General features: G+C 62.6%; 102 protein-coding genes and 2 pseudogenes (2 of these 104 cut by a window edge). 51 read left to right on the forward strand and 53 right to left on the reverse strand.

Annotated elements, in window-relative coordinates:
• The 3 genes from BLO80_RS06055 to BLO80_RS06065 form a co-directional block, all read left to right on the forward strand.
• Positions 1-60: the final stretch of a sigma-70 family RNA polymerase sigma factor gene (locus BLO80_RS06055; RefSeq protein ID WP_092327264.1), read on the forward strand. 462 nt of this gene lie to the left of the window's left edge; only the last 60 of its 522 coding nucleotides appear in the window; its start codon lies off the left edge, out of view; its stop codon occupies positions 58-60.
• On the forward strand, positions 57-1,016 hold the full coding sequence (locus BLO80_RS06060; protein ID WP_092327265.1) for a FecR domain-containing protein: 960 nt from the start codon (positions 57-59) through the stop codon (positions 1,014-1,016). The genes BLO80_RS06055 and BLO80_RS06060 overlap by 4 nt, the downstream gene beginning before the upstream one ends.
• 96 nt (positions 1,017-1,112) lie before the next feature.
• A complete protein-coding gene (locus BLO80_RS06065; RefSeq protein ID WP_092327267.1) occupies positions 1,113-3,590 on the forward strand; it encodes a TonB-dependent siderophore receptor in 2,478 nt (825 codons plus the stop codon).
• Between the two features lie 43 nt (positions 3,591-3,633).
• Here the strand turns inward: BLO80_RS06065 and BLO80_RS06070 are convergent, their stop codons facing one another.
• Positions 3,634-5,256 (reverse strand): MFS transporter, encoded by a 1,623-nt coding sequence (locus BLO80_RS06070; protein WP_092327268.1) that lies wholly within the window; start codon positions 5,254-5,256, stop codon positions 3,634-3,636.
• Positions 5,257-5,463: 207 nt separating this feature from the next.
• A complete protein-coding gene (locus tag BLO80_RS06075) occupies positions 5,464-7,107 on the reverse strand; it encodes a GMC family oxidoreductase (protein ID WP_092327270.1) in 1,644 nt (547 codons plus the stop codon).
• Positions 7,108-7,237: 130 nt separating this feature from the next.
• On the opposite strand from BLO80_RS06075, the gene BLO80_RS06080 reads away from it, so the two are divergent.
• Entirely contained in the window at positions 7,238-8,122 is an 885-nt protein-coding gene (locus BLO80_RS06080) for a LysR family transcriptional regulator (protein WP_092327272.1), read from the forward strand.
• A 7-nt stretch (positions 8,123-8,129) separates the two neighbouring features.
• A pseudogene (locus BLO80_RS28890) lies at positions 8,130-8,258 on the forward strand (D-arabinono-1,4-lactone oxidase); the annotation flags it as partial.
• A gap of 182 nt (positions 8,259-8,440) precedes the next feature.
• On the opposite strand, the gene BLO80_RS06085 reads toward BLO80_RS28890, so the two are convergent.
• Positions 8,441-9,385: a SphA family protein gene (locus tag BLO80_RS06085; protein ID WP_092327273.1), complete on the reverse strand. Its 945-nt coding sequence runs from the start codon at positions 9,383-9,385 to the stop codon at positions 8,441-8,443.
• A 207-nt stretch (positions 9,386-9,592) separates the two neighbouring features.
• Between BLO80_RS06085 and BLO80_RS06090 the strand changes: the two genes are divergently transcribed.
• The 16 genes from BLO80_RS06090 (at position 9,593) to BLO80_RS06165 (ending at position 27,927) form a co-directional block, all read left to right on the forward strand.
• Positions 9,593-10,630, forward strand: a complete 1,038-nt coding sequence (locus BLO80_RS06090) for an AraC family transcriptional regulator (protein WP_092327275.1) — start codon at positions 9,593-9,595, stop codon at positions 10,628-10,630.
• Between the two features lie 94 nt (positions 10,631-10,724).
• The gene (locus BLO80_RS06095; RefSeq protein WP_092327277.1) at positions 10,725-11,696 is read left to right on the forward strand and encodes a Gfo/Idh/MocA family protein; all 972 of its coding nucleotides are present in this window, start codon (positions 10,725-10,727) and stop codon (positions 11,694-11,696) included.
• 95 nt (positions 11,697-11,791) lie between these two features.
• Complete coding sequence (locus BLO80_RS06100) at positions 11,792-12,550, forward strand: GntR family transcriptional regulator (RefSeq protein WP_092327278.1); 759 nt, start codon at positions 11,792-11,794, stop codon at positions 12,548-12,550.
• The gene (locus BLO80_RS06105) at positions 12,543-14,273 is read left to right on the forward strand and encodes a fumarate reductase/succinate dehydrogenase flavoprotein subunit (RefSeq protein WP_092327280.1); all 1,731 of its coding nucleotides are present in this window, start codon (positions 12,543-12,545) and stop codon (positions 14,271-14,273) included. The genes BLO80_RS06100 and BLO80_RS06105 overlap by 8 nt, the downstream gene beginning before the upstream one ends.
• Before the next feature lie 24 nt (positions 14,274-14,297).
• Entirely contained in the window at positions 14,298-14,543 is a 246-nt protein-coding gene (locus tag BLO80_RS06110; protein ID WP_003180418.1) for a 4Fe-4S dicluster domain-containing protein, read from the forward strand.
• 235 nt (positions 14,544-14,778) lie between these two features.
• The gene (locus BLO80_RS06115) at positions 14,779-16,185 is read left to right on the forward strand and encodes an ABC transporter substrate-binding protein (RefSeq protein WP_092327281.1); all 1,407 of its coding nucleotides are present in this window, start codon (positions 14,779-14,781) and stop codon (positions 16,183-16,185) included.
• A gap of 136 nt (positions 16,186-16,321) precedes the next feature.
• Positions 16,322-17,104 (forward strand): ABC transporter permease, encoded by a 783-nt coding sequence (locus BLO80_RS06120; protein WP_072406911.1) that lies wholly within the window; start codon positions 16,322-16,324, stop codon positions 17,102-17,104.
• A complete protein-coding gene (locus tag BLO80_RS06125; RefSeq protein WP_092257195.1) occupies positions 17,104-17,952 on the forward strand; it encodes an ABC transporter ATP-binding protein in 849 nt (282 codons plus the stop codon). The genes BLO80_RS06120 and BLO80_RS06125 overlap by 1 nt, the downstream gene beginning before the upstream one ends.
• Positions 17,949-18,911, forward strand: coding sequence for a HEAT repeat domain-containing protein (locus tag BLO80_RS06130; protein WP_092327283.1), 963 nt, complete (start codon positions 17,949-17,951; stop codon positions 18,909-18,911). Before BLO80_RS06125 ends, BLO80_RS06130 begins: the two co-directional genes overlap by 4 nt.
• On the forward strand, positions 18,908-19,186 hold the full coding sequence (locus BLO80_RS06135; RefSeq protein ID WP_092327284.1) for a DUF971 domain-containing protein: 279 nt from the start codon (positions 18,908-18,910) through the stop codon (positions 19,184-19,186). The genes BLO80_RS06130 and BLO80_RS06135 overlap by 4 nt, the downstream gene beginning before the upstream one ends.
• Before the next feature lie 223 nt (positions 19,187-19,409).
• Entirely contained in the window at positions 19,410-20,027 is a 618-nt protein-coding gene (gene lexA / locus BLO80_RS06140) for a transcriptional repressor LexA (RefSeq protein WP_092327286.1), read from the forward strand.
• Entirely contained in the window at positions 20,027-20,659 is a 633-nt protein-coding gene (imuA, locus tag BLO80_RS06145) for a translesion DNA synthesis-associated protein ImuA (RefSeq protein ID WP_092327287.1), read from the forward strand. Before lexA ends, imuA begins: the two co-directional genes overlap by 1 nt.
• 7 nt (positions 20,660-20,666) lie before the next feature.
• On the forward strand, positions 20,667-22,088 hold the full coding sequence (locus BLO80_RS06150) for a Y-family DNA polymerase (RefSeq protein WP_092327289.1): 1,422 nt from the start codon (positions 20,667-20,669) through the stop codon (positions 22,086-22,088).
• Complete coding sequence (locus BLO80_RS06155) at positions 22,085-25,162, forward strand: error-prone DNA polymerase (protein ID WP_092327290.1); 3,078 nt, start codon at positions 22,085-22,087, stop codon at positions 25,160-25,162. The genes BLO80_RS06150 and BLO80_RS06155 overlap by 4 nt, the downstream gene beginning before the upstream one ends.
• A 275-nt stretch (positions 25,163-25,437) precedes the next feature.
• Complete coding sequence (locus tag BLO80_RS06160; protein ID WP_092327292.1) at positions 25,438-27,549, forward strand: hybrid sensor histidine kinase/response regulator; 2,112 nt, start codon at positions 25,438-25,440, stop codon at positions 27,547-27,549.
• A 96-nt stretch (positions 27,550-27,645) separates the two neighbouring features.
• A complete protein-coding gene (locus BLO80_RS06165) occupies positions 27,646-27,927 on the forward strand; it encodes a hypothetical protein (protein ID WP_256574140.1) in 282 nt (93 codons plus the stop codon).
• Between the two features lie 574 nt (positions 27,928-28,501).
• Here BLO80_RS06165 and BLO80_RS06170 read toward each other — a convergent pair.
• The 3 genes from BLO80_RS06170 to BLO80_RS06175 form a co-directional block, all read right to left on the reverse strand.
• Positions 28,502-29,089 carry a DcrB/PsbP domain-containing protein gene (locus tag BLO80_RS06170; RefSeq protein WP_092327295.1) on the reverse strand — a complete coding sequence of 196 codons (588 nt, stop codon included), beginning with the start codon at positions 29,087-29,089 and terminating at the stop codon, positions 28,502-28,504.
• A 76-nt stretch (positions 29,090-29,165) separates the two neighbouring features.
• The gene (locus BLO80_RS29845) at positions 29,166-29,306 is read right to left on the reverse strand and encodes a hypothetical protein (protein WP_175459458.1); all 141 of its coding nucleotides are present in this window, start codon (positions 29,304-29,306) and stop codon (positions 29,166-29,168) included.
• The gene (locus tag BLO80_RS06175; protein WP_092327296.1) at positions 29,303-30,232 is read right to left on the reverse strand and encodes a LysR family transcriptional regulator; all 930 of its coding nucleotides are present in this window, start codon (positions 30,230-30,232) and stop codon (positions 29,303-29,305) included. The genes BLO80_RS29845 and BLO80_RS06175 overlap by 4 nt, the downstream gene beginning before the upstream one ends.
• A 142-nt stretch (positions 30,233-30,374) precedes the next feature.
• Here BLO80_RS06175 and BLO80_RS06180 point away from each other — a divergent pair, with 142 nt between their 5' ends.
• A complete protein-coding gene (locus BLO80_RS06180) occupies positions 30,375-30,977 on the forward strand; it encodes an NADPH-dependent F420 reductase (RefSeq protein ID WP_092327577.1) in 603 nt (200 codons plus the stop codon).
• Between the two features lie 13 nt (positions 30,978-30,990).
• Here the strand turns inward: BLO80_RS06180 and BLO80_RS06185 are convergent, their stop codons facing one another.
• Positions 30,991-31,923, reverse strand: coding sequence for a LysR family transcriptional regulator (locus BLO80_RS06185; RefSeq protein WP_092327298.1), 933 nt, complete (start codon positions 31,921-31,923; stop codon positions 30,991-30,993).
• A gap of 114 nt (positions 31,924-32,037) precedes the next feature.
• Here BLO80_RS06185 and BLO80_RS06190 point away from each other — a divergent pair, with 114 nt between their 5' ends.
• Together BLO80_RS06190 and BLO80_RS06195 are read left to right on the forward strand one after the other, a co-directional pair.
• Positions 32,038-32,535 (forward strand): DMT family transporter, encoded by a 498-nt coding sequence (locus BLO80_RS06190; RefSeq protein WP_092327299.1) that lies wholly within the window; start codon positions 32,038-32,040, stop codon positions 32,533-32,535.
• Positions 32,536-32,537: 2 nt separating this feature from the next.
• Positions 32,538-32,990: a DMT family transporter gene (locus BLO80_RS06195; protein WP_092327301.1), complete on the forward strand. Its 453-nt coding sequence runs from the start codon at positions 32,538-32,540 to the stop codon at positions 32,988-32,990.
• A 5-nt stretch (positions 32,991-32,995) separates the two neighbouring features.
• Here BLO80_RS06195 and BLO80_RS06200 read toward each other — a convergent pair whose 3' ends face one another.
• The 3 genes from BLO80_RS06200 to BLO80_RS06210 all read right to left on the reverse strand — a co-directional run bounded on the left by BLO80_RS06200 (position 32,996) and on the right by BLO80_RS06210 (position 35,514).
• Positions 32,996-33,280 (reverse strand): hypothetical protein, encoded by a 285-nt coding sequence (locus BLO80_RS06200; protein ID WP_092174971.1) that lies wholly within the window; start codon positions 33,278-33,280, stop codon positions 32,996-32,998.
• Positions 33,281-33,491: 211 nt separating this feature from the next.
• On the reverse strand, positions 33,492-34,517 hold the full coding sequence (locus BLO80_RS06205) for a purine-nucleoside phosphorylase (protein ID WP_092327302.1): 1,026 nt from the start codon (positions 34,515-34,517) through the stop codon (positions 33,492-33,494).
• A 46-nt stretch (positions 34,518-34,563) separates the two neighbouring features.
• Positions 34,564-35,514, reverse strand: a complete 951-nt coding sequence (locus tag BLO80_RS06210; RefSeq protein WP_092327304.1) for a nucleoside-specific channel-forming protein Tsx — start codon at positions 35,512-35,514, stop codon at positions 34,564-34,566.
• A gap of 299 nt (positions 35,515-35,813) precedes the next feature.
• Between BLO80_RS06210 and selD the strand changes: the two genes are divergently transcribed.
• Positions 35,814-36,848: a selenide, water dikinase SelD gene (selD, locus tag BLO80_RS06215; RefSeq protein ID WP_092327305.1), complete on the forward strand. Its 1,035-nt coding sequence runs from the start codon at positions 35,814-35,816 to the stop codon at positions 36,846-36,848.
• Complete coding sequence (gene mnmH, locus BLO80_RS06220) at positions 36,848-37,951, forward strand: tRNA 2-selenouridine(34) synthase MnmH (protein WP_092327307.1); 1,104 nt, start codon at positions 36,848-36,850, stop codon at positions 37,949-37,951. The genes selD and mnmH overlap by 1 nt, the downstream gene beginning before the upstream one ends.
• 98 nt (positions 37,952-38,049) lie before the next feature.
• Here the strand turns inward: mnmH and BLO80_RS06225 are convergent, their stop codons facing one another.
• Positions 38,050-38,724, reverse strand: a complete 675-nt coding sequence (locus tag BLO80_RS06225) for a histidine phosphatase family protein (protein ID WP_092327308.1) — start codon at positions 38,722-38,724, stop codon at positions 38,050-38,052.
• Positions 38,725-39,030: 306 nt separating this feature from the next.
• On the opposite strand from BLO80_RS06225, the gene BLO80_RS06230 reads away from it, so the two are divergent.
• From BLO80_RS06230 to BLO80_RS06245, 4 genes are all read left to right on the forward strand, one after another.
• The gene (locus tag BLO80_RS06230) at positions 39,031-39,729 is read left to right on the forward strand and encodes a glutathione S-transferase family protein (RefSeq protein ID WP_092327310.1); all 699 of its coding nucleotides are present in this window, start codon (positions 39,031-39,033) and stop codon (positions 39,727-39,729) included.
• Entirely contained in the window at positions 39,726-40,583 is an 858-nt protein-coding gene (locus BLO80_RS06235) for a PhzF family phenazine biosynthesis protein (RefSeq protein WP_092327311.1), read from the forward strand. Before BLO80_RS06230 ends, BLO80_RS06235 begins: the two co-directional genes overlap by 4 nt.
• A 116-nt stretch (positions 40,584-40,699) precedes the next feature.
• Positions 40,700-41,674, forward strand: coding sequence for a porphobilinogen synthase (gene hemB / locus BLO80_RS06240; RefSeq protein WP_092327313.1), 975 nt, complete (start codon positions 40,700-40,702; stop codon positions 41,672-41,674).
• A gap of 433 nt (positions 41,675-42,107) precedes the next feature.
• The gene (locus tag BLO80_RS06245; RefSeq protein ID WP_092327316.1) at positions 42,108-43,202 is read left to right on the forward strand and encodes a DUF1615 domain-containing protein; all 1,095 of its coding nucleotides are present in this window, start codon (positions 42,108-42,110) and stop codon (positions 43,200-43,202) included.
• 215 nt (positions 43,203-43,417) lie between these two features.
• On the opposite strand, the gene BLO80_RS06250 is transcribed toward BLO80_RS06245, so the two are convergent.
• Positions 43,418-43,930 (reverse strand): phage infection protein, encoded by a 513-nt coding sequence (locus BLO80_RS06250; RefSeq protein ID WP_092340876.1) that lies wholly within the window; start codon positions 43,928-43,930, stop codon positions 43,418-43,420.
• Between the two features lie 233 nt (positions 43,931-44,163).
• Between BLO80_RS06250 and BLO80_RS06255 the strand changes: the two genes are divergently transcribed.
• Complete coding sequence (locus tag BLO80_RS06255) at positions 44,164-44,793, forward strand: glutathione S-transferase family protein (protein WP_092327318.1); 630 nt, start codon at positions 44,164-44,166, stop codon at positions 44,791-44,793.
• An 81-nt stretch (positions 44,794-44,874) separates the two neighbouring features.
• On the opposite strand, the gene BLO80_RS06260 is transcribed toward BLO80_RS06255, so the two are convergent.
• The 5 genes from BLO80_RS06260 to BLO80_RS06280 form a co-directional block, all read right to left on the reverse strand.
• Positions 44,875-45,411, reverse strand: a complete 537-nt coding sequence (locus tag BLO80_RS06260; RefSeq protein ID WP_092327319.1) for a PqiC family protein — start codon at positions 45,409-45,411, stop codon at positions 44,875-44,877.
• Between the two features lie 17 nt (positions 45,412-45,428).
• Positions 45,429-47,087, reverse strand: a complete 1,659-nt coding sequence (locus tag BLO80_RS06265; protein WP_092327321.1) for a PqiB family protein — start codon at positions 47,085-47,087, stop codon at positions 45,429-45,431.
• On the reverse strand, positions 47,068-47,727 hold the full coding sequence (locus BLO80_RS06270) for a paraquat-inducible protein A (protein WP_092327322.1): 660 nt from the start codon (positions 47,725-47,727) through the stop codon (positions 47,068-47,070). Before BLO80_RS06270 ends, BLO80_RS06265 begins: the two co-directional genes overlap by 20 nt.
• On the reverse strand, positions 47,724-48,320 hold the full coding sequence (locus tag BLO80_RS06275; protein WP_092327324.1) for a paraquat-inducible protein A: 597 nt from the start codon (positions 48,318-48,320) through the stop codon (positions 47,724-47,726). The genes BLO80_RS06270 and BLO80_RS06275 overlap by 4 nt, the downstream gene beginning before the upstream one ends.
• A gap of 69 nt (positions 48,321-48,389) precedes the next feature.
• The gene (locus tag BLO80_RS06280; protein WP_060738251.1) at positions 48,390-48,830 is read right to left on the reverse strand and encodes a CBS domain-containing protein; all 441 of its coding nucleotides are present in this window, start codon (positions 48,828-48,830) and stop codon (positions 48,390-48,392) included.
• Between the two features lie 318 nt (positions 48,831-49,148).
• On the opposite strand from BLO80_RS06280, the gene BLO80_RS06285 reads away from it, so the two are divergent.
• Complete coding sequence (locus BLO80_RS06285) at positions 49,149-51,512, forward strand: DNA polymerase II (protein ID WP_092327326.1); 2,364 nt, start codon at positions 49,149-49,151, stop codon at positions 51,510-51,512.
• Positions 51,513-51,651: 139 nt separating this feature from the next.
• On the opposite strand, the gene BLO80_RS06290 is transcribed toward BLO80_RS06285, so the two are convergent.
• Positions 51,652-52,473: an aldo/keto reductase gene (locus BLO80_RS06290; protein ID WP_092327327.1), complete on the reverse strand. Its 822-nt coding sequence runs from the start codon at positions 52,471-52,473 to the stop codon at positions 51,652-51,654.
• A 230-nt stretch (positions 52,474-52,703) separates the two neighbouring features.
• The gene (locus BLO80_RS06295) at positions 52,704-53,855 is read right to left on the reverse strand and encodes an aldose epimerase family protein (RefSeq protein ID WP_092327329.1); all 1,152 of its coding nucleotides are present in this window, start codon (positions 53,853-53,855) and stop codon (positions 52,704-52,706) included.
• 293 nt (positions 53,856-54,148) lie between these two features.
• On the opposite strand from BLO80_RS06295, the gene BLO80_RS06300 reads away from it, so the two are divergent.
• The 3 genes from BLO80_RS06300 to BLO80_RS06310 all read left to right on the forward strand — a co-directional run bounded on the left by BLO80_RS06300 (position 54,149) and on the right by BLO80_RS06310 (position 56,612).
• Positions 54,149-54,898, forward strand: a complete 750-nt coding sequence (locus tag BLO80_RS06300; RefSeq protein ID WP_092327330.1) for a hypothetical protein — start codon at positions 54,149-54,151, stop codon at positions 54,896-54,898.
• Positions 54,899-55,007: 109 nt separating this feature from the next.
• Positions 55,008-55,793, forward strand: a complete 786-nt coding sequence (locus tag BLO80_RS06305) for a sulfite exporter TauE/SafE family protein (protein WP_092255262.1) — start codon at positions 55,008-55,010, stop codon at positions 55,791-55,793.
• A gap of 270 nt (positions 55,794-56,063) precedes the next feature.
• Entirely contained in the window at positions 56,064-56,612 is a 549-nt protein-coding gene (locus BLO80_RS06310; protein ID WP_092327332.1) for a DUF4174 domain-containing protein, read from the forward strand.
• A gap of 31 nt (positions 56,613-56,643) precedes the next feature.
• Here the strand turns inward: BLO80_RS06310 and ampC are convergent, their stop codons facing one another.
• A complete protein-coding gene (ampC, locus tag BLO80_RS06315; RefSeq protein WP_092327333.1) occupies positions 56,644-57,792 on the reverse strand; it encodes a class C beta-lactamase in 1,149 nt (382 codons plus the stop codon).
• 228 nt (positions 57,793-58,020) lie between these two features.
• Between ampC and BLO80_RS06320 the strand changes: the two genes are divergently transcribed.
• A complete protein-coding gene (locus tag BLO80_RS06320; RefSeq protein WP_092327335.1) occupies positions 58,021-58,899 on the forward strand; it encodes a Dyp-type peroxidase in 879 nt (292 codons plus the stop codon).
• Between the two features lie 78 nt (positions 58,900-58,977).
• Positions 58,978-59,724, forward strand: a complete 747-nt coding sequence (locus BLO80_RS06325) for an SDR family oxidoreductase (RefSeq protein ID WP_092327336.1) — start codon at positions 58,978-58,980, stop codon at positions 59,722-59,724.
• A 145-nt stretch (positions 59,725-59,869) separates the two neighbouring features.
• On the opposite strand, the gene BLO80_RS06330 is transcribed toward BLO80_RS06325, so the two are convergent.
• The 4 genes from BLO80_RS06330 to BLO80_RS06345 form a co-directional block, all read right to left on the reverse strand.
• Positions 59,870-60,286 (reverse strand): hypothetical protein, encoded by a 417-nt coding sequence (locus BLO80_RS06330; RefSeq protein ID WP_092327337.1) that lies wholly within the window; start codon positions 60,284-60,286, stop codon positions 59,870-59,872.
• Positions 60,287-60,398: 112 nt separating this feature from the next.
• Entirely contained in the window at positions 60,399-61,826 is a 1,428-nt protein-coding gene (mapR, locus tag BLO80_RS06335; protein WP_092327339.1) for a GntR family transcriptional regulator MpaR, read from the reverse strand.
• A 102-nt stretch (positions 61,827-61,928) separates the two neighbouring features.
• Positions 61,929-63,341, reverse strand: coding sequence for a cytochrome c oxidase accessory protein CcoG (gene ccoG / locus BLO80_RS06340; RefSeq protein ID WP_092327340.1), 1,413 nt, complete (start codon positions 63,339-63,341; stop codon positions 61,929-61,931).
• Between the two features lie 214 nt (positions 63,342-63,555).
• Positions 63,556-63,792 (reverse strand): DUF3203 family protein, encoded by a 237-nt coding sequence (locus BLO80_RS06345; RefSeq protein ID WP_092327342.1) that lies wholly within the window; start codon positions 63,790-63,792, stop codon positions 63,556-63,558.
• Positions 63,793-63,930: 138 nt separating this feature from the next.
• On the opposite strand from BLO80_RS06345, the gene BLO80_RS06350 reads away from it, so the two are divergent.
• Complete coding sequence (locus BLO80_RS06350; protein WP_092327343.1) at positions 63,931-64,437, forward strand: MgtC/SapB family protein; 507 nt, start codon at positions 63,931-63,933, stop codon at positions 64,435-64,437.
• Positions 64,438-64,586: 149 nt separating this feature from the next.
• On the opposite strand, the gene BLO80_RS29850 is transcribed toward BLO80_RS06350, so the two are convergent.
• A complete protein-coding gene (locus BLO80_RS29850) occupies positions 64,587-64,751 on the reverse strand; it encodes a hypothetical protein (protein ID WP_170847569.1) in 165 nt (54 codons plus the stop codon).
• A 212-nt stretch (positions 64,752-64,963) separates the two neighbouring features.
• On the opposite strand from BLO80_RS29850, the gene BLO80_RS06355 reads away from it, so the two are divergent.
• From BLO80_RS06355 to glgB, 3 genes are all read left to right on the forward strand, one after another.
• Positions 64,964-66,961 (forward strand): alpha-1,4-glucan--maltose-1-phosphate maltosyltransferase, encoded by a 1,998-nt coding sequence (locus tag BLO80_RS06355; protein WP_092327345.1) that lies wholly within the window; start codon positions 64,964-64,966, stop codon positions 66,959-66,961.
• Positions 66,962-67,129: 168 nt separating this feature from the next.
• The gene (treS, locus tag BLO80_RS06360) at positions 67,130-70,474 is read left to right on the forward strand and encodes a maltose alpha-D-glucosyltransferase (protein ID WP_092327346.1); all 3,345 of its coding nucleotides are present in this window, start codon (positions 67,130-67,132) and stop codon (positions 70,472-70,474) included.
• Between the two features lie 11 nt (positions 70,475-70,485).
• Positions 70,486-72,720 carry a 1,4-alpha-glucan branching protein GlgB gene (glgB, locus tag BLO80_RS06365; protein WP_092327348.1) on the forward strand — a complete coding sequence of 745 codons (2,235 nt, stop codon included), beginning with the start codon at positions 70,486-70,488 and terminating at the stop codon, positions 72,718-72,720.
• A 182-nt stretch (positions 72,721-72,902) separates the two neighbouring features.
• On the opposite strand, the gene gudD is transcribed toward glgB, so the two are convergent.
• Both gudD and BLO80_RS06375 read right to left on the reverse strand, forming a co-directional pair.
• On the reverse strand, positions 72,903-74,246 hold the full coding sequence (gene gudD / locus BLO80_RS06370) for a glucarate dehydratase (protein WP_092327350.1): 1,344 nt from the start codon (positions 74,244-74,246) through the stop codon (positions 72,903-72,905).
• A gap of 27 nt (positions 74,247-74,273) precedes the next feature.
• The gene (locus tag BLO80_RS06375; protein WP_092327351.1) at positions 74,274-75,620 is read right to left on the reverse strand and encodes an MFS transporter; all 1,347 of its coding nucleotides are present in this window, start codon (positions 75,618-75,620) and stop codon (positions 74,274-74,276) included.
• On the opposite strand from BLO80_RS06375, the gene BLO80_RS28915 reads away from it, so the two are divergent.
• Positions 75,613-75,822 carry a hypothetical protein gene (locus BLO80_RS28915; RefSeq protein ID WP_139196921.1) on the forward strand — a complete coding sequence of 70 codons (210 nt, stop codon included), beginning with the start codon at positions 75,613-75,615 and terminating at the stop codon, positions 75,820-75,822. The genes BLO80_RS06375 and BLO80_RS28915 overlap by 8 nt on opposite strands.
• 125 nt (positions 75,823-75,947) lie before the next feature.
• Positions 75,948-76,661 (forward strand): FadR/GntR family transcriptional regulator, encoded by a 714-nt coding sequence (locus BLO80_RS06380; RefSeq protein ID WP_060738233.1) that lies wholly within the window; start codon positions 75,948-75,950, stop codon positions 76,659-76,661.
• Positions 76,662-76,831: 170 nt separating this feature from the next.
• On the opposite strand, the gene BLO80_RS06385 is transcribed toward BLO80_RS06380, so the two are convergent.
• The 18 genes from BLO80_RS06385 to BLO80_RS06470 all read right to left on the reverse strand — a co-directional run bounded on the left by BLO80_RS06385 (position 76,832) and on the right by BLO80_RS06470 (position 96,929).
• Positions 76,832-77,770 carry an alpha/beta hydrolase gene (locus BLO80_RS06385; RefSeq protein ID WP_175459460.1) on the reverse strand — a complete coding sequence of 313 codons (939 nt, stop codon included), beginning with the start codon at positions 77,768-77,770 and terminating at the stop codon, positions 76,832-76,834.
• Positions 77,771-77,991: 221 nt separating this feature from the next.
• Positions 77,992-78,783 carry a carbohydrate deacetylase gene (locus BLO80_RS06390; RefSeq protein ID WP_092327353.1) on the reverse strand — a complete coding sequence of 264 codons (792 nt, stop codon included), beginning with the start codon at positions 78,781-78,783 and terminating at the stop codon, positions 77,992-77,994.
• Positions 78,755-79,933 carry a GNAT family N-acetyltransferase gene (locus BLO80_RS06395; RefSeq protein WP_092327354.1) on the reverse strand — a complete coding sequence of 393 codons (1,179 nt, stop codon included), beginning with the start codon at positions 79,931-79,933 and terminating at the stop codon, positions 78,755-78,757. Before BLO80_RS06395 ends, BLO80_RS06390 begins: the two co-directional genes overlap by 29 nt.
• A 5-nt stretch (positions 79,934-79,938) precedes the next feature.
• Positions 79,939-80,628 carry an N-acetyltransferase gene (locus BLO80_RS06400; protein WP_092327356.1) on the reverse strand — a complete coding sequence of 230 codons (690 nt, stop codon included), beginning with the start codon at positions 80,626-80,628 and terminating at the stop codon, positions 79,939-79,941.
• 80 nt (positions 80,629-80,708) lie between these two features.
• Positions 80,709-81,398 carry a GNAT family N-acetyltransferase gene (locus BLO80_RS06405; protein WP_092327358.1) on the reverse strand — a complete coding sequence of 230 codons (690 nt, stop codon included), beginning with the start codon at positions 81,396-81,398 and terminating at the stop codon, positions 80,709-80,711.
• Positions 81,395-83,344 (reverse strand): hypothetical protein, encoded by a 1,950-nt coding sequence (locus BLO80_RS06410; protein WP_092327359.1) that lies wholly within the window; start codon positions 83,342-83,344, stop codon positions 81,395-81,397. The genes BLO80_RS06405 and BLO80_RS06410 overlap by 4 nt, the downstream gene beginning before the upstream one ends.
• A gap of 230 nt (positions 83,345-83,574) precedes the next feature.
• Positions 83,575-84,879 carry a lipopolysaccharide biosynthesis protein gene (locus BLO80_RS06415; RefSeq protein ID WP_092327361.1) on the reverse strand — a complete coding sequence of 435 codons (1,305 nt, stop codon included), beginning with the start codon at positions 84,877-84,879 and terminating at the stop codon, positions 83,575-83,577.
• On the reverse strand, positions 84,876-85,880 hold the full coding sequence (locus BLO80_RS06420; RefSeq protein ID WP_092327362.1) for a polysaccharide deacetylase family protein: 1,005 nt from the start codon (positions 85,878-85,880) through the stop codon (positions 84,876-84,878). Before BLO80_RS06420 ends, BLO80_RS06415 begins: the two co-directional genes overlap by 4 nt.
• Before the next feature lie 12 nt (positions 85,881-85,892).
• Positions 85,893-87,029, reverse strand: a complete 1,137-nt coding sequence (locus BLO80_RS06425) for a glycosyltransferase family 2 protein (RefSeq protein WP_092327364.1) — start codon at positions 87,027-87,029, stop codon at positions 85,893-85,895.
• Entirely contained in the window at positions 87,022-87,987 is a 966-nt protein-coding gene (locus tag BLO80_RS06430) for a glycosyltransferase family 2 protein (protein ID WP_092327366.1), read from the reverse strand. Before BLO80_RS06430 ends, BLO80_RS06425 begins: the two co-directional genes overlap by 8 nt.
• Positions 87,984-89,354 (reverse strand): O-antigen ligase family protein, encoded by a 1,371-nt coding sequence (locus BLO80_RS06435; protein WP_092327367.1) that lies wholly within the window; start codon positions 89,352-89,354, stop codon positions 87,984-87,986. Before BLO80_RS06435 ends, BLO80_RS06430 begins: the two co-directional genes overlap by 4 nt.
• A complete protein-coding gene (locus BLO80_RS06440) occupies positions 89,351-90,454 on the reverse strand; it encodes a glycosyltransferase family 4 protein (RefSeq protein ID WP_092327369.1) in 1,104 nt (367 codons plus the stop codon). The genes BLO80_RS06435 and BLO80_RS06440 overlap by 4 nt, the downstream gene beginning before the upstream one ends.
• On the reverse strand, positions 90,451-92,043 hold the full coding sequence (locus BLO80_RS06445) for a GumC family protein (RefSeq protein WP_092327370.1): 1,593 nt from the start codon (positions 92,041-92,043) through the stop codon (positions 90,451-90,453). Before BLO80_RS06445 ends, BLO80_RS06440 begins: the two co-directional genes overlap by 4 nt.
• Before the next feature lie 2 nt (positions 92,044-92,045).
• Positions 92,046-93,104 (reverse strand): polysaccharide biosynthesis/export family protein, encoded by a 1,059-nt coding sequence (locus BLO80_RS06450; RefSeq protein ID WP_072405257.1) that lies wholly within the window; start codon positions 93,102-93,104, stop codon positions 92,046-92,048.
• Positions 93,105-93,124: 20 nt separating this feature from the next.
• Entirely contained in the window at positions 93,125-93,769 is a 645-nt protein-coding gene (locus tag BLO80_RS06455) for a CpsD/CapB family tyrosine-protein kinase (RefSeq protein WP_092327372.1), read from the reverse strand.
• Entirely contained in the window at positions 93,770-94,516 is a 747-nt protein-coding gene (locus BLO80_RS06460) for a sugar transferase (protein WP_092327373.1), read from the reverse strand. It lies immediately after the preceding gene.
• A complete protein-coding gene (locus tag BLO80_RS06465; RefSeq protein WP_092327375.1) occupies positions 94,513-95,568 on the reverse strand; it encodes an NAD-dependent epimerase in 1,056 nt (351 codons plus the stop codon). Before BLO80_RS06465 ends, BLO80_RS06460 begins: the two co-directional genes overlap by 4 nt.
• Positions 95,565-96,929 carry a UDP-glucose dehydrogenase family protein gene (locus BLO80_RS06470; RefSeq protein WP_092327376.1) on the reverse strand — a complete coding sequence of 455 codons (1,365 nt, stop codon included), beginning with the start codon at positions 96,927-96,929 and terminating at the stop codon, positions 95,565-95,567. The genes BLO80_RS06465 and BLO80_RS06470 overlap by 4 nt, the downstream gene beginning before the upstream one ends.
• Before the next feature lie 376 nt (positions 96,930-97,305).
• Here BLO80_RS06470 and BLO80_RS06475 point away from each other — a divergent pair, with 376 nt between their 5' ends.
• The 6 genes from BLO80_RS06475 (at position 97,306) to BLO80_RS29855 (ending at position 103,996) form a co-directional block, all read left to right on the forward strand.
• Positions 97,306-99,015: a sulfatase-like hydrolase/transferase gene (locus BLO80_RS06475; RefSeq protein WP_092327378.1), complete on the forward strand. Its 1,710-nt coding sequence runs from the start codon at positions 97,306-97,308 to the stop codon at positions 99,013-99,015.
• Positions 99,016-99,292: 277 nt separating this feature from the next.
• Entirely contained in the window at positions 99,293-99,961 is a 669-nt protein-coding gene (locus BLO80_RS06480; RefSeq protein WP_092327379.1) for an ABC transporter ATP-binding protein, read from the forward strand.
• Positions 99,961-102,429, forward strand: coding sequence for an ABC transporter permease (locus BLO80_RS06485; protein ID WP_371914567.1), 2,469 nt, complete (start codon positions 99,961-99,963; stop codon positions 102,427-102,429). Before BLO80_RS06480 ends, BLO80_RS06485 begins: the two co-directional genes overlap by 1 nt.
• The gene (locus BLO80_RS06490; protein WP_092327382.1) at positions 102,419-103,489 is read left to right on the forward strand and encodes a lipocalin-like domain-containing protein; all 1,071 of its coding nucleotides are present in this window, start codon (positions 102,419-102,421) and stop codon (positions 103,487-103,489) included. Before BLO80_RS06485 ends, BLO80_RS06490 begins: the two co-directional genes overlap by 11 nt.
• A gap of 65 nt (positions 103,490-103,554) precedes the next feature.
• Positions 103,555-103,797 carry a hypothetical protein gene (locus BLO80_RS06495; RefSeq protein WP_092327384.1) on the forward strand — a complete coding sequence of 81 codons (243 nt, stop codon included), beginning with the start codon at positions 103,555-103,557 and terminating at the stop codon, positions 103,795-103,797.
• A gap of 25 nt (positions 103,798-103,822) precedes the next feature.
• Entirely contained in the window at positions 103,823-103,996 is a 174-nt protein-coding gene (locus BLO80_RS29855) for a hypothetical protein (RefSeq protein ID WP_175459461.1), read from the forward strand.
• A gap of 371 nt (positions 103,997-104,367) precedes the next feature.
• Here BLO80_RS29855 and BLO80_RS06500 read toward each other — a convergent pair whose 3' ends face one another.
• The 6 genes from BLO80_RS06500 to BLO80_RS06525 all read right to left on the reverse strand — a co-directional run bounded on the left by BLO80_RS06500 (position 104,368) and on the right by BLO80_RS06525 (position 111,664).
• A complete protein-coding gene (locus BLO80_RS06500; protein WP_092327385.1) occupies positions 104,368-104,886 on the reverse strand; it encodes an Hcp family type VI secretion system effector in 519 nt (172 codons plus the stop codon).
• A gap of 299 nt (positions 104,887-105,185) precedes the next feature.
• Positions 105,186-106,562, reverse strand: a complete 1,377-nt coding sequence (locus BLO80_RS06505; protein WP_092327387.1) for a 2-oxoadipate dioxygenase/decarboxylase HglS — start codon at positions 106,560-106,562, stop codon at positions 105,186-105,188.
• Between the two features lie 88 nt (positions 106,563-106,650).
• A complete protein-coding gene (gene glcF / locus BLO80_RS06510; RefSeq protein WP_092327389.1) occupies positions 106,651-107,871 on the reverse strand; it encodes a glycolate oxidase subunit GlcF in 1,221 nt (406 codons plus the stop codon).
• A 162-nt stretch (positions 107,872-108,033) separates the two neighbouring features.
• The gene (gene glcE, locus BLO80_RS06515) at positions 108,034-109,092 is read right to left on the reverse strand and encodes a glycolate oxidase subunit GlcE (protein ID WP_092327390.1); all 1,059 of its coding nucleotides are present in this window, start codon (positions 109,090-109,092) and stop codon (positions 108,034-108,036) included.
• Positions 109,092-110,591, reverse strand: a complete 1,500-nt coding sequence (gene glcD / locus BLO80_RS06520; protein ID WP_092327392.1) for a glycolate oxidase subunit GlcD — start codon at positions 110,589-110,591, stop codon at positions 109,092-109,094. The genes glcE and glcD overlap by 1 nt, the downstream gene beginning before the upstream one ends.
• A 143-nt stretch (positions 110,592-110,734) precedes the next feature.
• Positions 110,735-111,664, reverse strand: coding sequence for an alpha/beta fold hydrolase (locus BLO80_RS06525; RefSeq protein ID WP_092327394.1), 930 nt, complete (start codon positions 111,662-111,664; stop codon positions 110,735-110,737).
• 265 nt (positions 111,665-111,929) lie between these two features.
• Here BLO80_RS06525 and BLO80_RS06530 point away from each other — a divergent pair, with 265 nt between their 5' ends.
• Both BLO80_RS06530 and BLO80_RS06535 read left to right on the forward strand, forming a co-directional pair.
• Positions 111,930-113,015 (forward strand): diguanylate cyclase, encoded by a 1,086-nt coding sequence (locus tag BLO80_RS06530; RefSeq protein WP_092327396.1) that lies wholly within the window; start codon positions 111,930-111,932, stop codon positions 113,013-113,015.
• Between the two features lie 85 nt (positions 113,016-113,100).
• Positions 113,101-114,339: a M20/M25/M40 family metallo-hydrolase gene (locus BLO80_RS06535; RefSeq protein ID WP_092327397.1), complete on the forward strand. Its 1,239-nt coding sequence runs from the start codon at positions 113,101-113,103 to the stop codon at positions 114,337-114,339.
• Positions 114,340-114,473: 134 nt separating this feature from the next.
• On the opposite strand, the pseudogene BLO80_RS30560 reads toward BLO80_RS06535, so the two are convergent.
• Positions 114,474-114,596: pseudogene (locus tag BLO80_RS30560) on the reverse strand (DUF6124 family protein); the annotation flags it as partial.
• Between the two features lie 161 nt (positions 114,597-114,757).
• On the reverse strand, positions 114,758-115,343 hold the final stretch of the coding sequence (locus tag BLO80_RS06540; protein WP_092327399.1) for a substrate-binding domain-containing protein. 749 nt of this gene lie beyond the right edge of the window; the window shows 586 of its 1,335 coding nt (coding positions 750-1,335); its start codon lies off the right edge, out of view; the stop codon is at positions 114,758-114,760.

Here is a 115,343-nt window from a genome sequence, read left to right on the forward strand (position 1 = left end):
CACATGGCCAAGGCCATGGAACATTGCTGCCTGATGCAAATTCAATTGCAGCTTTCATGAACCTGGCCCCCGACGAGTTGCAAGCCATCCGCGTGGCGGCGCGGTGGTACGCCCGGCTGCATTCCGGTATCGCGACCGACGCGGACCGGGCCGATTGGCGCGCCTGGCTGTCCGCCGATCCGTTGCACAGCCAGGCCTGGCAGCGCATGGCGGCGGTGGCCGAGCAGATGGCGAGTGTGCCAGGCGCCCTGGCGGCACCGATCCTGAGCGACACCCACCGGCGATCCCGGCGCCAGGTGTTGCGCAGCGCCTTGCTGCTGACGTCCGCCGGCGGCCTGGGCTGGCTGGGTTGGCGCAGCCAGGCAACCCAGAACCTGTTTTGTGATTACCGCACCGCGGTGGGCGAGCGTCGCGCGTTCCAGCTGGCCGACGGCAGTACGGTCCTGCTCAACACCGACACCTCTATCAATGTTCGTTTCGATGGGCAGCAGCGGCGCCTGGAGCTGTTACGGGGCGAGGTGCTCGTGACGACGGCGGTCGATCCCTTGCGACGTCCGTTCAAGGTGGTCACGGGGCCGGCCGAGGTGCTGGCGTTGGGCACGCGGTTTATCGTCCGTAGCCAGGCGCGGGGCGGCGAAGTGGCGGTGCTTGAGAAAGCGGTCGAAGTGAGCCTGTTGGCTAGTGGATCGAGGATGCGGGTCGAAGCCGGCCAGCGCCTGGATTTCAACGAGCGGTCGTTGGGGGCGCTGCGCGGCAACGATGTGTCGGTCGGTGCCTGGCAGAAGGGAAGCATCATCGCCATTGACCGTCCCCTGGCGGCGCTACTGGATGAACTGTCGCGCTATCGACCCGGTGTGCTGCGTTGGGATCCGGCGATTGGCGACTTGAAGGTTTCCGGTGTGTTTCCTGTCGATAACACCGATCTCGCCCTGGCCGCGCTGGAAAGCGGCTTTTCGTTGCGAGTGACCCGCTACAGCCGATTCTGGGTCCAGGTCTCCGGTGGTGATCGGCGGTAATGCTACGCAATAAAAAAATCAGCCCCTGCACTTTTCGTCCCCACCGTTCGGCTCTTCCTCAGTGAGTTTTTATCGACCGTTTTGGGGAGGGGAAATATGACTTGGGTGAGCGCGCCAGGCCGTCTGGTGTTTGCAGTGAAAATCGGCTTGCTGGCGGTCACGACCGTCAGCGCCACAGTCGTGAATGCCAGCCCGGTTCCAGCGGCTGCGGCGCAGCAGCGCGCGGTGCAAGCCTACGATATCGGCGCCGGTCGCCTGGTGGATGTGCTGACCCGTTTCTCCAGTGCCGCCGGTGTCGCCCTTTCGTTTGATGCCCGGCAACTCGGGGACTTGCAATCGCCCGGCCTGAGGGGGACTTTCGGCGTGGGCGACGGCTTTGCCCGCATTCTTGGCGGTAGTGGCCTACAAGCCGCCCTGCAGGCCAACGGCACCTACGTGCTGCGCCGGGTACCCGCCAGCGGTTCGGCACTGGAACTGGACGCAACCACCATCGAGGCTCAGCGGCTCGGGGCGACCACCGAGCAGAGCAACTCCTACACGACGGGGGCGGTCACGATCGGCAAGGGCGAGCACGCCCTGCGCGAAACACCGCAATCGGTGACGGTCATTACTCGCAAGATGCTCGATGACCAGAACCTCAATACCATCGAACAAGTCATGGAAAAGACCCCGGGCATTACCGTCTACGACTCGACCATGGGCGGCAAGTATTTCTATTCCCGCGGGTTCCGCATGTCTGGCCAATATCAATACGACGGCGTTCCGCTGGACATGGGCAACAGTTATGTCCAGGCCGACAGTTTCAGCAGCGACATGGCCTATTACGACCGTGTCGAAGTGCTGCGCGGCGCCGCCGGGATGATGAAGGGAGCGGGCGGCACGTCCGGCGGCGTCAACTTCGTTCGTAAGCGCGGCCAGGCCACGGCACAGACCGAGCTCAGCCTGTCCGGGGGGACCTGGGACAATTACCGTGGCCAGGTCGATACCGGTGGCCCGTTGAATGACGCCGGCACCGTGCGAGGCAGGGCGGTGATCGCCGAGCAGAGCCGGCACTATTTCTACGATGATGCCCGGCGCAAGGACCAGATCTATTACGGCGCCCTGGACTTCGATCTGTCGCCCGACACGACGCTCGGCCTGGGCGTTGCCTATGAGGACGTCGATGCAAGCCCGTGCTGGGGCGGGCTGCCGCGCTACCGGGACGGCAGCGATCTGAAGCTCAGCCGTTCTACTTGCCTGGACCCCTCATGGAATACCTGGCGCAGCCAGCGGACCACGGTGTTCGGCGACCTCAAGCATCAGCTCAACGATGACTGGGCCGTGAAGGTCGCCAGTGTCTATACGAAAAATACCCAGGACATCAAATACGCGTTTGCATCGGGCTCGGTGGCGCCAGGCACCTCGACCACCAACATGCTGGGCAGCATGTATGACTATGACCAGGTCGATTACGGCCTCGACGCCTACCTGGACGGCAAGTTCGACGCCCTGGGGCAGCAACATGAGTTGATCGTCGGTTTCAACGCCAGTCGTTCGGACAAGGACGACTTCTTCTCCGTCGCGTTGCTGCCACAGAAGCAGAACGTATTCGATCCGGATCGCCATATCCCCGAACCGGACGACAGTTACTTCATCGAAAACTCGACGCGTGGTGGTCCGGTCAAGACCGTTACCGAGCAGCAAGGGATGTATTCGACCCTGCGCCTGAAGCTGGCGGAGCCCTTGACGTTCGTGGTGGGCAGCCGGGTGAGCTGGTACAGCTCCAAGACCGACTCGGTGTTCCTCACCGGCGGCTCGGAACACGCCAAGAGCACGGAGACGGGGCAAGTCACGCCATTTGCCGCCGTGTTGCTGGACCTCAATGAGCACCTGACGGCCTATGCCAGCTATTCGGATATCTTCACGCCCCAGGGCAACTACCGCTCCGAAAGCGGCTCGGCACTCAAGCCCCTGGTAGGTGAAAGCTATGAGCTGGGAATCAAGGGCGAATGGTTCGAGGGGCGCCTGAACAGCGCCTTCAACCTGTTCCGCACGTTACAGAGAGACCAGGCCCAGACCGACTACAACTCCAGTTGTGCGTCCTCGGACGGTTACTGCTATGAGAATGCCGGCAAGGTGCGCGCCCAAGGCTTCGAAGCCGAGATCAGCGGTGAAGTCATCGAGCGCCTGCAACTGCTGGCCGGCTACACCTACACCCAGACCAAGACCCTGGACGACATTGACACCAGCCTCAACGGCGGCTCGTTCAACAGCTACGTGCCGCGCCATGTGCTGCGCCTGTGGGGCGATTATGCCCTCGGCGGGGCGTTGGAACGATTCAGTGTCGGCGCCGGGGTCAATGCCCAAAGCGACAATTTCCGCGTATCGCCGGCGACGGGCGAGAAGATTACCCAGGCCGGTTATGCCGTGTGGAACGGTCGCGTTGGCTACCGCATCGATGACACCTGGACGGTGGCCCTCAATGGCAACAACCTGTTCGACAAGCGCTACTACACCACCATCGGCACCGAGAACTTCGGTAACTATTACGGTGAGCCGCGCAACTTCACCATGACCCTGAAGGGGCGCTTCTGAGCCGGTGGCGAGGGCGCCAATGCCCTCGCCACGGTTTTTGCTCTCAGTTGGTATCCAGGTCCACGTTCCGGGTTTCCCGCAGGCAGATCATGCCCACCACCAGGCTGACCCCGGTGATCACTACCGGGTACCACAGTCCGTAGAAAATATCCCCGGTATAGACCACCAGGGCAAACGACACGGTGGGCAGGAAGCCGCCGAACCAGCCGTTGCCGATGTGGTAGGGCAGGGACATGGAGGTGTAGCGGATCCGGGTCGGGAACAATTCGACCATCAGCGCCGCCAGCGGTCCGTAGCACATCGCCGAGATGATGATCAGCGCGACGATCAAGGCCACGATCATCGGCCGGTTGATCTGCTGGGCATCGGCCTGCTGCGGGTAGCCGGCCAGGGTCACCGCGCCGCGCAGGGCGGCTTCGTCGTAACCTTCGAGTTTCACGTCACCGACGCTGACCTGCACCGCGCTGCCGGCCGGGGCCGCGACGCTGCTGTAGGGCAGGCCCTGCTTGACCAGGAAGGTCTTGACCTTGTCGCACGGGCTGTCGAAACGCGCCTTGCCCACCGGGTCGAACTGGAAGGTACAGGTGGCCGGGTCGGCGACCACGGTGATCGGTGCCTGGCGGCTGGCCAGGTCGATGGCCGGGTTGGCGTAGTGGGCCAGGGTCTTGAAGATCGGAAAGTAGAGGGCAGTCGCCAGCAGCAGGCCGATCATCAGCACCGGTTTTCGCCCGACCTTGTCCGACAGCCAGCCGAAAAAGATGAAGAACGGCGCGCCAATCACCACGCTGACAATCAGCAGGCTGTTGGCCAGGGCCGGGTCCATCTTCAGGAACTGGGTGAGGAAAAACAGCACGTAGAACTGCGCGGCGTAGAAGGTCACCGCTTGGCCGGCATTGATGCTGAACAGGGCGATCAGCACCACCTTCAGGTTTTCCCATTTGCCGAAGGATTCGCGGATCGGCGCCTTGCAGCATTTGCCTTCTTCTTTCATTTTCAGGAAGGCCGGTGACTCGTGCAGGCTCAGGCGAATCCAGGTGGAGATGCCCAGCAGCAGGATCGACAGCAGGAACGGAATGCGCCAGCCCCAGACTTCGAACTGATCGCCAGTGAAGTAGCGGCAGCCCAGCACCACCAGCAGCGAGAGCAACAGCCCCAACGTGGCGGTGGACTGAATCCAACTGGTATGGAAACCGCGCTTGCCCATCGGCGCATGCTCGGCGACGTAGGTGGCGGCGCCGCCGTACTCACCACCCAGGGCCAGGCCCTGGAGCATGCGCAACACCACCAGGATGATCGGCGCGGCGATGCCGATGCTGGCGTAGTTGGGCAGCAGGCCGACGCAGAACGTCGCCAGGCCCATGAGGATGATGGTGGCCAGGAACGTGTACTTGCGCCCGATCATGTCCCCCAATCGACCGAACACCAGTGCCCCGAACGGTCGCACGATGAAACCGGCGGCGAAGGCCATCAGGGCGAAGATGAACGCGGTGGTGTCGTTGACCCCGGCGAAGAACTGCTTGCTGATCACCGCCGCGAGGGCGCCATAGAGGAAAAAGTCGTACCACTCGAACACCGTCCCCAGGGACGAGGCGAAGATGACTTTCTGGGTTTCCTGGCTGGTGCCGGCGTTGCGCGTGGCTTCCAGGGGCTGAACATGCTCGGACATAGCGGTATCCCTCACAGTGATTGTTTTTGTTGTTCCACTGCGACGCCGGGGTGGCGTCTCCTGATTTGATGCGTTCCTTGAGTCGACACACTTTATTTACTGTGGGAGCGGGCTTGCTCGCGAATGCGATCTGACCGTCAACGATTATGGCGACTGACACATCGCATTCGCGAGCAAGCCCGCTCCCACAGGAGACTGAGTTGTTCTTCAGACCGTAGCAGGTGTTTTTTCGATGGTGGTGTTCCTCGTCGCGGGGTTGAGCATCATCTGCGCCGCCTTCTCGGCAATCATCAGCGTCGGCGAGCAGGTGTTGCCCGAGGTGATGCGCGGCATGATCGAGGCATCGGCGATGCGCAGGCCCTTGATGCCGTGGACGCGCAGTTGCGCATCCACCACCGCGTCGCGATCCTGACCCATGCGGCAAGTGCCGACCGGGTGGAAAATCGTCGTGCCGATCCGGGCGGCGGCCTGGTGCAGTTGCTCTTCGGTTTGCAGGCTGGGGCCCGGCAGGTATTCCACCGGTTTGAACGCGCTCAGGGCCGGGGCCGCGACGATGCGGCGGGTCAGGCGGATGGCGTCGGCGGCGACCCGCAAGTCCTCGGAGTGGCTCAGGTAGTTGGGCTGGATCAGCGGCGCTTCGTGCGGGTCGGCCGAACGAATGTCCACCCGGCCACGGCTTTGCGGGCGCAGGTCGCAGACCGACGCGGTGAACGCCGGGAAGCTGTGCAGCGGTTCGCCGAAGCGTTCCAGGGACAGCGGCTGCACGTGGTATTCGAGGTTGGCTGAGGTCTGTTCCGGGCCCGAGCGGGCGAACGCGCCGAGTTGGCTCGGGGCCATGGACAGCGGGCCGCTGCGGTCGTACAGGTAGCGCAGGCCCATGCCCATCTTGCCCCACAGGGTGCCGGCGATCTGGTTCAGGGTGCGGGCGTTTTCCAGCTGGTAGATCAGCCGCAGTTGCAGGTGGTCCTGCAAGTTGCCGCCGACACCGGGCAGCTCATGGGTCACGCCGATGCCCAGGCGTTGCAGCAGGTTGCGCGGGCCGATTCCGGAACGTTGCAGGATCCCCGGCGAACCCACGGCCCCGGCGCACAGGACGATTTCCTTGCGGGCCTTGAAGGTCATGCCTTTGCCTTGCCAGCGGGCGCTGACGGCGTGGGCGCGATCGTCACGCAGCAACACGCGGTCGACCTCGACGTCGGTCAACACCGTGAGGTTGCCGCGCTGGCGAACCGGCTTGAGAAACGCCTTGGCCGCGTTCCAGCGCACCCCGGCTTTCTGGTTGACCTGGAAGTAGCCACAGCCTTCATTGTCGCCGCTGTTGAAATCGTCGACGTTGGGGATGCCGCTCTGTTCGGCGGCACTGCGGAAGGCATCGAGAATCGGCCATGACAGGCGCTGGCGTTCGACCCGCCATTCACCGCCGGCGCCGTGAAATTCGGACGCGCCGGCAAAGTGGTTTTCGCTCTGGCGGAACAGTGGCAACACGTCTTCCCAGGCCCAGCCGGGATTGCCCTCGGCAGCCCAGCCATCGTAGTCCGCCGCCTGGCCGCGCATGTAGATCATGCCGTTGATGGAGGAGCAACCGCCCAGGACCTTGCCGCGCGGGTAGCTCAGGGCCCGCCCTTGCAGGCCCGGTTGTGCTTCGGTCTTGAAGCACCAGTCGGTGCGTGGGTTGCCGATGCAGAACAGGTAGCCGACCGGGATGTGAATCCATGGGTAGTTGTCGCGTCCACCGGCTTCGAGCAGCAGCACCCGGTGTTGCGGGTTGGCCGAAAGCCGATTGGCCAGCAAGCACCCGGCAGGGCCGGCGCCCACGATCACGTAATCGTATTCATCGACGACAGGTTGCATTCGCGACCTCATTCTTGTTGTTGTGGGACCCATCCTAGTTGTTAGTTTTCGTCAAAAGAATGTTAGTTTTTGCGCAGTGGCTGTGCGTTTATAAACAGTCGTGCCTTCAGGCGTGCTCAAGGATCGCTTCATGTTCGACTGGAATGACCTGCGCTATTTCCTGGAACTGCAACGCAGCGGGCGTTTATTGACGGCTGCACGGCGCCTGAACACCACCCACGCCACGGTGGCCCGGCATATCGAGGCCATCGAGAAAAGCCTGGGCACCGCATTGTTCGTCCAGCATGCCCAGGGCTATGAACTGACCCCAGCCGGCGAGACGTTGCTCAAGCACGCCGAAGCCATGGAAAACGTGGCATTGCTGGCTCAGGAGGACATCACCCAGTCCAGTGCCCCCCTGGGCAAGATTCGCCTGGGGGTGACCGAAGGGCTGGGCATCATGTTCCTCGCCAGTCGCATGGACGGGTTGTTCCAGCGCTATCCGGGGCTGGAGGTGGAGCTGGTGGCGGTGCCGCGCTTTGTCAGCATCCTCAACCGTGAGGCGGAAATCAGCATCCACCTCGAACGTCCGGCGGCCGACCTGCTGGTGACCCGCAAACTCACCGACTACAGCCTGGCGCTGTACGCCAGCCAGGCCTACCTGGATCGCTCGCCAGCGTTGCGCAGCCGCGAGGACCTGGCTCGCCACGCCTGGATCGGTTATGTCGATGACCTTTTGTTCAGCCAGGAATTGATGTTCCTCAACAGCTTTTGCCGCAACCCCCGGGTGGTGTTCCACAGCACCAGCGTCATCGCCCAGCAACAGGCCGCGCGCTCGGGCCTGGGGATCGCCGTGTTGCCGTGCTACATGGCCAGCGCTGACCCGACGCTGGTGCCGTTGCTGCCGGACGAAACCATCCGCCGCAGCTATTGGATCAGTACCCGTCGCGAACTGCACAAGTCCGTACGCCTGCGGGTGTTGTGGGATTACGTGGTGCAGTTGTGCGAGCGCGAGCAGGCCCTGCTGCTGCCCTGACCCCAAATCCCTGAACGCCAAGGCCCTTCAGGCGCTGTACCCGCGCTGGACTGAATTCAACCAGGTGCGCCAGGCACTGGACCCTGGCGGCAAGCTCCTCAATGGGCATCTTTCATCGATTCTGGGTTTGAGCTGAAGCAAGCACCTGTGGGAGCGAACTTGCTCGCGATGGCGGTGCATCAGTCGACATTCATGCAACTGATCCATTGCTATCGCGAGCAAGCTCGCTCCCACATTTGTTTTGGGGTGTTCATAAGGATCTGTATTCCCCTGCACATCTTCTGTGGAAGCGAGCCTGCTCGCGAAGCCGAGACTCGGTCAGAACGCAAACGGAATACTGATCTTGGCCCAGAGCATTTCCCCTTCCGGGCGATTCTCCACGTCGAACTCCTTGGCCCAGCGGATCTCGGCGCTGGCGTACTTGAGGAAGGTCAGGTGCAGCGCCGGGCCAATGGCAAAGACCTGGCCGCGTACGCCATCGTCCACGTCTTGCCCGGCGAATTGCACCGTGCGGCCGTACTGTTTGTCGTCAGTGGTCTGCTTGAGGTAGTAGCCGTTGAGCCCCAGCCTCAGGTTGTCGGTCACGCGGTAGCTGACGGAATAATCGAAGTGGAAAATCTGCCCCGAACGGTAGTCGGTGTCCTTGTTCTTGCGGTTGAAGCTGTAGGTGCTTTTCATCGACACCTCGGTGTCTTCCGTGGGCAACCAGGTGAAGGAAAACAACGGCTTGTAGGTGTAGAAATTGTTGCTGGTGTTGGCCAGTCGATCGGTGCTGTATTCGCCGGTCGGTACGGTGATTTCCACCGCCGCGGCCAGGGTCAGGTTTTTGCCCATGTCCCAGAGCACGATGGGCGAAATGGTCGTGTCGCCCATGCCCTCGCGGGTGTCATGCAGGCCGAACACCGAAACTTCCTGCTTGATCCAGGGCTGGGCGATGTAGATCCCCGCGCGCCCACCGGCTACCCGCAACGGGCTCAGGTAATCGATGCGCGGGACCACTGCCGTGGATTCGATTTCGACATCCGGCAGTTCGCCGCCCAAAGAACTGATGTTGAATTTCCGAGCCTTGTAATGGTTGTAGTAGAGGTTGAACGCGACCATGTGGTCCGGAAGGCTGTCGACCTCCAGTGGCAACACAAAAAAACCGTCGGTGCCTGGGCCGATGTTGTCCACCCCCGATTCGGTAGCCAGGGCGGGCAGGGCACCGCCGCAGGCCAGGCCGAGGGACAGTTGCAAGGCGAATGTCGTGCGGATCGGGTTCATGGGAGGGGCTCATTATTATTGTTGGAAACGCACCGGAGGGCCGAGTCATACAAATAAGCCGTTCGCCGCCGACAGGGCAGGGTATTGGCGGCCATACAGGGGACTTGAGCGGCCAGATTTTCAGGCCCCTCTATCCAGTGGCTCATGCTAACTTTATGAAATAACCGGTTACAAAAAACGCCACCTAACGTGCTCCGGAATCCGCCCATGCAGATGAAAGTCATCGACCCCACCTATGAATTGGCACTGGTCTCGCCATTCCTGCTGCAAACCCTGGCCGAGGTGGTGGCGGACAAGGGCTTCGATGCCGCCAGCCTGTGTCGCGGCCTGGGGTTCGACCTCGATGACCTGCAAGATCCGGCCCAGCGCATTTCCTACCGCCAGGCCGTGATCATGATTCAACGTTCGCTCAAGCTGTTGCCCGACCAGGGCCTGGGGTTGTGGGTGGGTGACCGCAACGTGCTTGGCACCCTCGGCCTGCTGGGCCACGTCTTGTCGTTGTGCGAAACCCTGCGCGATGCCTTCGCCCTGGGGATTCGTTACCAGCACACCACCGGCGGCATCGCGGTGACCCGTGTCGAAGAGGCCACCAACCGAATCATGGTCGAGGCCACTTGCCGCCTGCCTTTCGCCGAGATCCAGGTGTTTGCCGTGGAAGAGTTCTTCGCCAGCCTGATGGTCTATGGCCGGGCGCTGGCCAGTCCCGATTTCAAGCCCCTGGCCGTGGAATTCATGCACGCCGCGCCGTCCTATGCCCAGGAGTATCAGCGGATATTGGGGCCGGATGTGCGCTTCGGTTGCCGGCACAATCGCATGTTGATCGATGTGCGCTGGCTGGATATGCGCCTGCCCAATCATCACCCGCTGGCCCTGCGCCAGGCATTGGCCTTGCTGGAGCAGGAGGCCTGCGAGGTCCACCAGAAGATCGACCTGATCCAGACGGTGGAACGGGCCATTGCCCGGGACCTGAGCCGTGGCAGTCACATCGAGAAAATCGCCAGCGATCTCAACATGAGCAGCCGCACCCTGCGTCGGCGCCTGACCGAACACAGCCTGACCTTCGAGACCTTGCTCGAACAAGTGCGCCGCAGCCGCACCCTGAACCTGCTGGCCAACCCCGAATTGTCCATCGAGCGCATCACCGAAGAAGTCGGCTACAGCGATGTGCGCAGTTTCCGCCGGGCGTTCCGGCGCTGGACCGGCATGAGCCCGAGCGCGTTTCGCAACGAGGGGCAAACGTTGTAGCCACGACATTCAGGCCGGGTCTGATTAAACTCCTGCCTTTTTTGAGGGGCTTCATTGCGCAGCCGGGGGAGGCCTTGATTCCATGAGTCAAACGATGAAAACGGTACGCTGGGGCATGATCGGGTGTGGCAGCGTGGCGGAACGCAAGAGTGGGCCGGCTTTCTACAAGGCGCCCGGTTCTGCGCTGGTAGCGGTAATGGGACGACGTTTGGAGGCCGTGTCCGATTATGCTGAACGCCACGGCATCGCCAGGTTCTACACCGACGCGCAGGCACTGATCGATGATCCCGAAGTCGATGCGGTTTACATTGCGACGCCGCCCGACAGTCATTTGAGCTATAGCCTGCTGGTGGCTGCCGCCGGCAAACATTGCTGCGTCGAGAAACCCATGTCCCTCAATGTCGCGCAGAGCCGGGAAATGCAGCGTGTATTCAACACCGCAGGGGTGCAGCTGTTTGTGTCGTACTATCGGCGCTCATTGCCGCGTTTTCGCAAAGTGCGGCAATGGATCGAGCAAGGATGCATCGGTGACATCCGGCATTTGACCTGGACGCTGACCAAGCCCGCGTCATTGGCGGATATCAACGGCGCGACCAACTGGCGTACCGATCCGGCGATTGCAGGCGGAGGTTATTTCACGGACCTGGCCTGCCATGGCCTTGATCTGTTCCAGTTCCTGCTGGGGGACATTGTCGACGTGACAGGGTTCGCCACTCGTCAGAACGGCTTGTATCAGGCAGAAGATGCGGTCGTGGCCAATTGGCGTTTTGCCTGTGGGGCCACAGGCATGGGCTGTTGGAATTTCGTCGCTGACCGACGTGAGGACTGCGTGGAGGTGATTGGCAGCCAGGGGCGGATCAGCTTCTCGGTGTTCGATGAGGCGCCGCTGCAACTGTGCACGGATACCTCCGTCAGCCTCGACATTCCTCATCATCCTGAGCATATCCAGTGGCACCATGTACTCGGCATGAATGCCCATATCCGTGGTGAGTCGAAGCATCCCGCCGTGGCCGAAGAGGCCTTGAAGACCGACTGGGTGATGGACCGCATCCTCCAACGCCGTTGAGGCGGGCATAACCTAATGCTCAAAGAGTATTTCCCAGGCGTCGGACGGTTTCCCTAAGATCACGTCATAACTCGTTATGACAAGTGATAGGGGCCATGGCCGACAACGTTCTTTCCCTCAGCAGCGTACCGCTGCACACGCAACTGCGAGACGTGTTGCGCGCACGCATTCTCGATGGCGAATACCCCCAGGGCGGGCAGATGCCCTCGGAAAGCGAGCTCGGCGCGTTGTTTCGCGTCAGCCGCATCACCGTGCGCCAGGCCTTGGGCGACCTGCAAAAGGAAGGGCTGATTTTCAAGATCCATGGCAAGGGCACGTTCGTCGCCAAGCCCAAGACCTTTCAGAACGTCAGCACTCTCCAAGGCCTGGCCGAGTCCTTGACCGGACGCGGTTTCGAGGTGATCAACCGCTTGCTGAGTTTCAAGTTCATCGCGGCCGACAAACAGGTGGCCGAGCGCCTGAAGTTGACGGAAGGGGACACAGTGGCGCAGATCAAACGGGTGCGCTTGATCAACCGCGAGCCGGTTTCCCTGGAGATCACCTACTTGCCCAAGGCCCTGGGTGAACGCCTGGAAAAGGCCGACCTGGTCACCCGCGATATTTTCCTGATCCTGGAAAACGACTGCGCCTTGACCTTGGGCCATGCCGACCTGGCCATCGATGCGGTGCCGGCCGACAGCGACCTGACCCAGGCGCTGGAGGTCGAACCAGGCTCGCCCATCATGCGCATCGAGCGCCTGACCCATGACGCCAGCGGCCAGCCCCTGGACTTCGAACACCTCTATTACCGCGGCGACGCCTTCCAGTATCGCTTGCGGATCGACCGGCACAAAGGGACGCAGCTCCATGACTAGAAGCACCCTGGAACAGGAATACGACATTGTCGTCATCGGCGGAGGCACCGCCGGGCCCATGGCGGCGATCAAGGCCAAGGAACGCAACCGTGACTTGCGCGTACTGCTGGTGGACAAGGCCAACGTCAAGCGCAGCGGTGCCATCAGCATGGGCATGGACGGCTTGAACAACGCGATCATCCCCGGCCATTCCACGCCCGAGCAGTACACCAAGGAAATCACCATCGCCAACGACGGCATCGTCAACCAGGCGGCGGTGTACGCCTATGCCACCCACAGCTTCGAAACGATCGAGCAACTGGACCGCTGGGGCGTGAAGTTCGAGAAGGATGAAACCGGCGACTACGCGGTGAAAAAAGTCCATCACATGGGCGCTTATGTGCTGCCGATGCCGGAAGGGCACGACATCAAGAAGGTGCTTTATCGCCAACTGAAACGGGCGCGAGTGAGCATCACCAATCGGCTGGTCTGCACCCGGTTGCTGACCGACGAAGCGGGCGCGGTGAACGGTGTGATGGGCTTCGATTGCCGCACCGCCGACTTTCATGTGATCAAGGCCAAGGCCGTGATTCTCTGCTGCGGCGCGGCGGGGCGCCTGGGGTTGCCGGCCTCCGGCTACCTGATGGGCACGTATGAGAACCCGACCAATGCCGGCGACGGCTATGCCATGGCCTACCACGCCGGTGCCGAACTGGCGAACCTGGAATGCTTCCAGATCAACCCGCTGATCAAAGATTACAACGGTCCGGCGTGCGCCTATGTCACTGGCCCCCTGGGCGGTTATACCGCGAACAACAAGGGCGAGCGCTTCATCGAGTGCGACTACTGGAGCGGGCAGATGATGTGGGAGTTCCACCAGGAACTCGAAGGTGGCAATGGCCCGGTGTTCCTCAAGCTCGATCATCTGGCCGAGGAAACCATCCAGAACATCGAAGAGATCCTGCACAGCAACGAACGGCCGAGTCGCGGTCAGTTCCATGCCAACCGCGGCACCGACTACCGCACGCAGATGGTGGAAATGCACATCTCCGAAATCGGTTTTTGCAGCGGCCATTCGGCGTCGGGCGTGTGGGTCAACGAGCGGGCCGAGACCTCGGTCAAGGGCCTGTACTCGGCCGGCGACATGGCGGCAGTGCCGCACAACTACATGCTCGGTGCGTTCACCTATGGCTGGTTTGCCGGCAACAACGCCGCGGATTTCGTGGCCGGGAAGGATTTCTCGGCGCTGGATGCCGGGCAGATCGAACGGGAGAGGGCACGTGTCTACGCGCCGCTGGACCGCGAGCACGGCCTGCCGCCGGCCCAGGTGGAATACAAGCTGCGCCGTTTCGTCAACGATTACCTGCAACCGCCGAAAGTCACCAAGAAAATGCAGATCGGCCTGCAACGCTTCAGCGATATCCAGCGCGACCTGGACCAGCTCAAGGCCCACAACCCTCACGAGCTGATGCGCGCCATGGAAGTCAGCGTGATCCGCGACTGCGCCGAAATGGCCGCCCGTGCCTCGCTGTTTCGCGCCGAAAGCCGTTGGGGCCTGTACCACTATCGGGTCGATCATCCACAACGCAACGACAGCGACTGGTTCTGCCATTGCCATTTGAAGAAGGGCGATGACGGCGCGATGATTTCATTCAAGAAAGCCGTCGAACCCTACGTCATCGCTCTCGATGCCGACGAACTGCAGGCCTACGACCGGCTGCGGGTCGGTGCCGACGCGGCATGAACCGTCCACCCAGAGAGAACGCCCATGGCCTATCAACCCCAGGAAATCTTTTTCCGCTCCAATGCCCCCGTCACCGTGGACGAGGACAAATGCATCGCTCACAAGGGCTGCACGGTTTGCGTCGATGTGTGCCCCATGGACTTGCTGGCGATCAACCCGGCGACCCAGAAGGCCTACATGGCGTTCGACGAATGCTGGTACTGCATGCCCTGTGAAAAGGACTGCCCGACGGGGGCGGTGAAAGTGGAGATTCCGTATCTGTTGCGTTGACCGACAGGACGTCATCGCGAGCAAGCTCGCTCCCACAGTGGGTCGAAGCCAGTCGCAGATCTTATGTACACCGATAAACCTGTGGGAGCGAGCTTGCTCGCGATGAGGCCCACCCAAACACCACAAAAGCCATCCGGCCACCCCCGGACGCACAATTTGGAACACCCCTCGTTTCCCACCGCGCCCTGATCGTGGCGGAGACGACATCCAATAAATGATTCGAGGGGACACACCCATGCTATTGCGCGCAGCACTCGCCGGTCTGGTACTGGCTTCATTGACCTTGCCTGCCCAGGCAGAAACCATCCGTATCGCCATCGGCACCCAGGACACCACCATCAACTGCGCCGCCGGCGGGTTGTTGATCCGGGAGTTGGGCCTGTTGGACAAATACTTGCCCCATGACGGCGCCTACAAGGACGCCCGATACGATATCCAGTGGAAGAACTTCACCAGCGGCGCGCCGCTGACCAACGAGATGGTCGCCGGCAAACTCGACTTCGGTGCCATGGCCGATTTCCCCGGCGCGTTCAACGGCGTGGCGTTCGAAACCGCCGGCAAGCACAGCCTGTTCATCAGCGTGCTGTCGGGCAGCACCCAAGGCAGCGGCAACGGCATCGTGGTGCCCAGTGCGTCGGGCGTGCAGTCCCTGGCCGAGCTCAAGGGCAAGACCATTTCCGTACCGTTCGCGTCCACTGCCCATGGCATGTTGCTGCGTGCTGTCGCCGCCCAGGGCTGGGACCCCCTCAAGGATGTGAACATCATTGCCCAGCCGCCGGAAGTCGCCGGCTCGGCGCTACAAGCCGGCAAGATCGACGCCCACGCCGACTTCGTGCCGTTCGCCGAACTGTTCCCCAGCCGAGGTTTCGCCCGCAAGATCTACGACGGTGCCCAGGCCAACACACCGACGTTCCACGGCGCGCTGGTGGACCAGGCCTATGCCAAGCAATACCCGGAAATCGTCGTCGCCTACCTGCGCGCCACCCTCGAGGCCAATCAACTGCTGGCCGCCGAGCCGGAGAAGTACAGCGAGCTGATCGCCAAGGTCACTGGGGTGGATGCCGAGGTCAATTACCTGTTCCACGGGCCACTGGGTGTGCAGACCCGCGACCTGACCTGGAAACCGGAATACCGCCAGGCCGTCGGCACCGCCATCGACACCCTCAAGCTGCTGAAAAAGGCTGATCGTGGCCTGGACCTCAATACCTTCATCGATGACCAGTACATCCGCGCCGCCTTCAAGGCGTCGAACCTGGACTACAACGCGCAACTGGCTAACTACGCCCAGACCCCGCTGGGCAGCAGCGATGCGTCGACCGGCCAGGCAATAGCCGACGCCCGCCACGTGGCCGAGATCTGGGTACGCGGCGAGCCGAAAGTGCGCCATTACGCCTCGGCCCAATCGGCCTTCGCCGCGCTGGCGAGTCTCAAGCAGGAAGGCAAGGGCATCCGCGCCGTCTATACCCAGGCCAGCGACAGCGGAATCAAGCTGCTGGCCGAACAGGCGTGGTTCGCCAGTGATGCCAAGGGCCAGCTCAGTGCGTTCCTGCTCAAGGGGCAGGCCCAGCAATTTGCTACCGCCCAGGGCGGAAAAGTCTTCGACTTCAGCGAGGCCACCAGCCAGGCCGTTGCCGCCCGCTAACCGTCAAAACAACTCGATGGACTGTGGGAGCGGGCTTGCTCGCGAATGCAGACTGACATTCGACATCGATGTCGACTGAACCATCGCTTTCGCGAGCAAGCCCGCTCCCACAGGAGCTCGACTGAGAGGAAGCATTGTGCCCCGATCATTTTCACGCTGGCTCCTGCGAGCCGCTTCACTGTTGCTCTGCCTGTTGTTCTGGCAACTCGCCGCAACCGGCCACTGGAACCTCGGCCTGGTGACTTTCGCCAACGTCCCGACCCCGCTGGCGGTGATCCAGGCGGCGCTGGGCCTGGGAGAGTCGGGCAATCTCGCCCGGCACCTGGGCAGCAGTCTGGGCCGGGTCTTTGCCGGTTATGGCGCGGCGCTGTTGATCGGCGTGGCGCTGGGCCTGGCCATCGGTCGTTCGAAATGGGCCGAAGACTTGTTGCTGCCGCCCCTGGAAGTGCTGCGGCCGATCCCGGCGGTGGCCTGGATTCCCCTGGCGATCCTGATGTTTCCCTCGTCGGAACTGTCGATGGTGTTCATCACCTTCACCGGCGCGCTGTTCCCGATCCTGCTCAACACCGTACACGGCGTCGAAGGCGTGGACCGGCGTTTGATCGCCTCGGCGAAAAGCCTCGGGGCCGGACGCCGGGCGATCCTGTTGGAGGTGATTCTGCCGGGCGCCGCGCCGAGCATCATCACCGGCCTGGCCATCGGCATGGGCACGTCCTGGTTCTGCCTGGTGACGGCGGAAATGATCGCCGGCCAGTACGGCATCGGCTACTACACCTGGGCTTCCTACACCGTGCAGAACTACGCCGACATCGTCGTCGGCATGTTGCTGATCGGTGTGCTGGGCATGGGCAGCAGCCTGCTGATCAAACGCCTGGGCGGGCTGTTCACGCCTTGGCATCGACCACGAGGAAAAGCCTGATGAGCATGATGCACACACCCGAAGGACGGATCGATATCCGTCAGCTGTCCATTGTCCTTGGCCAGGGAGCCCAGGCCTTCGAAGCGGTCCAGGGGCTCGATTGCCAGATCGAAGCAGGTCAGTTCGTCTGTGTCCTCGGGCCGTCCGGCTGCGGCAAGTCCACCTTGCTCGGGGCCTTGGCCGGGCATCTGCAACCGCGCTCCGGCAGCTTGAATGTCGACGGCTCGAGCGTTTCCGGTCCGTCGCCTCAACGCGGCATGGTGTTTCAGCAGCACACACTGTTTCCCTGGCGCAGCGTGCGCGACAACGTCGCTTTCGGCCTGAAAATGCGCGGCCTGGGCAAGGCCGAACGACACCGGGCCGCCGACGAGATCCTTGCGCTGGTGGGCCTGGAGGGCTTCGCCGGGCATTGGCCGGACCAACTCTCGGGGGGCATGCAGCAACGGGTGGAGATCGCCCGGGTGCTGGTCAACCGCCCACGGCTGCTGCTGATGGACGAACCCTTCGGCGCGCTCGATGCCCTGACCCGGTTGAATATGCAGGAGCTGCTGCTGGACATCTGGACCCGCATTCGCACCACCGTGGTGTTCGTCACTCACGACATCGACGAGGCGCTGTTCCTGGCCGATCGCTTGCTGGTGATGAGCCCGCGTCCGGGGCGGATCATCGAGGACCTGCGCCTGGACTTCCCACGGCCACGCACGACCGAACTGGTCACCCGCCCTGAATTCTCCCGCTTGAAGCGTCACTGCCTCGACCTGCTGCGCCATGAAGACGGCCGACAGTTGCCGCGCCTCAATCCCCTGGGGCTTCCCCCTGAAACCTCCTTGCCGCGATTTGCCCTATGACCTCTCTATTCGAAAACACCGACAACGACGACATCCTCGCCCTGCAACCGCGCTTGACTGACCAGGACCCGGGCGTGCGCCGCATCGCCCTGATCGAACTGGCCGACCTTGAGGAGCCAGAAGGCCTGCTGTGGCTGGTGGACCGTCTGGCTGAAGATCCCAGTGCCGACGTGCGAGCCGAAGCTGCGCGATTGCTTGAAGCCTGGGAGGACGCGCCGGTGGTGGGCGCCTTGTGCGAGGCCCTGACCGATCCATCGCCGAGTGTGCAGGCCGCTGCCGCCCAGAGTCTGAGCCTGCTCAAGAGCGAGGCGGCGGGGAGGGTGATCCTGCCTTGGACGGCACATGCCGAGGCCGGTGTGCGCGTCGCGGCGTTCAGGGCCTTGCGCGAATTACGCCTGCTCGAGGCGGCACCGGCGGCAATCGTTGCCCTGGCTGACGGCGATGCCAGCGTGCGCCGCGAGGCGGTTGGCGTGCTGGGCTGGCTCAAGCACCTCGACGCCTTGCCGGCCCTGGCCCGGTTGGCCAGTGATGATCCGGATACTGAGGTGCGCCGCGCGGCCACCGGTGCCCTTGGCCTGGCTTCGGATGCGCAGGTCTTGCCGGCGCTGCGCCAAGCCCTTCGGGATCCGGCCTGGGCAGTGCGCGAAGAAGCCGCCACCACCTTGGGCAAGGTCGGTCACGCCGATGCCGGTCCGGCCCTGGTCGAGGCCTTGGGCGACGATTATTGGCAAGTGCGCTTGCGGGCCACTCGCAGCCTCGGTCGCTTGCGTTACGCCCCGGCGTTGTCGGCCTTGATCGAAACCCTGGGCCATCGCATCAGCAACTTGCGCAAGGAAGCGGCCCTGGCCTTGGGCGAGTTGAACGAACCAGGTGCAATCCCGGCGTTGCAGGCGGCCCAGGACGATGGTGACCCCGAAGTGCGCAAAGCCGTACGCATTGCCTTGGGTCAACTGCAATGAGCCCGGAGGCGATCGGCAATTCCCAAGGCAAGGGTCAATTGCGCCTGGATTGGCCCGGCGGCCGCGAGCAACGCCTGGACCACGTCACCCTGCGCCGCCACTGCCCGTGCTCGCGGTGCCGGGCGTTGCGCCTGCAAGGGCTGACCGTCCAGGTCGATCCGCGGATCCGGGTGGTGGCAGTCAACCCACAGGGCTACGGGGTGCAATTGGTTTTCAGTGACGGGCATGAGCGAGGGATTTACCCGTGGGCCTACCTGGCGGGGCTTGAGCACTGACACACTTAAGGATAAGTGATGAAACCTGTGGCGAGGGAGCTTGCTCCCGCTGGGCTGCGCAGCAGCCCTAAATCATTCAACACAGTGCATTGTGTAAATAGGAGGTAAGTGTCACGGCTGCTGCGCAGCCGAGCGGGAGCAAGCTCCCTCGCCACACTGACTTGTACAGGCAAGCTGTGAACTGACTGGCGGCGCTTGTCAGAAAAATTCCGAAAGAGTACAAATGTACTCCATGACGACTCTCACCCCCCGCCGCACCGCCATCCTGACCTTCATCCGCGAACGCATCGCCGCTCAGGGTCAGCCCCCCAGCCTCGCTGAAATCAGCGAGGCGTTCGGTTTCGCCTCCCGTAGCGTGGCGCGCAAGCATGTGCTGGCGTTGACCGAGGCCGGTTTCATCGAAGTCAATCCGCACCAGGCCCGGGGCATCCGGCTGTTGAACCAGCCGCCACGGCCTGAACTGCTGGACGTGCCGGTGCTGGGGCGAGTGGCTGCCGGCCTGCCGATTGGCGCCGATGCCGAGGTTCACAGCCGCCTGATGCTGGATCCGGCGATTTTTACCAAGGCGCCGGACTACCTGTTGCGGGTCCAGGGCGATTCGATGATCGAGGACGGCATTCTCGACGGTGACCTGGTGGGCGTGCAGCGCACACCCCAGGCCTCCAACGGCCAGATCGTCGTGGCGCGCCTGGACGGTGAAGTCACCATCAAGCGCTTCGAGCGCATCGGCGAGCGGGTGCGTTTGCTGCCGCGTAACCCGGCCTACCAGCCGATCATCATCGAGGCCGACCAGGACCTGGCGATAGAAGGGGTGTTCTGTGGCTTGGTGAGGCAAGGTTGATGGGCGCTGTCGTTGCGCTGGACACGCTGTTCAACGGCGGCCAGGTCTGGAAGGGCCGGCCTGCGCCGCCGGCCGCCAGTCCGCAGCCCACTGGCCATGCAGCACTGGATGCGGCGTTGCCCAGTGGTGGCTGGCCGGAGGCGGCCTTGACGGAACTGCTCATCGCCGCGCCGGGCGTGGGCGAGTTGCAATTGGTGTGGCCGACCCTGGCGCGGCTGTCGGCAGCGGGGGAGCGGATCGTGCTGGTGGCGCCGCCGTTCGTGCCTTATCCCCAGGCCTGGCAGAACGCCGGGATCGACCTGCGCCAGTTATCGGTGATCCGCGCCGATGAACGCGATGCCCTGTGGGCCACCGAACAATGCCTGCGTTCGGGCAGTTGTGGCGCGGTGCTGTGTTGGCCCCGCCACGCGGACGACCGGGCCTTGCGGCGCTTGCAAGTGGCGGCGGAAACCGGCCAGGCCCTGGCGTTCGCCTGGCGCTCGATCCAGGAAGCCATCAACCCGTCGCCGGCGGCCCTGCGCATTGCCATCGATACCCGGCCTGCGCAGTTGCGCGTGCTCAAGTGCCGGGGCGGGCTGGCCCGTTCGGCGCCGATTGCCTTTGCCACGCTCGCCCCACAAACCGGGCATTGAGGTTGCGATGCGCTGGGTCTGTATTCTCTTCCCGCAATTGGCGCTGGACGCCGCGCTGCGTCAGCGCCCCGATCCCGACCAGCCCCTGGCACTGCTGACCGGCCCGGCCCAGCGTCGGGTGCTGCAAGCGGTGAATGCGCAGGCAAGGGCCCTGGGCTTGCGGCCCGGCCAGACCATGACCGCAGCCCAAGCCTTGAGCAAAGGCTTTGCCACCGCGGAATACGACGCGGCGCAGATCGAACAGTGGCAGCAGTTCCTGGCAGCCTGGGCCTACCGTTTCAGCGCCCAGGTCAGCGTGCATTATCCGCGTACGCTGCTGTTCGAGATCGAGTCGAGCCTGGGCCTGTTCGGGCCCTGGCCGGTGTTCGAGGCGCGCTTGCGAGCCGAGCTGACCGAGCTGGGCTTTCGTCATCGCATCGTCGCCGCCCCGAACCCAGTGGCGGCGCGGGTGTTGGCCAATGCCTATGACGCCCTGGTGGTGCCCGATGCCGAGACCTTGCAACAGTACCTGGGGCACATGCCCGTGGAGCGAATCGGCCTGGAGCCCGACGTCGCCACGGCGCTGTCGCGCATGGGCCTGCGTCGCCTGAGCCAGGTCCAGGCCTTGCCCCGGCAGACCCTGGCGCGGCGCTTCGAGGCCCAGGTGCTCAAGCACCTCGACGCGTTGACGGGCCATCGCACCCTGGCGCTGTCGTTCTACCTGCCACCGGACCGTTTCGATGTGCGCATCGAGCTCAACTATGACGTGCAATCCCATCAGGCGCTGTTATTCCCGTTGCGTCGCCTGACCGGTGACCTGTCGGCCTTCCTCTGCGGACGCGACAGCGGCGTGCAACGCTTCGACTTGCACCTGGAGCACGCCGGGTTGCCGGATACCGTGATCAAGGTCGGCCTGCTCAGCGCCGAACGGGACCCGGCGATGCTCTTCGAACTGGCCCGCGGTCGCTTGGAACAGGTGCAGGTCGAGGCCCCGGTGCGGGGCTTTCGCTTGTGTGCCGAAGACCTGCCGAGTTTCGTGCCCCAGCGCCTGGAACTGTTCGACGAGCGCCCTCAACAATCATTGCCCTGGGAGCAACTGCGCGAACGCTTGCGGGCCCGGCTGGGGGATGACGCCGTGCAGGGCCTGGGGTTTCGCGACGACCATCGGCCTGAGTGCGCCTGGCAGATGACCTCCCAACCCCGATCCCAGGCTTGTCCGGTACGCGACGGCGTGCAGCGTCCCGGCTGGCTGCTGGAGGAGCCCCAGGCATTGGCGCAAGGGCAGGCGCACATCCTCATGGGCCCCGAGCGCATCGAGACCGGTTGGTGGGACGGCGCGGATGTGCGCCGCGACTATTACCTGATCGAAACCCGCAGCGGACAACGTGGCTGGGCCTATCGACCGGTGGGCGAGGGCGGGCCGCTGTGGCTGCAGGGCTGGTTCGCATGAGCGTTGAGTATGCCGAGCTGCATTGCCTGTCGAACTTCAGCTTCCAGCGCGGCGCCTCCAGTGCCCTGGAGTTGTGCCGACGGGCTAAAGAGCAGGGCTATCGGGCCCTGGCGATCACCGACGAATGCACCCTGGCCGGGATCGTCCGGGCCTGGCAGGCGGCCAAGGAACTGGACCTGCCCCTGATCGTCGGCAGCGAAATCCAGGTCGAGAACGGGCCGAAACTGGTGTTGCTGGTGGAAAACCTGGAGGGTTATCAAACCTTGTGCCGGTTGATCACCCGCGCCCGGCGGCGCAGCGAGAAGGGCCGCTACCGCATCGTGCGAGAGGATTTCGACCAACCCTTGCCGGGGTTGCTGGCGTTGTGGATAGCCGATGGCAAAGACGCCGAAGAACATGGGCGTTGGCTCCAGCCGATCTTTGCCGGGCGCCTGTGGCTGACGGTCCAGTTGCATTGCGCACAGGACGACCGCCGCCGGTTGGCAGACTCGTTGGCGCTGGCCGAGCGCATGGCGCTTCCGGCCGTGGCCAGCGGCGATGTACATATGCACGTGCGCGGCCGTCGCGCCTTGCAGGACACCATGACCGCCATCCGTCACCACGTCACGGTGGCCGAGGCCGGCCAGCGCTTGCACCCCAACGGCGAGCGCCACCTGCGCAGCCGCAAGGATCTGGCCGATCTCTACCCGCCGGCCTTGCTCGAGGAAACCCTGAACATCGCCCGCCGCTGCACCTTCGACCTCGGCCAATTGCGCTATCAATACCCCCGCGAGCTGGTGCCCGAGGGGCATGATCCAGCGTCCTGGCTGCGGGAACTGACCGAGCGTGGCATGCGCGAGCGGTGGAAGGACGGCGTGCCAGACAAGGTGCGGGTGCAGATCGACAAGGAACTGAGCCTGATCGCCGAGTTGGGCTACGACAGCTATTTCCTCACCGTGCAGGACATCGTCGGCTTCGCCCGACAGCAGCGCATCCTCTGTCAGGGACGTGGTTCGGCGGCCAATTCGGCGGTGTGTTATGCCCTGGGCATTACCGAAATCGATCCGAGCCAGACCGACCTGCTGTTCGAGCGATTCCTGTCCAAGGAGCGCAACGAGCCACCGGACATCGATGTGGATTTCGAACATGACCGCCGCGAAGAGGTGCTGCAATACGTCTTCCGGCGTTACGGGCGCCATCGCGCGGCGCTGACTGCGGTGGTCAGCAGCTACCACGGTGCAGGGGCGGTGCGGGACGTCGCCAAGGCCCTGGGCCTACCGCCGGACCAGGTCAATGCATTGGCTGACTGCTGTGGGCGCTGGAGCGATGAAGCACCGCCGCTGGACCGTTTGCGTGAAGGTGGCTTCGACCCGGACAGCCCGGTGTTGCGCCGGGTGCTGAGCCTGACCCAGCAATTGATCGGCTTCCCCCGGCATTTGTCCCAGCACCCGGGCGGCTTCGTGATTTCCGAGCAGCCCCTGGACACCTTGGTGCCGGTGGAAAACGCCGCCATGGCCGAGCGCACCATCATCCAGTGGGACAAGGACGACCTGGACGCGGTCGGGCTGCTCAAGGTGGACATCCTGGCCTTGGGCATGCTCAGCGCGATTCGTCGATGCTTCGACCTGATCGAAGACTACCGGGGTCAACCCCATACCCTGGCGTCGTTGCCCAAGGACGATCCGGCGACCTACGAGATGATCAGTCGCGCGGACACCATCGGCGTGTTCCAGATCGAATCACGGGCGCAGATGGCGATGCTGCCCCGGCTCAAGCCCAAGACGTATTACGACCTGGTGATCGAAGTGGCGATCGTGCGACCGGGGCCGATCCAGGGCGGCATGGTGCACCCGTACCTGAAACGGCGAAACGGGGAGGAGGCTGTCACGTACCCCTCGCCAGCGCTGGAGACAGTGCTGGGGCGGACCCTGGGCATTCCGTTGTTCCAGGAGCAGGTCATGCAGATTGCCGTTGTCGCGGCCGACTACACGCCCGGCGAGGCCGACCAGTTGCGTCGCTCCATGGCCGCCTGGAAACGCCATGGCGGGTTGGAGCCCCATCGAGAACGCCTGGCAGCGGGGATGAAGAAAAACGGCTACACCGCTGAGTTCGCCGCGCAAATCTTCGAACAGATCAAAGGCTTCGGCAATTACGGTTTTCCCGAATCCCACGCCGCCAGTTTCGCCTTGCTGACCTACGTCAGCAGTTGGCTCAAATGCCACGAGCCGGCAGCGTTCGCCTGTGCCCTGATAAACAGCTGGCCTATGGGCTTCTACAGCCCGGACCAGATCCTCCAGGATGCCCGCCGACATCAATTGCAGATCCGTCCGGTGGACGTGCGCGCCAGCGATTGGGATTGCAGCCTCGAACCCATGGAAGGCCGGCAACCGGCGATCCGCCTGGGGCTGCGCCTGGTCAAGGGTTTTCGCGAAGAGGATGCCCTGCGTATCGAAGCGGCGCGCCGGCATCGGCCCTTCAGCGATGTGGCCGACCTGGGCGAGCGCGCGCAACTCGATGCCCGGGCCCAGGCGCAACTGGCCGACGCGGGGGCCTTGCAGGGCTTGGCGGGGGATCGCCATCGGGCCCGCTGGGAAGTGGCCGGAGTGCAGAAGCAACTGGGCTTGTTCGCCGGTTTGCCCAGCCAGGAAGAACCGCCCGTGGCGCTGCCCGAACCCACACTGGGGGAAAACCTGTTTGCCGATTACGCCACGCTGGGCACGACACTGGGCCCTCATCCGCTGGCCCTGCTGCGTCCCGAACTGCGCGCTCGGCGCTGTCGCAGCTCACGGGAATTGCAGGACGTGGAGCATGGTCGCAATGTCAGCGTCGCCGGGCTGGTCACCGGTCGCCAACGCCCGGGCACGGCCAGCGGCGTGACCTTCGTCACCCTGGAGGATGAGTTCGGCAACCTCAACGTGGTGGTCTGGCGCGACCTGGCCGAGCGCCAACGCAAGACCCTGGTGGGCTCGCAATTGCTCAGGGTCGACGGCCGCTGGGAAAGCGTCGGCGAGGTCCGCCACTTGATCGCCGGGCGCTTGAGCGACCTGACTGAACTGCTGGCGGGTATCCAAGTGCAGAGCCGCGATTTCCGCTGAGCCCCAGCAACACCGCCGTTTTTGTGGCGAGGGAGCTTGCTCCCGCTGGGCTGCGTAGCAGCCCCCCAAAAAATGGTTTACGCAATCCATCAGGCACACCGCGTCAGCCGGTTTACGACGGCTGCGCCGCCGAGCGGGAGCAAGCTCCCTCGCCACAGGATTGTGCGCAAACCGATCACCATGAAACCAAACGCCAACCCGGCGCTCGAAGCTCTGATCGCAAGGGATTTGTGTCTGTCGATTCCCTGCAGGCATTTTGAGGTTCAGAGTCGACCATGGAGTTTCTATCCCAGAATCACGGCTGCCCTGGGTGGGGCGGTGAGATGGCCGGGCGTATCCGGGCGTTCGATTGGAGCCGAACCGAGTTGGGCGCCATCGAGCACTGGTCCGCCAGCTTGCGTAGCGCTGTCCAATTGTTGCTGGCTTCGCCCCTGCCGATAGTGATGTTGTGGGGCCGCCAGGGCTTCATGATTTACAACGATGCCTATGCCGAGTTCGCCGGCGGCCGCCACCCCTACTTGCTGGGGTGCGCGGTGGAGTTGGGCTGGCCGGAGGTGGCCGAATTCAATCGCCATGTACTGGACGTCTGTCTGGCCGGCGGCACCTTGTCCTACCGCAGCAAAGAGCTGGTCCTGCTGCGCGATGGCAAGCCTGAAGATGTGTGGATGGACCTCTACTACAGCCCGGTGCCCGATGATGACCAGTCCCCGGCGGGCGTGCTGGCGATTGTGGTGGAAACCACAGAGCACGTATTGACCGAGCGCGCCCGGCAAGAGGCCGAACGCAGTTACCGCGCGGTCAATGAACGCATTCAGCTGGCGCTTTCGGCCGGGCCCTTGCTGGGATCGTTCGTCTGGGACATCCAGGCCGACACGCTGTCGGGCGATGAGCGTTTTGCCCGCACCTTCAACTACCCCCCCGATTGTCCGCTGGACGCACTGCCCATCGAGATTGCCCGCCAGGGCATCCACCCGGACGACCTCGAAGAGGTCAACCAGCGGGTCGAACTGACCGTGCGCACAGGCACGCCTTACAGCGCTGAGTATCGGGTCCGCCGCCTGGGCGGTGACTACCGGTGGGTGCTGGCCAGCGGTCGATGCGAGTTCGACAGGACAGGCCGGCCCCTGCGGTTTCCGGGAGTGCTGATTGATATCGACGAACGCAAGACGGCCGAAGCTTCGCTGCTCAAATTCACCCGCGACCTGGAGCAACGTGTCGCCGACGAGGTGCAGGCGCGGTTGGCAGCCGAAGAGCAGTTGCGCCAGTCGCAGAAGCTCGAGGCCATTGGTGGCCTCACCGGTGGCGTGGCCCATGATTTCAACAACTTGCTGCAGGTGATCGCCGGCAATCTGCACTTGCTGGCCCGCCACGAACGGGACAACGCCAATGTGCAACGACGGGTCAGTGCCTCCATCGAAGCCGTGGAGCGGGGGGCCAAGTTGTCCTCGCAGCTGTTGGCTTTCGCCCGGCGCCAGCCATTGTCACCGGCGGTCTATAACCCACGGCGCATCTATGAGGGCATGGGTGAACTGCTGCAGCGGGCCTTGGGCGAAACCATCCTGATTGAAGTGAGCCTGCCCCAGGAACCCTGGCGCATCCATGTCGATCGCAATCAGTTGGAAAATGCCCTGTTGAACCTGGCGATCAATGCGCGTGATGCCATGCGGGGCGAGGGCACTATCCATCTGATCGGCGAGAACATCGTGCTCGATGACGCGTTCTGCGCCGGCAAGGGGATTGCGGCCGGCGACTATGTCCGGCTGTCGGTGATCGATTGCGGCGTCGGCATGCCGCCCGACATCCTGAAGCAGGTGTTCGAACCGTTTTTCACCACCAAGACCGATGGCCAGGGCACCGGGCTTGGATTGAGCATGGTGTTCGGGTTCGTCAAGCAGAGTGGCGGCCATATCGAGATCTCCAGTGACCTGGGCGAAGGCACGCGGGTGCGGATGTATTTCCCTCGAAGTCTTGCGCCCGAAGCCGGGGAAACCGAGCAACATGATGCGCTTCATTCCGGCCGGCAAGAGACGATCCTGGTGGTGGAGGACAACGCCGAGGTGCGCAGCGCGTCGGTGGAACTGCTGGAACAGTCCGGCTACAGGACCCTCACGGCCGCCAACGGCGATGAGGCGATGAAGCTACTGCTGGATGGCACCCCGGTCGACCTGATCTTCACCGACGTGGTCATGCCCGGCCTGATCAAGAGTTCCGACCTGGCCGCCTGGGCCAAGGTGCAGACCCCGCCGGTCCCCGTGCTGTTCACCTCGGGGCACACCCGGGACATCATCTCCCGCAACCATCAATTGAGCCCCGATACCCATTTGTTGAGCAAACCCTACGGTCCGGACGCACTGGCCCGGATGGTGAGGAGCGTGCTGGGCGGTTGATCGCGGCGTCTTAAACAAATGGAACCGAAGCCGTCGCGTCACCTTCGAATGTTCAAGACCGGTCATCCATCCGGCCCTGTCATGAACGAGGTGCCCATGAACGACGATCCCGCAGACACTCAGCAACAAGGCCAGGCGCAGGCGCCATCCCCGCGCAACGATCCGGCCATTGATCCCCAGGGCCCGGGCAGGCCTTCGAGCGCCGAGCCCGTCAGTCCTGCCGGAGCGGACCAGGCTGACAGCGCCGCCACTGAGGTCGATCAGAAGCAGCATCATCAGGACAATGACAACACCTTCAGCCCCGGCTTCAAGCCTGACCCGGACCGGCCGAAATCCGGTGACGACACGGACGCCGATATCGACACCGATGGGGGCTAGACAAGGAAGGATGTACAACACCGCATCATGGTGGTGAATGCAAAGCTTTTGAACACCCACAAACCCTGTGGGAGCGAGCTTGCTCGCGAAAGCGGAGGGTCAGCTTGCATCAATGTTGATTGTGCTGGCGCCATCGCGAGCAAGCTCGCTCCCACAATGGACCTGCGCTGAATGCAAAACTCATAAACATCCACGATTCCTGTGGGAGCGAGCTTGCTCGCGAAAGCGCTGGGTCAGCTTGCATCGATGTTGATTGTGCCGGCGCCATCGCGAGCAAGCTCGGCTCCCACAATGGACCTGCGCTGAATGCAAAACTCATGAACATCCACGATTCCTGTGGGAGCGAGCTTTGCTCGCGAAAGCGCTGGGTCAGCTTGCATCGATGTTGATTGTGCCGGCGCCATCGCGAGCAAGCTCGCTCCCACAATGGACCTGCGTTGAATGCAAAACTCATTAACATCCACGATTCCTGTGGGAGCGAGCTTGCTCGCGAAAGCGCTAGGTCAGCTTGCATCGATGTTGATTGTGCCGGCGCCATCGCGAGCAAGCTCGGCTCCCACATGTTCTGAGGGGCTTATTGACCGCTGGCGATCTGTTTCACCAAGGTTTCATGGCCGGTCTTGTCGCTGGCCCGGGAGATGATCTGCACCACCGCCATGCGCGTGCCGGAGGCACCCAGCAAGGTGGTGTCGAGGGTCGGTCCGCCGCCCTGGGTCGCGCGGGTATCGAGCTGGCGCAGGCCCAGGCCGGTGCCTTTTTGCTTCAGGCTTTTTTCGCTGAGGATCTTGGCATCCGGCAGGGACTTGAGGCGCTGGGCGGCGAAGTCGGCCATGGTGGCGTCGAGGAACGCGCCATCGTCATCCTTCACATTCGCACCGTCGATAATGATGTTTTCCGCTGCGATCACCACGGTCTTGCTGGTGGCATTGCTGTACATCGTCCCCGTCGCCCCGGCGGTGCCCTGGGCGGCTTCACCGGAGGGCAATGGCGTCGCCGTAAAACCCTTGGGCAAGGTGAAGGTGAACTTGCCGCCCAGCATCGACACCTTCTGCGCCGGTGCATCACTGGCAGGTTTGGCCGGGGCCGCCTGGGTGGATACCACGACCAGGCTGGCGAAGGCCCCCAGCAACAGGACGGCGGCTTGTTTACTCAGCAATGACATTGAAAATCTCCACAAATGGTCGCGCTTGAAGGCCGATCATCCCATGGGCGTCGTCCCGGACTCCAGCAAGAGACCGTCATTTTGGCGATGCCGTCTGCCCCAGCAGGCGGCGGGTCACCCGCAACATGGCCATCGACACCGCGAAGCCCAAGGCAAAGGCCGGCATGCCCAGCACCGGCAGCCGACGCGCCTTCAATGCCGTGTCGCCGATATTCAACCCGACCCGGCCCTGAAGCGCCGAGCCAACGCCTCGCGCTCGAAATGCTCGGTGATGAAGTCGATAAAGGCCCGGGTCTTGGCCGGCATCAGCGTGCGACTGGGGTAGTAGAGGGAAATCACCCCCAGATCGACGTACCAATCCGGTAACAGCCGCACCAGTTCGCCACGTTCCAGCCAGGGCAGGGCGTCGGGCACTACCAGCAGGGCCACGCCCAGACCCAGCAAGGCGGCCTCTCGCATGGCCACGGGGTCATTGAAAATCATGGACTCGTTCAGTTGCACGGCGCATTCGCACCCGGCAGCGTTGCGCAGCACGGTCTGGCGCACCCGGCCGGTGCGGCTGGCCCGCAACACGATGTTGTCCAGGCCGGCCAGGTCCTCGGGTTGCCGGGGCAGGGGGCGTCCGGCCAGGTAGGCGGGGCTGGCGACGGCAATCAGGTGAGCGGGCGCCAGGGTGCGCGATACCACCCCGGGCGTCAGGGCGAAGCCGCCGCCGATGGCTGCGTCGAAACCTTCGGCGATCAGGTCCACCGGACGGTTTTCGAACTGCCAGTCCGGACGGATCAGCGGATACCGAGCCAGCCATTGCGGCATCAACGGCAGTATCTGGCCGATGCCAAAACTGGGTGAGAGGCTGACGCGCAAGACGCCGGCCGGTTCGCCGCGCTCTGTGGTCACCGCACCAATGGCCGCCTGCAGGGCGTGCAGGTTGCTACCGATGCTGGCCAGGAAATGTTCCCCCGTTTCGGTCAGGGACAACTTGCGGGTCGAGCGCTGGAACAACCGCACCCCCAGGTTGCGCTCCAGCATCGCCACGTTGCGGCTCACGGCCGCGGGCGTCAGGGCGAGTAGTCTCGCGGCCGCCGAGAAACTGCCGGTTTCGGCGCTGCGAACAAAGCATTCGAGGTTGGCGAGGCTTTCCATGGTATGGACCTGATAGTAATACTTGAAAATGATTCGCCATATTACCGACTAATCAGAAGGTAATGGCAAGGGCACCATGCACCTCAACGGCGGACATCACCGCCAGGCTTATCCAACCTTGAGGACACAAAACATGAGCGACATCGACACTATCGGCATCATTGGCGCAGGCGCCATCGGCAGTGCTTTCGCCCGCGCCCTGGCCCGCCAGAACATCAACGTAGTGATTGCCAACAGCCGTGGCCCGCAAAGCCTGACCGAGCTTGTGGCTGACCTCGGTCCAAGCGTGCGCGCCGGCACCGTGGAGGAGGCCGCCGCCCAGCCGATGGTGCTGGTAGCGGTCAACTGGTCGAAGTTGCCCCAGGCGCTGGGCGGTTTGCCGGATTTTGCCGGGCGCATCGTGATCGACGCCAACAACGCGATCGAAGTGCCGGGGTTCAAGGCCGTGGATCTCCAGGGCCGGGCCTCGACCGAGGTGTTCAGCGAGTGGGCGCCGGGCGCACGGGTGGTCAAGGCCTTCAATCATCTGCTGGCGCGCCTGCTGGAGGCAGACCCGACGTCCGAAGGCGGCAAGCGGGTGCTGTTCCTGACCGGTAACGACGCGCAGGCACGGAGTGAAGTCGCGCGGTTGATCGAGCGCCTGGGCTTTTTCGGCGTGGACCTGGGCCCCTTGAGTGTCGGCGCACGTTTGACCCAGTTCCCGGGTGGCCCGCTGCCGGTGCTGAACCTGGTCAAGTTCGATTGAGGCCGCGCCGTGTTCAGCGATCCCAGTAGGGCACTTCGCCAAAACACTCGAGGAAGAAATCGATGACCGTGCGGACCTTCACCGACAGGCGTCGACTGCCCGGCCAGAGGATGGCGATCTGTTGCGGTTCGAGGCTGTTGGACGCTTGGTAATCCTTTAGCACCGGGACCAGCGTGCCGTTACGCACGGCTTCGCCGATCAACCACGACGGGAACATCACCAGCCCCAGGCCTTGTTCGGCGGCCTGGGTCAAGGTGTCGGCGTGGTTGCCGGTGATCGGGCCGCTGACGCTGTAGGGTGTCCAGGCCTGGCCCGGGCGGCGGAAGAACCAGCGCTGCTGTCCGGTCACGCCCTTGTAGGCCAGGCACCGGTGGTGAACCAGGTCCTGGGGCTTGAGTGGTGCGCCGTGGCGGGCCAGGTAGGTAGGGCTGGCGGCGATCTGGAAGCGATGGGGCGCGAGGATGCGCGCCTGCATGCTCGAATCGTGCAGCGGACCGATGCGGAACAGCAGGTCGGCGCCTTCCTGCAGTGGGTCGACGTAGCTATCGGTCTGCTGGATCTCCAGTTGCAGCTTCGGATAACGCTCGCATAGCTGCCCCAACCACGGTGTCAGGTGGCGCTGGCCAAACACCACCGGCGCATTGATCCGCACCAGTCCGGACGGCTCGCTGTGTTGCTCCTGCAGCGCCTGTTCGGCTTCCTCCAGTTGCACCAGCAGCAGCCGTGCATGATGCCCCAGCAGGCGGCCAGCCTCGGTGGGTGAAACGGCGCGGGTGTGGCGATAGAGCAACTGTTGGTTCAGGGCCTGTTCCATCAACTGGATCTGCCGGGAAATCGAGGACGGCGCCAAGCCTTCGCGCCGCGCGACTTCCGAAAAACTGCCGTGATCGAGCACGGCGACGAACAATCGCAATGCCTTGAAGCCCAGTTCATTGAGGCCGTGCATGGTGCGGGCTTTCCTGTGCGTATTACGCAAAAGTGTTGTCGGGATACTCACATTTATTGCACAGCGGCACCAGCCGATAATGCCGGCCCTCTTTCAAGTGAACAGGTGCTGATCATGCAAACATCTTCATTGAGCGAGGCCGTGCCGGTATCGACGCCCGCCAGACCCCAGACATTGTTGCGCTGGCTATTGCTGCCCCTGGTGATCCTGGCCGGCATGGGCTTGTCGGTGGAGGCCGGCCTGCTCGGGCCGCTCGGGGCCCAGGTCGGGCATCTGTGGGCCACGCTGAGCATCTTCGGCGTCGGTTCGGCGATTCTTTTCCTGCTGTTGTTGCTCAGTGGCCGGCAGCGAGGCCCAGCCTTGCATGAGTTGCCACGCTGGCAATTGATCGGCGGTTTCCTCGGTCCGATCTATGTGGTCGTGCTGACACTCGCCACGCCGCACATCGGCATCGCCATGACCATGGTCGCGATTCTCTCCGGCCAGGTGGGTAAAAGTGTCCTGATCGATCATTTCGGCTGGTTCGGCACGGCTCGCAAGCGGGTCAATGGCGAACGCTGGCTGGCGTTGGCCTTGATTGTCGTCGCCCTTGTCCTGATTGCCCGAGGTTGAGCATGAACCTGTTTGTTTTGTTGTTGCTGGTCGTCGCGGCCGGTGCGGTGTTGAGTGTGCAGGCGGCTATCAACGGGCGCCTGGGCCAGACGGTCGGTGTGTTGCGCAGCAGCTTGCTGACGTTCACGGTGGGCACGGTGACCACCGGGCTGCTGATCGTGTTTTTCGAGCCGGCCCACGGCTTGACGCTGTTGGACATGCCGAAATGGCAACTCAGCGGGGCCTTGTTCGGTGTGGTGTACATGATGGTGATGGTGGGCGCGATGCCCAGGGTCGGCACGGCCGTGGCCACCGTGGCGGTGATCGTCGGGCAACTGGGCATGGGCATGCTGATCGACAATTTCGGCTGGCTGGGCAACCCGGCCATCGAATTGTCCGGCAGTCGAGTCCTCGCCATGGCCTGCCTGGCATTGGCACTGGTGTTCATGTATCGCAGCAATGCCCGTCAGGCCTGAACGGTTCAGTCGGGTTCCACGTTGAGTTGCAGACTGCCATCGGCCAGGCGTTCAGTGCTGCGGACGATGCCGCTCAAGCGCCGGCCCTCGGCGCTGAACACCACGATCTCGGCCTTGTCCAGGTCGTCCGGCATCGGCGGTTGAACGTGCAGCGCGAACCACACCGGCTTGTCCTCGTCGAGGCGCTGGACGTTGTATTGGCAGTCGATACTTTTGGTCTGGCGGCCGAACAGGGTGTCGAGACCGTAGTCCAGGTGAGTGCTGTCGGCGGCGGAGGGGGTGAGAGGCATCGGCGGTCTCCTGGGGGCGCGGTTGATGTTCAAATGATCCTGCCCGGGAGGGAAAATTCCATTGGCTGAGCCGTTGGGAACAGCCCTGGGGCTCAGTTCGATAGCCCCGTGGCGAGGGAGCTTGCTCCCGCTCGGGTGCGCAGCAGCCGCAAAGAGCCAGGGGCCGCTGCGCAGCCCAGCGGGAGCAAGCTCCCTCGCCACGGAGGAGAAATCAGTGCCCTGGCACACCGTTCTTCCACGCCGACCAGTTCTTCACAATGTCCTGCACCAGCGGGTTGCCGGTGCGGAACAGGTTTTCCAGCGCCGGGACGAACGCGCCCTGGTCGGCGTACTTGAGCAGGTTATCCACTTCATTGCCACCGGGCTCGGGGCGGTCGAAGTCGGACCCGGCCCGCAGCACTGCCAGCCGGTTGATGTCCACCCGACCTTCTCGGCTGGCCCGTAGCAAGGCCTCGTAAGTCGAGTTGTCTTCCTGTTGGGTCGTGCAGTAGACGCCTTTGTTGTCGGTGAGCAGGCGGGTCCAGACTTCGGCGCGCTCGCTCAGGCGCGTGCCGGAGAACCAGGTGTTGCCGGCCAGGGTGTCGCAGCGGGTCACCACCGGCGGCTGGTTGGCCGGGGCATACGGATACTTCAAGCGCCAGGCCGCCGATTCCTTGCTTTCGGCCAAGGTCACCTGCTGGCTGAGGGCAAAGGCCTTGGCTTGCAGGGCCGGGTTGAGTTCGAAGACTTCTGTCTTGTAGTCCAGCGGCGGCTTTTCGTTCGGCCCCTTGGTGTTGATGCCCAGGTAGCCGGTGGGCCAGTCCTTGGGCACATCCCGCGAATCCAGCTCCCACTGAGTACCGAACTCCACCAGGTAATGGGCCCAGGCGGTTGTGCCAAGTGTGCCGTGGTGCGGGTTGATACCGGCGATCCCGGCCACCAGGAAATAGCTCTTGCGCAGGTCGAAGGTCGGGGAGAGCGCCAGGGCCAGGGTCGAGGCCGCCGCGTTGGTCTGGCCCATGCCGGTGATCAGCAGGCAGACCCGTTCGGCATTGCAGCGGATCGTCGGGTACTCGGCGGACAGCCCCGGTACACGGATTTCATCCTTGAGCTGCAAGCGTTCGATCCAGTTCTGCGCTTCGGGGGCGAACATCGTGATCAGCATCACTTTGGGTTGAAGTGGCGGTGCGGCCCCGGCGCTTGCCGCGAAGAATGCAGTACTTGCCAGGCCGATTGAAGCAAACAGGCGATTGATCATGTGTTCGTGACCTCCATGGATTCGAAAGGGTGCTGCGACGATGTGCTCAGAACTGATAGCCGACCCCGGCGTAATACCCCCACCCATCGGAGCGGGCGCGGAAGTTGCCATCGCCAAAGTTGAGTTCACTGCCATCCTGCCAGTTGCCGCCGTTGTGGAAGTAGCGGCCCACCAGAGTGAAGCGCACGTGGGTGAACGCGTACAGCAAGACATTGGTGGCGACCGTGGCGTTGGCGGTGCGGGCCGGGTTGTCCTTGTGCAGGTCCGAACCGAAGTCGAAGTTGGTGAAGCCAATGTACGTCAGCGAGGCACCATTGCTGAACTGGCTGATCGGCACGATGTACTTGAGTTGAGCGCGGTAGCCGTCCCAGGAATATTCATTGCTGGCGCCATAGTTTTCCCATTGATAACGGCCATAGAGGTTGGCCGACAAGTTGACCCTCGAGTGAGTGTCGATGTCGGTGCCCAGGCCGCTGTACAGGGTGTTCGCGCGATTGGCGCTGTTGCTGCCGTGGTCGTAGATCCAGTCGAACGCCACATACCATTCCTTGAACGGCCCGATGGCCAGGCTGCGGCCGGCCAGGTAGTCGATGGAAATCCGCGGCTCGTGTTCCATGAACACGGGTGAACCGTGGTCCCACACACCTTTGTCGTGACTGTTGCCAATGTTGAAAATCTTCGGAATGTCGACGTAGCCATAGAGTTCGAAGGGGCCCTTGCGTCCGAAGTATTCATATTCCAGATAGATATCGTCGACCGGTTGCGGGCCGAAGCTGATGTCTTTGCTGCCGATGAGCGTCAGGTCCTGGTTGTACCAGTCCGACAGGTAGGCGCCTTTCTTCGACGGGGTGGCTTCTGGACTGAGGGCTTCGCCTTGGGCGGACACCTCGGTGGGTTGGGCGTGGGTCGTGGCGCTGAGTAGTCCGGTAACGGCGGTCAGTAGCAGGGTGGCTGCCCATACGCCGGGCGTGGCGCGACACCGGGAAGTGAAGTGCATGGAAAGTCCTTGTTCGTGGGGGCCAAAGCCCGTGTTCCGTGATTGAAAAAAACCGTCGATCCGCTGAGGGAGGATCGAATGCGCAAACGTTTGCACATCCCATACCAATTTTATGCAGTGGCTTGAAAAGCTTGGGATTGAGGTGATTTTCCTGTCCTTTTGGTCAGGCCTAGTGCGCCGAATGCTTCACGCCCGCCTGAAGCAGCACCAAAGTGTTGCACGGGCGAATGCTCGGCACGGCACTGGGTCGGCGGCGTTGCTGTTAGAATCGATCCACTTGATTGACCGGAGAGATGCCCATGAGCGAGCCTATTCGCCTGACCCAGTACAGCCACGGCGCCGGTTGCGGCTGCAAGATTTCGCCCCAAGTGCTGGAAGTGATCCTGGCCGGCAGTGGTGCGCAGAACCTCGATCCCAAGCTTTGGGTCGGCAATGCTTCTCGCGACGACGCTGCGGTTTATGCCATCGACGAAGAGCGTGGGGTGGTCTCGACCACCGATTTTTTCATGCCGATTGTCGATGATCCCTTCGATTTCGGTCGCATCGCCGCCACCAATGCCATCAGCGACATCTACGCCATGGGCGGTGATCCGCTGATGGCCATCGCGATTCTTGGCTGGCCGGTCAACGTATTGGCCCCGGAAATTGCCCGGGAAGTGATTCGCGGCGGTCGTTCCGTGTGTGACGAGGCCGGTATTCCCCTGGCGGGCGGGCATTCGATCGACGCGCCCGAGCCGATCTTCGGCCTGGCGGTCACGGGCCTGGTGCAAAAGCGCCATATGAAACGCAACGACACGGCCACCGTCGGCTGCCGGCTGTACCTGACCAAGCCCCTGGGCATCGGCATCCTCACCACGGCGGAAAAGAAAGGCAAGCTGCGCGCCGCCGATGTTGGCCTGGCCCGTGACTGGATGTGCACCCTCAATAAACCCGGCAGCCGCTTTGGCAAGCTCGATGGCGTGACGGCGATGACCGACATCACCGGTTTCGGCCTGCTCGGGCACCTGGTGGAAATGGCCGACGGCAGCCAGTTGACCGCGCGCATCCGCTATGACGCAGTGCCGCGTCTGCCGGGCGTCGAATACTACCTCGACCTGGGCTGTGTGCCGGGCGGTACGCTGCGCAACTACGACAGCTACGCCAGCAAGGTCGGTCGGGTCCAGGAGTTGCACAAGCGAGTGCTGTGCGACCCGCAGACCAGCGGCGGCCTGTTGATTGCCGTAACCCCCGAAGGCGAGGACGAGTTTCTGCGGGTGGCCACTGAACTCGGCCTGGCACTGGAGCCCATCGGTGAGTTGGTCGAGCGACAGCGTCATGCGGTCGAGGTGTCTTGATGAGCCATGACATCACCGATTACCGCGACATCTTCCTCCATGACCGACCGATGATGGACACGCGCGCCCCCGTCGAATTCATCAAGGGCGCTTTCCCCGGCGTGGTCAATCTGCCGTTGATGACCGACAACGAACGGCAACGGGTCGGGACCTGCTACAAACAACAGGGGCAACAGGCCGCCATCGTCCTGGGGCACCAACTGGTGTCCGGTGAGACCAAGGCCCAGCGCATCCAGGCTTGGGCGGCGTTCGCCAAGGCCCATCCCGACGGTCTGCTGTATTGCTTTCGCGGCGGCTTGCGTTCGCAGATCGTCCAGCAATGGCTCAAGGACGAAGCGGGCATTGATTACCCTCGGGTCGGCGGTGGCTACAAGGCCATGCGCACGTTCTTGCTGGACACCGTCGAACAGGCGGTCGCCGAGTGCGACCTGGTCCTGCTGGGCGGCATGACCGGTACCGGCAAGACCGAAGTGCTGGGCCAACTGGGCAACAGCCTGGACCTGGAAGGGCATGCCAACCATCGCGGTTCGAGCTTCGGCAAACGCGCCACCGGCCAGCCTTCCAACATCGATTTTGAAAATCGCCTGGCCGTGGATGTGCTGAAAAAACGCGCCGCCGGCATCGAACAGTTTGTGCTGGAGGATGAGAGCCGTGCGGTCGGCAGCTGCGCCTTGCCACTGTCTTTGTACCAGCGCATGCAGCAGGTCCCGATGGTCTGGCTGGAAGACAGCCTGGAGCGTCGGGTCGAACGGATCCTGCAGGATTACGTCATTGACCTGTGTGCGGAATTTGTCGCGGTACATGGCGACGAAGGTTTTTCGCTGTTTTCCGAGCGATTGCTGGCAAGCCTGGACAACATCCACAAACGCCTGGGTGGCGACCGTCACCGGCGCTTGAAGGACATCCTGGAAACAGCCCTGGCCGAGCAGGCCCACAGCGGTGCCGTCGACGTGCATCGCGGTTGGATCGAGGGTTTGCTGCGTGAGTATTACGACCCGATGTACGTGTTCCAGCGGGAAAAGAAGGGCTTGCGGATCGAGTTCTCGGGGGAGCAGGCGGCGGTGCTGGAGTATTTGCGCGAGCGGGCGGCCCGGGGAGGGTGACCTGTGGGAGCGAGCTTGCTCGCGATGGCGGCGACACAGCCACCCTTGATCAAGCTGACCCACCACCATCGCGAGCAAGCCCGCTCCCACACCGATGATCAGGTCGGACAGGCTTCCTGGCCATTGTCCAAGCCTTGCTTGTAGCTCTGGCTGGTGAGGCTGGCCTTGCCGTTGTGCCAGGTCAGGGTCAGCACATACAGCGAATCGAAGTCCCCGGATGCCCAGTCTTCGGTAATGGTCTGATCCTTGCCCACCGCCTCACCGGCGACCTTGTTGATCAGCTCTGGCAGGTAGCCATGGGACCAGGCGGTATAGATGGTGGAGTTGTGGTACTTGTCATGCAGCAACTCGTCAGCCAGGTCGCTGGTGTCGTTGGCTGAAAAATTGATGTTGACCGGCAGCCCGAGCTTGATGGCGCTGGGGCTGATGGTCATCAGCGGGCGAATATAGCTGTAGGAGTTGTCCAGCTCACCCTCTTCGACATTGCGGGTCGGGTTGGCCGCGAACACGTAGTCGGCCTTGCCGAATTTTTCCGGCAGCAGGGTGGCCAGGTCGATGGCGCGGTTGAGGCCCTGGCAGTTGAGCTGGCCCAGGCCACCGGCGGGTTTCTCGGCGTGGCGCAGGAACACCAGGGTCTGTACGCCGTCGGCTGGCTGGGCGCGGCTGACGCTGGATTCCAGCGACAGCACCAGGCCACAGACCACAAGCAGCGTCGGCAGCATCAGCCACGAACGGTGTTTGAAGCGTCTGGCGAAATTCAGTGGGTTCATCATCGAATAATAGTCTTCAGCACGCTTGAGTCAGGCTGACAAACCCCGGTACCGCGAAGCGCTTGGCCTCGGGTGTTTTCCCTGTCGTTACGCCTCGTTGGTTCTTCGCGGGCATTGCTCAGAGTCCCTTCGAGCGCTTTGGTTCGATTCCGGTGCACTGTAGCGATCTCCGTCAGGAGATGGGACGAACGTTAACGACAGGATGTTGCTGAATTAAGAAGGGACGACGTGAATTGTGTGACGGGCAGTGGTGTCGTCCCCAACATCTTGGATTATCCTCGGGGTTTCCTTCATTTCCGAGCCGACCCCATGCCCGACTTGACGCCATACCTCATCACCCAGAAATGGCCTGCCCAATACCCGGAGTGGATCCAGCTCTACTCCCTGCCAACCCCCAACGGCGTGAAGGTTTCGATCATGCTGGAAGAGACCGGCCTGCCGTACGAGCCCCACAAAGTGGACTTCGCCAGCAACGACCAGCTGTCGCCCGAGTTCCTGTCCCTGAACCCCAACAACAAGATCCCGGCGATTCTCGATCCCCATGGGCCGGGGGACCAGCCGTTGGCGTTGTTCGAGTCGGGGGCGATCCTGATTTATCTGGCGGACAAGAGCGGACAGTTGCTGGCCCAGGAGTCGGCGGCGCGCTACGAGACGATCCAATGGCTGATGTTCCAGATGGGTGGGATCGGGCCCATGTTCGGGCAGTTGGGGTTCTTCAACAAGTTCGCCGGCAAGGACTACGAGGACAAGCGGCCACGGGATCGTTACGTCGAGGAAAGCAGGCGCCTGCTCAAGGTGCTCGATGGCCGTCTGCAAGGGCGGGACTGGATCATGGGCGAGCGCTACACCATTGCCGATATCGCCACGTTTCCCTGGGTGCGCAACTTGATCGGTTTTTATGAAGCCGGTGATTTGGTGGGTATCCGCAACTTCCCCAATGTGACGCGGGTATTGGAGCGCTTCCTGGCGCGACCGGCCGTGGCCCGTGGGTTGAAGATTCCGGAATGAGCAAGCCGACGACCCGCCGATTCGATTACAAGCAACTGGATGTGTTCAGCGATGTGCCGCTCAAGGGCAATCCGCTGGCGGTGGTGCTGGGGGCCGATGGGCTCAGTGACTCGCGCATGGCCGCTTTCGCCAACTGGACCAACCTCAGCGAAACCACGTTCCTGCTGGCGCCGCAGCACCCGGAAGCCGATTACCGGGTGCGTATTTTCACCACGTCCACCGAGTTGCCGTTTGCCGGGCATCCGACCCTGGGCAGTTGTCACGCCTGGCTGGAAGCCGGAGGCGTGCCCAAAGGGCAGGAGATCGTGCAGGAGTGCGGCGTCGGCCTGGTCAGGGTGCGCCGCAGCGATCATGGGTTGGCGTTCCTCGCGCCGCCCTTGCTCAAGTCCGGTCCGCTGGAGGCCGAGCTGCTGGAGCGGGTGTGCAAGGGGCTGGGGCTCGCAGCGCAGGCGATTGTCGAGGCGCAATGGGTCGATAACGGTGCCGGCTGGCTGGCGGTGATGCTCAAGGAGCGCCGGCAAGTCCTGACGCTCGAGCCGGATTACCAGCAGTTGCTGGACCTGGCCGTGGGCGTGATCGCACCCTGGGATCGGGCCGTGGATGGCGATGAGGCCCACTTCGAAGTGCGCGGCTTCATCGCCGGTGATGGCATGCCCGAGGATCCGGCCACCGGCAGCCTGAACGCCGGGCTCGCCCAATGGATGCTGGGCAAGGGGCTGGCGCCTGCGTCCTACGTGGTCAGCCAGGGGCTGACGATGGGCCGGGCCGGGCGGATTCATGTCGAGCAGTTGGGGGAAGAGGTCTGGATTGGTGGTGCCGTCGTGACGTGCATCAATGGCTCGTTGACCCTGTGAGGCGATTATTACCCGGCGGGTAACACTCTGTTTTCCAGCTGGCGTTTGTGCCCTGGCTGGCCTGGGCATAAGCTTCGTCCTCTGTGATCAAGCACCATTTTTTGCCCAGGAGTCCCATGTCCAGCCAGTTCCCCGAAGCACGTCCACGCCGCCTGCGTCGCAATGCAAGCCTGCGCAGCCTGTTCCAGGAAACCGAGTTCACCCTGAACGATCTGGTGCTGCCGATTTTCGTCGAAGAAGAAATCGATGATTTTGTACCGATCAAGAGCATGCCCGGCGTGGTGCGCATCCCAGAGTCGAAGCTGGCCGGTGAGATCGAACGCTATGCCCGCGCTGGCATCAAGTCGGTGATGACCTTTGGTGTATCCCATCACCTGGACAACGAGGGCAGCGACACCTGGCGTGAGCGCGGCCTGGTGTCGCGCATGGCCGGGATCTGCAAGGACGCGGTGCCGGAAATGATCGTGATGTCCGACACCTGCTTCTGTGAGTACACCGACCATGGTCACTGCGGCGTGCTCCACGGCGGTGAAGTGGACAACGACCGGACCTTGATCAACCTGGGCAAGCAAGCCGTGGCGGCGGCCCGTGCCGGTGCCGATGTGATCGCGCCCTCGGCGGCCATGGACGGCCAGGTCCAGGCGATTCGCAAGGCTTTGGATGAAGCCGGTTTCAGCCAGACGGCGATCATGGCCTATTCCACCAAATTCGCCTCGGCGCTGTATGGGCCGTTCCGCGAGGCCGGCGGCAGCGCGCTGAAGGGTGACCGCAAGAGCTACCAGATGAACCCGATGAACCGCCGCGAAGCCCTGCGTGAATCCCTGCTCGACGAGCAGGAAGGTGCCGATGCGCTGATGGTCAAGCCGGCCGGTGCCTACCTCGACATCATCCGCGACATTCGCCAGGCTTCGAACCTGCCGCTGTCGGCTTACCAGGTCAGTGGCGAATACGCGATGATCAAGTTCGCCGCCCAGGCCGGCGCCATCGACGAAGCCCGTGTGGTACGCGAGAGCCTTGGCGCAATCAAGCGGGCGGGGGCAGACCTGATCTTCACCTACTTCGCCATGGACCTGGCGCTGAGCGGGATCTGATCCCTGTGGGAGCGAGCTTGCTCGCGATAGCGATGGGTCAGCTTGCATCGAGGGTGCCTGTGCCGCCGTCATCGCGAGCGAGCTCGCTCCCACATGGGTTTTTGGGTTGGACGGAAGATTCGGGTACACCGCCATTCTCCTGTGGGAGCGAGCTTGCTCGCGATAGCGGTGGATCAGCTTGCATCGAGGGTGCCTGTGCCGCCGTCATCGCGAGCGAGCTCGCTCCCACATGGGTTTTTGGGTTGGACGGAAGATTCGGGTACACCGCCATTCTCCTGTGGGAGCGAGCTTGCTCGCGATAGCGGTGGATCAGCTTGCATCGAGGGTGCCTGTGCCGCCGTCATCGCGAGCAAGCTCGCTCCCACATTGGGCATGGCCCGCATCCACTTTTGATCGTATGGTTGCTCCGGAATAACGGACGCGATGGAGCACCATGCAATTCAACCTATTGATGATCAGCCTCGTGGCGTTGCTGGCCCTGGCCGGTTGCGGCAGCCGTCAGTTGCAGGAGCCCGAGCGCCCGCCCGCTGAGGTCAAGAAGCAGATCGTGCAGTTGTTGCCGGCCAAGACGGCGGACCGTGAAGGCTGGGCGACAGACATCCACGTGGCCTTTGCGGCCCAGCAGATTCCGTCCACGGCGCAGAATATCTGCGCGGTCCTGGCGGTGACCGAGCAGGAGTCGACGTTCCAGGCCGACCCGCCGGTGCCGGGGCTGGGCAAGATCGCGCGTCAGGAGATCAACCGCCGTGCGGCGAAGGTGCACATTCCGGAGCTGTTGGTCAGCGGCGCGCTCCAGGTGCGTTCGCCCAATGGCAAAAGCTACAGCGATCGGCTCGACGCGGCCCGTAGCGAGAAAGAGCTGAGCGGGATTTTCGATGATTTCATCGGCATGGTGCCGCTGGGCAAGACGCTGTTCGGCGGTTTCAATCCGGTGCACACGGGTGGGCCGATGCAGGTCAGTATCGCGTTTGCCCAGGCCCATGCGCGGGATTATCCCTACACGGTGGATGGCTCGATTCGTCGCGAAGTGTTCAGTCGCCGTGGCGGGATGTATTTCGGTATCGCGCATTTGCTGGGCTATCCGGTGAACTATACCGAGCCGTTGTATCGTTTCGCCGATTTCAATGCCGGCTGGTACGCCAGTCGCAACGCGGCTTTCCAGCATGCGGTGAGTGTCGCGTCGGGCATTTCCCTGGCGCTGGATGGCGATCTGGTTGCCCATGATTCAATCATGCCGGGCAGCACGGAGCTGGCGGTACGCACGCTGGGCAAGTCGTTGGGAATGCGCAACCCGACCATTCGCGATCAATTGGAGCAGGGCGACAGCCTGGCGTTCGAGGACAGCAAGCTCTACAGGCGTGTGTTCGAACTGGCTGAGCGGGCCGAGGGCAAGCCGTTGCCGCGGGCGGTATTGCCGGGGATCGTGCTCAAGAGCCCGAAAATCACGCGCAAGCTGACCACGGCGTGGTTTGCCAAGCGGGTGGATGAGCGTTATCAGCGCTGCATGGCGCGGGCGGCGGGGCGCTAGCCAGGCGTTGAGGCATGAAAAAGCCCGGCGGATGAGGCCGGGCTTTTATTGTGATGGGCTTGGTTTGGGAGTGTTCGGCAACGGTGTGTCGGGTGAACTGCGCAGTGGCTGCGTGAAGGTTGCGGCCGCTGCGCGCCCGAGCGGGAGCAAGCTCCCTCGCCACGGGGTGTGTTGCACATGACTTGCGATATTTCCAGGCATTGCGGTCAAGCAACTCATGCGCGGTTTTCGATCAGACGATCGGCGCCACCTTCGGCAACGCGGCGTTCCAGCAGGCGATCAGAGCCATCTTCAGCGACGCGGTTCTCGATCAGGCGATCGGAGCCACCTTCGGCGACGCGGCGTTCCAGCAGGCGATCGGCACCGCCTTCAGCGACGCGGTTTTCGATCAGACGATCGGCGCCACCTTCGGCGACGCGGCGTTCCAGCAGACGATCGGCACCGCCTTCAGCGACGCGGTTCTCGATCAGGCGATCGGAGCCACCTTCGGCGACGCGGCGTTCCAGCAGGCGATCGGCACCGCCTTCAGCGACGCGGTTTTCGATCAGACGATCGGAGCCACCTTCGGCGACGCGGCGTTCCAGCAGGCGATCGGCACCGCCTTCAGCGACGCGATTCTCGATCAGGCGATCAGAACCGCCTTCGGCGACGACGGGTTGCGAGGTGGCGGCAAATACGTTGGCGGCCAGTACGGAGAAAGCGAGGCTGAGGATGACTTGGCGTTTCATGATGGTGTGCTCCGGGGGTGCAGTGGTTTGTGTGGGGCCATTGTTGTCCCGGGCGATCATCAAGAGAACTTCATTGGCATGATGGTGAACATTGACGGCAGTGATAGCTCGTCAGTCCCATCGATGTCGGTTGATCCAGCGAAGCTGAGCCACAACGTGCGCGTCGTCCTCCGGGTGGAACACCGCCAGGTTTGTGGGCTCTACCGGGTAACCCACAGGCAGGAGGCAAGGTCATGTATCAGTTATTCGGTCACAGGCAATCCGGCTCCGCGGCGGTGGAGATTGCCCTGGATCTTTGTGATGTGGCGTATCGGCGGGTCGATGCCTATTCGACCCAGGACAGCGATGCCGCAAAAGCGCTCGAGGCACTCAACCCTCAGAAGCAGGTCCCGACCTTGCAGTTGCCGGACGGCTCGGTGCTGACCGAAGCGGCGGCGATCCTGATTCACCTCGGGCTGACCTTTCCGGCCTCGAAGCTGCTCCCTGATGACCCCACCCAGCGTGCGCAAGCCATACGGGGGCTGGTCTATATCGCAGCCAATTGCTACACGCCCATCGGCATCATCGATTTTCCGGAACGCTGGCTGGACGATGCGGATGAAGCGACTCGGCAGCGCTTGGTAGCGGGCACCCAGCAACGGCTGTACCGCAACTGGGCGCTGTTTGCCGATCAGTTTCCGGCCCAACCTTTCCTTGGCGGTGCCGAGCCGGGGGCGATGGATATCCTGGCGGCCGTGATCACGAAGTGGAGAAACACGCGGGAGGCAATGCTCAACGCCCGTCCGGCGTTCTACGGATTGTTGGAGCGCATCGACCACCATCCGCGCGTCGCACCGATACTGTCGTTGCATTGGCCTTCGTAGGCGCTGCCGAGCGAAGCGAGGCTGCGATCTTTCCCTGACCCTTGAATTCTCGAGATCGCCGCCTTCGGCAGCGCCTGCAGGTCAAGGACACGCCTTGCGTACAGCCGCCTGCTCAACCAGGTCGATAAATTGCTGGACGTTCTGCTGATGCGCCGTCACCAATTCGTCGATACTGGCCCCCGCCGGCGTTTGCAGGCTGCTGCGACAGCTGAGGGGGCGGGTATCGCCACCCAGGTTGCGCAGGCGCCATTGCACGTCCATGCGGGCATAGCGGCCGGGGATCGAGTCAAAGCGCTGCACGTCCACCCGCAGCGATGATTTCGGCGCGCCAGGGTTGTTCAGTTGTTCGTCCAAGGTGCTGTGCAGTTCATCTGCCAGGCTGGCGCCCCACCATTCGGTTTCCAGGATCGCCAACCCGCTGTTGCCCTGGCGAATGACCATTTGGGTGCGATCCACCTGGGGTGGGACGCTCACCTGTTCGATCCGGATGTCCACGCCGGCGCGTGACGGGCCTTTCGGCTGAGCCGGGCTCAGGGTGTGGTAATGAATCGGATCGCTGCGACAGGCACCGAGCAGCAGTGCCACGGCGACCAGGGTGAATTTCAGCGTCAGTGGCATGGGACGGGCTCCTGTACTCATTCTTTCACCGGCAATGTGAGGTTCTGTGCCGGTGCGTCTTTGGGACGACCGCGAAGCAGCGACTCGGGATGGCGGTTCAGGTAGTCCGACAGCTCGCGCAGCGAGCGCGACATGCGCCCCAGGTCGTCCAGGGTCTGGGTCAGTTGCTCGCGCTGCGGTGAATCTTCGGCCAGGGTCGAGTTGGCCGATTGCAGGGTCTTGCTGACGTCTTGCAAGGTGTGTTGCACGCCTGGCAGGGTCTTGCTGTTGAACTGGGCCAGGCCTTTGCGCAGCTCCACCAGATTGCCATCCAGGTTGCCGGCGATACTCTCCAGGGGCAGCTTGTTGATTCGCTCGACCATCGTCTGCAGTTGTTCCTGCAATTGCTGGAGGCTGCCCGGGAGGGTCGGGATACGCACGGGGCGGACGCTGGGGTCGAAGGCCACTTTTTCGGCCTTGGGGTAGAAGTCCAGCGAAATGTACAACTGCCCGGTCAGCAGGTTGCCGCTACGGGCCTGGGCACGCAGGCCGCGCTCGACGAAGCTGCCAATCAGACGGGCACCGGCGGCTTCGTCTTCAGGATCGTGGTTGAGCGACTTGAGCAGTTTTTCATGGGCCTTTCCCAGGCGCTGAGGGTAGATCACCACGCCGACGTTGACCGGAAAGCTGCGTTGCTTCTCATCGAAATCGAGGTTGATGGCCACCACCCTGCCGACCTCCACGCCGAGGAACTCTACCGGCGCACCGACGCGCAACCCGCGCAGGGCCTGGTCGAAACGCAAGGCCAGGTATTGGCCCTTGCCATCGGGCGGGGCGAGGGCGCTCTGCTGGTCGGCAAACAGTTCGAAGGTCTTGTCTTCGCTGGCGGCGGTGTCGTTGGGGCTGTACTCCGGTGCCCGGAACGCGATGCCGCCCAGCAGCAGAGCCGAGAGCGATTCGGTCTTGACGGCGAAACCATTGGCGCCGACGTTCACGTCCACGCCGCTGACGTTCCAGAACCGGGTGTTTTCGGTGACATACACATCGTTGGGCGCGTTGATGAACACGTCGATGTTGACGCCTTTGCCGTCGGCGTCCAAGGCGTAGGACACCACCTGGCCCACCGGGATCTTGCGCAGGTACACCGGCGAGCCGATGTCCAGCGAACCGAGGTCCTGGGCGTGCAGGGTGAAGCGCTTGCCCGGTTCGCCATACGTGATCGGCGGCGGGTTCTCCAGCCCTGTGAAGGATTTGGCGCGTACTTTCGACTGGCCGGCGTCGGCACCGATGAAATCACCGGACAGCAGCGTGTCGATCCCCGAGATCCCGCCGGCCCCGATGCGCGGCCGCACGACCCAGAACACCGAATCTTCGTGCGTGAAGGTGTCGGCGGTCTTGGCGAGCTTGACCGTGGCGGTGACGTTCTTCTGGTCCTGGCTCAGTTGCACGTCGGTGACCTGGCCGATGACCACGTTGCGGTATTTCACCTGGGTCTTGTTGGCGGTCAGGCCCTGGCCTGTCTTGAAGGTGATGGTGATGGTCGGGCCTTGCTGCAGCCAGTTGTGGACCACCAGGGAAACACCCACCAGCACCGCGATGATCGGCACGATCCATACCAGCGACACCGTCCAGCGGCGGGTGGTGACGTGGGCCCGGCCGGGGACGGGTTGTTGCCCGTCAGTGGCTTGCGACTTCATCCAGGACCTCCTCGGATGGTTGAGTGTCCCAGATCAGCCGGGGGTCGAAACTCATGGCCGACAGCATGGTGAACAGCACCACGAGGCCGAAGAACAGGATACCCGGTCGTGGCTCGATATCGCTCAGTGCCTGGAACTTGACCAGGGCGGCCACCAGGGCCACCACCAGCACATCGAGCATCGACCAATAGCCGATGACTTCCACCAGCCGGTACAGCTTCGCCCGCTGGACCTGGGCCCAGGTACTGCGTCGTTGTACGGTCACCAGCAGCAGGGTCAGTACCACGAACTTGATGCCGGGTACCGCGATGCTGGCGATGAAGATAATCAGCGCGATGTCCCAGGCGCCGCTTTGCCAGAATTCGATGACACCGCTGATGATGGTGCTGTCGGCGCCTTCGCCGAGCATCTGGGTGTTCATCACCGGCAGCAGGTTGGCCGGGATATAGAACACCAGCGCCGCGAGCATGTAGGCCCAGGTGCGGGTGATGGCGTCGGGTTTGCGGCGGTGCAGGGCGGCGTCGCAACGCGGGCAGGTCTGGGGGCCGTCGGCCATGTCGCAGGCCAGGCCGCAACTGTGGCACAGGCACAGGTCCAGGTCGCGGGCCTCTGGCGGGGTGTCCCGCGGCTGGCCGTTCATGGGTTGTCCCACAGGTCGCGGACATCGCGCCCGGCAATACGGATCATCAGCAGGCTCAAGGCCGCCAGGGCGAACAGGCCGATACCCGGGAGCACATCCAGCAGGCCGGCGAGCTTGATCACCGCCACCAGCGCGCCCAGCAGGCACACCTCCAGCATGCTCCAGGGCCGCAGGGTTTCCAGGCTGCGCATGCACAGGCTGAACCCTGGCGCCCGCCGCTGGAGGTAGGCATGGCCCAGTACCCAGAGCAGCAGCGCCAGTTGGAAGGCCGGTGCAACGATGATCGCCACCGCTGTCACCAGGGCGATGAAGGTGATGGGGCCCTGGCTCAGCGCCACGATGGAGTCCCACAACGTCGCGCTGTTGCTCAGGCCCTGGAGACGGATGCTCATCACCGGGTAGAGGTTGGCGAACGCCCACAGCACCGCGGCCGTCACGCTCAAGGCCAGGCGCTGTTCGACGGTCAGGCCGTTGTAGCGCTGGATCACCGCGTGGCAGCGCACGCACGTGGCCTTTTGATGCGGGGCGAGCACAACCGGCTCGTACACCGCATCGCAATGTTCACAAATGATCAGTCGGTCGGTGGCGGCCATCGGGATGCTCGCAGGAACAACCCCTTCAATATAGAAGTGTGTTGGAAATGAGCAACCCGATGGAAAGGATCATTCGCCGCGAATGTATTGCTCCAGTTGTCGGATCAGGTCGGCCTGTTCGGCGATGGCTTCCTTGACCAGGTCGCCAATGGACAGCAGCCCGACGAGCTTGCCGTCTTCCACCACCGGCAAATGTCGCAAGTGCTTGTCGGTCATGATGCTCAGGCAGGTCTCGACATTCTGGTGCGGGTCGATGGTGATCACGGGGGATACCATGATGTCGCTCACTTTCGTGCCCACGGATGATCGACCGTGCAGGACCATTTTGCGTGCATAGTCGCGTTCGCTGATGATCCCCAGCACTTTTTCGTCCTTCACCACCAGCAAGGCGCCGACGTTCTTCTCGGCCATGCGCATCAGGGCCTGCAATACCATGTCGTCCGGTGAGATGGTGTGCACTTGCTGGTTCTTATCGTCTTTTAGCCGGAGCAACTGCGCGACGGTTTTCATGGGGAAGCCTCGGGTCGGGGGTGTTGTTTTTGCTGGTTGTTAAAGCATCGTAGACCCAACGGCGCAGAGCAAGCGGTAAAGCGGCGGCCAATCGTCAAAAAACGTCATTGCCCGGGAAATTACCACCCATCCCGTGGGCGGGCGCTGTTGTGGCGAGGGGATTTATCCCCGTAGGGCTGCGCAGCAGCCCCAATAAGCTGATGACATCGACCTGACACACCGCGCTGGCAGGTTTTAGGACTGCTTCGCAGCCCAGCGGGGATAAATCCCCTCGCCACAGGTAGAATCGTCGCCTACGTAAAATTCGAGGTTTCAGCGGTGGATTTACAGCAGGGCTTCGTCCTGACCCGGCATTGGCGCGACACCCCGGCCGGCACCGAAGTCGAGCTCTGGCTGGCGACCGATGCCGGTCCCCGGCGCGTGCGCCTGCCGGTGCAGACGTCGGTGGCCTTCGTGCCACAGATCCAGCGCGGCCAGCTCGAAGCCTTGCTGCAAGGGGAGAAGGAGGTAGAGCTACGTCCCCTGGACCTGCTGGATTTCGAGCATCGCCCGGTGCTGGGCCTGTATTGCCAGCAACACGCCCAACTGATGCGCCTGGACGGCACCTTGCGCCGCGCAGGTGTGGAGGTGTTCGAAGCGGACATCCGACCGCCGGAGCGCTACCTGATGGAGCGCTTCATCACCGCCCCGGTGTGGTTCGGCGGTACGCCGGCCGCCGACGGCCTGCTGGTGGATGCCCAGATGAAACCGGCGCCCGACTACCGTCCATCGTTGCGCCTGGTGTCCCTGGACATCGAAACCACCGCCCAGGGCGATTTGTATTCCATTGCCCTGGAAGGCTGCGGCGAGCGCCAGGTCTATATGCTCGGGCCACCTAATGGCGACGATAGCGGCGTGGATTTCCAGCTGGAATACTGCGAATCGCGCACGCTGCTGCTGAAGAAACTCAACGACTGGTTCGCCCGTTTCGACCCCGACGCGATCATTGGCTGGAACCTGGTGCAATTCGACCTGCGGGTGCTGCATGAACATGCCCGGCGGCTGGCGGTGCCGTTGCGCCTGGGGCGCGGTGGCGAAGAAATGCAATGGCGCGAGCACGGCGCGCGCAACAACCACTTTTTCGCCTCGGCGGCCGGTCGGCTGATCATCGACGGGATCGAGTCCCTGCGCTCGGCGACCTGGAGCTTCCCGTCGTTCAGCCTGGAAAACGTCGCCCAGACGCTGCTGGGGGAGGGCAAGTCCATCGACAACCCGTACCAGCGCATGGACGAGATCAATCGCATGTTCGCCGAGGACAAGCCGGCCCTGGCCCGCTACAACCTCAAGGACTGCGAGCTGGTGACGCGGATCTTCGCCAAGACCGAGCTGCTCAAGTTCCTGCTGGAGCGGGCCAGCGTCACCGGCCTGCCAGCGGACCGCAGCGGCGGTTCGGTGGCGGCGTTCACGCACCTGTACATGCCGCTGATGCACCGCCAGGGTTTTGTTGCCCCCAATCTCGGCCAGCGTCCGCCCGAGGCCAGCCCGGGTGGTTTTGTCATGGATTCCCAGCCGGGGCTCTACGAGTCGGTGCTGGTGCTGGACTACAAGAGCCTGTATCCGTCGATCATCCGCACCTTCCTGATCGACCCGGTGGGCTTGATCGAAGGGCTGCGTCACCCGGATGACCGCGAGTCGGTGCCGGGTTTTCGCGGGGCACGCTTCTCCCGTTCTCGACATTGCCTGCCGGCCATCGTCGCGCGGGTCTCCGAAGGCCGGGAAACCGCCAAGCGCGAACACAATGCGCCGCTGTCCCAAGCGTTGAAAATCATCATGAACGCCTTTTATGGCGTGCTCGGCTCCAGTGGTTGTCGCTTCTTCGATCCGCGCCTGGCCTCGTCCATCACCCTGCGCGGCCATCAGATCATGCAGCGTACCCGCCAGTTGATCGAAGCCCAGGGCCATGTGGTGATCTATGGCGATACCGACTCCACGTTCGTCTGGTTGCGTCGTGCCCATGGTCAGGAGGAAGCGGCCAGGATCGGTCGCGAGTTGGTGGCACACGTCAACCAATGGTGGCGCGAGCAGGTGCGTGCCGAGTTCGGGTTGGAGAGCGCGCTGGAGCTGCAGTTCGAAACGCACTTCACGCGCTTTCTGATGCCGACCATCCGGGGGGCCGAGGAGGGCAGCAAGAAACGCTACGCCGGGCTGGTGACCCGCGCCGACGGCAGCGATGAAATCGTCTACAAAGGCCTGGAAACCGTGCGTACCGACTGGTCGCCGCTGGCCCGGCAGTTTCAGCAAGAGTTGTACGGGCGGATCTTCCACCGCCAGCCCTACCAGGAGTATGTGCGCGATTATGTACAGCAAACCCTGGCCGGTGCATTCGACGATCGGCTGGTCTACCGCAAGCGCCTGCGACGGCCGCTGGAAGATTACGAGCGCAACGTCCCACCTCACGTGCGGGCCGCGCGGCTGGCCGATGAGTTCAACCAGCGCCAGGGCCGTCCGCGGCAATACCAGAATGGCGGCTGGATCAGCTACGTCATCACTGTCGCCGGCCCCGAGCCGCTGGAAATTCGCAGTGCGCCAATCGATTACGACCACTACGTGACCAAACAACTGCAGCCGGTGGCGGATGCGATCCTGCCGTTTGTGGATGATGATTTTTCGACGTTGGTGGGGGGGCAGATGGGGTTGTTCTGACGGAGGTCCTGTTATTGGCTGGCTGCCTTTGTGGCGAGGGAGCTTGCTCCCGCTGGGCTGCGCAGTGGCCCCTTTTGCGATCGCTTCGCGATCGAGCGGGAGCGAGCTCCCTCGCCACAACAAGCGTTTTGCGCGAGGATTAAACCATCGCCAACCGCTGCTTGCTCTGGGGCTGGGGAAATATCAGGTCCAGGGCGGCCAGGTCCTGAGGCTCGAGCCTGAGGTTCGCCGCTTCGGCATTCAGGCGCACATGTTCAGGTTTTACAGCCTTGGGGATGGCGATCACATTGTCCTGGCGCAGCAACCAGGCCAGTGCGATCTGCGCGGGTGTTGCCCGATGGCGTTCGGCGATTTTTCCCAGGGTGTGATCCTTGAGCAGGTGCCCGCCCTGGCCGACCGGGCAGTAAACCATGATCGGCATGCGCCGTTGCTGGCACCAGGGCAGCAGGTCGAATTCGATGCCGCGTTCCTGCAGGTTGTACAGCACTTGGTTGGTGGCGCAGGCCGGCGAGGCCAGCTCCTCGAGGTCATCGACGTCAAAGTTCGACACACCCCAATGGCCGATCTTGCCTTCTTCGCGCAGGCGTTCGAACGCTTCGACGGTTTCTGCCAAGGGGTACTGCCCGCGCCAGTGCAACAGATAAAGGTCGATGTAATCGGTGTCGAGCCGGCGCAAACTGCGTTCGCAGGCCAGGGGGATGCCTTTGCGACTGGCGTTGTGAGGATAGACCTTGCTCACCAGGAACACCTGGTCGCGCAGGCCGGTGATCGCTTCGCCAACGACGGTCTCGGCACCGCCTTCGGCATACATCTCGGCCGTGTCGATCAGGGTCATGCCCAGTTCGATCCCCAACCGCAGGGCCGCTACTTCTTTCTTGTGATGGGACGGTTCCTCACCCATGTGCCAAGTGCCTTGGCCGATTACCGGTACGGACACACCCGCCAATTCCAGCGTCCTCATGTCTATCTCCTGTTTTTTGCTTTGACATGTGGCAGCAGGATAGACCAAGTGTTCCCGCATGGATCGTTCCCATGCTCTGCGCGAGCCCGCAGCATCCGAACTCAACACCAACCCGTGGGAGCGAGCTTGCTCGCGAAGGCGTCGGCCCATCCAGCAGCATCACACGCAGACACACCGCTATCGCGAGCAAGCTCGCTCCCACAAGAGCATGGGAACGATTCGGCGGAGAGTTACTTCGCGGAGAATTTCAATACCATGGTCTGGGTGTAGGTCTGGCCCGGATCAAGCCGCGTCGAAGGGAAGTTCGGCTGGTTTGGCGAGTCGGGGTAGTGCTGGGTTTCCAGGGTGAACGCGCCCCAATGCGGATAGACCTTGCCTTGCTTGCCCTTGACGGTGCCATCGAGGAAGTTGCTGGTGTAGAACTGCACGCCAGGCTCGGTGGTGTACAGCTGCAGGCGTCGTCCGGACTCCGTGTCATACACCTCGGCGGCCAGTTTTTTCACATCGCCCTTGGCGTCCAGTGCCCAGTTGAAGTCGAAGCCGCCCTGTTTCGGTTCGGCGAACTTGAGCTGTGGGTGATCAGCCTTGATATGGGTGCCGATGGCGGTGGGTTGGGTGAAATCCATCGGTGTACCGGCCACCGGGGCCAGCTCGCCGGTGGGAATGAGTTTACCGGTGACCGGCGTGTAGTGGGCCGCGTGCAGGGTCGCGACCTGCTCGAGTATGTCGCCGTTACCCGCGCCGGCCAGGTTGAAATAGCTGTGGTTGGTCAGGTTCAGCACCGTGGGCTTGTCGGTGGTGGCCTTGTACTCGATGCGCAACTCGTTCTGTTCGTTGAGGCTGTAGGTGACGTCGGTTTTCAGCGCACCGGGAAAGCCCATCTCGCCATCGGGTGACAGGTAGGTCAGGGTGACGCCCACCGAGTCCTTGGCATTATGGGGTTGGGCCTTCCAGACACGCTTATCGAACCCTTGCGGCCCGCCGTGCAAGGAATTGCCATGGTCGTTCTGCGGCACTTGGTAACGCTTGCCGTCCAGCTCGAAAGCCCCGTCGGCCAGGCGATTGCCGAAACGGCCGATGGTCGCGCCGAAATACACGCTGCCATTCTTCTGGTAACCCTGCACATCGTCGAAACCGAGCACGATATCGGCGACCTTGCCGTTTTTGTCCGGCACGCTCAATGACTGGAGGATGCCGCCATAGGTGATGACCGTGGCTTCCATGCCATGACTGTTGCGCAGTACGAATTTTTCCACCGCCGTGCCGTCGTCGGTCTTGCCGAACGCACCGCGTTCATTGGTCAGGCCGGCAGCCTGGGAAGCCGAGGTGGCGATCATCAGAGACACTCCGAGGGCCGTGAGCAGTTGTTTTGATTCAAACATGGTGACCTTCCTTCCTGTTGTTTTGTTGTTGTTTTAACGCGGGTCGAGTCCGTTACTGGTCGGACAGCGATGAAGGCTTTTGTCTCTAGTAGTCTTTCTATTTGAGGGCTGGAAAGGGATTTATAGCCATAAATGAAGATTTATCAATTAAAAAGTAAGACTAATTAGGCAAAAAAAGGCTTCGCCAAAGGTCGAGGATTTCTCCGGGCACTGCACTTTTGCGATTTTTTCCGCTCTATCCATGGCCTGGAAGCGGCGACCCCCGTCGCTTCCCCTGCCCAGATTGAGACTCGATGGCCGGTGTTTTTTCTTCTGTGACGAGGTTGCGCGGTGCCTGCATGGCAGGGTTGCTCGGTGTGGCGATGCTGTTCAGCGGTGGCTGCAGCCATCAACAGGGGCAGGACATGGTCACCCAGTTCAGCAATGCCAAGCCCCAGGAGTTCTTGCAGACCAGTGTCGACCGCATGGCGACGCTGGCCATGCACGACAACCTGCAAAGCCTCTACCTGCTGATGAGCAAGCTTTACCTGCGCAACCCCGAGGAACTGCGCAAATCCGGCTTTCTTGACGCCCGCACCGCGGAAAAACAGGTGCGCATGGCCATCGAGCAGCAACAACCCTTGCCGACCCTGGGTGGCAAGAAGGACCTGGCCGCCCTGAGCTACGCCATGAGCCCGGAGTTTCTCGGTGATCGGGTCGGGGCGTTCATCTATGCCATCGGCAGCATGCTGGTCACCGCTCATGGCAATCGCCTCGAGTTCTACATGACCGACACCATCGATCCGCGTTTTGTCAGCAATGCGGCGCGCAACATCGAAAAAGCCACCTGGCTGCTTAGCCAGCGACAGAACAAGGACGGCAAGCCGATGCTGTTTTCCAATGAGATTTCGGAGGAGGGCAGCAACCTGAGTTTCGCCGTCGAGTTCGGGAAAATTGTCGCCCGTTTGGATCTGCTGACCCAGATGCTCGACGAGCGCTACCGGCGTATCGGTTTGAATTATGCCCAGAGCCTGCTGTTCCTCAACTTCCTGCCGGTTCAATGATCAGAGGCGAAAAGGGAATAAAGATAGATCATATCGATATAGGGAGTTATAAGAAAAATCGCTATGCTCGCGGCCAGATTTTTCATGCGGTCGTGTTGAGACGGGTTTAATGGATTTCGGTAATGTCGGTTTAGTCGTTGCGGGCCTGGTGGTCGGCTTCATCGTTGGAATGACCGGCGTCGGTGGTGGTTCGCTGATGACCCCGATCCTGTTGTGGTTTGGTATCAACCCGGCGACGGCGGTGGGTACGGACCTGCTGTATGCGGCCATTACCAAGTCTGGCGGCGTGTTGGTCCATGCCAAGAACCGCAACATCGACTGGGCCATCACCGGCTGGTTGACGTTGGGCAGCGTGCCGGCGGTCGGCTTGACCTTGTGGTTCCTCAGCAGCCTGCACAGCTCGCCCGACGCCATGAACGCGGTGATCAAGCAAGCCTTGGGCTTCGTGTTGTTCGCCACCGCCCTGGCAATCCTGTTCAAGAAGCGTCTGCTGCAATTCGCCCACGACCGCGCCGGCGGTCACTACAACCCCTCTGGCACGCGTCTCAATGTGCTGACGGTCATCACCGGTCTCGTGCTGGGGACGATGGTCGCGTTGACGTCCATTGGCGCCGGCGCCCTGGGCACCGTCGCGCTGTTCATCCTCTACCCGTTCCTGGTGACCAAGCGCCTGGTGGGCACCGAGATCGCCCACGCCGTGCCGCTGACCCTGGTCGCTGGCCTGGGCCATGCGAGCATGGGCAACATGGACTGGCACATCCTGGGTTTCCTGCTGGTCGGTTCGTTGCCGGGGATCTACCTGGGCAGTCATTTGTCGGGGCGTATCTCCGACGAGCTGTTGCGTCCCTGCCTGGCGGTGATGCTGGCGATGATCGGGTTCAAGCTGGCGTTCTAGAACGATCACCCCGATTCAATGTGGGAGCGAGCTTGCTCGCGATAGCGATCGAACCGTCGACTTCGGTGTTGACTGTCATGCCGCTATCGCGAGCAAGCTCGCTCCCACAGTGGTCCCCGTTCCAACTCTCGCGCCGAACGCTCCTCACGGTTGCGCAATGATCCCCCTGGCCTAAGCTTCAAGGCAGGCAGGCGCAGTATTGAGCGACTCTCGCGGAACAATCGCCGCCCTGTGCAATCAGTACAGCGTAAATATCAAAAGGAGAGGCGCATGCTCATTCGGTCGTTGACCTTCGCTACCTTGCTGGCCATCGCCGGCCCCCTGTTCGCTGCCGATGGCGACTCACCCTTGGTGGCAGATGCAGGCAGGGCACGTCCCCTGATCGTCATCGCGCCGAGTACGGTCGACCCGGCCTGGGTCAGCCTGAAAAAGGCCTTGGATGAACCGGCGGGCAAGCAGGGGTTTTCCGAGCGCAACATGGTGCTCTACACCGTGCTCAATACCATTGGGCAGCGCGATGGCAAGGACCTGGACCCGCAAAGCACCATGGCGCTGATCCGCTCCCTCAAGCTGGGCGCCGGAGCCCAGACCAAGATCATCCTGGTGGGCAAGGACGGGGAAAAGAAGCTTGAGCATTCCGGGGCGATCGAATTGAAAGACCTCTTCGACACCGTCGATAAACTCCCCGCCGCGGAAAAAGAAGCGACGCCCCCGGCGCCACCTCCCGCTCCGGAGCCCGCACCGGCCAAGGATGCGAAAGGCACCAAGCCTGGCAAGGCAACCAAGCCGGCGGCGGCACCGAAGCAACTGGATGATTGACGCTTCCTAGTCACAGGGGCTCATGGTCCTTCTATTGGCCATCCATCGCCATCAGGATCCGGTGCGCCGCCTTCACCCGTTCCTCGATCGGGTAGTTCCTGTTGGCAAGCATGACGATCCCCATGTCTTTCCCGGGCACGAACGCTGCGTACGCGCCGAAACCGTTGGTGGATCCGGTCTTGTTGATCCAGGCGCCGTCCGGCGCCGGACGGGGCGGGTCGAGAGATTCGGCTTTTTGTGGGGCCAGGGCCATCTGCGGTGTGTTGCCAGCGAGCAGGTCGTCCAAGGTGAACGGGGCGGGGTAGAACTCCCAGCCCAGCCCTTGATTCATCCCGCCCACCTTGTAGAAACCCGTATGCGTCGTAGCGATGGCTTGCTTCAGGTCCGTGTCCAGTTTTTCAGGTCGCAGGTTGGCCTCGACGAAACGAATCAGGTCCGTTGAACTGATCTTGACCCCGTAGGCTTCGGAATCCAATGCGCCGGCGCCGACTCGCACAGGCTTGCCGTCCTTTGCATAGCCTTGGGCGTATCGGCCCATCTGATCCTGCGGCACCCGCACGTAGCTGTGCTTGAGGCCCAACCCTGGCATCAGCGTGCGCTCCATCACCTCGTCAAATGGCTGGCCCAGGCTGCGGGCCGCCAGATAGCCGAACAGGCCGATGCTCGGGTTTGAGTAGAGCCGCTGGGTGCCGGCCGGGTAGAGCGGTTTCCAGCTCTTGTAGTAACTGAACATCCGGTCCGGATGATCCGCCTCGTCGGGAAACTGCAATGGCAGGCCGCCGGCGGTGTAGGTGGCAAGGTCGAGCAGGCGGATGCCCTCCAAGGCGCTTCCGCGCAGCTCCGGCGCAAAGCGACTGGCCGGATCCGTCAGGGACAGTTTGCCCTGGGCCTGGGCATAGGCGCCGAGGGTGGCGGTGAAGGTCTTGCTGACCGAGCCGATTTCGAAAAGGGTCTGGTCGGTGACCGGCTTTTTCGTGTCCTTGGAGGCCACGCCGTAGTTGAAATAATGGCGTTGACCGTTGTAGGTGATCGCCACGGCCATGCCGGCGATGTCCTGTTGTTTCATCAAGGGCTGGATGACGGCATTGACCGTGTCTTCAATGCGTTCCTGGGCAAAGCTTACGGGCGTCCCGCAGACCAGGAAAAAAATCCCGGCGAGTATCGATCTGGCAATTGGCATGGTGCAGCGTTCTCGTTGGCCTTCCTGGAGGGGGCTCAATCTAGGGCGTTTTTGGCGGCCCGGCAATCCGAGGCTATCGGTCCGGAGAGATGTTTCTGAGTCGTCTGACGGGGTCACGGGAACCTTCCCACAAAACGGTCGGGGTGCCCGACGCGACCGGACCTCAAGCCAAACCACACAAAGCGGCAGCCGCCGGGTAAACTCGCGGCTCTTTCTAAAGGAGTTCACATGAGTTACTACCAGCCCGGCATTCTCGCCACCCCTGTTCCGCCTCAGGCCCGTCATTTGTTTTTTGCCCTGGAATCGGTCGAGGCATTGCCGGCTGCGCTAGATAAACTCCTGTTGTTGCTCGATGGCCGGGCCGTGATCGGCTTTGGCGAATCGCTGGTCCAGGCGCTGGGTGCCCAGGTCGTTGGCCTGCGGGCTTTTCCGGCGTTGGCCGGCGTAGGTGTAGACAACCCCTCGACCCAACATGCCCTGTGGTGCTGGCTGCACGGTGAAGACCGCGGCGAGCTGATGCACCGCAGCCGCGCCATCGAAGCGGCATTGGCCCCGGCGCTGCGCCTGGTGCAGATGAACGAAACTTTCCGCCACATGACCGGCCATGACCTGACCGGCTATGAAGACGGCACCGAAAACCCCCACGACGAAGCGGCCATCGCCGCCGCCCTGGCTCAGGGCGCCGACGGGGTGCGCGGTGGCAGTTTCGCCGCGATCCAGCAGTGGCAACACGACCTGGACGGTTTCGCGGCGATGCAGCCCCATGAGCGCGACAACATCATGGGCCGGCGCCTGAGCGACAACGAAGAAATCGACGACGCGCCGGAATCGGCCCACGTCAAGCGCACCGCCCAGGAAAGCTTTGCCCCCGAGGCATTCGTGGTCCGTCGGTCCATGCCCTGGATCGAAGGCGACCGTGCAGGGCTGATGTTCCTGGCGTTCGGTTTCTCCCTCGATGCCTTCGAGGCCCAATTGCGGCGCATGAGTGGCCTGGAAGACGGCATCACCGACGGCCTGTACCGCATGAGCCGACCGATCACCGGCGGCTATTACTGGTGCCCACCGTTGTTGGACGGCCGCCTGGATCTACGCGCCTTGGCCCGGTAGGCGCAGCGGTTTGTGCAAAGCGTAACGTGAACGCTATCCTTGGGCCGGACGTCTATCCGTGGAATGGGAGAAACAAGCGTGGATAAAGTCATCGTCATCACCGGTGGCGGCCGCGGAATCGGGGCGGCCACGGCGCTGTTGGCCGCCGAGTTGGGCTATCGGATCTGCATCAACTACCAGTCCGATGAAAGCGCCGCGCAAGAGGTGCTCGAACAGGTCCGGGCCAAGGGCGCACAGGCGATTGCCGTGCGCGCCGATGTGAGCATCGAGGACGAAGTGATCGCCCTGTTCAACCGGGTGGATGCCGAGCTCGGCCGTGTCACCGCCCTGGTGAACAACGCCGGCACGGTGGCGCAGAAGTCCCGGCTCGATGAAATGTCCGAATTCCGCATCCTCAAGATCCTGAAGACTAACGTGCTGGGCCCGATTCTCTGCGCCAAGCACGCGGTGCTGCGCATGTCGCCCAGGCATGGCGGGCAGGGCGGCAGCATCGTCAACGTCTCGTCGGTGGCCGCGCGCCTGGGGGCACCGGCGGAATATGTCGACTACGCGGCCTCCAAGGGCGCGCTGGATACCTTCACCGTCGGCCTGTCCAAGGAAGTGGCCGGCGAAGGCATTCGCGTCAACGCGGTTCGCCCGGGTTACATCTACACCGACTTCCATGCCCTGAGCGGCGACCCGGATCGGGTCAGCAAGCTGGAGTCAGCAATCCCCATGGCCCGCGGCGGGCGTCCGGATGAAGTCGCCGAGGCGATTATCTGGCTGCTGTCGGATAAGGCTTCCTACGCCACCGGGACATTCGTGGACCTGGGCGGTGGGCGCTGAGCCCCGGGTTGTCTGGTCTGGCCCCATCGCGAGCAAGCTCGCTCCCACAGTAGGCAGCGTTCCAATGTGGGAGCGAGCTTGCTCGCGATGAGGTCCGCATCCGTAAATCATTGGCACGGCTGGACAATCCCTTCACTTCCATCGGTTATTGGCGCTGGATGATTTCAATATCATCGAACCCTAATCCATGTGCAGGATTTTCAGCGTACGTCCATATCCGAATCATAGGAAGTTCTGAGCTTGGGGGAGGGGATAGGACTGCTTCGCACGAATGCCATTGGTCATCGCTCTTCGGAACAGCCAAACTCGTGAGGTTATTCATGAAACCACAGCTTAAGTAATTCAGAGTTACGGTCTTTGGGATTTTGATTTTGAATTTTATCGTGACTGGACTTTTGTCCACGAAGGGCTCATTGAAGATTTTCCGTATGCCGTAATCAGTCACATACTCATTGCCAGTGAGGTAATGATTACCGCCCGCTTCTGTGACGATGCTTCCGGGACTCTGGATAAATCTCCAGCCATCCGGGTCGTTGTTTTCGAAATCGTGAAAATAGTTCATGATCTTCTCCTTAGGATAGATTGTTGCCAACCCGTGGCGCTCATTCGGTTGGCGATCTCTACGCTAAGTCGTTCCCCACAAGCCTGCTACTGTCAGAGCTGACAGGTCGTTCTCAATGGTCTTGCCTGCTTTGGAATGAGCGAATAATCCGCCCCAACGTCTCCATGGCTTTTTCCGAGGACTCGGTCCAGGGGCTGCCGTAATTCAAGCGAATGCAATTCCTGAAACGCCGGGTCGGTGAGAAGATCGGCCCCGGGGCGATGCTGATGCCTTGGGCCAGGGCCATCTGGAACAGTTTCAGCGAATCCATCTGCTCCGGCAGTTCCAGCCACAGGAAGTAACCGCCCGCTGGCTGGCTGACGCGGGTCTGGGCGGGGAAGTAGCGGGCGATGGCGGCGAGCATCGCGCTTTGCTGTTCTTCCAGGGCGTAGCGCAGTTTGCGCAGGTGACGGTCGTAGCCGCCGTGTTGCAGGTAGTCGGCGATGGCGGCCTGGGCCGGCATCGAGGCGCACAGCGAGGTCATGAGTTTGAGCCGTTCGATTTTCTGCGCATAGCGCCCGGCGGCGACCCAGCCGATGCGATAGCCCGGGGCCAGGCTCTTGGCGAACGAACCGCAATGCATCACCAACCCTTCGGTATCGAACGCCTTGGCGGGCTTGGGGGCCTGCTGGCCGTAATAGAGCTCGGCGTACACGTCATCTTCGATCAACGGCACCTGGTGGCGGCGCAACAGTTCCACCAGGCCCTTTTTCCTTGCCTCGGGCATGGTCGCGCCTATGGGGTTCTGAAAACTGGTCATGCACCAGCAGGCCTTGATCGGATGGCGTTCGAGGGTCTGTTCCAACACCTCCAGGTCGATGCCGTCGCGGGGGTGGACGGGAATTTCCACGGCCTTGAGCTTGAGTCGTTCCAGCACTTGCAGGCAGGCGTAGAACGCCGGCGCCTCGATCGCCACCAGGTCGCCCGGTTCGGTCACGGCTTGCAGGCACAGGTTCAAGGCTTCCAGGGCACCATTGGTGACCAGCAGTTCTTCCATGGGCAGCATCAACCCGCCCACCATGTAGCGCAAGGCGATCTGGCGACGCAATTGTGGATTACCTGGCGACATGTCCGTGACCACTACCCGTGGGTCCATGTCCCGTGTGGCGCTGGACAGCGAGCGCGACAAGCGTTGCAACGGAAACAGCAGCGGGCTGGGGAATGCCGAGCCGAACGGTACGGTGGCCGGGTCCTTGATCGAGTCCAGCACCGAAAACACCAGTTCGCTGACGTCCACTTCGGTGGATTCGTGCACCTGGGGGCTGATGGCCGGTTCGGAAAACGGGCTCGGCGCATGGGTGTTGACGAAGTAGCCCGAGCGCGGCCGGGCGCGGATCAGGCCGCGTCGCTCCAGCAGGTAATAGGCCTGGAACACGGTGGACGGGCTGACGCCGTAGGTCTGGCTGGCATAACGCACCGAGGGCACGCGCTGGCCGGGCCCCAGCATGCCGGAGCGGATCAGTTCAGCGATGTCGTCGGCGAATTTTTCATAGCGTTTCATGGCGGGCCCAGTCTTGAGTGACACATGGTTTGCGCTTTTTAAACTGTGGGGAGCCTTGCTCCCACAAGCTCGCCCCCACAGGGCGCCCGGCATCTTAAAGCTTCAACGATTCATCGGCGCGACAAAACGGCTCTTGGCCAGGCTGTAGATGCCGGGTTCATCGCTGTCGGCCACCTTGAAGGTCATTTCCTCAGAGCCGCTGCGAGGCCGCTCGTTGAGCATCGCCACCGACACCGGCACATCGACGATTTCCCCGGGCGCCAGGCTCAGTTGGGTCTTGCCCTGGAGGACGAAGCCCTCGCCATCCACCAGGGACAGGTGATAGTCCTGGCGTTGCTGGGTCTTGTTGATGATTTTCAGGCTGTAGATGTTCTCGATCTGGCCTGCGCTGTTTTCGCGGAACAGGCCACGGTCCTTGCTGACATCCAGCGACACCATGGGCCGTTGCACCAGGGCCAGGGCCAGCGCGCCGATCATCACCAGCAGCACCGCGGTATAGCCGATCAGCCGAGGCCTGAGCAGGTGAGTCTTGCCCCCCTGCAATTGATGCTCCGAGGTGTATTTGATCAGGCCACGGGCGTAGCCCATCTTGTCCATGATCGAGTCGCAGGCGTCGATGCACGCCGCGCAGCCGATGCATTCCATCTGCAAGCCGTCGCGGATGTCGATGCCGGTGGGGCAGACCTGCACGCACATCTGGCAGTCGATGCAGTCGCCCAGGCCAATATTGGCCGGCTTCACCTCGCGTTTGCGCGGGCCACGGATTTCGCCACGGGCCGTGTCGTAGGAAATGGTCAACGTGTCCTTGTCGAACATCACGCTCTGAAAGCGTGCATAGGGGCACATGTGCATGCACACCGCTTCCCGCAGCCAGCCGGCGTTGACGTAGGTGGCAGCGGTGAAAAACAGTACCCAGAACAGGCTGACGCCGCCGATCTGCAGGGTCAGCAGCTCTTCGGCCAAGGGGCGGATCGGGGTGAAGTAGCCCACGAACGTCAGGCCGGTGAACAGGCTGATGGCCAGCCACAAGCTGTGCTTGGCGCTGCGACGCAACAGTTTGTTCAGGCCCCAGGGGGCCGCTTGCAGCTTGATCCGCTGGTTGCGTTCGCCTTCGGTGATCTTCTCGCACCACATGAACAGCCAGGTCCAGGAACTCTGCGGGCAGGTGTAGCCACACCACACGCGACCGGCAAACACGGTAATCGCAAACAGGCCAAAGGCGGCGATGATCAACAAGGCCGACAACAGGATGAAATCCTGGGGCCAGAAGGTCGCGCCAAAAATATGGAATTTGCTTTCGGAAAGGTCCCAGAGCACCGCCTGGCGGCCACCCCAGTTCAACCACACCGTGCCAAAGAACAGCAGGAACAGAACCCCCGCACCGCTGATGCGCAAGGTGCGGAACAAACCGGTGAAGCTACGGGTGTGGATCAGGTTGTCGGTGGTCCTGGCCTTGATCTTCGTCGGCGCAGGTTCGAACGTCTGTATCAACTGGACGGGGATTCTATCGCTCATGGTCGGTCGCTCATCAGCCTCTATCTGGCCGGCGCACTATGACCATGGAACTGTTTGCATAACAGACTCAGGTGTTTCTATAAAAACCGGATCAGATGCCGCGAAGCCCAGGCGCTGCGACACTTTGATGCACCCAGGAAGTGCCGAACATATTACTGTGGCGAGGGGATTTATCCCCTCGCCACAAATGCATCTGGTGCCTGTGGATTGGGGTTCAGATTGCCGAACCGCTGTCGGTGGCCTTCAGGTGCTTGCGCTTATCGACCGCGCCGGCCACGGTCAGGGCATCCACTTCGGCTTCGGTGAGGTAGACCAGGTCGCCATTGACTTCCACCGCTGACATGGCCTTGTCCGGGTCAGTGATGATGACCAACTCGCTGGCGGGGCGCAGCTTGGTTCCGTTGAGGGTTTTGATATGGCAGGTATTGTCTTTGTCGATTTGCTCAAGCATGACGTCGCTCCTTCCTGAATGTCCTGAGTATTAGGTCCCACCCGCTGGCCAGGGTTCGCTGTGGCTGATCAGCGGTCGAGCGCACCTCTGGCTTCGCTTGCGGTCCATCGTCTATCCAATTGAGAAAGAGGACGGTCCATGGAAGCCTGGTGGCATGAAGTCTGGATAACCCTGCAGGCGGAATTCGCCGACATCACCGATGCCCAGCAGATGACCCGGGTCACGGTGCGGCTGGTCATGGCCGCGCTGTTGGGCGGCATCCTGGGCTTCGAGCGCGAACACAAGGGCAAGGCTGCCGGCGTGCGAACCCACATGCTCGTGGCCCTGGGCGCGGCGTTGTTCGTATTGGTGCCACAGATGTCCGGGTCCCAGGCCGACGCCATGAGCCGGGTGATACAAGGGGTGGTCGCCGGCATCGGTTTTCTCGGCGCCGGCACGATCCTGAAAAACAACGATGGCGATGAAAGTCATGTCAAAGGCCTGACCACCGCCGCCGGCCTGTGGATGACTGCAGCCATTGGCGTCGCCGCCGGGCTGGGCCGGGAAGCGACTGCGGTACTCAGTACGGTGTTGGCCCTGGTGATCTTCAGTGTGATGCCGGTCATTGTTCGGGCACTGGAGAAGGGCGACAAGCCATCAGCCTGAACATAAGACCTGTGGGCACACGCTCGCACCGAGCGGCGTTTCGATGATGGCGGGGCATCAGCCAGCCACTATGCTGATTGACACTCCGCTATCGCGAGCAAGCTCGCTCCCACAGGGACTCCCACAGGGATTGGTACCGAGTCGTTGAATCAAACCCGCTCCGGCGGCGCCTCGCTGGGCGGGTCGCCCTTGGGCGGTTGTGGGGTCAGCGGCGGGTCTTTCTCTGGAATCGGTTCCGGATCAGGACCGGGCGGGGGCAAGGTGGGGTCATCGATGTTCGGATCGGGTGTTTCGGCCGGGATGGGAATATTCATCGGGACGGATCTCCGTAACGCACATGGCTTGAGTCGTGCTTATGGTTGTTGACCATCCTGTACCGGGTTTGATCCCGGATACATCGAGGGGCAAATCCCGCTGAACTTTTAGCCGTCGTCCCGGTTCGGAGTTTAAGTGAGTTTTTTTCAGGGACCCATTGGGCCTTTACCGCCACAAGCGCGTCCATGGGGCGTAAAAGGAGCGATGCTCGATGACTGCTGAACACCCGTCTGACCTGGCCTACAACCCGCATTTGCCGTTGTCTCAAGCCTTGTTGTTACCGCGTATCGCGATTGAAAACACCATGCCGGTGATCGACGGCGGGCAATTTGCCGCCAAGGCCGTGGCCGGGCAGGACGTGACGGTGACCAGTAAAGTGTTCGCCGACGGTCACGACAAGCTGGCGGTGCGCATTCGCTGGCGTTCGCTGCAGGATGAGCTGTGGAACAGCGAGGTCATGAGCGACCTGGGCAATAACGGCTGGCGCGGCCAGTTCAACGTGCCGGAGCAAGGTCGCTATGTCTTCTGCATCGAGGCCTGGATCGATCAGTTCGCCAGTTTCCGCTACGAACTGGAGAAAAAATTCGGTGCTGGAGTGCCGATCAGCCTGGAGTTGCAGGAAGGACGCAACCAAGTGCAAATGGCCGTCGAGCGCAGCACAGGGGAACTGAGCGAGCAACTGGCGGCTTTGCACCATGAGCTTTCCGGCCTGTTGCCGACGGAGCAGGTGGCGCTGTTCCTGGCGCCGCGCAGTGCCGACCTGATGTCCCAGGCCGATCATCGACCTTACTTGAGCATCAGCCCCGAATACCCATTGGATGTGGAGCGCAAGCTGTCCGAGTTTGCCAGTTGGTATGAGCTGTTTCCCCGCTCGATCACCGACGATCCCCAGCGCCATGGCACGTTCAATGACGTGCATTCGCGCCTGCCGGTGATCCAGGACATGGGGTTCGACGTGCTGTACTTCCCGCCGATCCACCCCATCGGTCGCAGTTTCCGCAAAGGCCCGAACAATTCCCTCACCGCCGGTCCCGACGACCCGGGCAGCCCCTATGCCATCGGCAGCGAGGAAGGCGGGCACGAGGCCATTCACCCGCAGTTAGGCAGTCGCGAGGACTTCCGGCGCCTGGTGGAGGCCGCCGCGCAGCACGGCCTGGAGATTGCCCTCGACTTTGCGATCCAGTGTTCCCAGGACCACCCTTGGCTCAAGCAGCACCCGGGCTGGTTCAGCTGGCGACCGGATGGCACGATCAAATACGCGGAAAACCCGCCGAAGAAATACCAGGACATCGTCAACGTCGATTTCTACGCGGCCGATGCGATTCCCAGCCTGTGGTTGGAACTGCGGGACATCGTGGTGGGCTGGGTCGAGGAAGGCGTGAAGATATTTCGCGTCGACAATCCTCACACCAAGCCACTGCCGTTCTGGCAATGGCTGATCGCCGACGTCCGGGCCCAATACCCCGAAGTGATGTTCCTGGCGGAAGCCTTCACCACCCCGGCCATGATGGCGCGACTCGGCAAGGTCGGTTATTCCCAGAGCTACACCTATTTCACTTGGCGCAACACCAAGGCCGAGCTGGCGACCTACTTCACCGAGCTCAACGAGTCGCCTTGGCGTGAATGCTACCGGCCGAACTTTTTCGTCAACACGCCAGACATCAACCCGGCCTTTCTTCATGAGTCGGGGCGCCCGGGCTTCTTGATCCGCGCAGCCCTGGCAACCATGGGCTCGGGTCTGTGGGGCATGTATTCGGGCTTCGAGCTGTGCGAGTCGGCCCCGGTACCGGGCAAAGAGGAATACCTCGATTCGGAGAAATACGAGATCCGTCCTCGCGACTTCACCGCGCCGGGCAACATCATTGCCGAGATCGCCCAGCTCAACCGCATCCGCCGACAGAACCCGGCGCTGCATACCCACTTGGGCCTGAAAATCTACAACGCGTGGAACGACAACATTCTCTATTTCGGCAAGCGCACCGCCGACGGCAGCAATTTCATCCTGGTGGCGGTGAGCCTTGATCCGCACAACCCGCAGGAAGCCAGTTTCGAATTGCCGTTGTGGGAAATGGGCCTGCCCGACGACGCCCAGACCCAGGGCGAAGATTTGATGAACGGGCATCGCTGGACCTGGTACGGCAAGTACCAGTTCATGCGTATCGATCCGGCGTACCAGCCGTTCGGGATTTGGCGGATCAGCGTGGCATGACGCTGTGGGAGCGAGGCTTGCCCGCGCTGAAAAGGGCGCGGTCACCCTGAGGGATCGAGGTGCCTGCATCGCGAGCAAGCGTTGCTCCCACAAAGCGCCGGCCTCCCTCCATAAAAAGACCTTTCAAGCCTGTATCCCGCGGCTTTAATGAATTATCAGGAGTTGCAAATGGCGAAGAAACCCCGGTCTGCCACCTTCATCAAGGATCCGCTCTGGTACAAGGACGCGGTGATTTACCAGGTCCACGTTAAATCCTATTTCGACTCCAATAACGATGGGATCGGCGATTTCCCCGGCCTGATCGAGAAACTCGACTACATCGCCGACCTGGGCGTTAACACCATCTGGTTGCTGCCGTTCTATCCTTCCCCCCGGCGCGACGACGGTTATGACATCGCCGAATACCGTGGCGTCAGCCCCGACTACGGCACCATGGCCGATGCGCGGCGGTTCATTGCCGAAGCCCACAAGCGCAACCTGCGGGTGATCACCGAACTGGTCATCAACCACACTTCGGACCAGCACCCCTGGTTCCAGCGCGCGCGCAAGGCCAAGCCGGGTTCGAAGGCACGGGACTTCTATGTCTGGTCCGATGACGACCATAAGTACGACGGCACGCGGATCATCTTCCTCGACACCGAAAAGTCCAACTGGACCTGGGACCCAGTGGCGGGCCAGTACTTCTGGCACCGTTTCTACTCCCACCAGCCCGACCTCAACTTCGACAACCCGCAGGTCATCAAGGCCGTGTTGTCGGTGATGCGCTACTGGCTGGACATGGGCATCGACGGTCTGCGCCTGGATGCCATCCCGTACCTGATCGAGCGCGACGGCACCAACAACGAAAACCTGCCCGAGACCCATGACGTCCTGAAACTGATCCGTGCCGAAATCGACGCCAACTATCCTGACCGCATGCTGCTGGCCGAAGCCAACCAATGGCCGGAAGACACCCAGTTGTACTTCGGTGATGTCGACGCCCAAGGGATGAACGGCGACGAATGCCACATGGCTTTCCACTTCCCGCTGATGCCGCGCATGTACATGGCACTGGCCCAGGAAGACCGTTTCCCGATCACCGACATCCTGCGCCAGACCCCGGAGATTCCCGCCAATTGCCAGTGGGCGATTTTCTTGCGCAACCACGATGAACTGACCCTGGAGATGGTGACCGACAAGGAGCGTGACTACTTGTGGAACTACTACGCGGCCGACCGTCGGGCGCGCATCAACTTGGGGATTCGCCGGCGCCTGGCGCCGCTGGTGGAGCGCGACCGTCGTCGCGTGGAGTTGCTCAACAGCCTGCTGTTGTCGATGCCCGGCACGCCGACGTTGTACTACGGTGATGAAATCGGCATGGGCGACAACATCTACCTGGGCGACCGCGATGGCGTGCGTACGCCGATGCAATGGTCCATCGACCGTAACGGCGGCTTCTCCCGCGCCGACCCGGCCAGCCTGGTACTGCCGCCGATCATGGACCCGCAGTATGGCTACCAGTCGGTCAACGTCGAGACCCAGGCCGGCGACCCGCATTCGTTACTCAACTGGACCCGGCGGATGCTGGCGGTGCGCAAGCAGTCCAAGGCCTTTGGCCGGGGCACGCTGAAAATGCTCTCGCCCAGCAACCGCCGGATCCTGGCCTACACCCGCGAGTACACCGGCCCCGACGGCAAGCACGAAATCATCCTGTGCGTGGCCAACGTGTCCCGCAGCGCCCAGGCCGCCGAGCTGGACCTGTCGGTCTACGCCGGCATGGTTCCGGTGGAGATGCTCGGTGGCAACGCGTTCCCACCCATCGGCCAGTTGAACTTCCTGCTGACCCTGGCGCCGTACGGTTTCTATTGGTTCGTCCTGGCGGCGGAAAACCAGATGCCGAGCTGGCACGTGGAACCGGCCCAGAGCCTGCCGGACTTCACCACCCTGGTGCTGAAAAAACGCCTGGAAGAATTGCTCGAGGCGCCATCGCGCACCACGCTGGAGCAAACCATCCTGCCGAGCTGGTTGCAGAACCGGCGCTGGTTCGCCGGCAAGGACAGTGCGATCGAGAAGGTCGACATTGTCTATGGCGTGCGCTTCGGCGATCCGCAGCGCCCCGTGCTTCTCAGTGAAGTCGATGTCACCAGTGGCGGCCAGACCCTGCGTTACCAGTTGCCGTTCGGCTTGCTCGCCGAAGACCAGGTCGGTGCGGCATTGCCGCAGCAACTGGCCTTGTCGCGGGTACGTCGGGGGCGTCAGGTGGGGTTGATCACCGATGCATTCAGCCTGGAAGGCTTCGTGCGCGCCGTGCTGCACAGCATGCAGACCGCCACGGTGCTGCCGTTCGCCGAAGGTGAGTTGCGCTTCGAACCGACCGAAGGCCTGGCGGCGTTGAACCTGGGAGACGAGCCGGAGGTACGCTACCTGTCCGCTGAACAGTCCAACAGTTCGGTGGTGGTGGGGGGGAGTCTGGTACTCAAGCTGATCCGCAAGGTGGCCTCGGGCGTGCACCCGGAACTGGAGATGAGCGCCTACCTGACCGCCGCGGGTTTCAGCAATATTTCACCGCTGCTGGGTTCGGTGGTTCGCCGCGATGCCGAAGGCGAAGATGCGTTGCTGATGATCGCCCAGGGCTACCTGAGCAATCAGGGCGACGCCTGGGAATGGACCCAGAACAACCTCGAACGCGCCTTGCGCGATGAGTTGGCGGACGCCGTCTCTGAGCAGGAGCAGCATTACAACGCCTTGGGCGAACTGAAGGATTTCGCCGGCATGCTCGGCCAGCGCCTGGGGGAAATGCACCGGGTACTGGCCCAGGCTACCGACGATCCGGACTTCGCGCCGCAGGCCACCAACGCCAAGGAAGCCCAGGCCATCGGCAAGGACGTGGCCGGCCAGGTGGAAAACGCCTTGCGTCTGCTCAAGCAGAACCAGAGCCAATTGAACCCCGCGGACCAGGCCATGGTCGCACGTTTGTTGGAGCACAAGAAAACCGTTCTGGCCCATGTCCAGGCGTTGGCCGGCAAGGCCGTCGGTGGCTTGCGTATCCGCGTCCATGGCGACTTGCATCTGGGCCAAGTGTTGGTAATCAAGGGCGACGCCTACCTGATCGATTTCGAAGGTGAGCCGGCGCGGCCATTGCATGAACGACGGGGCAAGCACAGCCCGTACAAGGACGTCAGCGGCGTGTTGCGTTCCTTCGATTATGCGGCGGCCATGGCGATCCACTTGAATACCGTCGACAGCACGGCCGATGCCGATGCGGCGCGGCAACGGGTCGCCGAGCGTTATTTGAAAGAGGCCCGCCAGGCATTTGTCGAGGCATATCGGCTGGCGGCAGCTAGTCTTGCCCATGAGTGGAAGGATGCTGAAGGCGAAGACGCCGCGCTGGCGTTGTTCGGCCTGGAGAAGGCGGCCTATGAAGTGGCCTATGAAGCCGAGAATCGCCCCGCCTGGCTGCCCGTGCCGTTGCACGGTCTGGTCGGGTTGTTGAGTGGGCTGCAACCCTTTTCCGACTTAGCCGGACCGATTTAGTGGAGAGAATCATGAGTGTCTCGAACAAAGAACCCCAAGGGCAGGCCAAGGAATCCTTGTTGCCGGCCCTCCATGACATCGACGCGCTGGTGCGCGCCGAACATCACGATCCGTTTTCCATCCTGGGGCCCCATGGCGACGGCGCCGGTGGCCAGTTCATCCGCGCCTACCTGCCTGGCGCCCTGAGCGTACAGGTGCTGGCCCGGGAGGGCGGCGAAGAGCTGGGGGAACTGCAACCCACCGAAACCCCGGGATTGTTCGTCGGCCATTTCGATCGCGCCCAAGGGTACTTGCTGCGCACCCGTTGGGCCGGCGGCGAGCAGGTTGCCGAAGACCCGTACAGCTTCGGCCCACTGCTGGGGGAGATGGACCTCTACCTGTTCGCCGAGGGCAATCACCGCGACCTCAGTTCCTGCCTCGGTGCACAGCTGACCACTGTCGACGGTGTCGAGGGCGTGCGCTTCGCCGTGTGGGCTCCGAATGCACGACGCGTCTCGGTGGTGGGGGACTTCAACGTCTGGGACGGGCGCCGGCATCCGATGCGCATTCGTTATCCATCCGGCGTGTGGGAGTTGTTCATCCCGCGGCTGGGGGCGGGGGAGGCCTACAAATATGAAATCCTCGGCGCCCACGGGATCCTGCCCCTCAAGGCCGACCCGGTGGCGCTGGCCACGCAAATGCCGCCGGACACGGCCTCGAAAGTCGCCTCGCCCTTGAAGATCGAGTGGCAGGACGACGAGTGGATGCAGAGTCGTCGCGAACGCCAGCTACCGGGCGCGCCCCTGTCGATCTATGAGTTGCATGCCGGCTCCTGGCAGTGCGAAATCGACGAAGCGGGCGAGGTGGCCCGGCAATACAACTGGCACGAAATGGCCGAGCGGCTGATTCCGTATGTCAGGGATCTGGGCTTCACTCACATCGAGCTGATGCCGATCATGGAACACCCGTTCGGCGGCTCCTGGGGTTATCAGCCGCTGTCGCAATTCGCGCCAACGGCACGCTTCGGATCGCCCGACGATTTCGCCGCGTTCGTCAACGCCTGCCACCAAGCCAATATCGGCGTCATCCTCGACTGGGTGCCGGCGCATTTCCCCACCGATACCCACGGCCTGGCCCAGTTCGATGGCACCGCGCTGTACGAATACGGCAACCCGCTGGAGGGCTTCCACCAGGATTGGGACACGCTGATCTACAACCTGGGCCGCACCGAAGTGCACGGCTTCATGCTGGCTTCGGCGTTGCACTGGCTCAAGCATTTCCACGTCGACGGCCTGCGGGTGGATGCCGTGGCCTCGATGTTGTACCGCGACTATTCGCGCAAGGCCGGCGAGTGGGTGCCCAATCGTCACGGCGGTCGGGAAAACCTCGAAGCCATCGATTTCCTCCGGCACCTCAACGATGTGGTGGCGCTGGAAACTCCTGGTGCGCTGGTTATTGCCGAAGAGTCCACCGCGTGGCCGGGGGTCAGCCAGAGTACCCAGCAGGGCGGCCTGGGTTTTGCCTACAAGTGGAACATGGGCTGGATGCACGATTCGCTGCACTACATCCAGCAAGACCCGGTGTACCGTGCCCATCACCATAACGAACTGAGTTTCGGCCTGGTGTATGCCTGGTCCGAGCGCTTCGTACTGCCGATTTCCCACGACGAAGTGGTCCATGGCAAACGCTCGCTGATCGACAAGATGCCCGGTGACCGCTGGCAGAAATTCGCCAACCTGAGGGCCTACCTCAGCTTCATGTGGGGCCATCCCGGCAAGAAGCTGTTGTTCATGGGGTGCGAGTTCGGCCAATGGCGCGAGTGGAACCACGACCAGCAGTTGGATTGGTACCTGCTGCAATACCCTGAGCACCGGGGTGTGCAGAAGCTGGTGAGCGATCTGAACCGGCTGTACCGCGAAGAACCGGCGTTGCATGACCAGGATGATGCGCCCCAGGGCTTCCAGTGGCTGATTGGCGACGATGCGCTCAACAGCGTCTACGCCTGGCTGCGCTGGAGCAAGGAGGGCAAGCCGGTGCTGGTGGTGGCCAACTTCACCCCGGTGCCGCGCGAGGCCTACCGGGTCGGCGTGCCGTTCGCCGGGCGTTGGGTGGAATTGCTCAACAGCGACGCCGACACCTACGCCGGTTCCAACTACGGCAACGGCGGCGGCGCCTTCACCGAAGAAGTGCCCAGCCATGGCCAGGCCCTGTCGCTGGAACTGAACCTGCCGCCGTTGGCGGTGCTGATCATGCGGCCGGAGGGTTAGGGTTTACATAGAGGACAACAGTGGCGGTCATCGAATCAAAGATCACCACAGTTCCAATGTGGGAGCGGGCTTGCTCGCGAAGAGGGCCTGACAGTCAGCATCGATGTTGACCGTCAGACCGCTTTCGCGAGCAAGCCCGCTCCCACATGGATGTGTTCACCTGAAGGAATTTTGTGATTCCTTCAGCGCACCAGGCACGGCTGCTTGTTGTTGAACGTCCAGCCCGGTATCAGGAACTGCATCGCCACCGCATCGTCCCGCGCCCCCAGGCCCATGCCTTTGTACAGCTCATGGGCCTTGGCCAGTTGGTCGAGGTCCAGCTCGATCCCCAACCCCGGTTTTTTCGGCACCTGTACGCAGCCGCCCTGAATCTGCAAGGGCGCCTTGGTCAGTCGCTGGCCGTCCTGCCAGATCCAATGGGTGTCGATGGCGGTGATGTCGCCCGGTGCCGCGGCGGCCACGTGGGTGAACATTGCCAGGGAAATGTCGAAGTGGTTGTTGGAGTGCGAGCCCCAGGTCAGGCCCCACTCATTGCACATCTGCGCCACCCGCACGGAACCCTGCATGGTCCAGAAGTGCGGGTCTGCCAGGGGAATGTCCACAGACTGCAAGGTGATGGCATGACCCATCTCGCGCCAGTCGGTGGCGATCATGTTGGTCGCAGTCTTGAGGCCCGTGGCGCGGCGGAACTCGGCCATGACCTCGCGCCCCGAATAGCCGTTCTCGGCACCGCAAGGGTCTTCGGCATAGGCCAACACCTTGTGTTGGTCGCGGCACAAACGGATCGCTTCCTTGAGTGACCAGGCGCCGTTCGGGTCCAGGGTGATGCGTGCCTGGGGAAAACGTTCGGCCAATGCCGTGACCGCCTCGATTTCTGCGTCGCCTTGGAGCACGCCGCCCTTGAGCTTGAAGTCCTGGAAGCCATAGCGGGCCTGGGCCGCTTCGGCCAGACGGACCACGGCGTCGGCGTCCAGGGCTTTTTCGTGGCGCACGCGGAACCAGTCGTTGTCGGCGTCCGGTTCGCTGCGATAGGCCAGGTCGGTCTGCTGGCGATCACCGACATAAAACAGATAGCCGAGCATCTTCACTTCGTCGCGCTGCTGGCCTTCGCCGAGCAGGGCGGCGACCGGTACGTCCAGGTGTTGGCCGAGGAGATCCAGCAACGCCGCTTCCAGGCCAGTGACCGCGTGGATGGTGATGCGCAGGTCGAAGGTCTGCAGGCCACGGCCGCCGGCATCGCGGTCGGCGAAGGCCTGACGTACCGTGTTGAGGATCTTCTGGTACGTGCCGATGGGGTTGCCGACTACCAGCGAGCGAGCGTCTTCGAGGGTCTGGCGAATGCGCTCGCCGCCGGGCACTTCGCCCACGCCGGTGTGGCCGGCATTGTCCTTGAGAATCACGATGTTGCGGGTGAAGAACGGACCATGGGCGCCGCTGAGGTTCAGCAGCATGCCGTCATGGCCGGCCACGGGCACGACCTGCATGCTGGTGATGATCGGGGCTTTGCGGGTTTCAGGAATACTCATCTGTACTTATCCTTGGCAATCGAATGATCAGACGTGGCTGGTGGCCGGATCGGACGGCGTCGTCACGGCTTTGGGCTTGGGCGTGTTGCGTGCGGCAAACACGATGATCGCGGCAATGATCGAGGTGGCCGCCAAGCCGTAGAGGCCGCCCTGGATCGAGCCGGTGTGCTCTTCCAGCAGGCCGAACGTGGTCGGGGCGACGAACCCACCGAGGTTGCCCACCGAGTTGATCAGGGCAATCACCCCGGCGGCGATCCGGGCGTCCAGGTAAGCCTGGGGAATCGGCCAGAACAACGACGATGCCGATTTGAAACCCAGGGCCGCGAAGCAGATGGCGACGAAGGCGAAAATCGGTCCGCCGGTGGTGGACATGAACATCCCGGCTGCCGCGATCAACAGGGCTGCGGCGACCCAGGCCTGCTGGAATTTCCACTTGGCCGACAGCGAGGCGAAGGCGTACATGCCGACGATCGACAGCAACCACGGGATCGAATTGAACAGCCCGACCTGAATGTCGCTCAGTTCGCCCATTTTCTTGATGATGCTCGGCAGCCAGAACGTGGCGGCATAGATCGTCAATTGAATGAAGAAGTAGATCAGGCAAAACAGGATGATCTGGCGGTCCTTGAGCAACTGGCCGATGGACAGTTTGATCGGCGAGGCGGCTTCCCGAGCCCGCTGTTCATCGTCGATGGCCTTGACCAGCACATCCTGTTCTTCACGGCTCAGCCATTTGGCGTCATGGGGCTTGGAGTCCAGCCAGAACCAGACGAAGACGCACAGGCCGACGGAAAACATCCCTTCGATGAAGTACATCCACTGCCAGCCGTGCATGCCCAGGCCATTGATTTGCAGCAGCAGCCCCGACAGCGGGCCGGAGATCAGCGACGCAATGGCCGAACCGCTGAGGAAGATGGCGATGGCTTTGCCACGCTCGACGCCGGGCAGCCAGCGGGTGAAATAGTAGATCACCCCAGGGAAGAATCCGGCTTCGGCCACGCCCAGCAAAAAACGCAGGATGTAGAAGTGGGTTTCGTTCTGGATGAAGGCCATGGCCGCCGCCACCAGGCCCCAGGTGAGCATGATGCGGGTCAGCCAGATGCGGGCGCCGATGCGTTGCAGGAGGATATTGGACGGGACTTCGAACAGCGCATAGCCGATGAAGAACAGGCCGGCACCAAAGCCATAGGCCGCGGCACCGATCCCCAGGTCGTGCTCCATGTGGGCACGGACGAAGCCGATGTTCACGCGGTCGATGTAGTTGACGATAAACATGATGACGAACAGCGGCAGGATGTGGCGCTTGACCTTGGCGATGGCCGACAACAGCACCGGATCCGCGCCGGCATTCGCCTTGAGGCTGGATGTGTTCACTGGTTTTTCTCCCACTCGTTATTTTTATGCGGGGCATCGTGCAAGTGCCGATGTTGATAGACATCATACAACTGGATTTTTTTGGATGACAAGCGATTTTTCAGCATCAATGGATTGGGGTAATGGTGTTTTTATGCCGTATTTGTTGAGTTATTCTGATTTTATCCAGCGTCTTTCCGGCTTGCGCGGGACAGTTCTTTGAAGGGGTGATTTTTGCTGGGATGGACTGATTTGGAGTGTTGTCATACAAGTTGGCGGCTTGACGATGAGATTTCCGACGCCCGCTGGTGATACGATCAGTCAGGCTGTTTTCAAGGAACCTCGGCGATGCCGCAAGACACCGACGCGCCCCTGCGCAAGCGTACCCACAACCTGGCCCATGACCTGGTGACGAAGCTGAGCCAGAGCATTTTGCTGGGGCAGTTGAAGCCGGGTGAGAAGCTGCCATCGGAGGGTGCCATCGTGCAGGCCCATGGCGTCAGCCGGACGGTGGTGCGCGAGGCGATTTCCAAGTTGCAGGCTTCGGGGCTGGTAGAGACCCGCCATGGCATCGGCACCTTCGTGCTGGCGCAAACCGGCGAGCCAGGGTTGCGCCTGAATGTCGACACCGCCGCGGGCGTGCGGGCGATCCTGGAACTGCGCCTGGGCCTGGAGACCCAGGCCGTCGCCTTGGCGGCCCAGCGCCGCAGCGAACACCAGTTGCAGCAGATGCGCCAGGCGCTGGATGACTATCAGCGGTTGTCCAACAACAACGACAGCTGTGTCGAAGCCGACCGGCGTTTCCATCTGCTCATCGCCGAAGCCACGGACAACGCCTGTTTTGTCGAAATCATGCAGCACCTGGGCAGTGCGATGATTCCCCGGACCCGTGTGAACGTGGCCGAGCGCGGCCAGGCCGATCTCAGCAAGCTGGCGCAGTTGGCCAACCTTGAGCACGAGGCGATCTTCAACGCGATCAAGCGCCAGGACCCGGACGCCGCCCGCGCCGCCATGTGGCTGCACCTGACCAACAGCCGTGACCGGTTTGGCGCGGGATCCTGACGGTTCATCGTCGCCTGACCCAATGCCATCGCGAGCAAGCTCGCTCCCACAGTTGAGAACACCTCGAAAAAACGGTGGGAGCGAGCCTGCTCGCGATGGCGGCGGCACACCCAACATTTCCATGACTGACCCACCGCTTCCCACAAGAGGGGCGTGGATATTTCCGTGGATCAGCCCGCTTTGGCCGGGCCGGTGGGGGCGTTTCCGGCCATGGGGGCGGGGGCGCTTTTCATCAGGGCATCCAACGCCTGTCGGTAGTTTTTGCCCGCCAGGCTCATGCTGTTGTTATGCGTCGCCCCGGGCACCAGCAGCAGGTGCTTGGGTTCCCGGGCGGCATTGAACAGTTGCTCACTGAAGCGTGGCGGCACGTAGCGGTCGGCGGCGCCATGGACAATCAGCAGCGGCATGTTGATCTCGCCGATCTTGTCGATGGAGTCGAACTTCTGCGACAGCAACCAGCGCACCGGCAGGGATGTATTCGCCATCGAGGTGGCGACATCGCCCAGGGAGGTGAACGTGGATTCGATCACCAGGCCCCGGACCTGGGCTTTGCCACCTTTCGCCGCCTGCTGACCGAGTTGCACAGCGAGATCCACCGCGACGGCGCCGCCCAGGGAATGACCATAGATCAGCCGCAGGCTTGGGTCCGGTTGCAGCGTTTCGAGATGCTCCCAGGCGATGCGCGCATCTTCATAGACACTCGCTTCCGATGGCAGATCGCCCTGGCTTTTGCCAAAGCCCCGGTAGTCGATGGCCAGCACCGAATAGCCCAGCGCCCGCAGTTGCTGGATACGAAACAACTGGCCGGTCAAATTCCAGCGCACACCGTGCAAATACAGGATGGCCGGCGCATTCTTGCGCTCGGCCGGCCACCACCAGCCGTGGATGTTTTCCCCGGCCTTGAAGCTTTTTGGCTTGAGATCGAACTCCTGCACGCCGCTGGGCAGCCCACTGAACCAGCTCGCCGTCCCCGGTTCGATGCGAAAGACCAGTTCCCGCTCCTTATGCTGCAACACGGCACAGCCCACCGGCAGGCCGACCATCAATGCGCCCATGCACAGCCAGGCCAACCAGCGGCGTTTCAGGCCGGAAAGTAAGAGTGAAGACATCGATGCCATTCGCTACTCGAAACCAAAGATGCCTTGTAGCAGATTCTCTGAAAACGGCGCAGGGATTTGCGACTGTCATTCGTCTGAAGCGCACTTTTCGGTGCTGGAAGCCCCCCAGACCTGTGCCTTGCTCCCTATTCCTTTAGGGGAGACGTAGAAGCGCACAGTATTGGCTCTGGGTTAACCGCCGGTTGCCGGGTCGTAACCACGCAGAGAGGTCCTTACGCATCCTCAAGCTGAACCAGCTCGAACGTCCGCTCAGTGGTGCCGTACCCCACCTTGGGCACCCCCGCCAGGCGCTGATGCAGTACCTGGGTCAACGAGCAGCCAGGAGCCAGGTAGGTGTCGCCGAAATCCCCATCCAGCTGCACGGGATGAACAATCACTTCCAGCAAACCATGGTCCGGTGCTGCGGCGTGCTGCAAGTCGGCTGGCGTGCAGACATAGTCGGCCGTCGCGCCGCATAAACGACGCAGGCGGCGGTTGAGTAAGGTCTTGAAGATGCGCTTGGGGACATTCAGGTTTGCTCCGAGGTTGCGCGCCAGGCGAATGGGTACATCTTGCCGCGCAGCGAAGCGCGCCACCAACTCTCCGATGGGCCAGATGTTATGTACGTGTTGATGGGAGTCGAGGTGGCTTGGGCGCAATCCGTGGTCCAGGCAGCGTTGCCATTGCGCCTGTAGTTCGTCCTGTATGGCGGAGCGGTCCTTTGAGCCCAGATGCAGGCAATAGCGTGACAGGCTGAAGGTGAACTGGCCGTCCGCATCGCAAAACGCCGGGCGCGACTGTATGGCCTGGCTCAACGGCTGCCCATGGCTGAGATTGAAATGCAGGCCGATGCGCCCTTTGAGCCGCGGCAGTCGGGCCAATGCACACGCCTGTTCGAAGCCCGGCATATTGGCCATGACGGTGGCGGAACTGATCACCCCTGCTTCGAAGGCTCGAACGATTGTCGCGTTTTCGCTGTAGCACAACCCGAAGTCGTCAGCGTTGATGATCACTTGGCGGGGCATGCGAGGTCTCCTGTTCCTTGGGGATAGAGGGTGAATCTGTTGCCGTGGTTTTTTGGGGAGGGTGTTTGCGAAGCCAGGGTTTAAGACTTTTCCAGAGTCGCAAGGCGAGCCCGAGGATCAGGCCATCGGGTTGCCAGGAATAAAAACTCCAACGCCAGTGCTCCAGTTGTCCGGTCATGCGTTCGTGTAACTGATGGCTGGAGTTCTCCAGGCTGACCCGTGATGCATCGATCCAGCGCCAGTTCTCGTCCAACCCCCAACGAATCCACTCATCGAGCAATACTCGGCCGCTGCCCAGGTCGGCGTGCTGCGGCAGGAACGCCAGGTTGTAGTCATACAATCGGCCCTGGTCCAGCAGGCCGAGGCGATAGCTGATGCATTCACCGTTCAGCTCCAGCATCACCACCCGCACCTGGCCCTGGGCAGCGAGGGCGGTGAAGGCAAGGTTCATCCATTGCCGACGCCTGGGGTCGGCGAAGATGCCGACACCTTCCTCGCCTTTCCAACTGGCGGCCTCGACGTCGGCCAGGGCTCGCAACAGCTGTCCGATGCTGATGGCGTCCGGCGTCACTCGGCGGATTTCGGCACCGCAAGCGGCGATCCGCTTGCGCGCCCGACGCAGCTTGTAGCGTGGATCGCCAGAGACTTCCTGATGATCACTGTCGCTGATCAAGTGCACCGGAACCCGACAACTGAGCCGCCGCTCCCCGGTGGAACTCAGTGCCATCCAGGCGCTAAGGACGCTTTGCTCGCCGACCGGCTCCACCACTTCATTGAGTTGCAACATCGCGTGGGGCACCTGTTGACGGATCTGCATCAGCGCCTGGCCCATGCCTTCGGCGTCCAGGCGCGCCAGCAGGGCGATGCGGTCGGCCAAGGGGTAACCCAAGTGATGCAACACCTGGTACCGCAGTCCGCCGATACGCTCATGTCCCGAAACCAGGGGCAGGCATAGCGACAAGTCCTGGTCCTGCCAGCCCAGTAACACATGCAATTGCTGATCAGGCAACAGGGCAAATTCCGCCGCTTGCAGCCAGCCCAGGGTATTGAACGGGGTTGCGTCGGCCACCTGGGTTCGCAGCTGTTCATAAGCTGATACGGGAAAGTCCTCCGCGCCCAGGGAGCGACACCATTGGAACCGGATTGTCATGGACGTCAGGCCGCCGCTGTGGATGCAACCGGCTTGGCCGGTTTACGAAAAGAGTCCAGGACCGAGCCGGTATAGAACGTGTCACGGAAGAACCGCCAGCGGCCGAACAAGCAATACATATGGGTGATCTGGCCGCGCTCCTGATAGTCCATGCGCAGGTGCAGCTTGACGGCTGGAATGTTGCGCAGCTCGAAGACGTCGACTACTTTGTCGCAACCTTGCTTGGCCATGGCTTTCCACAGATCCAGCTGCATATCCACCGATAACTGGGTCCCCCAGTAAGCGCGGTACAGCTCACCGCCGAACTCGAAGAACTCGCCCGGTTTGACCGGAAACCAGCAGCGAAAGAAATGGCGGTCGAAATAGTCCCGTGTACTGCCCCAGATGAAAGCGACGGTGTCGCCCTTGTCGTCCAGGTACATGAGCCCGGCGTAGCCTTCGGCAGCCAGTTCGCGCATGGTCTCGACACGGTCGCCAAAGTAGGTGGCGAAGGCATCGGCATTGCTGATGGTGATGCGTTCCCGGCGCAACGGCGTATAGGGCCTGAGGTTATTGGGCGGTATCGGGCTGACCAGATCGCGCTCCATCCACACCAGTTGTTCGTGGAAGTACACGTAGTGTCTGCACAGCTGATTTAGAACAGTGCGCAGCCCTTTTTTCCGAATTCGATCACGCAATTTCTGCAGAATGTTCATGGTGCCTCCTGGCGAGGGGCGGGTGGGAAAGACCCCATCGCGAGCTTGCTCGCGATGGGGTGGTTAGAGCGCCATGGACATCAGGCCGGCGCAGTCGATGCAAGCGGTGGCGCCGGTTTACGGAAGGCGTCCAGTACCGAGCCGCGGTAGAAGGTGTCGCGGAAAAACCGCCAGCGACCGAACAGGCGATACACGTGGGTGATCTTTCCGCGTTCCTGGAAGCCCATGCGCAGGTGCATCTTGATCGCCGGGGTGTTTTGCAAATCGCAGACATCGACCATTGTGTCGCAACCTTTGTCCACCATGATTTTCCACATTTGCACCTGCATGTCCGCCGACATACTGGAGCCCCAGTAGGCGCGGATCATCTCGCCACCGAACTGAAAGTACTCACCAGGCTTGATCGGGAAGTTGCAGCGATAGAAATGCCGGTCGAAGTAGTCTCGTGTGCTGGCCCAGGCGAAACCCACGGTGTCGCCCTGAGCGTCCAGGTACATCAAGCCTGTGTAGCCTTCGGCCGCCAGCTCGCGCATGGTTTCGACGCGGTCGCCGAAGTGCCGGGCAAAAGCATCGGCATTGTCGACCGTGATGAACTCCAGGCGCATCGGTGGGTAGGGCTTGAGGTTATGCGGGGGGAGTGGGGTCCGCACATCGTGCTCCAGCCACACCAGTCGGGTGTGGAAAAACACGTAGCGCCTGGACAGCTGTTTGAGGACGGCGCGCAGGCCTTTTTTCTGAATGCCATCACGTAATGCTTGCAGAACGCTCATGGTGCCTCCTGACGGGTGGCGGGGTGGGGGAAAGAGAGGGCGGTCCAGCCCAGGGCGAACACGGTTTCTCCTGGCAGGAGAAAACGGATCTGCCCGGCCTCGCAGTTGAACGGGGCGCTGCGGCTTTGGTTGTCGGGGCCGAAATACACCAGTTCGGCTTTCGCCTGGGGGCAGGGCCCACCGTCCAGGCTGACCTGTTGCGGGCGCGTGCTTTTGTTCACGCCCAGCAGGCTGCGCCTCGCGTCGGTGGCCATGGCCAGCACGTCGACTTCGAAGGCGTCGTTATCCAGGCGTAGCACCTGGCCGAGCCAATGTTGTTGGATGAACTGTTGGGCCAGACCCACCGGCTTGAGTTCGAAGCGCTGGCTGTCCAGCACTCGCACCATGCCTTTGGGGTATTGAGGTTCGTCGGCGAGCATGAACCAGTTGAGCATGTCCAACCAGCCGTCGGCCGAGGCGTTGATGACCACGGACGTCCACCACAGGGCGGCGTAGTGGGTTTCCTGGTCATAAGGGCTCAGGCTCGAGCCGCTGGACATGTTGGTCTGGTCCAGCAGCAAGGCCTTGCGCGGGCGGCCCTGGCTATTCAATCCCACCAGGTGGGCAGCCTGACGAACGCTATGGCGATAGGTCCGCGTTGCCAGCAGGTCGCGGATCATCCATTCGTGCCAGGCTAGGGCGTCGATCTGATCGTCGGATGTCGCCAGCAGACGCCGTGCCCAGTCGATTCCGCGTTTGTCGGTCGCGTTTTCGGCCAGAGGACCGTTGGTGAACCGCGAGCTGGCCGGTATGGCGATGCGCACACCTGCGCCAGCGTTGGCTGGGTCGGCGCGGACCTGGGCAGCCATGCTCTGGAACACCTGCTGGAAACTGGCGAAGTCTGGGTAATTGAGGTTCGGCTCATCGGCGAAACTGAGGTAGTGGATGCCTTTGCCGCCCAAGGCGCGGGTTGCCATGAGCCAAGCTTGCAAACCGTTGTTGCTGACGCGGTCGGCCCGCAGGTCGGCCTTGCGCGCGCTACCGGCCAGCAGGGTGATGTCCCGGGTGATGCCGAAGCGGTCCTGGTACAGGCGCCGAAACTGATTTTCATGGTCCGGCCTGTCTGCGGTGATGTCGACCAGGCTGTAATAGCTGGCGGCCTGGGGCTTGAGGGCTTCGATCACCGGGTAGGCCGATGGCGGGGGCATGACGTAGGGCAGGTAGACCCCCAGCTTCGGGGTTGTCCCCAGGACGTCGTCATAGAGTTTCAGACGCACCTGCCCCGGGTCCTGGCGCAGCGGTTGCAAATGCCCTGGGTCTTGGGCGAACAGGTTCGCCGTGCCATCCAGCCAGAATGCCGCCTTGCCGTTGCCCTGCAATTGCAGGCGCCAGGTTTGCTCGACATTGGCGACGGGCAATGCCACTTGATTGAACTGCCCATAGGCCGGATAGGGCTTGAGGTTCAACTGCACCTGTTTGCCATCGGCGACGCGCCGGGCTTGCAGGCTGCGCACGCCGCCGTGGAACTTGCCCGCCAGCACGGCCTGTTCGCCAGGGGCAACCTTGAAATACAACTCATCGCCGTCGTGGGTTTCGGCATTGAAATGCACCTTGGCCGGGGCGAACAGCGCCCGGGTATGGGCGTCGTGTTCGACGGTGTAGCGGCGGAAACTGTAGCCGGGAATTTCCAGGCGATAGCTGGCGGCCCCCGGCAGCAAAGGCCATTGCTGCTCGCCACGTTCCTGGGCGGCCTTGATCAGGCGTTCACCCACCAGGCGCCCTTGGCCGTTGAGCAGGTACAGGTGTTCTGTGTTGGCGTCGGCCTGCCAGGCGGGTACCCAGCGCACGGTCACGTAATCCGGGCGGTCGGTCTGTAAGTACAGGCTGCCGTCGCGGATGCCGGTCCATTGCATGACCGCGCCATGGGCCAAGCAGGCCAGGCCCCAGAGGCACAGGCCGGCAGCCATTTTCCACCCATGCCGTACTGGCGCCATCGCGAGCAAGCTCGCTCCCACAGTTGATTTGTGGTGGTCGCGGACAGTGTGTTCGGCACCAGGCTTTTGTGGGAACGGGCTTGCTCGTGAAGAGGGCGGCACATTCACCATCACTGCAAGCTGACTCGGCGCTCCCACAAGGACATCACCACCCCCCGTGGGAGCGAGCTTGCTCGCGATGGCGGCTTGGCGGACAGCGATGCTCATGCCGATTTCCCCAGCAGCATCTGGCGCATCGGCAGCAAGTCGCTGGGCAGGATGATCAGTGTCTGCCACAGTGCCACGCCACTAAGGCGGCAGTACATCGCCAGCAGCGCCAGGGTCACGCCCAGGTAGGCGATTGACGACGCGGCGGCGGCGCCGACGATGCCGTAGCGGGGAATCAGGATCAGGTTCAGCGCCAGGTTCAGCAGCGCGCCCACGCCCATCAGCAGCGACACCGTGCCGGGTCGGTCCTTGCCCAGCAGATCCAGGCGCAAGATGCTCGCGTAGCACAGCCCGAACAGCCCTGGCAGCAATGCCAGCAAGGCGGGGTAAGCCGGTTGGTAGGCGACACCGAACAGGGTGACGATCAGCCATTCGCCGATCAGCGCCATGCCCAGGCACGCGCCGAGCATCACCGTGGCGGTCAGGCGCAGGGCCAGGGGGGTCAGGCGCTGCATGTCACTGTCTTGTTGCAGCAGGCGTTTCATCAGTGGCGTGGTGACAGCTTCCGGCACGATCAGCAGCAGTTCGGCGGCGGCGCTGGCCATGGCGTAATGACCCACGGCCGTGCTGCCCAGCAGGGCGCCGATGAACAGGTAGTCCGAGCGCAGTATCACTTGCTGGAACAACAGGTCCGGGTGGCTGCGGGCACCGTAGCGCAGCAGCTCGTTCTGGCCGGCGCGATCCCATTGCAGGGTGATGTCCTGATCCCGGCGCAGCCAGACCCAACCGGCCAGCACCACCAGGCTCAGGCCCGCCAGCCAACTGATCAGCGCCGCTTCCAGGGCCGCATCTTTCCACAGCCAGAACAGCGCCAGGAATAGCAACAGTGGCGCCAGGGATTCCATCAGGCGCAAGGCGTTAAAGGCACCTACACCGCCGGTGGCATTGTGCAGCGTCAGCAGGCCACTCTTGAGTACAGTCAATGGCACCGCCAGCAACAGCAACCAGGCCAGCAATCCCAATTGCGTGGTGATGTCCAGCTCAGCGCCGAACTCGCGCACCAGCGTCACCAACGCCACGGTCAGCAACCCAGCCAACAAGCAACCGAAGACCAGTACCTGGCTGAGTAACAAACCCATCGGACGTCGCTGCGCCGCCTGATAGCCCACGGCGGAATTCAGACCACCACTGGTGGCGGCGCTGATCAGGTCCGGCAGGGTGCTGAGCAAGGCAAACAACCCGCGTTCGCTGGGCCCGAGAATCCGCGCCAGCAGCACATTGCGCAGCAGGCGCAGGCCGATCATTGCCAGGCGGGTTCCCATGCTCAGCAACAGGTGTTTGAGGTAATGACTGCGGCTCATGGGCGCGTCCCTCGGCGAATGCGCCAGGCCAGCAATTCAGGATGTTGGGCATTGCGCTGACTGACGCCGAAGCGTGGCAAGTTCAACGGGTCGCCGTCGGGGCGATACAGCCCGGTCTCGGTGCCCAGGGCGAACGCAAAGCCGTGGGCCGCCACATGCTGGCGTACGCGCTCATCGTTATCCCCGTTGGGGTAGCAATACACCGGCAGCGGTTGAGCGCAGCCGTTTTCCAGGGCGATCCGGCTGCGGGCCAGTTCTTCGTGCAGGCGCTGGTCGTCCAGCCCGGTGAGAATCGCGTGGCTGGCGCCATGGGGGCCGAAGCGGATCAGGCCGGAATCTTCGAGCATGCGCACCTGGGACCAGTCCAGGGCCTGAGGCTGGGAGCCATGCGGGCAGGCGTCGGTGAGTTCGCTCAAGGTATGTGGATCGAGGCTCTTGAGGCTTTGCAGGTAGTGCAGCAACGCCAGGCTGCGACGCTCGTCGTCGATGTCATCGAGCAGCACCGGCAACGGGCGGCCGGCGTGCTGCAAGTGCTCGATCAACGAATGCCGGGCCACCTGGCCATGGCTACCCCAAAGGGTCTCGCCAACGCTTTCCCACCAGAAGTGCTGGCGACTGCCGATGAAATCGGTGGACAGGAAAATGCTCGCCGGCACCTGGTATTGGCGCAACAACGGAAAGGCGTTCATGGCGTTGTCGCGCCAGCCGTCGTCGAAGGTCAGGGCCACCCGCGGGCGGTTCGGGATGCTTTCAGGATCGGCCAGCAACAAGCTCATCAGCGGTACACATTCGAAATGCCGTTGCAGCCAGATCAACAAGTGTTCAAACGCGTCGGGCCCCACGCACAGCTCGTTGCGATGGGGCAATTCGGCGGCGCGGTCGTTGTTCAGTACCCGGTGCAGCATCAGGATCACGCCGGCGCCACGCAGGGGGTGGCGACCCAGGGACGTGTTCAGGTACAGCCAGCCGCCGGTGCGCTTGAAGACTTGTTTGATCGACATCGGCTCTTCTCCTTAGCGATTCTGCTCGGGGTTCCATTGGCTGTAGCGATGACCCCGCAGGAACTGCCAGAGCCCGATACTCATACCTGCCAGTGTCACCAACACGAACGCCGCCAGGCGAAAGGGCCGGGGCAAACGGTGGCCGGCGTCCATCAAGCCGATCAGCGCCATGGTGTAGCCGAGCAACTGCGCCACCAGGCTCAGGCGATAGAACGGATGGTCGTTCCACAGCCAGGCATTGCTCAGCAACAGGGGCAACAGCAACACTGGCGCGAGGCGACGGATCAACTTGTGGCTGATCAGCCCGATGGCATAGAGACCATGACGCAACGGGTTGAGCAGCTCCCGGCGCTGGGCCAGGCTTTGCAACCCGCCAACGGTGACCCGCTGGCGCCGGCGAAACTGTTTATCGGCTTCGTCCACACCCTGGTCGGTCACCCGGGCGCTTGGCACGTAGACGATGGACTTGCCGGCGGCCGGCGCGCAGGTGCTGAGGAAAAAGTCATCGTTGACCTGGGCCGGGATCGGCTGGAACAGCGCCCGACGCAAAGCCAGCAGGGCACCGTCGGCCGAGACCATGCAACCGGTGCGGCTCTCCACCCGCCGCAACCAGCCTTCGTAATGGCGATACAGGCTGTCGCCCAGGCTCAGGCCCTTGCCCGGCACCGGGATTTCCATGTGCCCGGCACAGGCGCCGACTTCCGGATCGCCCAGCGGCGCCAGCAGGTGGCCGAGGGTATCGACGGTCCATTGGTTGTCGGCGTCGGTGAACACCAGGATCTCGCCGCGGCTGTGGGCGACACCGGTGTTGAGGGCGGCGGCCTTGCCCTGGCGTGGCAGGTCGAGCACGGTGATGCGCGGGTCGATCACCCGGCGTGCGCAGGCCACGGTGTCGTCGGTCGAGCCGTCGCTGGCGAGGATGATCTGCAGTGAATGGGCTCGATAGTCCTGGGCCAGCAAGGTCCGCAACTTCGCTTCGATGTGCCGTGCCTCGTTGTGGGCGGCAATGACGATACTCACGTCCATCGGCAACGCCTTGCCGTAGCGTCGCAGTGGAAACAGCGGCGCCAGCAGGCTCAGCATCAAGGGATAACCGAGGTAGGCGTACACCGGCAGCAGCAGGCACGACCAATAAATGAATTCAGCCACGGGCGGGTCTCCTGACGTTCCAATGACAAAGGCTGAGGATGAGCGCGGCGCCGGCCAGGTGCAGGCGCACCCAGTGCAGCCCCCAGAGCTGCAGGGTCAGGCACGGATTACGGTGCCTGTAGCTCTGGCGCAAGCTCAGAACCAGGGCCGGCAACGTGCTGATCAACAGTAGGGCCAGGCCCAGGCGTGCCTGACCCTGGAGCAGGGCGACCAGTGTCAGGACGTCCAGGCCCCAGGCGCCAATCGACAGTGCGGGGAAGCGCAGCAGGCGCAGGCTCGGCCCATGACTGCGCAACAGCTGCCAGTGACTGCCTTGGCGCCACAATTCCTTACTCATCCACTCGCGCCAACTGCCTTCATAGCCCCAGTGCAAGGCCACGCTTTTGTTGACCTGCAACAACTGCGCACCGGCTTGGCGCAAGCGCAGGGAAAAGTCCTTGTCTTCGCCGGTGCGCAGGGTTTCGTCGAAGCCTGAGACCTGATCGAACCAGGCGCGGCGCATCAGCAGCGTGTTGCCGGGTAGCCACTGCACCCGGTGTAAGGGCCGCGGATCGGGGCGCTGGCTGCGGCGCTGCCAGGCTCGTGCGAACCACGGCGCTTGTTCGGGCATGTCCAACTCGAGGGCCAGTACATCGCCCTGATGGCCTTCCATTTCGATCAGCAGCGTGAGCCAGTCGGCCGGCATTTCCATGTCGGCGTCGATGAACGCCAGCCACTCACCACTGGCGACCGCAGCGCCACGGTTGCGCAGGGCACCGATGTGCACGCCAGGCACCAGCAGCACCCGCGCGCCCAGCTCGTTGGCAATGCGCGGGCCGTGGTCGTCGGAGCCGTTGTCCACCACGATCAACTCGCACTCCAACTGCGCCTGGCGGGCTGCTTCCTGGGCCGCCTGGAGGGTGCGGCCGATGTGCCGGGCCTCGTTGTACATCGGAATCACAATACTGACGCCACTCATGGACGAGCCTCCTGTGGCGCGGCCTGTTCGGCGTCGTAGCGCAACACGCTGGTGAGGGCGAGCATGATCCACAGCAACTTGTGGTTCGGCGCACTGAGAAACATCAAGAACAATCCCAGCGACAGGAAACTCATGCCCAGGTGCGTCAGCAGGTCCGCCTGCGCCCAGTCGCGGCGCTGCAGCCAGAGCTTGCGGGCGTGCAGCAGGTTGTACAGGCCAAGGCCAAGCATGCCGACGAACATCAGCCCGCCCGGCACGCCGATTTCGCTGAAGATTTCCAGGTAGGTGTTATGGGCCCTGCGATACAGGTCCCCCAGCTTGCGGTTGGCCGAGAACGCCTTGGCATAGCCGGTGGGGGCGTAGTGCAGGGGAAAGGTTCCGGGCCCTGACCCGAGTATCGGGTTCTCGCGGATCATTTGGCTGCCGACCAGGATGTACGAGGCGCGGCGGCCCAGGGATTCATCCTTGTGGGCATTGACGCCGGCGCTGAGGATGCTCAACGACTGAATGCGCGCCACGTAGCCGGCTGGCATCACCGCGACCGCCAGGGGAATCAACAGTGCCAGCCCAAGCATGGCGAAGCCCAGGTGCCGCGGACGGATGCGCGGCAGCTGCGCACGGTAGTGGTATAAGCCGATCACCAGACTGAGCAACAGCACCACCAGTCCGGAGCGCGACTCGGTCTTGGTCATGCCGCCGAGCAACAGAATGACCCCTCCACCCCAGAACAATCGGTGCAACAGGTTCGGACTGCGCAGTACCAGCCACAACGCCAGCGGTACGGTGAACGCAATCAACAGGGCAAAGACGTTGGGGTCTTCCAGCAGGCCGGAAGCGCGGCCCTGATCCTGATATTGGGCCGAGAACATCGCGAGCACGCACGTGGTGGAGACGCTCACCGTCATCAGGCGGGCGAACAGGTCCAGGTTCAGTTCGCGACCGATCAGCAAGGTGATCACGAAGAGAATTAGCCCCACCGTCAGCTCTCGCAGGTGGGTCAGGGACAGGTCCATGTTTTCCGAGAGCAACAGGCTCAGGCCATACAGCACCATGAAGCCGATCAGAGGCTTCCAGATATTGCTGCGCAAGCGTGTCGCGGGAATCTGGTGCAGGGCCAGTTGCAGCATCAAGATCAGGATCAGCGCCAGGCCAAAGAACTTGCTGCCGGAAAACGCGCTGTCCTTGAACAGGCCTTCGAATGGCACCAGCGCGGCAATGCCCAGCAAACCCCAGCCGGGCTTGCGGTACAGCACGGTGACACCGACCAGGCCGAGCACCGCGCCCGGGGCGAGGAACGGATAAGGGCTGGCCAGCAACGCCAGGCACACCAGGCCCAGCAGGCTGACGATCGAGAGTGGGACAATCATGAGCGAGCCTCCCGTGCCGTGCGGATATAAAGCTGCGACCAGCGTTCGGCCAGCGTGCGCAGGTCGTAGCGATCCTGTTGGGTGCGGCGCGCGTTGTCGGCGAGGATCCGCGCCAGGGGCGGTTCGCTGAACAGCGTTTCGATCTGCGCCGCCAGGTCCGCACTGTCGGCCGGTGCCGCGAGCAGGCCGTTATGGCGGTCCTGCAACACGTCGGGAATGCCGCCGACACCGAACGCCACCACTGGCACGCCGGCCTGCATGGCTTCGAGCAGAATCATCGGCGTGCCTTCGGTGCGCGAGCTGATCACCAGCGCGTCGAGGCGACTCCACCAGGCGTTCATGTCGGTCTGGTAGCCGGGTAATTCGATGCGCGTGGGCAGCCCGGCGTCGGTGATGCGCTTGAGCAGCGCCTGGCGTTCCGGGCCGTCGCCGAGCATCACCGCGTGCAGCGACGAATGCCGCTGGCACAGGGGGATCATGGCGTCCAGGAACAAGTCCGGGCCTTTCTCGCTGCTCAAGCGGCCGACATAGCCGACCCGCCAGTGCTGCTCGTCGTCGCGGTGGGCCAGCGGCGCGGTGACCGCCGGCAGGCCGTTGGGAATCACGTCGAGTTTTTCGGCTTGCACGCTGGCCCGGCGGTGCAGCGTGGCGATGCTTTCGGCCACGCAGACCACTCGCTTGACCGAGGCCGTGCGGCACAGTTGCAGGCTCAGCCAGGTGTAGAAACGCTGCTTGGGGCTGCGCGGCGTGAAGCCATGCTGGGTGATCACCAACGGCAGGCGCAGCAGCGTGGCCGCCGACCAGCCGAACAACAGCCCCTTGAAGTTGTGGGTGTTGATCAGCGGTCGCTCGTCCCGGCGCTGGCGCAGGTGCTGCAACAGCTCGGCCCAACTGGCGCAGTGACGGCAATCGACCCCAGCCTGGCGAAAACGCGTGATCAACGTCGGCGGCGCCGCCAGGAACAGCACCTGATGCTGTCCGGGCGTTGCCAGGCAATGATCGAGCAGCATCCGCTCGGCCCCATAGAAGCCACCGCTGTCGAGCAGATGAATGATCGACAGGGGGCCGCTGTGGCGGGGCGGGTCGAACGGCGCGTTCAATTTCGCACCCAATGGACAAGGCTGGGCAGGCTCCAGTTGCGGTGCGGATTGACCTGCTCGGGGGACTGTTCGTTGATCACCAGCAGCACCGGCACCTCCAATTGGCGGGTGATTTGCGCTGGGTGCTTGAAGCGGTGATCGAAGAACTCACGCACATAGACCAGGGCGATCGCCAGCAGCAGGCCGCTGAACATGCCGAAGACAATGATCAGCATTGGTTTGGGAAAGGCCGCAGCGGTCGGTTCGAACGGCGGGCTCAGGACCCGGGCGTTGGACAGATCGTTGTCCAGCGAGCGCGCGGTGCTGGCTTCGGCGAAGCGCTGGGCGTAGGTGGAGAAGGCCGCGTGCAAGGCGTTGATTTCGGTGTCCATCTGCCGCAGCTTGCTTTGGGTTTCCTGCAACTGATGGATGCGCTCCTTGAAGGCGGCGATGCGTTCGACTTTCTGATTGATCACCGAACTGACCACTGCCAGATCGGTGGTGCGTTCCTGGATCCGGTTGTTGACCACTTTCAGGAACTGCTGGCGCGTGCGGACGATCTGTTCCCGGGCCAGCAGCATCGGTTCGCTGCTGGGCTGGAAGATCGCCAGGTCATTCATGTAGCGGCTGACCTGGCTGGTCAGTTGCTCGCCCAGTTGTTTGATCTCCCGGTCCTCGAAGGCAATGTTGTCCACGGTGGTGGTGAAGGTGAACGGGAAGGTGTAGTCGTTGAACCGAGAGCTGTTCGCCGCCGCCAGACTGGTCTTGAGGTAATCGAGCCAGCGTTGGCTTTGCAGCAGGCGATCCTGATACAGGTTCAGGGCCTGTTCTTCGGTGTTGATGGCGTTCAGGCGGAAGGTGATTTCTTCCTTGGGATCGGACGAACCGATGTTTTCCAACAGCCCCAGCCGGGTGCCTTCCAGGCCGTCGAGGCGGGTCTGGTATTGGGCTTTCTTCTGCTCGTAGAAGGTCTGCGGCAGTTCGATCGATTGCAGGTCCTGGCGGTTGCTGAGGTAGTTCTGCAGCAATTGCGCCACGAACCGGGTGCCCTGGGCCGGGTCACCGAAACTGTAGACGATGGAAATGACGTTGGAGCCGGGCAGGGTCTCGATCTTCAGGTTTTCGATGGCCTCGTCGGTCAGCGTATCGAGCACGGTGTCGCGCACCGGATCGACCTCCAGGCCCAGGCCATCGCGCAACGGATTGATGACGTACTCGCGCAGGGGCTGGGTGATGTACTTCTTGAGCGGCTCGCTCACCCATTTGTTGAGGATGCCCGGGCTTGGGGTGTAGTCACCCTGGTCGCGCAGAGCACTGATGGTCTGCCGGATCAACGCCGGTGAGCGCAGGATATTGCTCTCGGTTTCCATGTCCGCCAGGGACGGCGGGATGAAGGTGGCGTTTTCCTGGTTCAGCGACGTGGTGGCGTCGCCCTGGGAGAGTTTTTTCGACTGGACGATCACCTGGGCGGTGATGTCGAAGCTCTGTTTGAGCATCAACGGCAACACCAGGGCGATCACGGCGAAGATCAGGAAGACGCGCTTCACCCACTGCTTGTTGGCGAAGAAGATCCTGAAGAACTCGTGCAAATAATTTTCCTTGGGATTCATGATCAATTACCTGCTGCAGAAGTGTCGGTACTGGATCTGCTGCTGTTGTCGCCTTTGCTATCGAGGCGGTAGCCCAAGCTGACGCCAACGCCCTGGAACAGCACCACGTCGGCCAGTTGCCGCGCCATTTCACCGGCTTTGGCCAGGCCGGTCTTGGGCACGTACAGCATGTCTTCCGGCTGCAGGTAGGCGATCTGCGAGGCGTCACCGCTCAGGGCTTTTTCCACGTCATAGTGGCGGGCTTCGACCTGGTTGCCGTTGCGGCGCATGATCACCACCGAGTCGAGCCGGGCCTTGACGTTGGTGCCACGGGCCAGGGTCAGGGCCTCGAGGACCGAGATTGGCCGGCGGATCGGGTAGGAACCAGGCTGTGCCACCTCACCGAGGACATAGATCTCGTTGCCGGCGGTGGATTTGAGCAGCACGTCGACGGTCATGCGCCCGGGCAGTTGGGCGTATCGCTCGTTGAGGAACGTTTCCAGCTGTGTGACGGTCATGCCCTGCAGGGGCACGGAGCCGATTTCCGGGAAGCTCGCGTAGCCATCCCGGCCCACAGTGATTTCCCGGCTCATGCCGGTACCCGGGTGGGTCAAGGTGTTCCTGAGGTTCGTCTCGCTGGACAGCGGGCTGGTCACCAGCACCGTCAACTGATTGCGGTTGGGCTGGAACAAACTTTTCTGGTCATAGGCACGCTGGACCGCCAGGCGGGCTTCGTCGGTGGTCAGGCCGGCGACTTTCACCGAGGTGTTGGCCCCCGGCAGTTCGATGCTGCCGTCGGGCATCACCTGTTGTGTGCCGTTGAGCTGGCTGGCGGCGGTGAAGTTCAGCGCCACCTGGTCGCCCGCCTGCACCCGATAGGCCTGGGGCCCGGTGGTGCTGATGTGGAAAATCACGTCCAGCACGTCCTGGGGCCGCAGGGTCTGTTCGACCTTGGGCATGTCGGTGGCCTGGGCATTGGCCGGTGCGGCCGTGAGGATCTGCACCGGCATCGAGCGGGTATCGCTGGTGCTGGAGCAACCGGCAAGCGGCAGCAACAGCAGGACAAGCATTCTGGCGTTCATCTCGTCATCCTTTTGCAGGCTTACAGGTTGTTGTAGAGCCACTTGGGCATGTAGTACTTACGGCGGTTGAACACGCTGCCGACCACTTTAGCGCCCGCTTGGGACAAGCGCTGGCGGGCGGCCTGCGCCACTTCCCAGCGGGTGTCTTCACCGCGCACCACCAGCACCACGCCATCCACCTGGGTGCTGAGCACCAGCGTGTCGCTGACCGAATACACCGCGTCGGCGTCGATCACCACAAAGCGGTACTGCGCCGCCAATTGCCTGAACAGCGGGCGCAGGCGCTCGGGGCTCAAGCGCTCGGCATTGCGGCCCAGGCGACCGTGGGGCAGCACGTCGAAGGGCAGGCTGGACGCCTGCACCACGCAGTCCTGCAACAGGGGCGGGGCGAGGCTGTTGAACAACAGGTCGGTGAAGCCGCGCTCCTTGTGCAACGCCAGTTGCTGGCTGAGGTTGCGCGGTGACTGGCTGGCATCCACCAGCAAGACGCGACCGTTGCTCATCTGCGCCAGCTGAGCGGCCAGTGCCATGGCGCTGGTGCTGGTGCCGGTGCCGGTGTTGGCGGACGTCAAGAGCAGGGTCCGCAGGGATGGGTCGAGCACGGTCGAGGTCAGGTTGGTCTCGCTCGGGCTGGCTATGGTCAGGATATTCGTTGAACCGTCCATTTAACTCGCTCCGTGGCCGCTGAAAACTTTGAAGGGGGTAAGCATCAGGATCTTCAAGTCCAGCCACAGGCTTTGTTCAGCGATATAGCTGAGGTCCAATTCCACGCGCTGGTCGAAGTCGATATTGCTGCGCCCGGAGATCTGCCACAGGCCGGTCATGCCGGGGTAGATGCTCAGGCGCACAAGATGGTTGTCCTTGTAGCGATAGGCGTTGAACGAGGTCGGCCGCGGGCCTACCAGGCGCATGTCGCCGGTCACTACGTTGATCAGGTTCGGCAGTTCGTCGAGGCTGCTGCGACGCAGGAACCGGCCGATGGGCGTGATGCGTGGGTCGTTGTCGATCTTGAAATCGATGGCATCGGCACCGTGTTTGTTGAGGTGGCGCAGCGACTCCTTGAGGGCTTCGGCGTCGGCGACCATGGTGCGGAACTTGTACATGCCGAACACCCGACCGCGATAGCCGGTGCGTTTCTGTATGAACAGCACCGGGCCCGGGCTGGAAAACTTGACCAACAGTGCCAGGCCCAGCAACAGCGGGCAGAACACCACTAGGATCGCCAGTGCGCCGAGGCTGGCCACTACCCGATTGGTGCGCGAGACCGTCCAGGGCCGGCCGCCGTCGCGACCGGTCAACCAACCACGGCCTTGGCGGTGAATGGCCGCGTCCAGGCGCCTGCGGTGCTCGGGATCGACACGTTTATCGCGTCCGGGGGCGTTGGTCGCAATGATTTGCTCATGTCGGGTCATAGACTCCTCCGCTGAGATTGGGCCGCAAGCGGCGCGTGGGCAGGCAGTGGGTAATACTCGAGGAACCACTGGATGAAGCGGCCCAGGCCGTCGTCCAGTTCGATGCCCGGCTTGAAGCCGGTGGCCCGCGCCAGGTCGCTGACGTCGGCGCAGGTGTTGAGCACGTCGCCCGCTTGCAGGGGCAGCAGTTCGACGCGGGCGGTGCGTCCCAGGTGTTTTTCCAGCAGCGCCACATAGGTGCGCAGCGTCACCGGGTGCTGCCCGCCGATGTTGTAGATCCGCCAAGGCGCGCGGCTGGTGGCCGGGCCCGGTTGTTCGTGATCCAGCAAGGGTGTGACCTGGGGCGCATGGTCGATCAGGCGGGCGATGCTTTCGACGATGTCGTCGATGTAGGTGAAATCCCGCTGGTGCTCGCCGTGGTTGAACAGCTGCAGTACACGGTCTTCGGTGATGGCGCGGGCGAACTGGATCGGCGACATGTCCGGCCGGCCCCAAGGGCCGTACACCGTAAAGAAACGCAAGCCGGTGCAGGGAATACCGAACAGGTGGCTGTAGCTGTGGGCCATCAGTTCATTGGATTTTTTGCTGGCCGCATACAGCGACAGCGGATGATCGACGTTGTCCTGCACCGAATAAGGCGTGCGCGGGTTGGCGCCGTATACCGAGCTTGAAGAGGCGTAGATCAGGTGCTTGACCGGATACCGGCGGCAGCTTTCCAGGATGTTCAGGAAGCCGGTGATGTTGCTGTCGACATAGGCCTGTGGGTTTTCCAGGGAGTAGCGCACGCCGGCTTGGGCCGCGAGGTGAATCACCACGTCCGGGCGCCGGGCCTGGAACCATTCGTCGATGGCTGGTGCGTCGGCCAGGTCGAGCCGCGCCAAGGGGAAGGTGCCGACCTGTTCGTTCACCCAGGCCACGCGGTCGTGCTTGAGCTGCGGGTCGTAATAGTCGTTGAAATTGTCCAGCCCGCACACCCGATGGCCGTCGCGCAGCAGCCGCAACGCGACATGGGCGCCGATGAAACCGGCTGCGCCGGTGACCAGGATGTTCACGGCCGTGGCCCGGGTGCCGGGGTGCCGGGCACGGTATGGCGCAGCCCGATACCGCGATACAACAGCCCGGCGGCGGCCAGGTGTTCGGGGTTGTACAGGTTGCGGCCATCGATGATCACCCGGGCGCGCAACTTGCTGGCCAGCAGGTCGAAATCCACCACGCGAAAGTTCTTCCATTCGGTGCAGATCACCAGGGCGTCGGCGTCTTCCAGGGTGTCATCGCGGGTCGCACAGAGGTTCAGGTCCTTGCGATAGCCATAGAGGCGACGGCATTCGGACATGGCTTCCGGGTCATAGGCCTGGACCCGGGCGCCATCGCGCCACAGCGCTTCCATCAGGTAGCGGCTGGGGGCTTCGCGCATGTCATCGGTGTTGGGCTTGAACGCCAGGCCCCAGATGGCAATCGATTTGCCGGCCAGGCCATCCGGGAATTGCTTCGCCAGTTTCTCGAAGAGGATGTGTCGCTGGCTGTCGTTGACGTCGGTGACGCTGCGCAGCAGGCGCAGCGGCATGCCGTTTTGTTCGGCGGTGTGCAGCAGGGCTCGCAGGTCCTTGGGAAAGCACGAGCCGCCGAAACCGCAGCCGGGGTAGATGAAGTGATAACCGATGCGCGGGTCCGAGCCGATGCCCTTGCGCACCGCTTCTATGTCGGCGCCCAGCCGTTCGGTGAGGTTCGCCAATTCGTTCATGAAGCTGATGCGGGTGGCGAGCATGGCATTGGCGGCGTACTTGGTCAGTTCGGCGCTGCGGTTGTCCATGAACATCAGTTTTTCGTGGTTGCGGCAAAAGGGTGCGTAGAGCTCCGTCATCTGGTCGCGGGCCAGCGGGTCGGCGGTGCCGACGATGATCCGGTCCGGCCGCATGCAATCGGCCAGGGCGCTGCCTTCCTTGAGAAATTCGGGGTTGGACACCACGCGCACGTTCAGCTGTTTCAGGCCGCGCCGGGCCAACGCCTGACGGGCACATTCGGCCACCTTGTCGGCGGTACCCACCGGCACCGTGGACTTGATGACCAGGGTGCGGTCGCTGTCCATGAAGTCGGCGATCTGCCGGGTGACGGCCAGCACATGGCTCAGGTCGGCCGAGCCGTCTTCATCGGCGGGGGTGCCGACGGCGATGAAAATCAGCTCGCCGTGATTGACCGCGTCGCTGGCCTGGGAACTGAACGACAAGCGTCCGGCCTTGATGTTGTCTTCGAGCAGATTGGACAACCCCGGCTCGCTGATGGTGGGTACGGCTTGTTGCAGTTGCCGGATCTTGTTCGGGTCGATGTCGATGCACAAAACGCGGTGTCCGACATCGGCCATTGCGGCCGCCTGAATCAACCCGACATACCCCGTACCAAATACGCTCACGTCCATTTTTGGCGCGCCTCGCAGACCGAATGATGTAACTCGGATGAAACTGTTTAGAGGGGTATAGCGCAGCTTCAGAAAAGCGTGTCAGCAAAATGACAGTTGTCAGTGTTGGCAATTCAAGTGAAGTCGGGCCTTTTGATATCAAGTCATTGACTGATCTAGCAAAGTGGCTGTTTTACGGGGTGTGTAGAGCATTTAAGAAAGCGATAAACGGTCGTTATCCATAGATTTTTATATTTTGTTACCTATTTTCGTGTCGTTTTTGGGGTAACTTTTTTTTGACGCATGGTTGAGTGGAGGCATTTCTTGCGCTTTGAAAATCGGCTGCTAACGTGCAGGAACGAAGTGCTTTGGACACCGCGATCCGGTCGAGGAAAACATGGCCCGCTACCTCAAGGAGTTGCTGCTGTTTTTGTACCTGCTCAAGGGGTACGCCTATTACCTCGACCGTCTCGATGCGTTGGGCCTGGGCTTGGCAACCTTGCTGTTCGGCGCCATGTTCGTGCTGTTGGTGATTGCGCTGTGGATGTGCGCCTACATACGCCAGACGATGGTCAGGCATGTGTTTGCCTTGGCGCTGTTTGTTTCAGCGGTTTTTTTCGAGGTGTACACCCAGGTCACGGACAGTTACCTGACCTACAGCCAGTTCGTCTCGCTGGTGTACTCCGGAGGGTTCATCCAGGAAGCGGCCTATCAGTATCGCGAGGTGATCATCAACGCGGTGATCGGCGGCTTGTTGCTGTTGTTCGGCATCGCCCTCAAGCCTCGGCGGGCGCTGCGAGTGCCTGGTTATCTGCCGGTGCTCGCGCCCGTGCTGGGCGTGGTGTTGCTCAGTGGCGTGTTATTCGTGCGGGCGGGCGAGGGCGCGCGCGGCCTGCCGGTGATGTACACGCCGTTGGCCTATTTGAATCTCTTCGCCTACGAGTCCTTGCACAGCACCATCGGCCCCCGGGAACCGGTTACCCTGACGCGGCGATCGTCTTTGATCGAGCAGGACATCGTGCTGATCATCGATGAAAGCATTGGCGGCAATTACCTGGATATCAACACGCCATTTGGCGTGCACAGCGGCCTGAAGACACCGCCCGAGGGCGTGGATATTTTCAATTTCGGCTACGCGGCTTCCATCGCCAATTGCAGCGTCGACACCAATGTCACCTTGCGCTACGGCGGTACTCGCGCCGACTACATGCGCATCAACAGCACCCGGCCGTCGATCTGGCAGTACGCCAAGCAGGCCGGCTTGCGCACCGTCTACATCGATGCCCAGCGCACTGGCGGCAATCTGCAGAACCTGATGACCGACCTGGAAAAACAGGACATCGACGAATTCGTCCAATTCGACCAGACCGGCGTGCGTGACCGCGACATGGCGGCGGCGGCGAAGTTGATCGAACTGTTGGGCGACCACCAGGCCGAACTGGTGGTGATCAACAAGGTGGGGGCGCATTTTCCAGTGCACGACAAATACCCCGACGACTTCATGAACTATCGCCCGGCCTTGCCGCGCGGGCAGTTCCAGGAAGTGGCCGATACCGGCAGGCGCGACGGTTTCAATGGCAAGCAAGATGACTGGCTGCTGTACCGCAACGCCTACCAGAACACCTTGCTGTGGAATGTCGGCGAGTTCTTCAAGCGAGTCTTCCAACAGGCCGATTTGAGCCATGCCGTGTTGATCTACACCTCCGACCACGGCCAGGATCTGCACGAGCGCGGCAATCCCGGGCTTAACACCCACTGCGGCGGCGACCCGGTGGCCGAAGAAGGCTTGGTGCCGTTGGTGGTGATCCAGGGCAGCTCATTGCAGACCCTCGATTGGCGCGACGCCTGGGCTCGGAACAAGGACCGCTCCAGCCACTACAACATCTTCCCGACGCTGTTGCAGTTGATGGGCTACGACCCGGTCGGGGTCGAATCGGCTTATGGAAAATCCCTGAGCCAGCCGACCGATGACGACTTCACCTTCAACTACCGCTTCAACGCGCGGCTGGGGGCGAAACCGGCGTGGAAACATATCGACCTGAACGACATCGTGACACCGCATTCCGGCCAGGTTGAAATGGCGGTGGGCATTGACTCTATACGCTGAGCTCTTTGGGAGTGGGCTTGCTCGTATGAGGCCGGCACATCCAACATCTTCATCGACTATGACGCCGCCTTCGCGAGCAAGCTCGCACACATGGATTTTCGGCGGCCACAAAATGCACATGCGCCGCAGAGCCCTGTGGGAGCTCGCTCGCTCGCGATGAGGCCTGCCCATCCACATCACCGCCAGCTGATATACCGCCTTCGCGAGCTCTCGCCTGGGCCGGCATTGCGGCTAATTCCGCTATCCTGAGCCTCACGTTCATTCAACGAGCTTTTTCATGCTTGAAGTCCGCAATGTCTTTAAAAGCTACCCCACGCCCCAAGGCCCGTTGCCGGTGCTGCAGGGCGTCGACCTGACCCTGATGCCCGGCAGCAGTCTGGCGCTGATGGGGGAGTCCGGCAGTGGCAAGAGCACCTTGCTGCACTTGGTCGCCGGGCTGGACAAGGTGGATCGCGGCAGCATCCGCAGTGGCGAATATCGGCTCGACGGCATGAGCGAAAGCCAGCTGGCGAACTGGCGACGCACGGAAATCGGCCTGGTGTTCCAGCAGTTCAACCTCATCAGCAGCTTGTCGGTGGAAGACAACCTGGCGTTCCAGGCGCGCCTGTGCGGCCGCCATGACGCGGCCTGGCAAGCCCATCTGGTGCAGCGGCTCGGGCTTGCAGCGTTGTTGCGGCGTTACCCTGAACAGCTTTCCGGCGGCCAGCAGCAACGGGTGGCGCTGGGGCGGGCGCTGGCCTCGCGACCGCCCCTGTTGCTGGCCGACGAACCCACCGGCAGCCTCGACGAAGCCACCAGCGACGAAGTGCTGCAACTGTTGCTGGAGCTGCTGGAGGGCAGCCCCACCAGTCTGTTGATGGTGACCCACAGTCCACAGGTGGCGGCGCGCCTGGCCCAACGCGTGGTGTTGCACGGCGGACGGTTGGCGCAGGTGGCGCAGGGGTGATGATTCTTCGCCAGACCCTCAAGGCCCTGCTCAGCCATTGGCGCCAACACCCGGTGCAACTCTTCAGCGTGCTGACCGGCCTCTGGCTCGCCACCAGCCTGCTCACCGGCGTGCAAGCGCTCAACAGTCAGGCCCGGGACAGCTACGCCCGGGCCAGCCAATTGATCGGCGGCCAACCCCAGGCCAGCCTCAATGCCCCCGGTGGCGGCACCTTCCCTCAGCAATGGTTTATCGATTTGCGGCGCCAGGGCTGGCCGGTGTCGCCGGTGTTGCAGGCCCGGGTGCTGCTCAAGGGGCACGAGGATCAGCGCTTGCAACTGATGGGCATCGACCCGGTGTCGCTGCCACCCGGCGCGGCCCTGGCGGGGCAGGCGCGGGACATGAGCGAAGTGGTCGAGTTTTTTACCGACCCCGGTCGCACGTGGGTCGCCCCGCAAACCTTGCAGGCCTTGGGGCTGGGCGAGGGCGACCGGCCTCGTACAGTCGATGGGCAACCGCTGCCGCCGCTGCATGTCCAAGTGGACATGGCGCCGGGCGTGCTGTTGATGGACATCGGTTTTGCCCAAGCAGTACTCGGGTTGCCGGACCAGCTATCGCGGCTGTTGTTGCCCGCCACGTTCAACGCCGCGCTGCCGGAGGCCTTCAGTGATCGGCTGCAATTCAAGCATGCCGATGAAGAAAACAACCTGTCGCGCCTGACCGAAAGTTTTCACCTGAACCTCGACGCCTTGGGGTTTTTATCGTTCGTGGTGGGGTTGTTCATCGTTCACGCCGCCATCGGTCTGGCCCTTGAACAGCGCCGCAGCCTGCTGCGCACCCTGCGGGCCTGTGGCGTCAGTGCGCGGATGCTGGTCACCAGTCTGGCGATTGAGCTGGGCGCGCTGGCCTTGCTGGGCGGGATCGCCGGGGTACTCAGCGGCTACTGGCTGGCGGGCCTGTTGTTGCCCGATGTCGCGGCGAGCCTGCGGGGGTTGTACGGTGCCGAAGTGGCCGGGCATTTGAACCTCAGCCTGGGGTGGTGGCTCAGCGGTGTTGGCTTGAGTCTGCTCGGCGCGCTGCTGGCCGGGGCCGACAGCCTGTTGCGGGCGGCGCGTTTGCCCTTGCTGGCGCTGGCCAATCCTCAGGCCTGGCATCAGGCCCATGGACGCTGGCTGCGACGCCAGGGTTGGGTGGCGACATTGGCGGCGCTGATCGCCGTGTCGGCATTGATCTGGGGGGACAGCCTGGCCAGCGGTTTTGTCTTGATGACCAGCTTGTTGCTGGGGGCGGCGCTGGCCTTGCCGGTGTTGCTCAATCGCGCGCTGAACCTGCTGGTGCGCCGCGGCCGCTCGGTGCTCGGGCAATGGTTTCTCGCCGATTGTCGCCAGCAACTGCCAACGTTGAGTCTGGCGCTGATGGCCTTGTTGTTGGCGCTGGCGGCCAATATCGGTGCCGGCAGCATGACCGCTGGCTTCCGCCAGACCTTCAGCAACTGGCTCGAACAACGGCTGAGCGCCGAGTTGTATATCAACCCGCAAACCCCGGCCCAGGCGGTGGAGTTGCACGCCTGGCTCAAGCAGCAACCGGCGATCACTGCCGTCGTGCCCATCTGGCAGGTATCGATCCCGCTGCAAGGCTGGCCGACGGATATCTACGGCATCATCGATCATCCCCACTATCGCCAGCACTGGCCGCTGTTGGAGTCGGCCAGTGACGAACCTTGGGGGCAGCTCACCCACGCCGACACGCTGATGCTCAGCGAACAGCTGGCCCGGCGCCTCAAGGTGAGGATTGGCGACCCGTTGACCATCCCGACACCCACCGGGCCGTGGACGCCGCGGATCGTCGGGATCTATGCCGACTATGGCAACCCCAAGGGGCATGTGCTGGTCAATGCCGATCATTTGTTGGCGCACTGGCCGAACCTGACGCCGAATCGCTTTAACCTGCGTATCGAGCCGTCCGCGATGGCTTCGATGCTGACGGCGTTGCAGAGCCGGTTCAGCCTGGACGACAGCCGCATCGTCGACCAGGCCCGGCTCAAGGGCTGGTCGACCCAGGTGTTCGAGCGCACCTTCGCCGCCACCGCCGCCCTTAACAGCCTGACCCTGGCGGTGGCGGGGGTGGCGTTGTTCATCAGCCTGCTGACCCAGAGCCAGAGTCGTCTCGGCCAGTTGGCGCCGCTGTGGGCGCTGGGGGTGACGCGTCGGCAACTGATGTTGCTCAACCTCGGCCAGACCTGGTTGTTGGCGCTGCTGACCCTGGTCCTGGCCTTGCCGCTGGGCATTGCCCTGGCCTGGTGCCTGGATGCGGTGATCAATGTGCAAGCCTTCGGCTGGCGCCTGCCGTTGCGGGTGTTCCCGTTGCAATTGGTGCAGTTGCTGGCCCTGGCGATGCTCGCCACGCTCCTGGCATCGGCCTGGCCGCTGTATGCGTTGTACCGCACGCAGCCGGCGGATTTGCTGAGGACCTTTGCCCATGAAGATTAAAGTAGGCGTGTTGCTGCTGGCGTTGCTCAGTGGTTGTGATGACTCAGCGCCGCCACAAAAAGGCTTTGCCGGCCTCGGCGACCAGGCCGTCGCGTTCACGCCTGTCGTGCCTGGGCGGGCGTTCAGTTTTCCGGCCGACCACGGCATTCATGACGGTTTCCGTATCGAGTGGTGGTACGTCACTGCCAACCTCAAGGACGCCCAGGGCCGGGAATTCGGTGTGCAATGGACGCTGTTTCGCAGCGCCTTGGATGCCGCGCCCCAGGCCAGCGGCTGGCGCAACCAGACGATCTGGCTCGGCCATGCGGCGGTCACTTCCGCCACCGTGCACCATGCCGCCGAGCGTTATGCCCGAGGCGGAGTGGGGCAGGCCGGGGTGCAGGCGGTGCCTTTCGATGCCTGGATCGACGACTGGCAATTCACCAGCCAGGCTGCTGTGGCCGAGCCGTTGGCGGACATGCAATTGAAGGCGCACGACCGACGCTTCAGCTATGCGTTGCGCCTGACGTCGAGCCGCCCGTTGGTGCTGCAGGGTGATCAAGGTTTCAGCCAGAAATCCGAACAGGGGCAAGCGTCGTACTACTACAGCCAGCCGTTTTTCCAGGCCAGCGGTGAATTGGAAATCGACGGTCAGCGCTTCACGGTCAGCGGTCCGGCCTGGCTCGACCGCGAATGGAGCAGCCAGCCCCTGACCGCCAACCAGACCGGCTGGGACTGGTTCTCCCTGCACCTGGACAATGGCGAGCACCTGATGCTCTATCGCATGCGCCACAAGGACGGCGCGCCTTACCTCACAGGCACCTGGATCGATGCCCAAGGCCGGGCGCAAACCCTGCATGCCGCAGAGATCAGTCTCGTGCCTCTGGACACCACCCAGGTCGCCGGACGCTCGATGCCGGTACGCTGGGCCATCAAGATCCCCGGCAAACAACTCGACGTGACCCTTCAGGCACTCAATCCCAAGGCCTGGATGGACCTGCGCATTCCCTATTGGGAAGGGCCGGTACGACTCAGTGGTAACCAGGGCGGCACGGGTTACCTAGAAATGACCGGCTACTGAGAATCGCCGGAACTCCCTGCGAACGTCGACCCTCATAACTGATGAATGTCTCGCAGGAGCCCGCCATGAGCGATGACCTCAAACTTCCGTCGCTGGCCGACTGGCAGCAGTTGTTCGACGACAAGGCCTATTGGCAGCAGTCCCCCGATGCCCACTTCACCGAGCTGATGCGGGTGGCCAATGACCTGTTCGGCCGGGGCGCCATCGACCTGGCGCGTTGGCAGGACTTGAAGAACCAGGCCGAGCAACTGCACCAGCGCTCTCCGGATGCCAATGTCGCTGAGGAAGTCGCCGACCCCGATGCCTGAATCCCGATATCCCAAGGAGTTCGCCATGAAGCACAAGTCCGATCGAACCCCGTCCAACCCGGACGCACCCGCATTGCCCGGTGAAGTGGAACGCGATAACGATGCGTTGCGACCCAATGACCCGGCCAAGCGTAAACAGCAACGGGGTGACCCTGAAGCGGGGGACACCGATGCGCAGAAAACCGGGCGGCGTGGCTGAAGTACGTCACGCCGGCTGGTCTTAAAAAGAGTTTTGTAATGCCAATTATTGTTCTGTGCGGATAGCTTTTACATCTGTGCATGTTTTGTATAACTGTTTGTACAGTTATACGTGTAGGAGCTGTCGAGTGCTCAGCGCCTACACAACCGGCATAGTTTCAATAATAAACAATTATTTAAACAGCCTCGCGGACATACTCTGAAAGTTCCATTATTATTGTGCCTGTTCGCCCAGTGTCAGGCTCTTTACCAGTGCATGGATTGCCGAGGCCGTCGCACTGGGCGAACACCGTCCCGAATCAATAACTGTCTATTATTTGAGTGCACATTGACCCACAGCGTTGGCCGATGCGTGAACGGCTGCCTCCGATTTCAACCGGCGGCCGGTGCACGCCAGTCATCGGAACCCGAGGTGCCGCTGACTTCATGGGTCCAGGTGATCTTGCGATACGTGAAGTACACGTCTTCCAGATGGGTGAAGTGGGTGTTCTCCGGATCCTGGCAGTTGGGCATGTAGTCCTTGATATCGACGATGATCGCGTCCTCCAACGTGGTGGTGTAGTAGTGCTCCTGGGTGCCGGCGGCCGAAGTGCGGTACCACTGGATCTTGACTTCGGTCAGGCGTTCGCCGCTCGTCAGGGCAGCCAGCATCAGTGGCGACGCCTTGTCGAATACCTTGGTGATGATCAGGGGTTTGTGTATGCGCTGGCCGGTGGGCTGACCGGACTGAGGATCGCGAGGGATGGTCACCTGATGCTCGAAAGCCTGCACCATGACCTGGTCTTCGTGACCTTCCTGGTAGGTGTTGCCCACTGAGTCGGCGGTAAACGCACCGGCAGTGATCAGACCTTGTTTGGTGCCTGTAACGGACATGTACGCGGGGATAGCCAAGGAATGTTCTCCTTCCTGGATAACGATAGGGCCTGGGACGGAAATCGCCCCGAGGTGGCCTGACGGTTATCAAGTGCTATGCCAGATTCAAAAAAACTATAAATATCAATAAGTTGATTTTAGCTAAGGCGGCTATTCCCTTCAGTTGGGCAACAAAGCGCACAAACGCTTGCCCGATGCATTGCAGATATTAACGGCCCACCCGGACGTCGCTCTACCCGGGCAGAATCACCGAGGAAGGCGCGCCGCGCTGCGCGCCTGTCAGGCAACTTCTTGCCGTTTTATCCTTCGGCCTATTCCTACACGCCCAACGCAGCCCTGCACTCATCGATGGAGCGCTGTTGCGTCTGGGCGTACAGCCCCAGCTCATCGATGGTCGCTCGCCCCAGCGCCGCTTCGAAGGCCTGGCGGTTGGACTGCCCGGCGTAATGGCTCTGGGCGGCATCGCCGAGGTTCGACTGGAAGATGCCGGCGGCGCTGACCGGCAGGAAGTCTTCGTACACCAAAGGCTCGGCGCGCAAGTATTGCTGTTCGAGCAAGTGTTCCAGGGACGCTGCTGGCTCGAGGGTGCCCTTGGCGGCGAGGCCCTTGGGCGTCGGGAAATAACGGAAATACGCCAATGCCTGTTGGCGCAACTCATCGTGGTTGTCCGGGAATGCGACAAAGTGTTCGGCCATCAACGCGTTGTAGCGTTCGGCGTTGGCTTCGTTGGGAAACGCCCCCAGCGCATCGCGTGCGGCGTTCAGCAATTGGTCGTAGAGCGCGCGGCCCTTGGGCGTGAGCGCGGCGCCGCGTTGTTCGATTTCGCCGAAGCGGGCGCTGTGGCTGCCTTGGGCCTGTGGCTGGTCGGTGAAGGCGACGGGTTCGTCGAGTGCCTTGAAACTGGTCTGGCGCAGCAGGATCGGGCATCGGCGACGGGGTGGACCTTCGATCACGGCCTTGGGGGTAATGCCATGCACGGGCATCCGCGCCTGGACGATGTCGATGTCCAGGGTGCGCGGCGTCAGGTGATTGATGTGCGGGCCCTTGAACGCCACCACGTCGGCGATCAGGCGATGCTGGGCGCTCAGTTGCCGGTACTGTTCGGCGGTGACGGTGGCACTGTGGTGCCAGCGGAAGGTTTCCAGGGCCTGCAGGACGAAGTCCTCGGCCTGGGCTTGCGTCAGGCCACCCTGGCGCTCGGCCAGGTCAATGAGCTCCAGGGCGCCGGGGGTGAAGATCTGCCGTTTGGTCAACACCGACTCGGCAAACGCCCGCAGCTCGGTATTCTCGATCAGTTCCAGGCGCAGCAGCGAGGTAAACACTCGGAACGGGCTGACCTGCAACGCGCTCTCATGCACGGCGCGAAACGCTGTGGAATGCACCGGCACCCCGGCCGGCGTGAGGTCGTAGTAGCCCACCGGCTGCATGCCCATGACCGCGAACAGTCGCCCCAGGGTCGCCAGCTCGGCGGCGGTACCGACGCGGATCGCGCCGTGGCGTTCCAGGTCCAGGCGCTCTAGTTCGCCGGTGCTGCGCAGGTGTGCGGCCAGTTGCGGCTGTTCGGTCAGCACCTGGGCGTTGGTGTGCTCCACCAGCTTCATCAGGGCACCATACAACGGCACCTCGTCGCGGTACATGTCGGACATCGCTCTGGAGAAGCGTTGGCGGATCAGGTCGGGGCTGACGAAGCTCATCGTGAGAATTCCTGGCGAGGGCTGTGGGAAAGTTGAACGAAAGATCGCAGCCTTCGCCGGCCCCGGCAAACGAAGAATCTTCAGGACTTCATTCTGCCAGGGACTGATCCACCAGCTCGATCCAGTGCCGCACGGGCGTGCGACCGGCACCGTCGAGGTGGTTCTGGCAGCCGACGTTGGCCGTGACAATCATCTCTGGCTGACCGCTTTCCAGGGCATTGAGGCGGTTGTCGCGCAACTGCCGCGCCAAGGCCGGCTGGGTCAGCGAATAGGTGCCGGCCGAACCGCAACACAAATGGCCGTCGGGCACTTCTGTTAGGTTGAAACCCAGCCGTGTCAACAATGCTTCGATGTGACCGCCGAGTTTTTGCGCGTGCTGCAAGGTGCACGGGCAATGGACGGCGATGCGCTGGTTCCTGGCCGCGCAGATCTGTTCCAGCGGTTCGTTGCCGAGCACTTGCACCAGGTCCAGCGCTCGTTCGCTTACCTGCTTGGCCTTGGCGGCATAGGCCGGGTCATGCTCCAGCAGGTGCCCGTAGTCCTTGATGAAGGCGCCGCAACCGCTGGCGGTCTGGACGATGGCTTCGGCGCCGTGCTCCAGGTGCGGCCACCAGGCGTCGATGCTCTGTCGGGCGCGGTCCAGTCCGGTGGCCTGGGCATCGAGGTGATAATCCAGCGCACCACAGCAGCCTGCCTGCGCACAAGGGATCACGCTGATGCCGAGTCGATCCAGCACTCGCGCTGCCGAGGCGTTGGTGTTGGGCGACAGGCCTGGTTGCACGCAGCCTTCGAGCATCAACACCCTTCGCCCATGGCGCGGCGGTGGGCGGTCGTTGTGGGATGGAGCGGGGCGGGGCAACTTGGCGCTCAGGTTCGTCGGCAGCAACGGACGGAAGACCGCCCCAAGGCGCAGCAGGGCCTTGAACCGTTCGGGACTGACGGCCAGGCAGCGCAACCCCAGGCGCAGTGCGCGTTGGCCGGCGGGGCGCGGCACGGCTTGGTCGACCACCGCCCGGCCGATATCCAGCAGGTTGTGGTAATCCACACCGGATGGGCAGGTGGTCTCGCAGTTACGACACGACAGGCAGCGATCCAGGTGCAACTGGGTGCTGGCCGTCGCCGGCTGGCCTTCGAGCACTTGCTTGATCAGGTAGATGCGGCCTCGCGGGCCGTCCAGTTCATCGCCGAGCAATTGGTAGGTGGGGCAGGTGGCATTGCAGAAACCGCAATGCACGCAACTGCGCAGGATCCGTTCGGCTTCTTCGGCCCGGGGCAGGTTTTTGCTTTCCTCACTGAACCGAGTCTGCATAGTTAGTGTCCTGTATCACAAATGCTGTTCCTTTTTGACGGCGTCTGTTGTCGTCATGCTGCGTTGCCGCTCCTCGCCATAGCGGGCTATGACTCGTCGCGGCGCCTTGCCTGACGACAACAGCCACTCGTCAAAAAAGGAACGCATTTGCGACACAGGGCACTAAAGCTCCGGGTACATTCGACCAGGGTTGAACAGTCCCAGGGGGTCGAGCTGGGCTTTGAGTTGCCGGTGATAGCGTAGCAGCGCCGGGGCCAGTGGCTGGAACGGTGTGTCGCTGGCACCCTGGTGATAGCAGGTGGCATGGCCGCCCACTTCATGGGCCAGGGCTTGCACCGTGCCGGCCTCGGTTTTCAACCAGCGTTGCGCGCCACCCCAATCGATCAGTTGAACGCCGGGCAGGGTGAGGGGGTCGGTGTGGTTGGGCAATGACAGGCGCCACAGCGGCAAGCCTTCGTCGAAAAATGCCAACCGATGTTCATTCAGTGCCGTCCAGTATCGATCGTCGATCACCTCGCCACCCAAACGTTGATGAGCGGCGCTGACCGAGCCTTCGCCCCCTTCCAGGCGCAGGTGCAGACAGTCGCCGTCATGGCTGGCGGCGCTGATGGGCAGGGGCTGGCGACCCCATACGGCGAGTGCCTCCAAGGCTTCGGCGCTGCCCAGTTCCAGACGGATACTCAGGCTGTGGCGGGGCTTGGGCAGGACCTTCAAGGACACTTCGGTGATCACCCCCAGGCAGCCGAAACTACCGGCCAGCAGGCGCGAGAGGTCATAGCCGGCGACATTCTTCATCACCTCGCCGCCGAAACGCAGCACCGTGCCGTGGCCGCTGATCAGGCGCGTGCCCAGGACGAAGTCGCGCACCGAACCCGCCCAGGGGCGACGCGGCCCCGACAGCCCCGCGGCGACCATGCCGCCGACCGTGGCGTCGTCGCCGAACGCCGGCGGTTCGCAGGGCAGGCGTTGCCCGGCGGCCTCCAAGGCGGCGAGCAGTTCTCGCAGCGGAGTGCCGGCCCGCGCCGTGATGACCAGCTCGGTGGGGTCGTAATGGACGATGCCACGGTGCACGCGGGTGTCCAGCACTTCGCCGGCCACTTCCCGCCCCAGGAAAGCCTTGCTGTTCGAACCCTGGATGCGCAACGGCGTGGCGTTGGCCCGTGCGCGATTGACCTGTTCGAGCAACAGGTCGCTGGCGTCCTGGTCGGCTTCGCGGCTCATCAGAAACGCTCCAGTTCGGGAAACGGCAACTGCCCGCCATGGATGTGCATGGCACCGAACTCGGCGCAGCGGTGCAGGGTCGGGATGTTCTTGCCGGGGTTGAGCAGGCCTCGAGGATCGAACGCCGCTTTTACCGCGTGGAACAGGTTCAGTTCGTCGCTGTTGAACTGTGTGCACATCTGATTGATTTTTTCCCGGCCAACCCCGTGCTCGCCGGTGATGCTGCCGCCCACCTGGACACACAGCTCGAGGATTTTCCCACCCAGGGTTTCGGCGCGCTCCAGTTCGCCGGGCTGGTTGGCATCGAACAGGATCAGTGGGTGCATGTTGCCGTCGCCGGCGTGAAACACATTGGCGACCCGCAGGCCATACTCGGCACTCAGGCTGGCGATGCGTTGCAGCACCTCGGGCAGGGCGCGTCGGGGGATGGTGCCGTCCATGCAGTAATAATCCGGCGCCAGGCGTCCTACCGCCGGGAAGGCGTTCTTGCGTCCGGCCCAGAACCGCAGCCGCTCGGCCTCGTCCCGCGCCTGGCGCACCTCGGTGGCCCCGGCCTGCTCCAACACCTGGCGGACCCGTTCGCAGTCGTCATGGACATCGGCTTCGACCCCGTCCAGTTCGCACAGCAGGATCGCTTCGGCGTCCACCGGATAGCCGGCGTGGATGAAGTCTTCGGCGGCGCGGATCGCCAGGTTGTCCATCATTTCCAGGCCACCGGGAATGATGCCGGCGGCGATGATGTCGGCCACCGCCCGCCCGGCCTTGTCCACCGAATCGAAACTGGCCAGCAGCACCTTGGCGATTTGGGGCCGGGGTAACAGCTTGACCGTCACTTCGGTGATCACCCCAAGCAAGCCTTCGGAGCCGGTGAACAGCGCCAGCAGGTCCAGGCCCGGCGAATCCAGGGCTTCGCTGCCCAGGGTCAGGCGTTCGCCTTCGACGGTGAGGATTTCCAGCTTCAACAGGTTGTGCACCGTCAGACCGTACTTGAGGCAGTGCACGCCGCCGGCATTTTCCGCGACATTGCCACCAATGGAACAGGCGATCTGGGACGAAGGATCCGGCGCGTAATACAGCCCGAACGGCGCCGCTGCCTGGGAGATCGCCAGGTTGCGCACACCTGGTTGAAGCCGTGCGGTACGGGCGTCAGGGTCGATGTGCAGGATCTGGTTGAACCGCGCCATCACCAGCAACACGCCACTGGCCAGGGGCAGGGCACCGCCGGACAGACCGGTCCCGGCACCCCTGGCGACCACCGGGACGTTCTGTTCATGGCAGAGCTTTAGCAGCGCTTGCACCTGCTCGACCCGCCTGGGCAAGACCACCAGCAGGGGCGTGGTGCGATAGGCCGACAAGCCATCGCACTCGTAGGGCTTGAGGTCTTGCTCCTGGTGCAGGATGTCCAGGTCTGGAATCTGTGCCTGGAGGGCTTGCAGCAGGGCCTGTTTGTCCACCTTCGGCAAAGGGCCGTCGAGGTGTTCGTCGTAGAGGATGTTCATGGAGTCGATACCCCTCGGTCGGCCACGAATCCTTGTGGGAGCGAGCTTGCTCGCGATGGCGGTGGGTCAGCTTGCCTAGGTGTCGCCGCTATCGCGAGCAAGCTCGCTCCCACATTGGGTTCATGTTGTTTTACGCATCGCCATCACTGCCCCAACCCCTTGAGAAAACCACGGTACAGCGCAGCGGTTTTCCCCGGTTGCTCGATCATCGGCAGGTGGCCGATCCCGTCCCAGATTTCCACGCGCAAGTCCGTGATGCCCTTGCTCCACACCGGCACGCTGCTGACATCGATCACCCGGTCCTGGCGGCCCCAGAGCAGCAGCGAAGGGGCGCGAATGTCGGCCAGGTGGGGCTCCATCGACGGGCTGGCGCGAAAGTCGGCGTAGATCTCCGCCAGTTCTTCGCGGTGTTGTACATAACGCTCGGCCACGGCCGCCATCACCATGCCCGGTACCCAGGGCGGCGAGGCCATGGTCATGGCGTAGAACGGCATGAACTCCTCCCGCGAATGTACCAGGGACGGGTTACGACCGGCGGCCAGTTGGCGGTCCATGTCGCTGGGCTGGGGGGCGGTGACGCCGGCCGGATTGAGCAGCGCCAGGGTCAGCACGCGGTCAGGCGAAGTGGCCGCCAGCCACGCGGCGAGATGGCCCCCCATGGAATTGCCGATCACATGGACCTTGTCAAGGCCGCAGGCGTCGAGCAACTCGATGATCCGCCGGGCCTGGGTCGGGATGTCATAGCCGCCGCCGGCCTTGAAGCCGGTTTCGCCATGGCCGGGGAGGTCAGGGATCACCACCCGGTAATCACCGACAAAATGCCGGGCGACACGCAGCCAGAGGTTCTTGTCGCCGCTGTAGCCGTGCAGCATCAGGATGCTGGCGGACGCTTCATAAGGCCCGCCCTGCCAGGTCGACACGGTCATCTCGCTGATGGGCACGGTGATTTTGCGCAACCGGTAAAGGCGTGCCTCCAAGGCCATGCTCATGTCGTAGATCACATGGCCGATGCCGGGGTACGTCAACCAGCTCCAGGCGATAAGTACAGCAAGAACTACCCACAACACCAGCATGTTTTGCCCTCCATGGGCTGCGACAGAATGATCAAACGGATCAGTCGGTGATAAATGAAGCTTAAACCCGCGACATCGTTACCCAGGGGCCTTCTTTCGCAAGGCTTACGGATGTCCTTGTCATATATAGCCAAAATCCCAGCAGAGTCTCGCATTTGAATGTGAATAAATACCCCTGCATCAGTGGTGGCTATTTGATGCCGCCCTGATAGACTCCAGACAACCCCATCCCGATGAGTCGGGAACCCGCGGTGCAGAGGCGTCCATGCAAAAAACGGGAAAAAAGGGACTGACGTTGGCCAGGAGGCTCTATGTATCGCGCATCCTGGGCCTGACGCTGGGGTTGTTGCTGGTCAGCGCCGCGCTTTATCCCCTCGACCCGGCACCCTGGGTCTGGGGCTTCATGCTGTTCAACGGCCTGCTCTGGCCGCACCTGTCTTATTGGTGGGCCCGTCGCAGCGCGGTGCCGTACCATGCCGAACATCGCAATCTGCTGATCGATGCCTTTCTCGGCGGCTTCTGGGTTGTGGCGATGCAATTCAACCCGCTGCCCACGGCCGTCACGCTGGCGATGATGGCGATGAACAACGTCGCCATCGGTGGCCTGCGTTTCCTGCTCGTTGGGGTGATCGCTCAGGTGGCGGGCATCGCCGTGGGCACGGTGATCTTCCCGCTGACCAGCGTGCCCATGACCAGCCCGGCGCAGATCTACGCGTGTCTGCCGCTGCTGTGCCTGTATCCGATGGCACTGGGCTGGATCTGCTTTCGCCAGGCCTACACCCTGGGCCGGCAAAAGCGTGAATTGCTGGCCCTGAGTCGTACCGACAGCCTGACCGGGTTGCTGAACCATGGCGCCTGGAAAGATCGCCTCAACGAGGAATTCCAGCGTTGCGTGCGCCAACCAGCGGACGGGACGCCCCGTGGCGCGATTGCATTGATCGACATCGACCATTTCAAGATCATCAATGACACCTACGGCCACGGGGCTGGCGATATCGTGCTGCGTCAGCTCGGCAAGTTGCTCAGGCAGAACCTGCGCTCCGCCGACATTGTCGGGCGTTATGGTGGCGACGAGTTTGGCGTGATTTTGCCGGACCTGACCCAACACAACGCGGTGCAGGCCATGGACGGTTTGCGTGAACGCTTCGCGACCCTCAGCTACGAGCGGGACCCGGCGCTGAAAGTGAGCCTGAGTATTGGCGTCGCGGTCTTCAACCCGGCTTATGCCGACGCGACTCTCTGGCTCGACGATGCAGACCAGGCACTGTACGAAGCCAAGACCAGCGGGCGCAACCGGGTCATTTGCCACCGCCATCGACCGGTGTTGGAAGCGTCGACCGTTTCTGTCTGAGATGGCCTCTTGCTGCCTGGAGCCTTGGTTCATTGTCGGGTAGGGTGCCCATGGCATTCTCTCGATACGGAACAAGGATGAAATCATGACGATGATCGCTGTTCGCTCCCGTCTGGCCGTCAGCCTCGGCCTGAGCCTGGCCCTTGGCGCCTTTACCCCCATGGCCTTTGCCCAACCCCATCAACAAATCCTGACCGATGCGCAGCAGTACAAGGGCGAGGCCCTGAAGTTGCTGGAACGGCTGGTGAATATCGACTCCGGCTCCGGGTATGTGCCGGGGCTGACCCAGGTCGGCGACATTGCCATCGACGAACTGAAAAAATTGGGCGCGACCATCGAGAAGGTGCCGAACTCGGACGGTACCCAGCACATCCTGGCGACCCTCAAGGGCACCGGTAAAGCGAAAATCCTGCTGATGGCCCACATGGACACGGTGTTCAAAGAGGGCTCGGCCGCCGAACGCCCGTTCCATATCAAGGATGGCCGCGCCTACGGGCCGGGAGTGATGGACGACAAGGGTGGTATCGTCGCGGGGATCTATGCCTTGAAGGTGCTCAAGAACCTGGACTTCAAGAACTACGGGCAGATTACCTTCCTGCTCGACGCCAGCGAAGAAACCGGCTCGGACGCCGCCACCGACCTGATCAAGAAAACCGCCAAGGCCCATGACGTGACCCTCAACCTCGAACCGGGTCGCCCGGCCGACGGCCTGGTGGTGTGGCGCAAGGGCAGTGCCACGGCGCTGGTGGAGGTCAAGGGCAAGGCGTCCCACGCCGGCGTCGCGCCGGAACTGGGGCGCAATGCGGCGATGGAAGCCGCGCACCAGATCCTGCAACTGGGCAAGCTCGGCGACGCGGAAAAGAAAACCACCATCAACTTCACGGTGATCGAGGCCGGCGACCGGACCAACGTGATTCCCGACCAGGCGAGCGCCAAGGCTGATGTGCGGGCGGCGGTGCCGGAAGAATTCGACCGCATCGAAAAAGACCTGGCCCGGGTCTCGCAGGACAAGTTGATCGCCGACACCGAAGTCACCACCAGCCTCAAGCGCGGCCTGCCACCGATGCCCCAGACGGCGGAGTCGGACCGGTTGATGGCCATGGCCCAAGGCATCTATGGCGAACTGGGGCGCAAACTCACCGAGGAAGGCAGCGGCGGCGCGGCGGATGCCAGCCTCTCGGCCGGTGTCGGCACGCCGACGCTGGATGGCTTTGGCATCGTCGGCGGCAACATTCATACGCCGGAGGAATACGCGGAAGTCGAGAGCGTGGTGCCGAGGATTTATCTGCTGTCGAGGATGATCATGGAATTGGCGGGGCGGTAACCCACTATGCCGTAACGTCGAACGCCTCGAAACCTTGTGGGAGCGAGCTTGCTCGCGAAAGCGATCTGTCTGACGATCAAGTGTTGGCTGACAAACCGCCTTCGCGAGCAAGCTCGCTCCCACAGGGAAATGCGCTATGTCGACGGACGCGCGTCGACGTTGTCCAGCGCGCGGTTTGCCAGCTGCCCACTCAATTCGATCAACTGCTGGATGCCCAGGGCAATATGGCGCCTCGAGCCTTCCAGGTCGAAGGCCAGGCTTTTGTGGCGAGGGAGCTTGCTCCCGCTGGGTGGCGAAGCCGCCCCAAAACCGGTTGACGCGGTTTTCCAGCAACATCGCGCCAGCCGGTTTTACGACTGCTGCGCAGTCGAGCGGGAGCAAGCTCCCTCGCCACAGTGTGTTGCGCCGCTTGGCGGGTTCAGTACACCCAGACCTCCACCCGCCGATTCCGAACCCTGCCTTCATCCTCGCTATTGGCCGCCACCGGCATCAAGGCGCCGAACCCGCGTACTTCCCGCAACGCCACGCCGTATTTGACCAGTTCACGGCGCACCGCCATGGCTCGCAGTTTGGACAGCAGGTCGGCCCGCGCCGGGTCATCCTTGGCGTCGCCAAAACCCACCAGGGTCACGCGTCGGTCGGCTTTGCCGTGCTGCTTTATATAGTCGAGCACGCGGCTCAGGTCCTGGTGGGCCTTGTTGTCCAGGCTGGCGCTGCCTTCTTCGAAGCGGAAATTCACGGTCAAGCGCTGGGCGTGGCGGCTCAGGGCCTGGTAGCCCTCGGGCATCAGTGCATTCGGCGTGACGGCCATGGCCTGGACGGTCTGGGCGATAAACCCGTTGGCCGCGACGATGGCCTGGCCTTTGTCGCTTTGGGTAAACGCCACCAATGCTTCGGCCCACGGGTTGGTGCCCCAGGGGGGCAAATAGAAGAACAGGCGCCGGGAGAGTGGGTAGTCCTCGGTGGCGATCAGGTGGTTGAGCGGCAGCATGGGTTGGGAAGCG

This window comes from Pseudomonas sp. NFACC56-3, assembly GCF_900100025.1.
Taxonomy (GTDB): Bacteria; Pseudomonadota; Gammaproteobacteria; order Pseudomonadales; family Pseudomonadaceae; genus Aquipseudomonas; species Aquipseudomonas fluorescens_AA.

Coding starts and splice junctions, on each gene's coding strand:
- BLO80_RS06060 (WP_092327265.1), top strand. CDS start 57: ATGAACCTGGCCCCCGACGAGTTGCAAGCCATCCGCGTGGCGGCGCGG.
- BLO80_RS06065 (WP_092327267.1), top strand. CDS start 1,113: ATGACTTGGGTGAGCGCGCCAGGCCGTCTGGTGTTTGCAGTGAAAATC.
- BLO80_RS06070 (WP_092327268.1), bottom strand. CDS start 5,256: ATGTCCGAGCATGTTCAGCCCCTGGAAGCCACGCGCAACGCCGGCACC.
- BLO80_RS06075 (WP_092327270.1), bottom strand. CDS start 7,107: ATGCAACCTGTCGTCGATGAATACGATTACGTGATCGTGGGCGCCGGC.
- BLO80_RS06080 (WP_092327272.1), top strand. CDS start 7,238: ATGTTCGACTGGAATGACCTGCGCTATTTCCTGGAACTGCAACGCAGC.
- BLO80_RS06085 (WP_092327273.1), bottom strand. CDS start 9,385: ATGAACCCGATCCGCACGACATTCGCCTTGCAACTGTCCCTCGGCCTG.
- BLO80_RS06090 (WP_092327275.1), top strand. CDS start 9,593: ATGCAGATGAAAGTCATCGACCCCACCTATGAATTGGCACTGGTCTCG.
- BLO80_RS06095 (WP_092327277.1), top strand. CDS start 10,725: ATGAAAACGGTACGCTGGGGCATGATCGGGTGTGGCAGCGTGGCGGAA.
- BLO80_RS06100 (WP_092327278.1), top strand. CDS start 11,792: ATGGCCGACAACGTTCTTTCCCTCAGCAGCGTACCGCTGCACACGCAA.
- BLO80_RS06105 (WP_092327280.1), top strand. CDS start 12,543: ATGACTAGAAGCACCCTGGAACAGGAATACGACATTGTCGTCATCGGC.
- BLO80_RS06110 (WP_003180418.1), top strand. CDS start 14,298: ATGGCCTATCAACCCCAGGAAATCTTTTTCCGCTCCAATGCCCCCGTC.
- BLO80_RS06115 (WP_092327281.1), top strand. CDS start 14,779: ATGCTATTGCGCGCAGCACTCGCCGGTCTGGTACTGGCTTCATTGACC.
- BLO80_RS06125 (WP_092257195.1), top strand. CDS start 17,104: ATGAGCATGATGCACACACCCGAAGGACGGATCGATATCCGTCAGCTG.
- BLO80_RS06130 (WP_092327283.1), top strand. CDS start 17,949: ATGACCTCTCTATTCGAAAACACCGACAACGACGACATCCTCGCCCTG.
- BLO80_RS06135 (WP_092327284.1), top strand. CDS start 18,908: ATGAGCCCGGAGGCGATCGGCAATTCCCAAGGCAAGGGTCAATTGCGC.
- lexA (WP_092327286.1), top strand. CDS start 19,410: ATGTACTCCATGACGACTCTCACCCCCCGCCGCACCGCCATCCTGACC.
- imuA (WP_092327287.1), top strand. CDS start 20,027: ATGGGCGCTGTCGTTGCGCTGGACACGCTGTTCAACGGCGGCCAGGTC.
- BLO80_RS06150 (WP_092327289.1), top strand. CDS start 20,667: ATGCGCTGGGTCTGTATTCTCTTCCCGCAATTGGCGCTGGACGCCGCG.
- BLO80_RS06155 (WP_092327290.1), top strand. CDS start 22,085: ATGAGCGTTGAGTATGCCGAGCTGCATTGCCTGTCGAACTTCAGCTTC.
- BLO80_RS06160 (WP_092327292.1), top strand. CDS start 25,438: ATGGAGTTTCTATCCCAGAATCACGGCTGCCCTGGGTGGGGCGGTGAG.
- BLO80_RS06165 (WP_256574140.1), top strand. CDS start 27,646: ATGAACGACGATCCCGCAGACACTCAGCAACAAGGCCAGGCGCAGGCG.
- BLO80_RS06170 (WP_092327295.1), bottom strand. CDS start 29,089: ATGTCATTGCTGAGTAAACAAGCCGCCGTCCTGTTGCTGGGGGCCTTC.
- BLO80_RS06175 (WP_092327296.1), bottom strand. CDS start 30,232: ATGGAAAGCCTCGCCAACCTCGAATGCTTTGTTCGCAGCGCCGAAACC.
- BLO80_RS06185 (WP_092327298.1), bottom strand. CDS start 31,923: ATGCACGGCCTCAATGAACTGGGCTTCAAGGCATTGCGATTGTTCGTC.
- BLO80_RS06190 (WP_092327299.1), top strand. CDS start 32,038: ATGCAAACATCTTCATTGAGCGAGGCCGTGCCGGTATCGACGCCCGCC.
- BLO80_RS06195 (WP_092327301.1), top strand. CDS start 32,538: ATGAACCTGTTTGTTTTGTTGTTGCTGGTCGTCGCGGCCGGTGCGGTG.
- BLO80_RS06200 (WP_092174971.1), bottom strand. CDS start 33,280: ATGCCTCTCACCCCCTCCGCCGCCGACAGCACTCACCTGGACTACGGT.
- BLO80_RS06205 (WP_092327302.1), bottom strand. CDS start 34,517: ATGATCAATCGCCTGTTTGCTTCAATCGGCCTGGCAAGTACTGCATTC.
- BLO80_RS06210 (WP_092327304.1), bottom strand. CDS start 35,514: ATGCACTTCACTTCCCGGTGTCGCGCCACGCCCGGCGTATGGGCAGCC.
- selD (WP_092327305.1), top strand. CDS start 35,814: ATGAGCGAGCCTATTCGCCTGACCCAGTACAGCCACGGCGCCGGTTGC.
- mnmH (WP_092327307.1), top strand. CDS start 36,848: ATGAGCCATGACATCACCGATTACCGCGACATCTTCCTCCATGACCGA.
- BLO80_RS06225 (WP_092327308.1), bottom strand. CDS start 38,724: ATGATGAACCCACTGAATTTCGCCAGACGCTTCAAACACCGTTCGTGG.
- BLO80_RS06230 (WP_092327310.1), top strand. CDS start 39,031: ATGCCCGACTTGACGCCATACCTCATCACCCAGAAATGGCCTGCCCAA.
- BLO80_RS06235 (WP_092327311.1), top strand. CDS start 39,726: ATGAGCAAGCCGACGACCCGCCGATTCGATTACAAGCAACTGGATGTG.
- hemB (WP_092327313.1), top strand. CDS start 40,700: ATGTCCAGCCAGTTCCCCGAAGCACGTCCACGCCGCCTGCGTCGCAAT.
- BLO80_RS06245 (WP_092327316.1), top strand. CDS start 42,108: ATGCAATTCAACCTATTGATGATCAGCCTCGTGGCGTTGCTGGCCCTG.
- BLO80_RS06250 (WP_092340876.1), bottom strand. CDS start 43,930: ATGAAACGCCAAGTCATCCTCAGCCTCGCTTTCTCCGTACTGGCCGCC.
- BLO80_RS06255 (WP_092327318.1), top strand. CDS start 44,164: ATGTATCAGTTATTCGGTCACAGGCAATCCGGCTCCGCGGCGGTGGAG.
- BLO80_RS06260 (WP_092327319.1), bottom strand. CDS start 45,411: ATGCCACTGACGCTGAAATTCACCCTGGTCGCCGTGGCACTGCTGCTC.
- BLO80_RS06265 (WP_092327321.1), bottom strand. CDS start 47,087: ATGAAGTCGCAAGCCACTGACGGGCAACAACCCGTCCCCGGCCGGGCC.
- BLO80_RS06270 (WP_092327322.1), bottom strand. CDS start 47,727: ATGAACGGCCAGCCGCGGGACACCCCGCCAGAGGCCCGCGACCTGGAC.
- BLO80_RS06275 (WP_092327324.1), bottom strand. CDS start 48,320: ATGGCCGCCACCGACCGACTGATCATTTGTGAACATTGCGATGCGGTG.
- BLO80_RS06280 (WP_060738251.1), bottom strand. CDS start 48,830: ATGAAAACCGTCGCGCAGTTGCTCCGGCTAAAAGACGATAAGAACCAG.
- BLO80_RS06290 (WP_092327327.1), bottom strand. CDS start 52,473: ATGAGGACGCTGGAATTGGCGGGTGTGTCCGTACCGGTAATCGGCCAA.
- BLO80_RS06295 (WP_092327329.1), bottom strand. CDS start 53,855: ATGTTTGAATCAAAACAACTGCTCACGGCCCTCGGAGTGTCTCTGATG.
- BLO80_RS06300 (WP_092327330.1), top strand. CDS start 54,149: ATGGCCGGTGTTTTTTCTTCTGTGACGAGGTTGCGCGGTGCCTGCATG.
- BLO80_RS06305 (WP_092255262.1), top strand. CDS start 55,008: ATGGATTTCGGTAATGTCGGTTTAGTCGTTGCGGGCCTGGTGGTCGGC.
- BLO80_RS06310 (WP_092327332.1), top strand. CDS start 56,064: ATGCTCATTCGGTCGTTGACCTTCGCTACCTTGCTGGCCATCGCCGGC.
- ampC (WP_092327333.1), bottom strand. CDS start 57,792: ATGCCAATTGCCAGATCGATACTCGCCGGGATTTTTTTCCTGGTCTGC.
- BLO80_RS06320 (WP_092327335.1), top strand. CDS start 58,021: ATGAGTTACTACCAGCCCGGCATTCTCGCCACCCCTGTTCCGCCTCAG.
- BLO80_RS06330 (WP_092327337.1), bottom strand. CDS start 60,286: ATGAACTATTTTCACGATTTCGAAAACAACGACCCGGATGGCTGGAGA.
- mapR (WP_092327339.1), bottom strand. CDS start 61,826: ATGAAACGCTATGAAAAATTCGCCGACGACATCGCTGAACTGATCCGC.
- ccoG (WP_092327340.1), bottom strand. CDS start 63,341: ATGAGCGATAGAATCCCCGTCCAGTTGATACAGACGTTCGAACCTGCG.
- BLO80_RS06345 (WP_092327342.1), bottom strand. CDS start 63,792: ATGCTTGAGCAAATCGACAAAGACAATACCTGCCATATCAAAACCCTC.
- BLO80_RS06350 (WP_092327343.1), top strand. CDS start 63,931: ATGGAAGCCTGGTGGCATGAAGTCTGGATAACCCTGCAGGCGGAATTC.
- BLO80_RS29850 (WP_170847569.1), bottom strand. CDS start 64,751: ATGAATATTCCCATCCCGGCCGAAACACCCGATCCGAACATCGATGAC.
- BLO80_RS06355 (WP_092327345.1), top strand. CDS start 64,964: ATGACTGCTGAACACCCGTCTGACCTGGCCTACAACCCGCATTTGCCG.
- treS (WP_092327346.1), top strand. CDS start 67,130: ATGGCGAAGAAACCCCGGTCTGCCACCTTCATCAAGGATCCGCTCTGG.
- glgB (WP_092327348.1), top strand. CDS start 70,486: ATGAGTGTCTCGAACAAAGAACCCCAAGGGCAGGCCAAGGAATCCTTG.
- gudD (WP_092327350.1), bottom strand. CDS start 74,246: ATGAGTATTCCTGAAACCCGCAAAGCCCCGATCATCACCAGCATGCAG.
- BLO80_RS06380 (WP_060738233.1), top strand. CDS start 75,948: ATGCCGCAAGACACCGACGCGCCCCTGCGCAAGCGTACCCACAACCTG.
- BLO80_RS06385 (WP_175459460.1), bottom strand. CDS start 77,770: ATGTCTTCACTCTTACTTTCCGGCCTGAAACGCCGCTGGTTGGCCTGG.
- BLO80_RS06390 (WP_092327353.1), bottom strand. CDS start 78,783: ATGCCCCGCCAAGTGATCATCAACGCTGACGACTTCGGGTTGTGCTAC.
- BLO80_RS06395 (WP_092327354.1), bottom strand. CDS start 79,933: ATGACAATCCGGTTCCAATGGTGTCGCTCCCTGGGCGCGGAGGACTTT.
- BLO80_RS06400 (WP_092327356.1), bottom strand. CDS start 80,628: ATGAACATTCTGCAGAAATTGCGTGATCGAATTCGGAAAAAAGGGCTG.
- BLO80_RS06405 (WP_092327358.1), bottom strand. CDS start 81,398: ATGAGCGTTCTGCAAGCATTACGTGATGGCATTCAGAAAAAAGGCCTG.
- BLO80_RS06410 (WP_092327359.1), bottom strand. CDS start 83,344: ATGGCTGCCGGCCTGTGCCTCTGGGGCCTGGCCTGCTTGGCCCATGGC.
- BLO80_RS06415 (WP_092327361.1), bottom strand. CDS start 84,879: ATGAGCCGCAGTCATTACCTCAAACACCTGTTGCTGAGCATGGGAACC.
- BLO80_RS06420 (WP_092327362.1), bottom strand. CDS start 85,880: ATGTCGATCAAACAAGTCTTCAAGCGCACCGGCGGCTGGCTGTACCTG.
- BLO80_RS06430 (WP_092327366.1), bottom strand. CDS start 87,987: ATGAGTGGCGTCAGTATTGTGATTCCGATGTACAACGAGGCCCGGCAC.
- BLO80_RS06435 (WP_092327367.1), bottom strand. CDS start 89,354: ATGATTGTCCCACTCTCGATCGTCAGCCTGCTGGGCCTGGTGTGCCTG.
- BLO80_RS06445 (WP_092327370.1), bottom strand. CDS start 92,043: ATGAATCCCAAGGAAAATTATTTGCACGAGTTCTTCAGGATCTTCTTC.
- BLO80_RS06450 (WP_072405257.1), bottom strand. CDS start 93,104: ATGAACGCCAGAATGCTTGTCCTGCTGTTGCTGCCGCTTGCCGGTTGC.
- BLO80_RS06455 (WP_092327372.1), bottom strand. CDS start 93,769: ATGGACGGTTCAACGAATATCCTGACCATAGCCAGCCCGAGCGAGACC.
- BLO80_RS06460 (WP_092327373.1), bottom strand. CDS start 94,516: ATGACCCGACATGAGCAAATCATTGCGACCAACGCCCCCGGACGCGAT.
- BLO80_RS06470 (WP_092327376.1), bottom strand. CDS start 96,929: ATGGACGTGAGCGTATTTGGTACGGGGTATGTCGGGTTGATTCAGGCG.
- BLO80_RS06475 (WP_092327378.1), top strand. CDS start 97,306: ATGGCCCGCTACCTCAAGGAGTTGCTGCTGTTTTTGTACCTGCTCAAG.
- BLO80_RS06480 (WP_092327379.1), top strand. CDS start 99,293: ATGCTTGAAGTCCGCAATGTCTTTAAAAGCTACCCCACGCCCCAAGGC.
- BLO80_RS06485 (WP_371914567.1), top strand. CDS start 99,961: ATGATTCTTCGCCAGACCCTCAAGGCCCTGCTCAGCCATTGGCGCCAA.
- BLO80_RS06490 (WP_092327382.1), top strand. CDS start 102,419: ATGAAGATTAAAGTAGGCGTGTTGCTGCTGGCGTTGCTCAGTGGTTGT.
- BLO80_RS06495 (WP_092327384.1), top strand. CDS start 103,555: ATGAGCGATGACCTCAAACTTCCGTCGCTGGCCGACTGGCAGCAGTTG.
- BLO80_RS29855 (WP_175459461.1), top strand. CDS start 103,823: ATGAAGCACAAGTCCGATCGAACCCCGTCCAACCCGGACGCACCCGCA.
- BLO80_RS06505 (WP_092327387.1), bottom strand. CDS start 106,562: ATGAGCTTCGTCAGCCCCGACCTGATCCGCCAACGCTTCTCCAGAGCG.
- glcF (WP_092327389.1), bottom strand. CDS start 107,871: ATGCAGACTCGGTTCAGTGAGGAAAGCAAAAACCTGCCCCGGGCCGAA.
- glcE (WP_092327390.1), bottom strand. CDS start 109,092: ATGAGCCGCGAAGCCGACCAGGACGCCAGCGACCTGTTGCTCGAACAG.
- glcD (WP_092327392.1), bottom strand. CDS start 110,591: ATGAACATCCTCTACGACGAACACCTCGACGGCCCTTTGCCGAAGGTG.
- BLO80_RS06525 (WP_092327394.1), bottom strand. CDS start 111,664: ATGCTGGTGTTGTGGGTAGTTCTTGCTGTACTTATCGCCTGGAGCTGG.
- BLO80_RS06530 (WP_092327396.1), top strand. CDS start 111,930: ATGCAAAAAACGGGAAAAAAGGGACTGACGTTGGCCAGGAGGCTCTAT.
- BLO80_RS06535 (WP_092327397.1), top strand. CDS start 113,101: ATGACGATGATCGCTGTTCGCTCCCGTCTGGCCGTCAGCCTCGGCCTG.